The organism is Halolactibacillus miurensis (assembly GCF_900116255.1).
In the GTDB taxonomy this organism is placed as follows: domain Bacteria; phylum Bacillota; class Bacilli; order Bacillales; family Amphibacillaceae; genus Halolactibacillus; species Halolactibacillus miurensis.
Map to the genome: position 1 here is coordinate 57,672 of NZ_FPAI01000004.1, position 110,006 is coordinate 167,677.

Genomic DNA, 110,006 nt, shown 5'->3' on the forward strand with positions numbered 1-110,006 from the left:
GGGATCTTGTCAATCCTGGTGGGTCGATGACCGGTGGAGCGATGAAACGTCAACAGTCCTCTTTGTTTTCGCGTGAAACGGAATTAAAGCAAGTAACAGAAAAGTTACACGCATTTGTGACACGAACAGACGCGTATATGGACTCGATTAAAGCGAAAGAAAAGGCTTATCAAGCGTTAAAAGAAGAGCTTCAGTCACTGGAAGAAACGATGTCAGAACAGAAGGCACACTTTAATGCATTGGAAGATGTGCGTAAAGCAAAAGTACTTGAATTAAAGCATCAAGAAGAAAGTTATCACTACAATGAGCGCTTACTTCAGACGTTTAATGATGATCAAAATCAATTGAAAAATAAACAAGAACAGTCTGAAGAAAAGTTAACGAAAACAAAGGCCCAGCTAGATGCGCTAAAAGAAGCCATTGATCAGCTAGAAGAAGAAAAAGAGCACCATGAAGCGTATAAGAAACAATACGATCAACAGTGGCAACAACTTAAGATCGACTACGCCGAACAAATGAAGGCGCTCGAATATCAATTAGAAAAATTGACAGCAGTTAAAGCAAGAGAACAAGAATTGTTAGAGACGGTTCAACAATTAACCGACGCTTATGATCTGCATAAGGATGAAGATAAACATCAAGCAGCAAAACAAGCCCTCGCTCAAACGCTGAAAACATTGGAAGAAGAAAAACAGACGTTACTACAAACGATTCAGCAAAAACGCGAGCAACGGTTAAACTTACAAACGACGCTTGAAACAAAAGAAGCTGAGTTAAAAACAGAACGTCATCAGCTAACAGCAAAAAAAGAAGAACAAAACCGTTTAGAAGTGAAAGCGAATCGTTTGGATGTCGAATTAGAAAATCGCTTAAACTACTTACAAGAAACATATGAAATGAGTTTTGAGCGGCTTCAACAGGAGACGGACAAAACCGAGACCTTAGCTGAAGACCAGATGAAAGTTAAATTATTAAAGCGTGACATTGATGAATTAGGTGTCGTTAATCTTGGGGCGATTGATGAGTATGACCGTATTAATGAACGGTTTGAATTTTTAACAAACCAAGAACAAGATCTACTTGAGGCAAAGGAAACATTATACGATGTTATTTTTGAAATGGATACCGAGATGGAGAAGCGGTTTGATGAAACGTTTAGCCAAATTAAATCGGCCTTTAGCGAAGTGTTTCAACAATTATTTGGTGGGGGACATGCAGAACTTAAGTTAACGAATCCAGATGATTTACTTGAAACAGGGGTTGAAATAAAAGCCCAACCACCAGGTAAAAAAGCCCAACAATTAGCGTTACTCTCAGGTGGTGAACGAGCACTCACCGCGATTGCCTTACTCTTTAGTATCTTACGCGTGAGACCCGTGCCATTTTGTGTTCTAGATGAAGTGGAAGCCGCGCTTGACGAAGCTAATGTCGAACGTTTTAGCCGCTATCTGAAGGATTATAGTCAAGAGACACAGTTCATCGTCATTACTCATAGAAAAGGCACGATGGAAGGTGCAGACGTCTTATATGGGGTTACTATGCAAGAGTCAGGTGTCTCTCGCTTTGTCTCAGTAAAACTAGAAGAAACAGCTGCTATTTTAAATGAAGCATAAGAAAGAAGGAGAATTATGAGTTTTTTAAAGAAATTAAAGGATAAGTTTACCCAAACAAAAGAAACAGAGGAAGTATCAGATAAGTATAAAGAAGGGTTGTCTAAAACAAGACAATCGTTCTCATCCAAACTTAATGATCTTGTTGCTAGGTACCGCAAAGTTGATGAAGAGTTTTTCGAAGACTTAGAAGAAATGTTGATTTCAGCAGATGTCGGTGTCAATACAGTGATGACGCTTGTCGAAGATTTAGAAATGGAAGCGAAGCGTCAAAATATTAAAGATGCGCGTGAATTAAAAGGTGTCATTTCAGAAAAATTAGCCGAAATTTATGCGGGAGATGATTTTGAACAAGCATCACCGTTAAATTTACAGGAAAACGCCTTAAGCGTCATTCTTTTCGTTGGTGTTAATGGCGTAGGTAAAACGACTTCAATTGGTAAATTAGCGTATCAATTGTCTCAAGAAGGGAAAAAAGTCTTGCTTGTAGCAGGCGATACGTTTAGAGCGGGCGCGATTCAACAATTATCAGTCTGGGGTGAGCGCGTCGGTGTTGACGTGATCAAGCAAAGCGAAGGTAGTGACCCAGCAGCCGTCATGTTTGACGGGATTCAAGCGGCTAAATCGCGCGGAGTGGATGTATTACTTTGTGACACGGCGGGACGCTTACAAAATAAAGTGAACTTAATGAATGAGCTTAGTAAGGTCAAACGCGTGATAGAAAGAGAAATTCCAGGTGCCCCGCATGATGTGTTACTTGTCTTAGATGCAACCACGGGACAGAATGCGCTTATTCAAGCTAAACAATTCCAACAAGCGACGGATGTGACCGGTATTATCTTAACAAAATTAGATGGTACCGCTAAAGGTGGGATTGTCCTTGCGATTAGAAAAGAACTCAATATTCCCGTGAAGTATGTCGGTTTAGGTGAGAAAATGACTGATCTTGAACCATTTGATCCGCAAGCGTTTGTTTACGGGCTATTCAGTGACATGTTGACGGAAGAGTGACGCTTGACGGACGACGTGTTATCGTCTAGTATGCTTAATGTAAAGTTTTTTTACTTAACAAGGAGTGATCGAGATGATGTTAGAGAAAACCACGCGGGTGAATTTCTTATTAGACTTTTATCAAGCGCTCTTAACGCCAAAACAGCGGAGTTATATGGAATTATACTATTTAGAAGATTACTCCTTAGGGGAAATTTCTGATACCTTTGATGTGTCAAGACAAGCTGTCTATGATAATATTAAACGGACAGAAAAGATGCTTGAATCGTATGAAGAACGCTTGAAATTGTATGAAAAGTTTCTAAAACGTCAAGCGTTGATTAAAACATTAGAAGAAAAAGTGACCGATAAGGCGTTATTATCAGATATTAACGCGTTAAAAGAATTGGATTAGGAGGGATTTCTCTATGGCATTTGAAGGCTTAGCAGATCGTCTGCAAAGTACGATTAAAAAAATGACCGGTAAAGGGAAAGTATCCGAACAAGATGTTAAAGAAATGGCCCGCGAGGTCCGTTTAGCACTCTTAGAGGCGGATGTTAACTTTAAAGTTGTGAAAGATTTTGTAAAGAAAATTAAGGAACGAGCGGTTGGTACGGAGGTCATGGAAAGTTTAACACCTGGCCAACAAGTCATCAAAATTGTAAAAGAAGAATTAACCGCGTTAATGGGCGGGGAACAGAGTAAAATTGCGGTAAGCGAACGCCCGCCAACCGTGATAATGATGGTCGGTTTACAAGGGGCAGGTAAAACAACGACTTCTGGTAAACTGGCGAATTTGTTGCGTAAAAAACATAACCGTAAGCCATTGCTAGTCGCTTGTGATGTGTATCGTCCAGCGGCGGTCGATCAATTAGAGACGGTCGGTAAGCAACTCGGCATTCCGGTCTTTAGCCAAGGAACCGAGAAAAATCCGGTCGATATAGCCAAAGAAGCGATTGAGCATGCGAAAGCGGAACATTTAGATTACGTGATTGTCGATACGGCTGGCCGACTGCATGTTGATGAAAATTTGATGGGTGAATTGACACAAATTAAGGCTGATATTAACCCAGATGAGATTTTCTTAGTTGTTGATGCGATGACAGGTCAAGATGCGGTCAATGTAGCAGAAACATTTGATAGTACGCTTGATATTACGGGTGTTGTTTTAACGAAACTTGATGGTGATACGCGTGGTGGGGCGGCATTATCAATCCGCGCTGTCACACATAAGCCGATTAAATTCGCTGGTATGGGCGAGAAGTTAGATGAATTGGAAGCCTTCCACCCAGAACGGATGGCCTCGCGTATTTTAGGGATGGGCGATGTCTTATCTCTTATTGAAAAAGCGCAAGACAATATTGATGAAAAGAAAGCAAAAGAACTGGAACAAAAAATGCGCACGGCAAGTTTTACGTTCGATGATTTTCTTGATCAAATGGAACAAGTCAAAAGTATGGGGCCACTTGATGAGCTCTTAGGCATGTTGCCAGGAGCAAATAAGATGAAAGGTCTAAAAAATGTCCAAATTGATGACAAACAATTGGTTCATGTTGAGGCTATTATTCAGTCGATGACGAAAAAAGAAAGACAAGACCCAGGGCTAATGAATGCAAGTCGAAAAAAACGGATTGCGAAGGGTTCGGGTCGTCCGATTTCTGAAGTCAATCGTCTCTTAAAACAATTTGATGAAATGAAAAAAATGATGAAACAAATGTCTGGAATGCAAGGCGGGAAGAAGGGTAAGAAGAAAAAAGGACTTAATTTTCCGTTTATGTAATGTAAAAACACTTTACAGACTTAAAACAATCTGATACAATCTAAACTTGTGAAATACATTTTTAATGGAGGTGCAAAAACATGGCAGTAAAAATTCGTTTAAAGCGTATGGGTTCAAAGCGTAATCCATTTTATCGTGTAGTAGTTGCAGATGCGCGTGCGCCACGTGATGGACGTATCATCGAACAAATCGGCACATACAATCCGGTAGCAAACCCGGTTGAAGTGAAATTAGATGAAGAAAAAGCAATGAGCTGGATGGCTAATGGTGCAAAACCATCAGACACTGTTCGCAATTTATTCTCTAAAGAAGGCATCATGAAAAAATTCCACGACTCAAAAAACCAAAAATAAGGTAGTGTGATCACATGGAAGCCTTGATAACATCAATCGTGACACCCCTTGTCGATCATCCAGAAGATATCCGTGTTGACACAAAAGAAGAGCACAACAAGCTTGTGTTTCATCTGACGGTCAATGAAGCGGATGTTGGTAAGGTGATCGGGAAGAATGGTCGTATTGCTAAGTCAATTCGTACGATTGTTTATGCAGCTGGAACGGATACTAAAAAACGTATTTATCTAGACATTATGTAGAACAGGGAAAAGGGTAACCTTTCCCTGTTTTCTGCATCATGTGACTTTTTAATAACGCATGATTGATTACGTGAGTAACAAATAAAACAATCGACGTGTTTTTTTATCTGAATGACGATTCATTTTGTCGTCCTTGAGATGAAAAAATAACTATATGAGGTGAAGATATGACAACTTATTTTAATGTCGGTAAAATTGTGAATACGCACGGTATTAAAGGAGAAGTGAAAATCGTAAGAATCACTGATTTTGACGATCGCTTTACGCCAGGTCAGCGCTTATTTCTGTTTAAAAAGGGCAGTAACCAACCAGAAATCGTGACTATCAAATCACATCGTCAACATAAAGGGTTTGATATGGTGATGTTTGAAGAGTATAACAACATTAATGATGTTGAATTATTCAAAGAAGGTATGCTTAAGATTACTGAAGCTTATCAAACGCCGCTGGAGGAAGATGCGTATTATTACCATGAAATTTTAGGGTGTGAAGTATCAACGAGCGAGGGACGCGTTCTCGGTGAAATTAAAGAAATTTTATCTCCTGGCGCTAACGATGTCTGGGTAGTCAAACAAACAGGCAAGAAAGATATTCTTATTCCTTACATTGAAGAGGTCGTTAAAGAAGTAGACGTTAACAACAAACGCGTGACCATTGAACCTATGGAAGGTTTGTTGCCAGATGAAGATTGATATTCTTACTCTCTTTCCAAGCATGTTCGATGGTGTCTTACAGTCATCGATTATGAAAAAAGCACAAGATAATGGTGTGTTTCACTACAACGCGATTGACTTTAGAGACTATGCTGATAACAAACACAATAAGGTCGATGATTACCCTTATGGTGGCGGTGCCGGTATGGTATTGATGCCGCAGCCAATATTTCGTGCGGTTGAGGCAATTGAGAAGAGTGAAGAAAAACCCCCGCGTGTGATTCTTATGTGTCCACAAGGTGAGCGTTATACACAGAAAAAAGCAGAAGAATTAGCGGAAGAAGAGCATTTGATTTTTATTTGTGGACATTATGAAGGTTATGATGAAAGAATTAGAGAGCATCTTGTCACTGATGAGATCTCAATCGGAGACTTTGTTTTAACTGGCGGTGAACTTGGTGCGATGGTGGTCATAGATAGTGTCGTTAGATTATTGCCAGATGGTTTAGGTAATGAAACTTCTGCAAAAGAAGATTCATTTTCTACTGGACTACTCGAGCACCCGCATTATACCCGACCAGCTGAGTTTCAGGGCCATATCGCACCTGAAGTGCTGCGTTCCGGTCATCACGGTAAAATAGATGAGTGGCGTAAAAAAGAATCACTGAGACGGACGTATTTGCGTCGGCCAGACTTATTAGAAACGTATCCACTCTCAAAACTTGAACAAGCCTTACTAGCGGAAGTTAAAGCAGAAGAAAAAAACAAATAAACAGTTCAAAAACCTTGTTTTTAAGCTGTAATTATGATATAGTAACTGTTGGACTTGAGCGAAAGCTTAAGTGAAAACGATGTTCCGCTGTAAGAATTCCTCTTATATGAACATGAGTGGAGAAGGAGTGTATACACATGCAACAATTAATTGCAGACATTACAAAAGAACAACTTAAGGATCGCCCAGTATTCAAAGCTGGTGATACGGTTAAGGTACACGTGAAAGTAGTCGAAGGTACACGTGAACGTATCCAGGTTTATGAAGGTGTCGTTATTAAACGTCAAAACGGCGGCATCAGTGAAACTTTCACTGTGCGTAAAATTTCTTATGGTGTTGGTGTTGAACGTACTTTCCCAGTACATTCACCACGTGTCGATAAGATTGAAGTTCTACGTCGCGGTAAAGTACGTCGTGCGAAACTTTATTACCTACGTAACCTACGTGGTAAAGCTGCACGTATTAAAGAAATCCGCTAATTTAACGAGAAACGATCAAAAAAGGAGCTTGAAGTTTCAAGCTCCTTTTTTCAACGCTAAAATTGCAATTTATTGAGGTCATGTGTCAAACGTACTGAAAATAAAGATGAGCCTATCATGAGAAAAGATAAGTAAACACAATAAATAGATCAATATTTGATACACTAAAGTAAATGCCGACGTTAACGCGTCACTTGCGGAGTGAGAGAAAAATGAAAAAAACATTAAGTCATTTGATGACAATTCTGGCGATTGTTTTGTCCGTCTATCTCATAAGAACATTTGTATTGACACCCATTTCAATCGATGGTGATTCGATGGAACCGACACTACATAACCGTGACTTCTTAATGATGGAGAGGCTATCGTACTATATTGATGAACCTGAACGATTTGATATTGTTGTTTTTCAGGCAACAAAACAAAAAGACTATATAAAGCGTGTTATTGGCTTACCCGGTGATACGATTGAATATAAAGATAATCAGTTATACATTAATGGTACAGAAAAACAGGAGTACTTTTTAACAGACCCGAATGCGTTTACGAATGATTTTACTGTGAACGATATCGAACCAGGTCATGAAAGTATTCCGAATGGTTACTATCTTGTATTAGGTGATAACCGGAGTAATTCAACAGATAGCCGGACGATTGGCCTTGTGCCAAAAGAAAGGATTATGGGTCGAGCGTTTTTACGCTACTGGCCACTAGATAATTTTAATATAGTTCGGTAAGGAGTGATAAATATGCCGATTCAATGGTTTCCAGGCCATATGGCCAAAGCGAGAAGACAAGTGCAAGAAAAATTAAAACTTGTAGATTTTGTGATTGAACTGGTGGATGCACGAGCGCCATTTGCTTCAGAGAATCCGATGCTTAAACAAATTCTGAATCAAAAACCAAAAATGCGCGTCTTAATGAAAAAAGATCTAGCGGACCCAAAAGTGACACAAGCGTTTATCGATCACTTTAACGCATCAGGTGAACGTGCGATTAGTGTCGATGTCAATCAAAAAGAAGACATTAAAAAAGTAGTAGAAACAGCTAAAATCATGGCACATGATAAGATGGAGCGTATGCGTAGAAAAGGCATCAAGCCACGTCCGGCCCGGGCAATGATCATTGGTATTCCCAATGTCGGCAAATCAACACTGATCAACCGTTTAGCTAATAAAAAGATTGCGAAAACAGGGGATCGTCCAGGTGTGACAACCAGTCAACAATGGATTAAAGTGAAAAAGGACTTTGAATTACTTGATACACCAGGGATTCTTTGGCCAAAATTTGAAGATGAAGTCATCGGTTATCGCTTAGCTTGTCTTGGGACAATTAAAGACCAAATTCTTCATATGGATGACTTAGCTGTCTTTTTATTGCGTTACTTAAAAGAACATTATCCACATGTCCTGATGGAACGATACCAAATTGAAGATATTGATCAAGACGTTGTACCACTTTTTGATCACGTTGGTCGCTTAAGAGGCGCGATTGCCTCAGGTAATCAAGTCGATTATGATAAAACCGCTGAGCTAATCATACGTGACTATCGTTCAGGTAAACTTGGGTTAATTTCATTAGAACGTCCAGAAGACGCATCGCTATAGGTGCGTCTTTTGTCTATCTCTCAGTTAAATGAAAATAGTTCGAAGAATCGCGTTCACTTTTTTTCAATACATACGATATAAACAGTAAGAGAGTAGGGGAAAGTATGAATCAGGTAGAGTTAAGTAAACAACCTATTACCACAATCAAACAACTATTAAGTCAGCCAGTAGACGATGAAACATTAGCCATACTAGACCAAGATGAACGTAAAGGCGTAAAAGAATTACTCCTGCGCTATGACAAAGTACAAAAAAAGCGCGCGCAATTAAAAGAAGACTATTTGCGTAAGTTTATATACGAGCAAGCGGTTAAAAATGAAGGCTATCAGCTGATTTGTGGAGTGGATGAAGTCGGCCGTGGTCCTCTTGCTGGTCCTGTTGTCGCAGCGGCAGTTATCTTACCGGAAGCATGCGACTTAATGGGATTGACAGACTCTAAGCAATTGTCATCAACAAAGCGTGAGTTTTTCTTTGAAGCGATTCAACAACAAGCGCTTGCTGTTGGTGTTGGTATCGTTTCACCGGATGTTATTGATGATATCAACATTTTAGAAGCGACTAAACAGGCCATGATTGAAGCGATTGATTCCTTGCCCCTCACACCGGATTATTTGTTGCTTGATGCGATTAAGCTAAATACGCCTATCCAACAACAATCATTAATTAAAGGTGATATGAAAAGTATCTCTATTGCCTCCGCGAGTGTGATAGCCAAAGTGACACGTGACCGTATCATGGCACATTACGATGAAGAGTATCCGGGTTATGATTTTATTCATAATCAAGGCTACGGCACAAAGAGCCACCTAGAAGGGTTAAAAACACATGGGGTTACATCGATTCACAGACGATCATTTGCGCCTGTGAAGGCATATTTATGAGCGTTTAAGGGGAAGGGTGAGAGGATGCAAGTTCAAAGACAGTATGCTAATCAAACATTAAATCACGCGCAATCAAATAAAAAACTTCCGTTATCAAAAGGGCAAATTGTGAAAGGGACAATTGAACAATTGCATCTGGACCAAATAGCCACAATTAAAATGGGGCATAATCGCGTTACCGCCAAACTTGAAGTGCCGGTTGAAAAGGGCAAGAGTTATGTGTTTGAAGTTATCTCATCGGGTGACATACCAGAACTGAAAATGGTCGAACAACAAGCGGTAAAACATGATGCACCACTTGGAGCGCTTCTTAAAAAAATGGCGTTACCTGTAACGAAAGAAGCAGAGCAGCTATTGCGTCAGTTGTTAGCAGAAAACATCCCAGTTAAACCGCAGCAGTTTAAAGTAGCGTTAGATATTTATAAAGCGCAACCACAACCAGAAGTGAAGAATGCGTTAATGAGTATGATCAAACATCAATTACCGCTGTCTAGTGAAACGGTCGCATCATTTTCCCGGGTGATAACCGAGTCGACAGCTATGTTAGTCGATCAATTAATGCAGGCCTTAACAAATATGGCACCATCAGAAAAGCTAGCGCAACTGATAGATCAACTGTCAATGATTAAAACACCGATCACGTCACCTAATGAAACGACACCGTCTTTGACCGATAGGCAAATAGAGCAGGTGATGACGTTATTTAATCAAAAAGGTCTATCAATTGATCACACAACTAACATCCCAAAAGCAGTTGAACAATTACTTAAAAGTCAGATGGGATTAAATGAGCAAACAGCCCAACAATTAAAACAATGGGTCTCACTCGAACGTCTCCCACTCAATCAACAAGAACGACAAACGTTTTTGAACCAAAATCACGCCCAGATAAAAGAGGTTTTCCCTCAAGTTAATGTGTCAGACATCAACAATGAGGCGCTCGTTTCAAAAGAAATAATTCAAGCAACAGTGGCAAAAGTCTCTAATGAAAAGCTCATGTTGATCGAAAAATCACCGACAGAACAGATGCTTGGAACCGAGAAGTTGCAGACATTTCTTAGAGAAAACCCGTCAATATATCAAAAGGTATCGCAACAGTTAACGGGTGACAACCAACAGTTACTGAAACAATTTATTGAGAGTCCGAATGGTGAAACAAGTCAAAATATTCAGCAGCTATTGCGTCAATTGTTTGACCGTCAACTGACGCAAACGGACTTTAAAACACTTACACCACTTGTGAAAGAGACACAGTTACTTCAAACTTTGCCCGTTGAACATCAGTTTTTAGTAGGGGTTAAAGATTTCCTCTTAAGATCCGGACTAACATATGAGCAGCAATTAATGGATGGATCTGAACAGGGTGGGACCTTGAAACAACTCTTGCTAGATGTCCAACAATCATCTCAAACAAAGATACCGGCTCTAGATCAATTGATTCAATCATTGACGGATCAACAGTTATCGATTGTAAGGCAAGATGAACATTTTATTCATTACGGGATTGCCCTACCAATGACGACAGGGGAAGAGCAAGAAGTATATTTAGACATGTATGGACAAAAGCGAGAGTCGGGAGAACTCGATCCGAATTACTGCCATATCGCTTTTTATTTAACCCTTGGTTCATTAGGAGAAACCATTGTTGATATGGCGATACAAAATCGCTTAATCCAAGTGACGGTGATTAATAACCAAGAGGTAAGCGCCCTATTAGAACCGTTAAAACCGCAACTAAAAGAAGGTTTAGCGTGCATGGATTACCAATTGACCTCTATTCACCATCGCCCTTTTAAAGACAAAGAACCAACGGTGACTCATAATGAGATGTATCAAGCGACCATAACTGACCAAAAAAGATGGGATGTGCGGGCATGACAGAAGAAAAAGAGCGACCGCACCATTTAAAGAAAGCGATGGCGCTGCGATATAATGAAACCAAAGACTTAGCACCTGTCGTATCAGCTAAAGGTCAAGGCTATGTCGCAGAGGAAATCATCAAACGTGCACATGAAGCTGGCGTTCCCATTCAAGAGGATCAAAGTTTAGTTGAAATGCTAGGGCAAATTGACATTAATCAAGCAATACCTGAAGAATTATATCTAGTAGTCGCAGAAGTGTTCGCGTTCATTTATCATGTCGATCGGTCAAATGAAACGAACTAATCAACCCATTAAACGCGTAAAAATTTAATAATGAGGCACATACTAAGGAGGGTTTTTATTAAAAACGCCTCTTTTTTCTTTTTTAGTGCCCTATTTTAGTTTATATAAAGAAAACGTTCGTTTGCTTTAAGAAGACGTACTGTCGACATGAATATGACCGTGTCTTACACTAAAGAAAAAAGTCATTGGAGGCGTCTTATGTACAATCGTGAATGTATCATCTATTTATATGAAGAAATAGGGATTGGTAGGAGAAAGCTGTACCGACTTATTCAATTAAATCATGATGTCCTAATAGAAGCGATTATAAATCAACACCCATCAGTTTTATCGGTCTTAACAACGAAACAGTGTCAGCACATGACCAATCAAATCAAAAATGGATTCAAGACATTTATGAAACAATTATCAAATCGAACATGTAAAACATGGACCATACTCGATCAAGACTATCCGCACGTGTTTCGGACCATCCCAGATCCTCCTGTTGTTTTGTACGGGTTAGGGAAAGAACGTTTACTCCGTCATGTGAACCGAATAAGTGTCATCGGTTCGCGTAAACCAACGATTCATACAGAAAGAAGAATGCAGCAGTTACTCTTGCCGATTGTAAAAGACTTTGTGATTGTTTCAGGACTAGCGAAAGGCATTGATGGGTTTGCCCATCAATTGGCCGTTGATGCGGGTGGAAAAACAATTGCGATTATTGGCAGTGGATTTTCGTACCCATATCCTTATGAAAATCGGGCGTTGTTTCACGAATTAGCGACCCATCATTTAATTTTATCGGAATATCCACCAGAAACAAAACCGGCGCGATTTCATTTTCCAGAGCGTAATCGTCTCATCAGTGCCCTAGGATTTGGTACATTAATCATCGAAGCAAGGCAAAAAAGTGGCACGATGATCACGGCTGACCAAGCGCTAGAACAGGGGCGCATCGTGATGGCTTTGCCGGGTGATATTCTTAATCCGAATACAGTAGGGTGTCACACCTTAATCCAACAAGGGGCAAAATTGGTACAAAATACCCAAGATATTGTTGAAGAATGGCTTGAGAATAAGCTTAACTGGGAAATTATTAATCAAAATTCTAAGCGATAAAGAGAGAAATCCGGCCTTTTTTTCATTCTTCATTTGACAAATGCTAATCTTCTATTTAATAATAGTGGAGATTTCACAGATATTTTTAAGCATGAAAAACGAAACCTCTTGGAGGGGAAGAAATGGCAGATTATTTAGTAATAGTAGAGTCGCCGGCGAAGGCGAAAACAATTGAACGATATTTAGGTCGTAAATACAAAGTAAAAGCCTCAATGGGACACGTGATTGACTTACCAAAGTCTCAAATGGGTGTTGATTATGACAACGATTATAAACCAAAATATATTACCATCCGAGGCAAAGGACCGGTATTAAAAGAATTGAAAACAGCCGCAAAAAAAGCAAAAAAAGTTTACCTCGCAGCTGACCCCGACCGCGAAGGGGAAGCGATTGCTTGGCATTTAGCCCATGCCTTAAATATTGATGAAGATTCAGAGTGTCGCGTCGTCTTTAATGAGATTACAAAAGATGCGATCAAAGAATCATTTAAGCAACCGCGCTCGATTAATATGAATCTAGTAGATGCCCAGCAAGGACGTCGTATTCTTGACCGTCTGGTCGGCTATAATATTAGTCCATTACTATGGAAGAAAGTTAAAAAAGGCTTAAGTGCGGGTCGTGTTCAATCGGTCGCTGTTAAAATGATTATTGACCGTGAGAATGAGATTAAAAACTTTGAACCGGAAGAATATTGGTCGATTGATGCGAAGTTTAAAAAGGATGACGAACTATTTGATGGCCAATTTTATCGAGTGGATAATAAAAAAGTAGCGTTATCAACAAAAGATGATGTCGATCAAATTTTAGAGAAAATACCATCAAAAGATTTTGACATTGAGTCAGTGAAAAAACGTGAACGTAAGCGGAACCCGTCACTACCGTTCACGACGTCTTCGTTACAACAAGAAGCGGCGCGTAAATTAAACTTCCGAGCGCGTAAAACGATGATGCTAGCCCAACAGCTTTACGAAGGTATTGATTTAGGTAAAAAAGATGGTGGGATTACAGGTTTAATTACGTACATGCGTACAGATTCAACCCGACTGTCTGAAACAGCTCGTAATGAGGGACAGCAATATATTAAAGAGCAGTACGGTGAAAAATTCTTAGGTGCTGATCGAAAATCTAAAAGTAAACAAAAAACCCAAGATGCTCACGAAGCGGTTCGTCCGACAAGTGCTTTCCGGACGCCGGCCTCGTTAAAATCTGTGCTCTCTCGTGATCAATATCGCTTATATAAGCTTATATGGGAACGATTTACGGCGAGTCTTATGGCGCCAGCTATAATGGATACTGTTACGGTGACATTAAATCAAAACGGTGTGCAATTTAGAGCAAATGGCTCTCAAATTAAATTTAAAGGGTTTATGGAAGTATATGTAGAAGGTAATGACGACAATCAAAAAGATGAAGATCGCTTATTGCCAGAACTTGAAGAGGGGATGACCGTTAAAGCTGATAAAATCATCCCGAATCAACACTTCACGCAACCACCACCGCGGTATACAGAAGCGCGTTTAGTGAAAACGATGGAGGAAAAAGGTATTGGCCGACCGTCAACCTATGCCCCGACGTTAGATACGATTCAAAAACGAGGGTATGTGAGTCTTGATAATAAACGCTTTGTCCCAACGGAACTTGGTGGCATAGTGATGGATCTTATTGTTGAGTTTTTCCCTGAAGTCATTGATATTGATTTTACGGCTCAAATGGAACATGACCTTGACCGAATTGAAGACGGCGATATTAAATGGGTCAATCTCATTGATGATTTCTATCAAGGTTTTGAGAAACGCTTAACGAAAGCGGAAGCTGAGATGGAGAAAATCGAAATAAAAGATGAACCAGCTGGTGAAACGTGTGAAAAATGCGGATCGGAAATGGTGTACAAAATGGGTCGTTATGGTAAATTCATGGCTTGTTCAAACTTCCCTGAATGTCGTAACACGAAACCAATTTTAAAAGAGATTGGCGTCGCATGTCCGAAATGTAAGAAAGGTCAAATAGTCGAACGGAAGTCTAAGAAGAAGCGAACATTTTACGGATGTGATCAATATCCTGAGTGTGACTTCTTATCATGGGATAAGCCGATTGAACGGCCATGTCCAAAATGTAGTGAGATGTTAGTTGAAAAGAAAGTGAAAAAAGGCACGCAAATACAATGTTCAAGTTGTGATTATAAAGAAGAACAACAATCTTAAACGGTACTAGGGTACGCCTTCGGGCGTACTCTTTTTTGATTGTATCTGAAATCTAAACAGCAAACGGTCGTCAGTAAAGTCACAATCGTTTTAATTGATGCATTTGTGAGAAAATTCATTGACAATTATTTTAAACAACTATATAATTATCCGTTGGTAAGTAAATATACTTGACATAATGTCGCGGATCCAACAGTGAACGCGAAGTAACGACAAAATGTTAGACGATTCAGATTGTTAGAGCAATTCGGTAAATTAGTTGCTAAATGATGAAGAATATGGTACGTTTGATTTAATCGGTTGACTAGGAGGATATTTTTAATGCAAGCATTTTCAATGTATAAAAATCAGTTTAAAATGTATTTGCAAATCGAAAAAAATGCCTCTTATTATACGATAAAGGAATACTTACATGATATTGATCAATTTTTCTTGTTTATGCAGAAGGAACAAATCAATGAAATGAATGAAGTAGATGACGCATGTGTACGTCTTTTTTTAATGGATTTATACGAACAATCGCTTTCTCGTCGAAGTGTATCAAGAAAGTTATCGACGTTAAGAACTTTTTTTAAATTCATGGAGAGAGAACATTATGTATCAGATAATCCTTTTATGGGCACCCGATTACCGAAACAAGATAAAAAATTACCTGAATTTTTATATCAAGAAGAGCTTTCAAAGTTATTCGAAGTAAGTGACTTAACCGATCCATTAGGTCAAAGAGATCAAGCTCTGTTAGAGTTGTTATACGCGACAGGTATGCGTGTAAGTGAATGCCAAGGCTTGATGTTAAAAGATGTTGATTGCTCACTTAATATCGTCAAAGTCTTAGGAAAGGGCAACAAAGAGCGATACATTCCTATCGGTTCCTATGCTGAAGTTGCGCTTACTCGGTATATTAATGATGGTAGACAGACATTACAACAAAATAATGAGACAGAAGCACTTTTTTTAAATGCGAGGGGAAAATCGCTGACCACTAGAGGGATGCGATTGATATTAAATAAATTAACAGAAAAAGCCGCGTTGACGGTTCACGTACACCCCCATATGATCAGACATTCGTTTGCGACACATTTATTGAATGAAGGCGCAGACTTACGGAGTGTACAGGAATTATTAGGACATGCGCATCTTTCTTCTACACAGCTTTACACACATGTAACGAAAGATCGATTAAAAGATGTCTATGATCATAGTCATCCGCGGGCAAAGAAGAAGTAAATGAGGTGAAAGAATGCCAGAACAATTTCATGCGACGACTATTTTTGCTGTGCGCCATGAAGGCAAATGTGCGATGAGTGGTGATGGACAGGTGACAATGGGAAATGCTGTTGTCATGAAACATAAAGCAAAGAAAGTGAGACGTTTATTTGGAGGGAAAGTACTTGCAGGTTTTGCAGGTTCTGTCGCCGATGCGTTTACATTATTTGAGAAGTTTGAAGTCTATTTAGAAAAATTCGATGGTAATTTAACCCGTGCCTCGGTTGAATTGGCGAAAGAGTGGCGCAGTGATAAAGCGCTTAGACAATTAGAGGCGATGTTGATTGTTATGAACAAAGACACCATGCTACTCGTTTCAGGTACAGGGGAAGTGATTGAACCAGATGATGACATACTAGCCATTGGATCTGGTGGCAATTATGCTCTTGCAAGCGGACGTAGTTTGAAGCGATATGCTAAAGATTTAACCGCAAGAGAAATCGCTCAACATGCTTTAACGATCGCTGGAGAGATTTGTGTTTATACAAACGATCAAATAGTCATTGAAGAATTAGTGTAGTAAAGAGGTGACAAAATGAAAAAAGAATACACACCAAAAGAGATTGTGAAAGAACTTGATCATTATATTATTGGTCAACGTCAAGCGAAACGTTCTGTTGCGATTGCACTTAGAAATCGCTATCGACGCATGCAACTAGCGGATGACTTAATCGATGAAGTGGTACCTAAAAACATTTTAATGATTGGGCCAACGGGTGTAGGTAAAACAGAAATCGCCAGACGTTTAGCAAAACTTGTAGGGGCACCCTTTATCAAAGTGGAAGCAACAAAATTTACTGAGGTAGGTTATGTCGGGCGTGATGTTGAATCAATGATTCGTGATTTGGTTGAGTCAGCTATTCGATTAGAGAAAGAAGAGCGGACATTGCTCGTACAAGACGAAGCAGAAGCGCTTGCTAATGAGCGGTTATTAGATTATTTAGCCCCAAGTGGTAAAAGAGGACAGAACGCAATTAAAAATCCATTTGAAATGTTCTTTAATCAACCTTCCAATCCGGAAGAAGACGATGAACCAACAGAAGATAAAAAGCAAAAACATGATCAGATGAAACGACAATTAGCTTTAGGTGAATTAGAAGATCATCTGATTACTATTGAAGTGGAAGAACAACTGCCGGGTATGTTTGATACTGGGAATAATCAAGGAATAGAACAGATGCAAGATATGTTATCAAACATGATGCCGAAAAAAATGAAAAAACGCAAATTATCCGTAAAAGAAGCGCGAGAAGTGTTAAAGCAAGAAGAAGCACTAAAGCTTATTGATTTGGATGACGTTTACCAAACGGCGTGTGATCGTGTAGAGAATACGGGTATTGTGTTTATTGATGAAATTGACAAAGTGGCGGGTCAATCTTCACGTGATGCGAACGTTTCGCGTGAAGGAGTACAACGGGATATCTTACCGATCATTGAAGGATCTACTGTCATCACAAAGTATGGCCCGGTAAAGACAGATCATATTTTATTTATTGCAGCGGGTGCCTTCCATATGTCAAAACCATCAGATCTAATCCCTGAGTTACAAGGCCGATTCCCTGTTCGAGTAGAACTTGAAAAACTGACGGTGGATGACTTCGTTAAAATTTTAACAGAACCTTCAAATGCGTTGCTTAAACAATACCAAGCGTTATTAAAAACGGAAGAAGTAACGGTGACGTTTTCTGATGAGGCAATTAGACGCATCGCTGAAGTTGCTTTTCATGTGAATCAAGAAACCGATAATATCGGCGCGCGACGTCTGCATACGATATTAGAAAGACTACTAGAAGATTTATCATTTGAAGCAGATGCGATGGCTATGGTCGAGATTGAAATTACACCACAATATGTCGATGATAAGTTAGAAAAAATAGCAAAAGACAAAGATTTAAGCCAATATATTTTATAATAATGGAGGATAACTATGGAATTATTACTACGCGCAAGAAAAATTAATTCAATATTACAAGGGACAACGGGAAAGTCGGTTAACTTTAATGATGTAGCATCGACACTTCAAGATATTATGAGTGCGAATATCTTCGTCGTCAGTCGTAAAGGGAAGTTGCTTGGCTTCTCAATTAATCAACAAATTGAAAATCCGCGAATGAAAGCTATGTTAGAAGAACGTCAATTCCCGTTAGAATATACGGAAAGTTTATTTAATATTAAAGAGACCACATCAAATATGGATATAAATAGCCCATATACAGCTTTCCCTGTGGAAAATAAAGATTTATTTAAAGATGGCTTAACGACGATTGTACCGATTATTGGTGGCGGGGACCGATTAGGAACATTGATTCTAAGCCGCTTAAATACTGATTTTAATAATGATGATTTACTTTTAGCTGAATACGGTGCAACCGTTGTTGGTATGGAAATCTTGCATGAAAAGTCAGAAGAAATCGAACAAGAAGCACGGTCAAAAGCTGTTGTTCAAATGGCCATTAGCTCATTGTCTTATAGTGAGTTAGAAGCGATTGAACATATCTTTGCTGAACTTGATGGTAAAGAAGGTCTTTTAGTTGCAAGTAAAATAGCTGATCGTGTGGGTATTACCCGTTCAGTGATTGTGAATGCTTTGCGTAAATTAGAATCAGCAGGTGTGATTGAATCACGCTCTCTTGGTATGAAAGGGACTTACATTAAAGTCTTAAATGACAAGTTCCTTGTTGAACTGCAAAAATTAAAATCGTCTCAAAATTAAAGTGATTAAAAGTATGTCATTAAAAGTCAACATCGATCTCACGTATCGATGTTGACTTTTTAGTTTGAGGTATTTTATTGGTAGCATAAACGTCGAACTGTCGCCGTCTTATACTCAACTTAATAAAATTTCAGTCTAAAGATATAGGAGATTAAACTCATTCACTCATCCAGCCGTAACAAATATAAGAATGGGAGGAACAAATAGTAAATTACAAATCCTGATATTGACTATTTTTCTTAGGATTTAGCCTTTTGAAGAAAAATAATGCTAATGAGAAATAAAAATGATATAATATACCCATGTGTTAAGACGGTGTAAATCGCGTTGCTATAATAAGGAATTTCATGCTAATGTTTAGGTGGAATAATACTAAAAAATACTAAAACAAATCCATAAAAAGTAAGATTAAAACGTGATGAAATTCAGATTAAAAACACATGAGAAAAAAATAAAAACGCAATGGTTATATGGACTTAAATACATTTTTTTAGATAGGTAAAAATGCGTTCTATGCCCTTGTTCTGGAATCGCTATCAAACATAGACAATCCCAATCTTTTCATCTACAATGACAAGAGATTACTATCTATGTAACTATAAGGAGAGAATTAGAATGACGTTTTTTAGTCGAACTTTTGATTCGCTGCAACACGGTTTAGATTATGCCGCGCTCAATAACAAAACAATTGCTAATAATATCGCAAATGTAGATACGGCGAATTACAAAGCAAGAGAAGTAGCATTTAAATCAATATTAAACAATGAATTAACAGCTAACATGCAAACAAAAAGAACACATGACAAACATTTCAACTTTAATGAAGTAAACAGTCAATTTAATGTGACAACGAACAACAGCACATCGTATAACCATAATGGGAATAATGTCGATGTCGATAAGGAAATGTCGAATTTGGCTACAAATCAGATTTATTACAATGCCTTGATTGATCGAATGAATGGACAATTTAATAGCTTACAGTCGGTTATTAGAGGAGGAAGTTAAGGATGTCAGTATTTAATGGTATGAATATAAGTAGTTCAGCACTTACCGCCCAGAGACTAAGAATGGACACCGTTTCTGCAAATATTGCTAATGCTGACTCAACGAGGGCGAGAATGAATGAAGACGGAGAGTTTGAACCATATCGCCGTAAAATCGTGAACTTTCAGACAGACTCACCAAGTTTTAGGGATCAATTTTCCCGGATAAAAAGTGATGAGAATAAGAGTGTGAATGGTGTGAAAGTAGCAAGTATCACAGAAGATGATGCCCCGTTTGTTACTGTTTATAATCCAAATCATCCAGATGCAGATGAGGCTGGTTATGTACAAATGCCCAATGTCGATCCACTACAAGAAATGGTAGACTTAATGAGTGCCACGCGCTCTTATGAAGCAAACGTGACGGCGCTTAACGCGACAAAAGGCATGTTAATGAAAGCATTAGAAATTGGTAAGTAATTAAGGAGGTAAACTATGACGATTCAAACAAATTTCATCCAACCTATGACTCCTCCAACAATGAAAACGGACATGACAACTGAACCGAAGGCCAACAGTGCCTCATTTAAAAATGTGCTGACAGATGCTTTAAATGATGTGAATCAGTTACAACTAGATTCACAGGCTAAGACAGAACAACTCGTGAACGGACAAATTGATGACCTTCATGATGTGATGATTACAGCTCAAAAAGCTTCAGTCGGGCTGAATTTAGCTGTTGAAGTTCAGAGTAAAGTTATTACCGCTTATAATGAAATGATGCGAATGCAACTTTAATTTATAAGTGATTTTTATTGGTATGGAGGCGCAGAATGAAAGAGAAATTACAACAACTTAAAGAAACAATTGAAAACTTCTGGCGTCAACGTTCAACTAAACAAAAGGGATTGATGATTTCATCAGTTATCTTGTTTTTGATTATCGTTATTGGCGGAACCATCTTCTTTTCACGTACCCCAATGGTTCAGCTGTATTCAGACTTATCGCAAGAAGAGGCAGGACAAGTGAAAGTCGAACTCGATACACGCGGGATTGAACATGAAGTGCGTCATGGTGGAACCACGATTTATGTCCCAGAAGGACAAGCGGAAGGTTTGCTCGTCGAACTCGCAGCCCAAGGTATTCCGGACTCTGGTCAAATTGACTATGGGTTCTTTAGTGCGAACACGTCATGGGGTGTGACAGATAATGAGTTCGATATGATTAAACTCGATGCGATGCAATCTGAGTTAGGGAATTTATTGTCAGGGTTTTCAGGCATTGACCAAGCAAATGTGATGATTAACCTTCCGGAAGAATCCGTCTTTATTACGGAACAGACAGACTCAACATCCGTTGCTATTAATTTGAGCCTTGAGCCGGGGCATCAATTTAATAACGAACAAGTAAGGGCGCTTTATCATCTCGTTGAAAAAGCTGTTCCGAAACTTACTACTGATAATATCGTCATAATGGATCAATACTTTAATTATTATAACTTAGATAATGATAATATTAATTCTACGTCAGATGTGTTTGCGCAACAACAATCGATCAAAAAAGAAATTGAGCGTGACTTGCAACAGCGCGTGCAACAAATGTTATCCGTCATGATTGGACCAGAAAAAGTCATCGCAACGGTGACGGCTGACTTAGATTTCACGCAAGAAAATCGGGTTGAACAGCTCGTTGAACCCGTTGACGAAGAAGCAATGGAAGGTATTCCGGTTAGCTTAGAGACGATTCGTGAATCGTATGAAGGCGAAGGTGCGCTTGACGAGGCAGCTGCTGGTACAGGTGAAGAGGATGTAACTGAATATCCTGTTGGTGATGGAAGTGGTGTTGGTGAATATGAGCTAGAGCAAGATACCATCAATTATGAATTCAATCGTATTCAACGCGAAATTAGCGAAAGTCCTTATCGTTTGAGAGATTTAGGTATTCAAGTCGCTGTTGATAATACAAAAGCAACGACGGATGAAGAAGGAAATTTTGAACTGTTAACTGTAGAGGAACAACAACAGGTACAAGCAAGCGTTCAATCCATCCTCGATTCAATTATTACGACATCTATTGATGGTAATATCACGGATATAAACCCTGCAGAAAAAACATCCATCGTTTTCCAAACGTTTAACGGTATTTCAAGAGAGACAAATGAAGGAGGCTTTAACTTGCCTATGTGGGCTTATGTGGCGATTGGTGTCGTATTATTAGCGCTTATAGGAGTTATTGTCATCTTAATTATAAGAAAGCCTAAACAAACGACCGTTACAGGAGAAGGCATGTACATGTCTGAAGAAACAAGAACGACAGAAATACCGGAGATTGAAGAGCCAGAAGATACTGAAAGCTCTATTAAACGTAAGCAATTAGAGAAAATGGCGACTGAGAAACCGGATGATTTTGCGAAATTACTCCGCAGCTGGATTTCTGAGGATTAGGGGGAGTCTAAATGGCAAAACAACAAGAGTTAACAGGTAGACAAAAAGCAGCAATCCTTCTTATCTCACTTGGACCAGATGTGTCTGCTCAAGTCTATAAACATTTAACAGAAGAAGAAATTGAAAAACTCACACTTGAAATATCAGGAGTGAAAAAAGTTGATAATAATCAAAAAGAAGACGTCCTAGAGCAATTCCACCAAATTGCTCTCGCGCAAGATTATATTGCACAAGGTGGTATAGCTTACGCTAAAACGGTATTAGAAAAAGCGATAGGAGCGGAACAAGCACAAGCCGTCATTAGTCGACTAACGTCTTCGCTACAAGTAAAGCCGTTTGATTTCGCGCGCAAAACGGATCCGAATCAAATTCTAAACTTTATTCAAGGGGAACATCCGCAAACGATTGCACTTGTTTTATCGTACTTGGATAATGAACAAGCCGGTCAGATTCTCTCTGAGTTACCGCAAGAGATGCAAGCGGATATCGCAAAGCGTATTGCACTAATGGATTCAACCTCACCCGAAATCATTTATGAGGTGGAACGTATTTTAGAACAGAAACTCTCATCAACGGTAACACAAGATTATACCCAAACGGGTGGTATACAGGCAGTTGTCGAAGTGTTGAACGGGGTCGATCGTTCGACTGAGCGGACAATTCTCGATGCGCTAGAAATTCAAGATCCTGAACTGGCTGAAGAAATCAAAAAGCGGATGTTTGTCTTTGAAGATATTGTTACGCTTGATAACCGAGCCATTCAACGTGTCATTCGAGAAGTTGAGAATGATGACTTACGTCTTGCGCTGAAGGTCGCTAGTGAAGAAGTGCAAGAAGTCGTCTTTAGTAACATGTCTTCACGTATGGCGGAAACATTTAAAGAAGAAATGGAATTTATGGGACCTGTTCGTCTAAAAGATGTAGAGGAAGCCCAGACGCGTATTGTTGCATCGATTCGTCGACTAGAAGAAGTGGGTGAGATTGTGATTGCACGTGGTGGAGGAGATGATATCATTGTCTGATTTTAAACCGCTTAAACCTCGCGAAATTAAATTGAAACCGATTCAGTTTAAAGTCGAAGATACAGCCTCTGCTAATCACATAATCGAAGAAGATGAGTCGCTCTCAGAAATTGAACAATTAGAACAACAAAAAGCACATTTAAACGATGAAGTAGCACAGTTGAACCAAGCGCTAGTAAACGTACAACAACAAATAGAACAAGAGAAACAACAGGCGCAACAAGACATCGAACAAGCTAAAACTAACTGGGAAGCTGAAAAGGAAGCGTTGATTGAATCGGCTCAGAATGACGGCTATCAAGCTGGTTATGAAGCGGGTGAGGCACAAGCGATGTCGGACTTTTCATCACGTATTGAAAAAGCCAATGAAATTATTCATCAAGCGGAACAAGAACGAGAAATCATCATTGATAAAGCCCATACCGATATAGTAGAACTGTCTATGTTCGTGGCGAAAAAAGTCGTATTTGATTCAGTGATGTCAAAAGACGCACTCTTACCAATCGTAAAAGAAGCTATTAAAGCGTATCACGATCAAACAATTATCCGTATTCGAGTGAGCATTCATGATTTTGATTTGATCCATTCTCAAACAGATGAACTATCTCGCGTGTTAACTCGCGGCGTTATGTTATCTGTTTTACCTGACGATAAGTTGCCAACAGGTGGTTGTGTCATTGAGACACCTAGTGGCCAGTTAGATGTGAGTGTTGATCGACAATTAGAAAAAATTCATGAGGCATTAACGGAAACGATGGAGGAGATGCAACGTGGATATTAATCAACTTGTTGATACTATCGATGCTACTGAGACTTATACCCATTTTGGCAAGGTCAAACGTGTGGTTGGTTTGATGATTGAATCAACAGGACCTGAAGTGAAAATGGGGGAAGTGTGTTACATTCATACATCAAAGTATGACAAAATCATGGCAGAGGTCGTTGGTTTTCATGATGATGTTGTGGTGTTAATGCCATACACTGAGATAAACGATATAGGGCCAGGTAGTTTAGTTGAAGCGACGCGTAAACCTTTAACGGTTAAAGTGGGACAAAGACTCGTCGGTAAAGTGATCAATGCTGTTGGCTTACCTTTAGATGGTTCAGAACTCCCGCTAGGACTACTGACGATGAATACAGAACAATCACCGCCTAATCCGTTAAAACGTCCACGTATCTTAGAACCTATTGAGATTGGCGTTAAAACGATTGATACGTTGCTTACAGTTGGAAAAGGACAACGCGTCGGTATTTTTGCGGGAAGTGGTGTCGGTAAAAGTACGTTACTTGGTATGATTGCCCGAAATAGTGAGGCTGACATTAACGTCATTGCACTTATTGGCGAACGTGGGCGTGAAGTGAGAGAGTTTATAGAAAAGGACTTAGGTCCAGAAGGATTAAAAAAATCAGTCGTTATCGTTGCCACATCCGATCAACCCGCTTTGATGCGGATTAAAGGTGCTTATACCGCCACGTCTATTGCTGAATATTTTAGAGATCGTGGTTATAATGTCAATCTCATGATGGACTCCGTCACCCGTGTCGCGATGGCGCAACGGGAAGTAGGCTTAGCAACTGGCGAACCACCAACAACGAAAGGTTATCCACCTTCTGTTTTTGCGATATTACCGAAGTTGTTAGAGCGAACAGGAACGAGTGACTTAGGGACCATTACAGCTTTTTATACTGTGCTCGTTGATGGTGATGACTTAAATGATCCAATCGCTGATACAACGCGAGGTATTTTAGACGGTCACTTTGTCTTAGATCGAAAATTAGCTGAACGTGGACAATATCCAGCCTTAAACGTTTTAAAATCTATCAGTCGGGTGATGCCACAAATTACAACCGAAAAAGAACAAAAACTTGCGAATGAATTACGTAGTTACCTAGCGAGCTATGAAGAAAACTATGAGCTCATTCAAATCGGTGCTTATAAGCGCGGCTCTAATCCACAAGTCGACCGAGCTATTCAACTGCATCCGAAAATTATCACGTTCTTAAAACAAGGTATTGAAGATAATTGTCATCGAGATGTGGCTTTTGATCAGGTGGAATCCTTACTATATGGAGGGTAAAATCAGATGACCAATATCCAAGCATTCGAAAAAATATTACATCACCAAGAAAATTTAAAAAACGAAGCCCAGCTAGAGTACACATCAGCCGTTAGTGAATTTGAAACGGTTGCTGAAGAGTTATATCAATTACTAAAACAAAAAGAGACGATTGAAGATAAATATCAACAAGCGCTTCATACGTCAGGTTCAGTGACGTCATTAATGACCCATCATACATACTTGCAGCAATTAAAAAAGCGGATACGACACGTTGAAACAACGGTTAATGAGAAACGGTCCATTATGGAAGGCAAGCGATTATTATTAACAGATCAACATGTTGAAGTGAAGAAGTATGAAAAAATTATTGATCACAAGTGGGAACTGATTAAAACGAAAGAAAAAGAGACGGAAAGTAAAATGTTAGATGAGGCATCCATCAGACAATATTATAATCATGGGGATCGGTGAAAATATGGCGAAGAAACAAAAAGAAAAAAAGAAAAAAAGTTGGCTAAGTTATTTACTTTTAGCTATTATTCCGCTCGTATTATCTGTCACGATTATTTATATTGTTTTGTCACTTTTAGGCATGGAGCCAGTCAAAAATACTAAAATCTTTCTCAATCGTGTGCCTGGGATTGAAAAGTTGATTACGACAGAAGAAGAATCAAATATCGATGCGATGGAAGCAGAATATTTAGCTCAAATTGGTGATTATCAATCACAAATTAATCGTTTAATGATGGAGTCATCAGAAAAAGATGACGAAATTGAAGCACTTGAACAAGATATTGTCGATTTAAATAATCAATTAGCCGAATATCAATCAGAAATCGTCAGTCAAAATGAGCAACAAGCACGGATAGAAGACATGGTATCGACTTATTCAGATATGGAACCTGAGAGTGCTGCGCGTATTCTTTCTGAAACGTCGACAACAATTGCGGTTGATATTTTAAAAGGCGTACCATCAGAAGAACGTAGTGAGATTCTTTCATTTATGGAAGCAGAAAAAGCTGCTGAATTAACAGAATTGTTATATCAGTAACATGACGAGCTTCTATTGAAAGGGGGTGAAATAATGAATACGATGGACATGTTATTTAATCAACCGGCTATTTTAGCGTCTAAACCTGCAAGTCATTTAGGTAATTCCATCAACAATAGAGATGCACAAGCCTTTAAAAAGACGTTGGACCAATCGAGTCTAAATATGATTGATTCTACTAATGACGCATCGTCGAACATTCGAATGATTGTTAATAATCTATCTCATACAAATGATACGATGTCTTTAGAATCAATGATGCAAGATCTAAATATAGATGCTGGTTTTTCTGTGTCATCCTTATTATCAATGTTAAAAGATGCGGCGGATTTAAGTGAAAAAGATATCACATCTTTACTAGAAAAACTAGAGGTGCTAGGTCTTGAGACAGAATCACTTATGGAGACACTCAATATAGACATAGACAATCTTAGTCAAGAAGATATGTGGCAATTGAGTACCTTAATTCAATTACAGCCTGTGTTAGAACAAATACTGCCTATGTTGAAGGAATTAAATACGGATCAATTATCAAGTAAAGATTGGCTCAAGCTACTTGATCAGTTCACTGGTTTACCTAACGATATGAAGCAAGTGTTATCTAGTAAACTTTTAACAGAAGAAAATCAAACACTATTAAAAGATATGCTAGCTAAATTCCAATCGCGCATGGCATTAAGTGAAAAGGGATATGTCACTCATGGTAAAGTCACGACCGATGACATAACGAAATGGTTAGCTCAAGCACTCGATCGTCAATCTGGTAAGTCACAATCGACATTTGGAGAAGCTTTTGCCACATCAAAAGGTACCCAGCCTTTAGAACAATTAACGATTCATTTAAGTCAATCAGCCTCAACTAATCAACAAACGTTAAATCAAGAGTTGATGGATCAATTTGAAGCTGTCTTACAAAAGATGCAAGTTGGCAAAAATCTCTTAGGCCAGCAACAGATTAAGCTTCAACTAAACCCGAACAACTTAGGTCAGATTACCGTTGAGATGATGGAGATTGATGGTGAAATGTTTGTTAAACTGATAGCTACGTCAGAAATGGCAAAAGAAGCGTTAGAAGCGAATATGAAAGAATTGCGTCACATGTTCTCGCCACATCAAGTGATCGTGGAACAAGAAGAGCAAGCGGGTATCGCACATGCATCTGAATTACTGGATTATCAAGAACAAGATGAACAAGCAAGTAATCAAGAGGAACCCATCATTTATATTGAAGAAGACGAGGAAGCCGAATTAAGTTTTAGTGAGATACTCAGTCAGGAAGGAGTTTACCAGTGAAAATAGATTCTTCGTATTACTTAAGCAATCAACCAAAACGAGAACCAAGTAGTGACCTGGGTAAAGAAGAGTTTTTACAACTATTAATGGCACAAATTAGAAATCAAGATCCACTTGATCCCATGGATGATAAAGAATTCATCGCACAAATGACGACCTTCTCTTCACTTGAACAAATGATGAATATGAATAATTCTATTCAACAATTGGTTCACAATCAAACGGTATCACCGGTTATTCAATATAGCCATATGATAGGAAAAGAAGTGAGTTATTATAAACTGGATGAAGAATCTGGTGAAATCATTGAACCAAAAGAGATTATCACAAGTCAAGTGAAAGCCATTTCTGAAAAAGAAGGATTTGCGGTGATTGAACTTGAAAATAATCAAAAAATTTATACCGATGAAGTGTTAAGAATATCGACACAAAACACATCAGAATAGGAGGGTCTTATGGGGATTAATATTCATCCACTACCTAAACAGGCCATGTTGCCCTCATCCAAACCGAAAACATCGACACAGAAACCTGTGCAGGCGTTTCAATCGATCCTTGAACAAAAACAATCGACACTTACGTTAACAAAACATGCAGAACAACGTATGGTTGAGCGCAACATTGTTATGAATGAATCAAAGTGGCATTCAATAGCCGAACAAGTTGAAAAAGCAAAGGCTAAAGGTATTACAGATTCACTTGTGTTAACCGATGAAGCGGCACTAGTAGTCAGTGCCAAAAATCAAACGGTCATTACGATGATGAACCGAGAAGAAGCAACAGAGAAAATTTTCACTAATATAAATGGAACTATCATAATTGATTAATGCTGGACCCAGATTGGGAGGCATGTGTATCTACTGACTGATTGATGTAGATACAAGAAGGAGGAACTTAGATGTTAAGATCAATGTACTCAGGTATCGCAGGTATGCGTGGATTTCAAACACAACTCGATGTCGTAGGTAACAATATCGCAAACGTAAATACAACAGGCTATAAAAAAGCGCGGACAACTTTCCAAGATATGATGAGTCAAACAACCTCAGGAGCATCAGAACCAACCAATGTTCGTGGGGGGATTAATGCGATTCAAGTAGGACTGGGATCGCAAATGGGATCTATTGATAACATCCATACCCAAGGTAATCGTCAAACGACAAATCGTGTATTAGACTTAGCTCTTGAAGGTGATGGGATGTTTATATTTGCATCAAATGTCGATGCACCTGAGGATTCAGCTACCTTAAATACCGCCATTGATATTACCGATGTTAATTTAGAGTATTCACGAGCGGGAAATATGTACTTAGATCAAAACGGCTATATCGTCAATGCAAATGGACAATATCTCGTAGGTGATAATCCAGCTGGAGGAAACGCTGGTATTATTCGTATTCCAGAAAACGCGGCGAGTTTTAGTATTCAGGGTAATGGGACGGTGAACTATATTGATGGAGAAGGTCAAACTCAAGTAGCTGGCCAAATACTTCTGGCTAAGTTTTCTAATCCAGGGGGATTAGAAAAGATTGGTGGCAACATGTATCGGTCTTCTGTCAATGATGGCATGGTGAGTAATGATGTCGAAGGTTATCCGGATTTAATTGTGCCGGAATCAGATGGAACAGCGGCTATTGTTTCTGGTGCATTAGAAATGTCTAATGTAGATTTAGCACAGGAGTTCACAGATATGATCACCGCTCAACGTGGTTTCCAGGCGAATACACGTATTATTACAACGTCTGATGAGATCTTACAAGAACTTGTCAATCTAAAACGATAGGAGGTAGGAGTAAGCCTTTTTAAGGCTTACTCCCAACTTAAATTATGATTACATTGACCAATTTTAAAGGAAGTACGTTTACATTAAATGCGATGTATATTGAAAAGGTTGAGGCTTTACCGGATACGACGATTACGCTTGTGAATGGTAAGAAATATTTTGTTAGAGAAACTGAAGCCGAGGTAAGTCAATTATCACAAACCTTCTATAAAAATATCGGCATGTTTCCTTGGCATCAGCAGGTAGGTGAAACAAATGGCAAGTAAAGTATTTAAAAATATTATCATCGGCCTCGTTTTAGTTTCTATTTTAGGTATGGCGGCGATTATTTACATACTGATGAATCAAGATGATCCTAATCGCGAGTTGACGATTGATGAACAAATCCAGTATTCATACACGACAGAATCAATCAATATTGATTTAGCTGATAATCGTTATGCACAACTTCAATTTAATATCATTACGAATAATGAAGATGCTAAAGAGGAAGTAGAAAAACGCATGTTTCAGTTTAAAAATATTTTAATTAAACAAACAGTAGATTTGGAGTCCAGTGCCTTACAAAGTGATTTATCTGGATTTGAAAATCGATTAAAAGATGAAGTCAATGTGTTAATGGAAGAAGGGGAAGTTACGGACATCTATCTTATTAATAAGATTGTTCAGTAATGACGACTCCGAACCGGAGGTGAGTTTATGGCAGATGAGGTTTTATCCCAAAATGAGATAGATGCTTTACTATCCGCACTATCCTCAGGGGAAATGGATGCCAATCAATTAAAAGAAGAAGAGAAAGAAAAGAAAGTAAAAAGTTATGACTTTAAACGCGCGCTGAGGTTTTCAAAAGATCAAGTGCGAAGTTTATCGAGAATCCATGAAAATTATGCCCGTATGTTGACGACTTATTTTTCAGCACAGTTACGAAACTATGTGCATATTTCTGTCGCTTCAGTTGATCAAATTCCATATGAAGAATTTATTCGATCCATTCCAACAATGACGGTCTTAAATATTTTCAGTATGGAGCCTCTCGAGGGCCGAATCATTTTCGAAATTAATCCAAACGTTGCCTATGCGATGTTGGACAGAATTTTAGGTGGTCGGGGAACAAGCTTAAATAAAATAGAGAACTTGACGGAGATTGAATCTACCATTATGTCAAATCTATTTGAAAAGTCACTAGACAACTTACAAGAAGCGTGGGCGAGTGTGATTGATATCGATCCCATGCTTGAAGAGTTTGAAGTGAACCCCCAATTCTTACAGCTTGTATCACCAAATGAAACGGTAATTGTTGTGTCATTAAATACGACGATAGGTGAGACGAGCGGGATGATTAATATTTGTATCCCACATGTGGTCTTGGAGCCGATTATCCCGCGGTTATCTGTTCATTATTGGATGCAGAATGAAGCCCAAAAAGAACGGAAACCTGGTGAGTATGAGAAATTAACAAAAAACATTTCATCAACGGTGCTTGAACTCAGTGTGGTATTAGGTGAAACACGTATTACCATTGATGATTTACTTGAATTAGGTAAGGGCGATGTATTGAAGTTAAATCAATCGATTGAAGAGCCTTTAATCATGCAGTCAAGTGAGGAACCATTGTTTTATGTTCAGCCTGGTAGCCAAAAAAATAACGTCGCTGTGCAGGTGATTGATGAAATTAAAGGAGGGTCTTCCGATGATGAGTGATGGTATGTTATCACAAGACGAGATTGATGCTCTACTAAACGGAACATCAGATGAAGAAGAAACAGAAACAAACGACGTGACAAATGAGACACTAGAAAATACCGCAAATATTCTCTCAGATATTGAAATAGATGCATTAGGTGAAATTGGTAATATCTCTTTTGGTAGTTCAGCAACGACACTTGCGACATTATTAAATCAAAAAGTAGATATAACGACACCAGAGATCTCAATTGTTAAACGTAATCAGTTAGAACAAGAATTTCCGCATCCTCATGTCGGTGTTGAAGTCGAGTACACAGAAGGTTTTGAAGGGGATAATTTATTCGTCTTAAAATCAAGTGATGCGTCAATTATTGCAGACTTAATGCTAGGTGGTGATGGGTCTAATAGTGAAACTGAACTTAATGAAATCCATATGAGTGCCGTCCAGGAAGCAATGAATCAAATGATGGGAACAGCCGCCACGAGCATGTCAACGATGTTCTCAAAACGCATTGACATTTCTCCCCCTCAAACGGTGATGTTAGAAGTGGGGACAGAGGAAAGTGATAAATATATTCCGGATGATGAATTTATCATTAAAGTTTCATTCCAGTTAAAGATTGGGTCATTGATTGATTCGAAAATCATGCAGTTATTACCGCCATCTTTTGCGAAAGCAATGGTTGATGAGTTGTTAAATGGTCCAAAAGAAGAACCAAAACAAGTCGCGCCACCAGTGCAAGAGGCTCCTAATCAGGTATCGCAAGAGCCACAACAACAGACACAAACGCAAGTGAATATGAATCAGGCGCCGCAACAACAAATGTATCAACAGCCACCACGTCAGCCTAGAAATATGGGTGAACCGATGGCGAATCAACAAAACATCGAACAAGCAAGTTTCCAAGCGTTTGAACCGATCCAATTGCCGGAACATGAAAAGCGCAATTTAGATATGCTGTTAGATATTCCGCTACAAGTGACAGTAGAACTCGGTCGCACGAAACGAGCAGTTAAAGACATTTTAGATTTATCGACAGGCTCTATTTTAGAACTTGATAAACTCGCCGGTGAACCGGTTGATATTCATGTAAACAATAAGCTTATTGCACAAGGTGAAGTTGTCGTTATTGATGAGAACTTTGGTGTGAGAGTAACAGAAATTATTAGTCAAAGTGATCGACTAAAAAAACTAAGATAATAATGGAGACATTTTAGGAGGAAACAACCATGGCAAATACAGTATTAATCGTAGACGATGCAGCATTTATGAGAATGATGATTAAAGATATTTTATCTAAAAATGGCTTTGATGTCGTAGGGGAAGCTGAAAATGGACAAGTTGCTGTAGAAAAATATACTGAACTAACACCAGACCTTGTGACAATGGATATTACCATGCCAGAAAAAGACGGGATTCAAGCATTAAAAGAAATTAAAGCACACAATCCAAATGCGACTGTTATTATGTGCTCAGCAATGGGACAACAAGCAATGGTAATCGATGCTATTCAGGCGGGAGCGAAAGACTTTATTGTTAAGCCATTTCAAGCTGACCGTGTGTTAGAGGCCATCAATAAAGCATTAGGATAATATGATGAAACGTTGGATTAGCCTTTGTTTTATTATGTTTATTTGTTTGTTTCCGCATACTGTCCTCGCTGAAGACGATAATGGATCCGTACTTGATGCTTATCGCCAATCTTCCACAGATGAATCAGAAACAAACCAATCGGAATCAGATGATGGCAACAATCAGGTTCTGAACGATCAAGCAGAAACACCAGCGGAAACGACGCCATCTTTATTTGAAGATAATGATGACACGCTTAGTTTTTGGGGCTTAGTCATTCGATTTCTATTAGCATTAGCACTTGTCGTTGTGCTTATTTACGTCTTACTTAAACTGATGAATAAATTCACGTCAAAACAGGGGCAATTAAAAAACCTTGAAAACCTTGGAGGAATTTCTGTTGGTATGAACAAGTCGGTACAACTTGTAAAAGTTGGTTCCACTGTGTATCTACTTGGTGTAGGTGATACGGTTGAATTATTAACAGAAGTAACAGATCAAGCGTTTATTGATCAACTGTTAAGTAACAAAGAGGCACCAGGTGCTGACCTTTTTTCAAAAGTTACGCAATCTTTACAGCAACAAAAACAATTTAAAAACAATGATATAACATCTTCCGATCACACAAATAAAGCATCCTTTTCGGCGTTATTCGAAGGTGAATTAAAACAGATGAAAAATAAACAGTCAAAGATAAGAGAAGATATTAAGGGGCATGATCGCTATGAATGAATTTATTGATATATTTAGTTCAAGTGATCCGGAAAATGTAGCGACCTCTGTTCAGTTACTACTGCTACTAACGGTATTTTCACTAGCTCCTGGTATACTAATCTTAATGACCAGCTTTACAAGAATTATTATCGTGTTGTCTTTTACACGTACCTCACTCGCAACTCAACAGATGCCACCTAATCAATTATTGGTTGGCCTTGCCTTATTTATGACTTTCTTTATTATGGCGCCAACTTTTTCAGAGATTAATGAACAAGCCTTAACGCCATTATTAGACGAAGAAATCAACATAGAGGAAGCGTATGAACGAGCGAGTACACCCATTAAGATGTTTATGGCAGATCATACCCGTGAACGGGATTTAGCTTTATTTTTAAACTATATTGAAGCACCTGAAATTGAAACAATCGAAGACATTCCACTGACAGCTTTAGTCCCGGCATTTGCGATTAGTGAATTAAAAACTGCTTTTACAATGGGTTTTATGATTTTCATTCCGTTTCTTGTCATTGACATGACCGTTGCCAGTGTCTTAATGTCGATGGGGATGATGATGCTGCCACCAGTTATGATTTCATTGCCGTTTAAAGTGCTTTTATTTGTCTTAGTGGATGGGTGGTATTTAATATCAGAAGCATTATTATCGAGTTTTAATTAGAAAGAGGCGAAAGTATGAGTGGAGAATTTGTTATTTCATTAGCTGAACGTGGCATTACGACCGTATTAATGGTGGCAGGCCCCCTGCTTATTTTAGCACTTGTCGTCGGTCTACTCGTCAGCATATTTCAAGCAACAACACAAATCCAAGAGCAAACCTTAGCCTTTATCCCAAAGATTGTCGCTGTTTTATTCGGCTTAGTTATTTTCGGTCCGTGGATGCTCACGCAAGTGGTGCAATTTACTACGGAGATTTTTCAGAATCTTACTACGGTTATTAGATAACGATGCTAGCTGTTATTGAACTCGATTGGGTGACGGTTTTTTTACTTGTTTTTGGTCGACTTGCAGGATTTTTTGTGACGTTACCGATTTTTTCTTATCGCAATATTCCCACGCAATTTAAAATCGGTTTTGCTGCTTTTGTGAGCATGATGATGATGTTTACCATGGAGTTACCGATTATTGATTTAGATTTAACCTTTGTTTTCTTGCTTATAAAAGAAGTCATTATCGGTTTAATTATTGGCTTTGTCGCTTATATTATTATGTCCGCTATTCAAATTGCAGGTAACTTTATTGATTTTCAAATGGGCTTTGCGATCGCAAATGTCATCGACCCACAAACAGGTGCGCAAGGACCTGTTATTGGTCAATATTTATATATCATTGCGTTAATGTTTCTCCTTGCCGTCGATGGTCATCATCTCCTGATTCAAGGAGCAATCCATAGCTTTGATGTCATCCAAGTGGACCAACTCATTGATTTAGGGCAAGATCAATTGTTAGTGACGGCCGTTAATATCTTTAATCAACTCTTTTTAATTGCCTTTCAGATGGCGATTCCCATTGTGGGCACGTTATTTTTAGTTGATGTGACGTTAGGCATTATCGCTCGTACAGTACCCCAATTAAATGTATTCGTCGTCGGCATTCCGCTTAAGATTGGCGTGGCACTTTTTGTCCTAAGTTTGTTTATGATCGCTTATATTGATTTAGTGAAGCGTCTCGTACATTATGTTATTGAAATGATGCAAGTGCTTATGCGTATTCTTGGAGGTTAATTACATGACTTATTTACAACTGAATCTCCAATTTTTCTCTGGTGAAAAAACAGAAAAAGCAACACCAAAAAAACGAGAAGACACAAGAAAAAAGGGACAAGTCGCTAAAAGCCAAGATATCAATACGGCTGTGGCGCTATTTATGATTTTTTTAACCTTTATGTTGCTCGGTTCATTTTGGAAGATGCGATTAACGAATCTATTAACGAAAGTATTTTCAGAATATACGCAGTGGACGTTAACCTTTGATTCCATTCAATTAATTATTGTCGAAGTACTAGGTTATATCGGCTTAACGATTGCACCTGTATTAGGTGTCGCACTCATAAGCGGTGTAGCGAGTAATTTAGCGCAGATTGGCTTTTTATTTACGACAGAACCACTTGCCTTTAAGTTAGATAAAATTGATCCGATTTCAGGATTTAAACGCTTATTTTCTCCCCGTGCTTTAGTTGAACTGGTCAAGTCATTACTTAAAATTAGTTTTGTGGCGGCTGTGACGGTGACGGTTGTATGGATGAGAAAAGATGACGTTTTTATGTTAGCCTTTAAAGATTTAGATACCGCCCTTGCCTTTTTTGGTGAGACGACTATTTTTATCGGTATTGCTGGCGCGATTAGTTTATTTATTATTGGTGTATTAGATTATATATACCAACGATATGATTATGAAAAAAATATTCGTATGTCTAAACAAGACATTAAAGATGAATATAAAAATATTGAAGGCGACCCGCTAATCAAATCAAAAATTAAAGAGCGACAACGTCAGATGGCGATGAGTCGTATGATGAGTGAGGTACCTGAGGCTGACGTCATTATTACTAACCCTACACATTATGCGGTGGCGATTAAATATGATGAAAGTAATGGGTCCCACCAAGCACCTTTCGTTGTGGCAAAAGGGGTCGATTATGTCGCCCTTAAGATGAGAGAAATTGCGACGCACCATGAGGTGACGATTATCGAAAATCGTCCATTAGCACGCGCCCTATACCGGGACGTTGAGATTGGTCAAGATATTGATGAATCGTATTATCAGGCAGTGGCTGAAATACTTGCCTATGTCTATCGTTTAGAGAAAAAAGCTTAGTTTTCTGAGGGTAAGGAGAGTAAACATTTATGCGAGCAAGAGATTTTACCGTTGTGTTATTTGTCATCACGATTATCGTGATGTTAATTATTCCACTACCAGATATACTTTTAAGTATTTTAATATTGACGAATATTTCACTTTCCCTCATTGTCATTTTAGTTGCGATGAACACATCAGAACCATTAGAGTTCTCGATTTTGCCATCGCTCTTACTATTACTGACCCTATTTCGGTTAGGTCTTAATGTTTCAACGACACGATCTATTTTAGGTACAGGTTCAGCGGGTAATGTGGTTGAAACATTTGGAACGTTTGTTATTGGTGGCAATCCGCTTGTTGGTTTTGTTGTGTTCGTCATTTTAATCATTATTCAGTTTTTAGTTATTACAAAAGGTTCAGAGCGTGTTTCAGAAGTGGGTGCGCGTTTTACGTTAGATGCGATGCCTGGTAAGCAGATGAGTATTGATGCAGATTTAAACGCAGGACTGATCAATGAACAACAAGCGAAACAGCGTCGTGAAAAAATCGAACGCGAAGCTGACTTTTACGGGGCCATGGATGGTGCGAGTAAATTCGTCAAAGGAGACGCCATTGCCGGTATTATTATCGTCATGATCAATATCATTTTTGGTTTAATTATCGGTATGTTGCAAGAAGGGATGAGCTTCAATGAAGCCTTATCAACCTACATGCAGTTAACAGTTGGGGATGGGCTTGTCAGTCAAATACCTGCGCTTCTGATTTCAACAGCAACAGGTATTATCGTGACCCGTGCGGTATCTGAAGGTAACTTAAGTACCGATGTTACCGGGCAATTACTACAATATCCTAAACTATTATATGTAGCAGGTGGAACCATCTTTCTATTTGGATTTACTCCGATTAATTCAGTATTAACGACGATCATCGCTTTGATTCTGATTGGAGGTGGCTACTTACTAGAACGTCCCAAAACGGAAGCGTTTGTCGATGAGGCAGAAGTCGAAGAAGAAGAAACAACAGAAGATATGCGTTCTCAAGAAAATGTGGTCGACTTAATCAGTATGGATCCGATTGAATTTGAATTCGGATATGCTCTCATTCCTCTGGTTGACGCGAGTCAAGGCGGTGACTTAATGGACCGCATCGTGATGATCAGACGACAACTGGCGATTGAACTTGGTTTAGTCATTCCAGTAGTAAGAATTAGAGACAACATTCAACTACAGCCGAATGCTTATTCACTAAAAATAAAGGGTAATGAAGTAGCAGCAGGTGAATTATTGTTGGATCACTTCTTGGCCATGACTGGTGGTTTAGATGGTGATGATTTAGAAGGTATTCAAACAACGGAACCAGCCTTTGGTCTTCCAGCGAAATGGATCACAGAAGAACTAAAAGATGATGCTGAGCTCAATGGCTATACTGTGGTCGATCCGCCATCTGTTGTGGCAACGCATATTACCGAGGTCATTAAAAAACATGCGCATCAATTACTCGGACGTCAAGAAACAAAACAACTGATTGATCATTTGAAGGAATCGTATCCTATCTTAGTCGATGAGGTCACGCCAGACGTCTTATCTGTAGGGGACGTGCAAAAAGTATTAGCCAAACTATTACGCGAGCAAGTCTCGATTCGAAATCTTCCGGTTATTTTTGAAACGTTAGCTGATTTTGGGAAGATGACAAACGATACGGAATTACTTGGTGAGTATGCGAGACAGTCGCTCGCATCACAAATTACGAAGCAATACTCGCAAGGTAAATCAGAACTGAAAGTTATAACCGTGGCTGGTGAAGTAGAACAAACGATGGCTGAACACGTTCAACAAACGGAGCATGGTAATTATTTAGCGTTAGACCCCGATAAACAACAGCGTATAATCCATGCGGTGAAAAATCAAATTGAGAAGATTTCTCTTCATGAAGAGTACCCGATTATTTTGTGCTCACCGACCATTCGTATGTATATGAAACAACTGTTGGATCGGTTCTTCCCTCATGTTGTGGTGTTATCGTATAATGAATTGGAACCGAACTTAGATGTCCAAAGTGTAGGGGTGGTGAACATGACGTGAAGTTAAAAAAGTATATCGCAAAATCAATGCCTGAGGCGATGCAACAAGTGAGAAAAGAACTCGGACCGGATGCGGTTATTTTAAACAGTAAAACAGTCGAAACAGGTGGGTTTTTAGGTTTATTTAAAAAGAAGAATATTGAGGTGGTCGCAGCTGTTGACCCACAACAGAAGCCATCACCGATAAAAAAGCCATCACCTCAAAGACCTGTTTCACAAGCGCAACCGTACCAAATAGCTGACCAGCAAGGGAATCAAAAAAAAGCCTCCCTTCAATCTTTTATTACAAACGAAACGAAGGCGGAAAAAGAGCAACAAATCGTGCTTGAAGAACTTCGTTCACTAAGGAAATGGATGGAAGAATCAACGGATCAAAAAAGTCAATTTCCTGCTAGTTATGATATGGTTTATCAAGAATTATTAGCAGAAGACATATCCAAATCACAGGCAGAGAGGCTCATTCAAGCAGTAATGGATAAAAACGATGAGCAAACCCTCGTGTATGATGATATAAAAAATCAAGTGAAAGAAAGACTGACGAACTATTTTTATGAAACAGCCTCAGGTGTCATGAATTTTCAAACAAAATTCATTCACCTTGTCGGCCCTACCGGTGTTGGTAAAACAACGACCATCGCTAAGCTTGCCGCTAAGAGTTTAATGGAAGACAAGCTATCTGTTGCCATGATTACGACAGATACTTACCGGATTGCGGCTATCGAACAACTAAAAACTTATGCGAAAATCTTAGATATTCCGATTGAGGTTTGTTATACCGTGGAGGATTACCAAAAAGCACGGCTAAAGTTCCAAGAATATGACCGTGTGTTTGTTGATACGGCAGGACGTAATTTTAAAGATGAAAAATATATTCGGGAGTTAGGCCAAATTGTTGATTTATCAAAAGATATTGAAACATATTTAGTGTTAAGTTTAACAGCAAAGCCGAAAGATATCCTTGCGATCTATCATCAATTTGATAAGATTCCTTTAAAAGGGTTTATCTTAACGAAGCTGGATGAAACAGATACACTAGGTGTCATCGTTGACTTAGTGATGGAATCATCGCTAGGTGTCAGCTATGTCACGACAGGACAAGATGTACCAGACGACATTAAACGTGCGACACCACGTTACTTATCTTCACACATTATGAGGTCACAACAACATGAATGATCAAGCACAACAATTACGAAGACAAATGAATAAAGGCGCACACGAAGCGAAAACCATCGCCGTTATCAGTGGCAAAGGTGGCGTTGGAAAATCCAATATTACACTTAACGTAGCGATCGATCTTGTTAATAGAGGTAAAAAAGTAATGATTTTTGATTTAGATATAGGTATGGGTAATATAGATATCTTACTCGGACTCCAAAGTAAGTACTCCATCGTTGACATGTTTCAACAACATTTAAATATTGAAACGGTGATTGAAACGACAAGTCAAGGACTCGCTTACGTTACAGCTGGTTCTGGTTTGACGGATATTTTTCAAATGAATGAAGAAAAAATACATTTCTTTCTAGATCAGTTTAATCGCGTACTTGCTCAGTACGATTATATCTTTTTCGATATGGGCGCAGGAGCGACAAGGGAAAGTTTGTTTTATATTTTATCGGCCGATGAGTGTTTTGTCGTAACAACCCCAGAGCCGACGGCTATGATGGATGCTTATGCCATGATTAAACATGTTCATGCCCGCAATAATGATCTGCCATTTTATTTAATTATGAACCGTGTGCAAGCAAAAAAAGAAGGTATGATGGCCATTGAACGCTTGAAGCGGGTGGTATATCAATTTCTAAATAAAGATATCATGTCACTTGGACAGCTATCTTATGATAAAATTGTATCAAAAGCTGTGTCCAAACAGACACCCTTTATCCTATCCGATCCAAAATCAACGATTGCCAAAGACATACATGACTTAATGTCTCATTATTTAATCAATCCCGGTGCAGAGCCAACGACGCAAACGTCAGGATTTATATCAAAATTAAAGAAGTTAATCAAGGAGAGGTAGATCATGATGAAAAAAGTAAACGTGCTTGTTGTTGATGATTCCGCCTTCATGAGAAAAATGATTTCAAATATCTTAGCAGACCATGCGCGTATCCATGTCATCGATACGGCTAGAAATGGTCAAGATGCGCTAGATAAGATTAAGCAACATCAACCAGATGTCATTACATTAGATATTGAAATGCCGGTTATGGACGGGATTACAGCCTTAAAAGAAATAATGACTAATGATCCAAGACCTGTCGTTATGCTGTCAAGTCTTACGCGAGAAGGAGCGGATAAGACTTTAGAATCAATGGAATATGGTGCTGTTGATTTCATTCCAAAACCTTCTGGGTCTATTTCTCTAAACATTCAAGACATAGAAGACGAAATAATAAGTAAGGTGTTAGAAGCTGCTGAAGTTGAAGTAAAAACACTGAAGCGAGATATGCCAACTTTACCGATTAAAAAGCTCGTGCCAAGACCAGAAAGAACCCACATGCGTCCAGCCAAACCGCTCGGCGACCAACCAGAGGCATTTAAAAAAATTGTCGGTATTGGTACATCAACAGGTGGGCCACGTGCCTTGCAACAAGTCATCACGCAATTACCTGAAGATTTAAACGCGCCGGTTGTTGTTGTACAGCACATGCCAGCGGGTTTCACAAAATCTTTAGCCGACCGACTCAATCAATTGTCAAAAGTGACGGTAAAAGAAGCCGAGGACGGAGATATGTTGCACCCTGGTGTAGTCTATATTGCCCCAGGTGGGTTCCAAATGCGAGTAAAAAAATCTAGTAAAGGCTTCCGCATCAGTATTTCCAAAGAAGAGAACAGAAATGGCCACCAACCGGCCGTTGATGTGTTATTCGAGTCATTAGCTGAACTTAGAGGTGTTGAACTAATAAGTGTGATTATGACTGGTATGGGATCCGATGGTACGAATGGGTTAATACAAATGAAAGAACAGCATCCATTCACTCAATCGATTTCAGAATCAAAGGAAACATGTGTTGTCTACGGTATGCCTCAAGCAGCGGAAAAAACAAAATTAGTTGATTTTGTTGAACCTTTAACGCTGATTAGTGAGCGTATTGTCAAATTAGTTTAAGTGAGAGGTGAATGTGATGGAGATGAATGAGTATTTAGATGTATTTATTGAAGAAAGTAAAGAGCATATTCAAGCGTTAAATGATCATCTGTTAACATTAGAAAAGAATCCAGAGGATGTTTCAATCGTTAATGAAATTTTCCGTTCTGCTCATACGTTAAAAGGTATGTCAGCGACAATGGGATACCAAGATTTAGCTGACTTAACTCACAAAATGGAGAATGTGTTAGATGCCATTCGTAATCATAAAGTGACACTTAATGAAGCGATGTTAGATGTCATCTTTAAGGCTGTTGATGCACTTGAAGCGATGGTTTTAGATATCATCGATGGTGGTGAGGGTAAAAAGAACGTAAAAAGTCTTGTGAACCAATTAGAAGCGATGGAAAACGGAGAGAACGTTGAAGCTGTTACAACGTCAGCTTCAAATGAACCGACCGAAGCGATGGTTAATACTGATGTCTCTTTAGATGAATTCGAACTAACAGTTTTACAACAATCAGCTGAAGGTGGATTTAACAATTATCAAGTCACTGTCACCTTACAAGAGACGACTTTATTAAAAGCAGCACGTGTCTATATGGTATTTGAAATTCTCGAAAAACTCGGAGAAGTGATCAAATCGTCGCCATCTGTACCAGAACTTGAAGAAGAAAAGTTTGATTATAGCTTTACGGTCGTTTTAGTTACGAAAGACTCAGCAGAAGATGTTTCCGCTAAGATAAACAAAGTGTCTGAGATTGATACTGTTGTTGTAAAAGAACTAGAAATTCAAGCGTATGATCGTGATGTTACGGCGGAAAGATCAGTTGATACGGATGAAGTATCTAAACAGGAATCAGCCGAACAAGAGCAAACATCGACCGATACAAATGCGAAGAAAAAGTCACAACTTTCTAGTAAAACGATTCGTGTGAACATCGATCGTTTGGATGCTTTGATGAATTTATTCGAAGAATTAGTCATCGACCGAGGTCGCTTGGAGCAAATATCAACGACATTAAAAAATAATGAATTACAAGAAACTGTGGAACATATGTCACGTATCTCTGGAGATTTGCAGAACATTATCTTAAAAATGCGGATGGTACCTGTGGATCAAGTCTTTAATCGTTTCCCACGTATGGTGCGTCAATTAGCTAAAGACTTAAATAAAGACATTGACTTACAAATCTATGGTGCTGAGACAGAACTTGATCGAACGGTGATTGATGAGATTGGTGATCCACTTGTGCACTTAATCCGTAACGCCTTAGATCATGGTATTGAAACACCAAGTGAACGGGAAACCAAGGGTAAACCTACTCAAGGTACGCTTAAATTAAACGCTTATCATAGTGGGAATCACGTCTTTATTGAAATTGCTGACGACGGGGCTGGGATTGATCGTGAGAAAGTTCTTAAAAAGGCGATTGCCAATGGTGTATTAACACTTGAAGAGTCTAAGAGCTATTCTGATCAACAAGTATTCCAGCTTATTATGGCCTCAGGGTTCTCAACAGCTGATACGATTTCAGATATTTCAGGTCGAGGCGTAGGGTTAGATGTTGTAAAAAATACGATTGAATCTCTCGGTGGTAATATTACCATTGACTCTAAATACAATGAAGGATCAACCTTTGTTATTCAACTACCTTTAACATTGTCAATTATTTCTGTCATGTTAACAGAAGTTAAAAATGAAAAATATGCTATTCCATTATCTTCAATCATTGAAACAGCTATTGTTAATAAAAAGGATATCCTTTCAGCTCATCATCAGCCGGTGATTGACTTTAGAGGACGCGTTGTGCCACTTGTATCATTGTCAAATATCTTTAATGTTCCTGGTGAAACAGAGGAAGATGACTTTTACTCTGTTGTCATTATTAGACAAGGTGAGAAGATGGCGGGTCTTATTGTTGATTCCTTTATTGGTCAACAAGAAGTGGTATTAAAATCATTAGGAAACTATTTAACAGACGTCTTTGCAATTTCTGGTGCAACCATCTTAGGTGATGGTCAAGTAGCCCTAATTGTTGATACGGATGCATTAATTAAGTAAGAGGAGGTATAACAATGGCTTTAGAATTTTTAAAATCGATTGTCTTTGAATTAAACGATGAAGAGTATGCATTACCCGTAGACTTAGTAGGCGCGATTGAGCGTGTTATGCCCATTACACGTATTCCGGGCGTTCCACCGTTCGTTAAAGGCGTCCTTAACTTACGCGGCGTTGTGACGCCTGTCATTGATCTGCGCGAGCGCTTTAATTTTGAAGCTCAAAAAGAAACAGAGGCTACACGGGTTATCATTATTCAACATGATGAAAAGGATGTAGGCCTTATTGTTGATGCATGCTACGATGTCATAGATATTCCGAATGAATCAATTGAACCAGCACCTGAAACAATCGGTACAGTAAAAATTGATTATATTAATGGCGTGGCAAAGTATGATGAACGCTTACTCATTTTACTGAACATTGATGAGATTTTATCTACAGATGTGCTAAAAGAATTTTATGAAGAGAAGTAGGTGATGAATTGGCTTCTATCGAAACATTAACCCCACTTCAATTAGATGTTATGAAAGAGATTGGTAATATTGGATCTGGTAATGCGGCAACAGCCTTATCAAAAATGTTAAATAAAAAAATCGATATGCACGTACCATCGGTACGTGTCGTTGATTTTGAAGAGATGATGAATCTAGTTGGGGGACCAGAAGAAGTTATTACAGCCGTTTTTCTCCGCATTGAGGGTGAAGCGCCAGGACAGATGTTTTTTATTCTCTCTCCGGAGGAAGCAGAAAGTTTTGTTAAACAATTAACCGGTATCGATGATTTTTCGGTTGTTAATAACCCAGATAATCCTATGGCTTTATCAGCACTGCAAGAAATCGGTAATATTTTAGCCGGTTCCTATTTATCTGCCTTGTCAGATTTCATCGGTGGAAGTCTTCAACCTTCTATTCCGTTACTCACGATCGACATGGCAGGTGCAATCCTCGCAGAAGGGTTGCTCGAAATTTCCCAAGTAAGTGATTATGCAATGGTGATTGACACGTTAATTGATGACCATGAAGATGAAGGCGATCCGATTAAAGGACACTTTTTCTTGTTACCTGATCCCGACTCATTTGATCACTTATTTGACAAGCTTGGAGTTAATGATGAATGAAAACATTAGTAGACCATATAGTTAAAGTCGGTATTGCTGATTTAAAGTTTGCTGAAGCACCGATGCATTTGCGAACGTCAGGCTTAGGTTCATGCGTAGGTGTTGTTATTTATGATACCCGACTTAAAATTGCTGGGATGGCACACGTCATGTTACCTGATTCAACCTCAGCTAAAAAAGATAATATCAATGTCTATAAATATGCCGATACGTCGTTACCTGTATTGTTACAGACTTTATTAGACAAAGGAGCAAAGCGCTATCAACTAAAGGCTAAAATTGCCGGTGGCGCTCAAATGTTTTCATTTAGCTCAACGAATGATATGCTGAGAGTAGGCGAACGTAACGTTGTGGCCGTGAAGCAGTTTTTAGAAACAGAACGTATCCCTATTGTGGCGGAAGATGTCCGTGGCAAGAGTGGGCGCACGATTGAATTTTCTACTGAAACCTTGTTACTGAATGTTCGAACAGTCAATCAAGGGACGCAAGATTTATAAGAAATGGAGGCGATTACCTGTGACTTTAGACAAATTAAATCAGTTATGGTTAGCGTGGAGTGATTCACGTAGTCCTGACATAGCTAATCGTCTTGTCGAACATTATCAATACTTAGTAGATTTTCACGCGCAACGGATAGGTGTGCATTTACCGAAAAGTGTCCAACGCGATGATATTCGAAGTTTGGGCTTTTTTGGTTTATTTGATGCACTCAATAAATTTGAGCCGGAACGAGATTTGAAATTTGATACATATGCCTCTTTCCGCATTAGAGGGGCCATTATTGATGGATTAAGAAAAGAAGATTGGTTGCCTCGGTCTGCGCGAGAGAAAACAAAGAAAATTGAACAAGCGATTCAGTCATTGACTCAAAGCTTACAGCGTGAGCCAACAGCCGATGAAATTGGTGAGCATGTAGGTATTAGCCGACAAGAGGTTGAAGAGACGATTAAAGATCAACTGTTTAGTAACCTCTTATCTATTGAAGAAAAAAGCGGTGAGAATAGTGATGATTTTAAAGAAGGTATCGGTCATTCGATTATTGATAATCAGCAACTTACTCCTGAAGAAGCCATGATAAAAGAAGAATATCATGAAGAGCTTGCCGAGGCGATAAAAGCTCTGAATAAAAATGAACAACTCGTTGTCAGTTTATTTTATTACGATGAACTAACCTTCACTGAAATTGGACATGTTCTTAATTTAACCACATCACGAATATCACAAATTCACAAACAAGCTGTTTTTAAATTGCGACATGTTTTACAAAAAATATAAAACAGTCAACAAAAGGAGCCGATCATGTGGTAGCATTTGATGATTTTTTTGAAATAACAATCACAGAAGATAAGCTAGCAGCTTATCTCACATTAAATGAGGGATGGCCTGAAGGGGAAATTGAAGCAGAAGCATTTAAACGGTGGTTAAAAGCCCAACATGTCAAAGCAGGATTGATAAATGCGTCACTGAACCGCCTTATCGAAAAAGATTCGGGCTTGTCGTTTCCTGTTTTACTTGCTGAGGGTAAAACAGCAGTCGATGGTGAGGATGGTACGATTCGTTTTCTAACAAAAGACTCAGATACTGTGAATATAGAAGAACGTGAAAGTTTTAGAGATATACATAAAATCCCGACGGTTGAAAAAGATGAAAAGATTGCTACGATCACGTTGCCTACGAAAGAACAGGATGGTTTTAAAGTTAATGGCAAAGTCATTCATGGAAGAAAAGGAAAAAACGTCAAATATACCGCAGGTGAAAATGTCTATTTTGATGATGAGACGTTGAGTTTTTATAGTAGTATCATCGGTAAGCCGAGTATTGGCCATACTAAAATTAGTGTTTTTAACACTTATGAGGTAAACGAAGACGTATCAATGAAAACAGGGAATATTAAGTTTGAAGGTTCAGTTTCAATTCGGGGTAACGTACCTGAAGGTTATTCGGTAGAAGCGACAGGTGATGTGTACGTTTATGGCCTCGTTGAAGCGAGCCAACTGACAGCGGGGGGATCTGTACATATTACTGAAGGTATTGTTGGTATGAAAAAAGGCATGATAGAAGCGGGTGTGGATGTTAACATCGGTTATATTAATCAAGCGACGGTGATTGCTGGTCAAAATATCAATGTGAATAACTCAATTCTGCATAGTGAATGTACGGCACAGTCCCACATATATTGTCAATCGGGCCATATTATTGGTGGAGTTTGTTCTGCAGGAGAATCGATTGAAGCCAAAGACATTGGCAATAAAATGGACACAAAAACAACCGTGGCTATCGCTGTCAACCAAAAATCAATGGAAATATTAAAGCAATTGGATTTAGCACGTGACACGTTACTCGAAGACGTAAAAAAGTTAAAAAAATTAGGTCAGGGTTTAGAGGCAAAAGCACAAGCAGGTGGTCTCAGTTCAAAAGAACGGATTTTGTTATTAAAACAGAAAAATACGTTACAGCTGACAGAAGATAAATTAATGAAAATTGAAGCTAAGAAAGCGACATTAACTGTTTCGATCGGAGAAGAAAATGAAGCGAGTCTATTAGCGAAAGGTACACTCTATCCAAACGTTGACCTTTGTTTCGGAAAATACCAAGAAACAACGAAAAAAGCGTATAAATATTCGCGCGCTTACTTAGAAGACGGTGAAATTATGATTACACCGATATCAAACCGAGGATCTTGAGAGAAAGGTAGGTAATGTCAATGGAATACCTCCTTATTTTACTAAGTTTTTTATTGCATATGGTGACGTTTATTGTTCTAAGACATTACTATCTAAAGCAACAATCGTATCAATCTGAGCAACATACATTCCAAGAAGAGAAAAAAGAACTTGAGCAACTGTTGATGTCGTATCTCATAGAAATGAAAGAAGAGAATGACCGGTTATTAGATGCATTTAACACTATGCAGAAACAAGACATAGAAAAGAACGCTTCATCAACTTCCGTGACGCATCATTTAGATGAAGATGAACAAATAAGCAAAGACCAAGCTGAAAAGTCAGTGTCTAAGGAACAGAGTTATACGCCACTCGTTGATGCGATAGAAGACCAGCCCGTTGCTTATCAAAAATCGTATCAAGCGGAGATTATTGAACGGTACGAGAAGGGTGAGACGCCTGAGCAAATTGCTAAAGCATTAAACCGAGGGAAAACGGAAGTGGCATTGATCATAAAATTTCACAAAAACTGAAGTGGAAGGCTTGCCTTCATGTATGAAATGTGATATATTAGTTCTCGGTGTTAAATACACACGCTAGTTGAAATGTAAAAGGGTGCTTAATTATTTTCATGTTTAAGTCTTTTATATTGAGGATGTTAGCGGAGGAAAATAAAAAACCTATTAGGAGGAAAAAAAACATGGCAGTTATTTCAATGAAACAACTACTTGAAGCTGGTGTACATTTCGGACACCAAACACGCCGTTGGAACCCAAAGATGAAGAAATATATCTTCACAGAGCGTAACGGCATCTACATTATCGATTTACAAAAAACAGTGAAGAAAGTGGAAGAAGCTTATAACTTCATTAAAGAAGTTGCTGAAAACGGTGGAACAGTTCTTTTCGTTGGTACGAAAAAACAAGCACAAGAATCAGTTAAAGAAGAAGCAATCCGCTCAGGTCAATACTTCATTAACCAACGTTGGTTAGGTGGTACATTGACTAACTTCGGTACAATCCGTAAGCGTATCACTCGTCTTAAAGACATCGAACGCATGGAAGAAGATGGCACATTTGATGTCCTTCCAAAGAAAGAAGTTGTAGGACTTCTTAAAGAAAAAGATCGTCTGGTTAAATTCTTAGGCGGTATTAAAGAAATGAAGAAAATTCCTGATGCTTTATTTATCGTTGACCCTCGTAAAGAGCGTATTGCGGTAGCTGAAGCTCACAAATTAAATATTCCGATTGTTGGTATCGTTGATACTAACTGTGACCCAGATGAGATTGATTATGTCATTCCAGCAAATGATGACGCAATCCGTGCGGTTAAATTACTTACTGGTAAAATGGCTGATGCTATTTTAGAAGTAAAACAAGGTGAAGAAGAAGCTGTTGAAGAAACAGTTGAAGAAGTAACTGAAGAAGTAGCTTCAGAAGAGTAAACGTTAACGGAGGTGATAAGAGGGTAACCTTTTATCACCTTTTTTAAAGCGACGTCTAAGCAACTTACATTCTAAGGAGGAATTTTACATGGCAGTAACAGCGAGTATGGTAAAAGAATTACGTGAAAAAACAGGCGCAGGTATGATGGACTGTAAAAAAGCACTTCAAGAAACTGATGGTGATATGGATCAAGCCATTGATTACCTACGCGAAAAAGGTATTTCAAAAGCGGCTAAAAAAGCTGATCGTATTGCAGCTGAAGGTTCAGCTTATACATTGACTGAAGGTAATACAGCGGTATTATTCGAAGTCAACTGTGAAACTGACTTCGTAACTAAAAATGATCAATTTAAAGCACTATTAAGTGAATTAGCTAAGCACTTACTTAGCCAAAAACCAGCGAACGTAGAAGAAGCGTTACAACAACCATTACACGGTGATGGCGAAACAGTTGAAACATTCATCAACAACAATATCGCTAAAATCGGTGAGAAACTTTCTCTTCGTCGCTTTATCATTGCTGAAAAAACTGATAACGATGCTTTTGGCGCTTACATCCATATGGGTGGTAACATTGGTGTCCTTACAGTTGTAGAAGGCACTACAGATGAAGCCTTCGCAAAAGATATTGCAATGCACATTGCTGCTGTCAATCCACGTTTTGTATCACGTGATGCAGTAGATGCTGAAACAGTTGAAAAAGAGCGTGAAGTTCTTAAGCAACAAGCTCTTAACGAAGGTAAACCAGAAAATATCGTTGAGAAAATGGTTGAAGGTCGCTTAGGCAAATTCTTCGAAGAAATTTGTCTATTAGAACAAAGTTTCGTTAAAGATCCGGATCAAAAAGTGAAGAAATTAGTCGCGGATAAAGGTGCATCAATTGTTGATTTCGCACGTTATGAAGTAGGCGAAGGCATGGAAAAACGTCAAGAAAACTTTGCTGAAGAAGTTATGAATCAAGTTAAAAAATAATGAGGTAAACATGTTTGAATTAAAAAGGGAGCACACCGTGTTCCCTTTTCTTTAGGAAAACTTTAAAAATATTTGTCTAGAATTAAAAGTTCATGTAAGATAGAATTAAATTCTACATAATGGAGGTAATTATGGTCGCAGCACGTTACAAACGCATTGTATTGAAATTAAGTGGAGAAGCATTAAGTGGTGAACAAGGGTATGGTCTGGAACCAAAAATTGTTCGATCGGTTGCTGAACAAGTAAAAGAAGTCGTCGACTTAGGTGTAGAAGTTGCCGTTGTTGTTGGTGGTGGAAACATTTGGCGCGGAAAAGTCGGTAGTGAAATGGGAATGGACCGTGCAAATGCTGACTATATGGGTATGTTGGCGACGGTTATGAATTCACTTGCTTTACAAGACAGCTTAGAAAACTGTGGAGTTGAAACGCGTGTTCAAACATCCATTGAAATGCGCCAAGTAGCTGAACCATACATTAGACGTCGGGCAATGCGCCATCTTGAGAAAAAACGCGTCGTTATTTTCGCTGCTGGTACAGGTAATCCATATTTTTCTACGGATACGACAGCGGCACTTCGTGCAGCAGAAATTGATGCAGAAGTCATTCTAATGGCAAAAAATAATGTTGATGGTGTTTATACCGCAGATCCGATGATCGATTCAACCGCAACAAAATATGATGAACTCACATACATGAAGATGTTAAATGATGGCTTAGGTGTGATGGATTCAACAGCGTCATCATTATGTATGGACAACGATATACCTCTATTAGTCTTTAATGTCACAGAAGAAGGTAATATTAAGCGGGCCGTTTCTGGTGAGGAAATTGGTACCATTATAAGGGGGAAATAAACCATGTCAGAACAAATTATTAAAGAGGCAAAAGGTAAAATGGAACAAACGATTGGGTCATACTCACGTAATTTAGCAACTGTTCGTGCTGGACGTGCGAACCCTGCCATTTTGAACAGCGTGTATGTTGATTATTACGGTGCACCAACACCACTGAACCAACTGTCAACGATTTCTGTTCCTGAAGCGCGTTTACTAATGATTACGCCATTTGATAAATCTTCTATTGGTGACATCGAAAAAGCTATTCAAAAAGCCGACTTAGGCCTTGCGCCTTCAAGTGATGGCAATGTTGTTCGTATTGCCATTCCTGCACTTACTGAAGAGCGTCGCAAAGAATTAGTAAAAGTGGTTGGTAAATTCGCTGAAGAAGCAAAAGTTCAAGTGCGAAATGTCCGTCGCGATGCTAATGATGGATTGAAAAAAGCTGAAAAAGGTGGCGACCTAACGGAAGATGATTTACGTGGCTACCAAGATGATGTACAAGAACTCACAGACACATACATTGCTAAAATTGATCTCTTAACGAAGGAAAAAGAAGCAGAAATTATGGAAGTTTGATGATGTGATTGAATAAAGAGGTGTAGCACAGCTGCTACACCTCTTTTCACTTGGTATCTTTTTAATCAATCACATTTTTTGATGTTTTAGTCAAAGAATTTGAAAAAGACAACCAGCAAAAAAATACACCCATACATAAGAAAATAATTGAAACTAGTGAATATATATAGAATACATGATAAACTGTATGAAGAATCTTTAAAGTCTTCTTTTTGATTAATCAAAAAGAGTGGTTAGGGTGAATAAATGAATGTCATGGTATAAACCAAAAAATATGTTAGGTCACTTATTAAATCGATCTGACAGCACAAAGGTATCTAAAGATAAGAGAAGTGATGCTTCAGAGGTTATTCCTCATCATGTTGCCATTATTATGGATGGTAATGGACGTTGGGCAAAAGATAAGGGGTTTCCGAGATTCAAAGGACATCAAGAAGGGATGGACAATGTAAAACGGATCGTAAAGGTTGCGAATCGTGAAGGAGTAAAAGTATTAACCATCTATGCTTTCTCAACAGAAAACTGGAAACGTCCGAAGGCAGAGGTTGATTTTTTGATGAAATTACCAACCCAATTTCTCAATCACTATTTACCAGAGTTAATTGAAGAAAATGTGAAAGTAACAATGATTGGATTCTTTGATCAATTACCGACACATACAAGAAAATCGATGGATGAAGCGGTCGAACGAACGAAGTCAAATACAGGTCTTATCCTTAACATTGCTTTAAACTATGGTGGAAGGTTCGAAATTACAGAGGCTGTTAAACAGATTGCTGAAGAAGTACAAAATGGTAAGTTATCAGTAGCGTCTATTACCGAAGACGTTATTACTGAACATCTGTACACAAAAGCATTGCCTGATCCGGATTTATTAATTAGAACGAGTGGCGAAGTAAGGTTAAGTAATTTCCTGCTCTGGCAACTTGCCTATAGTGAGTTTTGGTTTAGTCCGGTCCACTGGCCTGCTTTTGATGAAGAAGAATTTCTGAAAGCATTGGGTGCCTATAGTCAGCGTAAACGTCGGTTTGGTGGATTAAACGAGAAAGAAGAGGATTGATATGAAAACACGAATTATTACAGCGATTGTCGCCATTTTGCTGTTTTTCCCATTTGTTATATTTGGGGGATGGCCTTTTTACATAGTGATGCTGTTCATTTCATCGCTAGGGTTATACGAGTTATTTAATATGCGCGAGATGCATAAATATTTAGTGCCAACAATTTTCTCAATGGGGCTTCTATGGGTATTTTTACTACCGCAAATTGATTCGCTTATGCCATTAAAAAATGCGCAACAAGAAGTGCTGATTGGTTTAGTTATACTGTTATTAGGTTATACTGTGCTCGTTAAGAACAAGTTTACCTTTGAAGATGCTGGTTTTATGGTTATAACAGCTATTTACATCGGTTTAGGCTTTCATTACTTTATTGAGACACAACGCGTTGGATTAGAATATATTTTCTTTGCGATTATCGTGATTCTAGCCACAGATACAGGGGCATATTTTTCGGGTCGTATTTTTGGGAAACGAAAATTGTGGCCAGAGATTAGTCCCAATAAAACGATTGAAGGTGCCGTCGGCGGGATGTTGTTGGCGACGACGTTAGGTGTCGCCTTTCACTTAATATTCCCTGTCCATGAATCGATTATCATCGTCGGACTCGTCGCTTTACTCTCAAGTGCCGTTGGGCAAGTAGGGGATTTAGTGGAATCGGCTTTCAAACGATATTATCACGTAAAAGATTCTGGTAAGTTATTGCCAGGACACGGTGGTATATTAGACCGTTTCGATAGCTGGTTATTTGTCTTTCCTTTTTTATATCTCATTCAATTTATCGGATGAAAAAGGCCATGTAAGTAAATAGATTGACATGAAGGGAGCAACTTGATTGAATACTGTCATTGCGTTTATATTAATGTTTGGTCTGCTTGTGTTTGTGCATGAGTTCGGCCATTTTATCGTTGCTAAAAAAACAGGTATGTTAGTAAGAGAATTCGCCATTGGTTTTGGTCCTAAAATATTCTCAATCAAAAAGAATGAGACGCTCTATACGATTCGCATTCTTCCAATGGGGGGATATGTCCGTGTCGCGGGTGAGGACCCAGAGATTATTGAATTAAAACCCGGTCAGCATATTGGCTTATTGTTTAATAAAGACAGAGACGTTTCGGATATTATCATCGATCACAAAGAAAAGTATCCGCTCGCCGAAGTGATTGAAGTAAGACAAGCGGATTTAACGCACGATTTATTCATCGAAGGAAGTATCGTAGGTGAAGAGGAAACGACCCGTTATACAGTAAGTGAAACGGCGGATTATGTGATGAATGAAACAAAAACACAAATCGCACCGTATCACCGCCAGTTTGGATCTAAATCAAAAACTAAACGAGCGCTACAATTATTCGCCGGTCCATTCATGAATTTCGTCTTAACGGCGGTGTTATTTTTCTTCTTAGCGGGATTGCAAGGCATTCCTGTAGAAGAAGCGCAAGTTGGTGACGTTTTACCTGATACACCTGCCAGTGAAGCGGGACTTATAGAAGGGGACGTCATTACAAATATTGATAATCAAACTATTAACACGTGGATGGAATTTCAAACCTATGTGGCTAGTCGTCCGAATGAATCGTTGTCACTGATAATTGAACGACATAATGATTCAATCGCACTTGAAATGGTTCCAGAGGCTTATCAAGTCGATGATCAAACGGTTGGGCGCATCGGTGTGATGCGCGGCGTAGAACGGTCATGGTTAAAAGCGATTCCTTATAGTTTGAATGAAACCTTTTACTGGTCGAAAATGATTATCACAAATGTCGCGATGCTCATCAGCGGTCAATTTACTGTCGATGCCTTGTCAGGTCCCGTGGGCATTTATGATTTTACCGACCAAGTCGTCCAATCTGGTTTTTATAGTTTCTTGACATGGACAGCGGCGCTTAGTGTCAACTTAGGGATCATTAACTTATTGCCATTACCCGCGCTTGATGGTGGGCGGTTATTATTTATCGGTATTGAAGCCGTTCGTGGTAAACCCATCTCCCAAGAAAAAGAAGGATTGGTGCACTTTATTGGCTTCGCCTTACTGATGCTACTCATGATTATTGTTACATGGAATGATTTACAACGATTATTCTTTTAAGATTACGTTTAAGAAGGTGGAAGAGAAAATGAAACAAAGTCAAACATTGATACCAACATTAAAAGAAACACCAGCAGATGCTGATGTCATAAGTCATCAGTTACTCCTTAGAGCGGGATATATTCGTCAGAATTTCTCAGGCGTCTATACATTCCTCCCTCTTGGTAAGAAAGTTTTAAACTTAATAGAGAAAGTGATCAGAGAAGAAATGGATGCGATTGGTGGGAATGAAGTGCTTATGCCAGCACTTCAAGCAGCTGAGTTGTGGCAAGAGTCGGGCCGTTGGGATAAGATGGGGCCTGAACTGATGCGCTTAAACGATCGACATGATCGTGCGTTCGTGTTAGGGCCAACACATGAAGAAGTCGTCACAAGTATTGTGCGTGATGAAGTCAGAAGCTATAAACAATTGCCACTCACTCTGTATCAAATTCAGACGAAATTCCGTGACGAACGTCGTCCGCGATTTGGTTTGTTAAGAGGCCGTGAATTTATTATGAAAGATGCTTATTCTTTCCATTTAACAGATGAAAGTTTAGATGAGAGTTACCGTGCGATGTATGAAGCCTATAGTCGTGTTTTCACCCGATTAGGTTTAAACTTTAGAGCAGTGATTGCCGACTCAGGTGCCATGGGTGGTAAAGATACGCATGAATTTATGGCTCTTTCAAAAGTCGGAGAAGATACGATTGCTTATTCTACGGAGTCAGATTATGCGGCGAATATTGAGATGGCAGAGGTATATGATGACTATGAGCCATCAACTGAAACACCACTGACTCTTGAAAAGATAGCAACACCGAATCAAAAAACGATGCAAGAAGTCGCAGACTTCTTAGGTCATGCACGTGAAAAAGGCTTAAAATCATTACTGTTTAAGGCAGATGAGAAATATGTGCTCGTTGTCACACGTGGGGATCATGATGTGAATGACATCAAATTAAAGCACGTCTTACAAGCGGAAAATGTCGAAATGGCTACTGAACGTGAGGCGCGTGAACAGTTAGGCGCTGATTTTGGCTCACTCGGACCGGTTGGTGTCCATGAAGACATTCAAGTCATTTGTGACTTAGCTGTGAAAAGTGTTGCCAACGCAACATGTGGGACAAATGAAGATGGTTACCACTATATTAATGTCAACCCGACACGCGATTTTGGTACGTTTACGTATGAAGACATTCGCTTTATCCAAGTAGGAGACAAGTCACCTGACGGTAAAGGTGTGATCGCCTTCGCAGAAGGTATCGAAATTGGTCAAGTCTTTAAGTTAGGGCAGTTTTATGCGAAAGAATTAGGGGCAGAAGTCTTAAATGACCAAGGTCGAAGTGAAACATTGACCATGGGTTGTTATGGTATTGGTGTCTCTCGTACACTTGCAGCTATTGTTGAACAACATCATGATGATGCAGGTATTGTTTGGCCGAAACAAGTGGCGCCATTTGATCTTCATCTTGTTGTCGTCAACAGTAAGAATGATGAACAAGCACAGCTTGGCGACACCTTATATGAACAATTAACGGATGCTGGTGTTGACGTGTTATACGACGATAGAAAAGAACGGGCAGGCGTGAAGTTTGCTGAAAGTGACTTGATTGGCTTACCTGTCCGTGTAACGGTCGGTAAAAAAGCAACAGAAGGTATTGTAGAAGTTAAAGAACGAACACGTGATGAAAAACAAGAGATGACGATCGAACAATTAATGGCCTATATCAAGACTATATAAGTAATCGAAGCCCTTGTTGAAGAACAAGGGTTTTCCGTTACAAACAGTGAGGAGGATTGTCATGAAAACATCGCCAACTGAAAAGATGACTATTTTATTAGAGCAACTACAGATTGAAGAAGCCGATCGCGCCTCTTATTTTACGGAAGCACAACTTTTAAAGCTGGATGTCTATAAGAAAAAGAAACAATGGGTGTTTCATTTTGAGTTACCACATGTGTTACCCATTCAAATGTTTAAGCAATTTCGGATGAAACTGCAGCAGACGTTTCAGTCAGTCGCGACCATTGATTTTACGATTCAATCACGTGAACAATCTGTTGATGGTGAATTGATGCAATATTATTGGCGTGACTTTCTAGAATCAAGTGCGGCACTCTCGCCGGCTTACCGTGATTGGATTGAACAACAGTTGCCAGTCGTAAAGAATCAAAAATTATATTTAAAAGCACGGAATGAAACAGAAAGTGTGGTTCTTAAAAATCGATTTAACGACTCATTCCGAAGCTACTGTCTAAAGTACGGCTTGCCGACATGGAAAGTCGAATGCGAAACAGAAGTGAAGACAGAAGATATTCAAAAGTTCCAAGAACAAAAAGCATTAGAAGATAAATTGATGGTCAAAAAAGCAATGGAAGATCAGCAAAAACAGCAAAAGGCAAAAGCTGACGATCCAAATAAGGATGAAGCTCTTGTCATTGGTTATCCAATCAAAGAAGAAGCCGTATCAATGGAATCAATCACTGAAGAAAATCGTCGTATTATCTTTGAAGGCTATGTGTTTGATGCTGAAATTAGAGAACTAAAATCAGGTCGTCATTTATTGATTGCCAAAATAACAGATTATACCGATTCCTTTAGTGTTAAAATGTTCTCCCGTGATGATCGAGATAAAGAACGGTTGGCTCGGGTGAAAAAAGGGATGTGGGTAAAAGTCAGAGGAACCATCCAGACCGATACTTTTAGCAATGAGTTAACGATGATGATGAATGATTTAAATGAAATAACAGTGGCGACACGAGAAGATACGTATCCAGAGGATGAGAAGCGGATCGAATTACATGCACATACGATGATGTCGCAAATGGATGCGGTACTCTCACCAGCACAGCTTGTGGAACAGGCAGCGAAGTGGGGGCATAAAGCGATAGCCATTACTGATCATGCCGGGGCGCAAGGCTTTCCTGAAGCACACGGTAAAGCCCAGCAATTAGGTATTAAAATGTTATATGGGGTTGAAATCAATCTGGTCGATGATGGTGTCCCAATTGCATACCATGCGAAAGATATTGTTTTAGATGAGGCTACTTATGTTGTATTTGACGTTGAGACGACAGGTTTATCAGCGGTTTATGATACGATTATTGAACTGGCGGCGGTCAAAGTAAAAGACGGCGAAATCATTGAACGATTTGAACGATTCAGTAATCCACACCAGCCACTGTCTGAGACGATCATTAATCTCACAGGTATTACGGATGATATGTTAGTAGATGCGCCTGAAGTAGAAGAGGTTTTAAAAGAATTTAAAGACTTTATGGGTGATGATATTTTAGTCGCTCATAACGCTAGTTTTGATATGGGTTTTATTAATCAAGGCTTTATTAAAGCGGGGTTACCAGAAGCAACTAATCCGGTGATTGATACGCTTGAACTTGGACGATTTATTTTACCACAACTCAAAAGTCACCGACTGAATGTGTTGTGTAAATATTATAATATTGAACTGACTCAGCATCACCGGGCCATTTATGATACGGAAGCAACGGCGTACTTATTATGGAAATTAATTAAAGAATCAGCGGAACGCGAGATTTATAATCATAACCAGTTTAATGACCATATGGGTGAGGGCAACAGTTATCAACGCGCAAGACCTTACCATGCCGTCCTACTCGCTCAAAACCAAGTAGGACTTAAAAACATGTTTAAGATTATTTCTATGGCACACATTGACTATTTCCATTATGTCCCCCGTGTCCCGCGTTCAAAGCTAACGCAATTGCGTGAAGGGATTTTGATTGGTTCAGCATGTGATAAGGGTGAAGTGTTTGAAACGATGATGCAAAAATCAAAGGAAGATGCCCTTCGTGTGGCAGAATTTTATGATTATATTGAAGTGCATCCACCCGCTAACTATTACCCACTCATTACCCGGGAACTTATTCAAAACGAGGCTCAACTGTACGATATTTTAAGAAACATCACCGAGCTAGCGGATGAGTTAGGTAAGCCGTGTGTAGCGACTGGGAATGTCCATCACATCGAAGAACGCGATAAGATTTACCGACAAATCTTGATTAAATCACAAAATGCCAATCCGCTCAGTCGTCAAACCTTACCAGATGCTTATTTCAGAACGACAGATGAGATGATGGAAGCTTTTCAATTTTTAGGTGAACAGAAGGCAAAAGAAATTGTTGTAACAAATACGCATAAAATCAGTGATCTCATTGAATATGTGACCCCGGTCAAAGATGATTTGTATACACCTAAAATTGAAGGAGCAGATCAAGAGATTCGTGATATGAGTTACCAGTTTGCGCATAACTTATATGGTGATGAGTTACCAGAACTTGTCGTCAACCGGATGGAAAAAGAGTTAAAGAGTATTATTGGACACGGGTTTGCGGTTATCTATTTGATTTCCCATAAACTCGTGAAAAAATCACTCGATGATGGTTACCTTGTTGGTTCCCGTGGGTCCGTTGGGTCGTCACTCATTGCAACCTTCACAGAAATAACGGAAGTAAACCCTTTACCGCCACATTACGTCTGTCCGAAGTGTCGACACCATCATTTCTTTACTAACGGAGAGTACGGGAGCGGTTTTGATTTACCAGATAAAGATTGTACAGAATGCGGCACACCTTATAAAAAAGATGGTCAAGATATTCCTTTTGAAACGTTCCTCGGTTTTAAAGGGGACAAGGTCCCTGATATTGATTTGAATTTTTCTGGTGCGTATCAACCGGTCGCTCACAACTATACAAAAGTACTCTTTGGTGAAGACAATGTTTACCGAGCAGGTACAATTGGGACCGTCGCAGAAAAGACGGCTTACGGTTATGTCAAAGGGTATGCTTCAGATAATGGCTTATTTATTAAAAATGCCGAAGTGGATCGCTTAGTTCAAGGATGTACTGGTGTTAAACGAACAACTGGTCAACACCCGGGTGGAATTATTGTTGTCCCTGATTACATGGATATTTACGATTTTTCACCAATTCAATACCCAGCCGATGACCGGAACTCAGAGTGGAAGACCACACACTTTGACTTCCATTCGATTCACGATAACTTATTAAAACTTGATATTCTCGGTCACGATGATCCGACAATGATCCGGATGCTGCAAGATTTATCAGGCATTGACCCGCAAGAGATCCCAACCGATGATGATGAAGTGATGAAAATCTTCGGTTCACCAGATGTTTTAGGTGTGACGCCGGAACAGATTATGTGTGAAACTGGGACGTTAGGGGTACCTGAATTTGGGACCAAGTTCGTTCGTCAAATGTTAGAAGATACAAAACCGAGTACGTTTGCTGAATTAGTCATTATATCAGGACTCTCTCACGGGACAGATGTATGGCTCGGTAATGCCCAGGAACTAATCAATAAAGGTATTTGCCAATTACCTGAGGTGATTGGTTGTCGTGATGATATTATGGTCTATCTGATGCATAAAGGACTTGACGCGTCACTAGCCTTTACCATTATGGAATCGGTGCGTAAAGGGAAAGGGGTTAAGGATGAATGGGTCGTGGAAATGAAGAAAAATGATGTCCCTGATTGGTATATTGATTCCTGTCGTAAGATTAAATATATGTTCCCTAAAGCGCACGCCTCAGCCTATGTATTAATGGCGATTCGTATTGCCTACTTCAAAGTGCATCACCCGATTCTGTTTTACGCGGCGTACTTTACTGTTCGTGCGAGTGACTTTGAAATTGATACGATGATCAAAGGTGAAACGGCGATTCGTAATCGAATCAAAGACATCTATCAAAAAGGAAACGATGCTCAGCCGAAAGAGAAGAGTTTAGTTGTCGTTTTGGAGTTAGCACTTGAAATGAATATGCGTGGTTTCCACTTCAAAAAAGTAGATTTATATAAATCAAGTGCAACAGATTTCATCGTTGACGGAGACGGGTTACTGCCACCATTTAATGCGATTGATGGTTTAGGGACGAATGCGGCTCTTAACATTGTGAAAGCACGTGAAGATGGTGAATTCTTATCTAAAGAAGATTTACGAGAACGAAGCCGTATTTCTAAAACAGTGCTAGAATATTTAGACCAACAAGGTTGTTTAAATGGGATGGAAGAAAAAAATCAACTATCACTTTTCTAAACCTTCCCTTTCTTTACAACTTCACAACTTGAATTCAATAGAAAGTTGTGCTATGATTGGTTTAGATTTTAATGGTCGTGAACGAAGAGTGCCTGGCACTTTTCACTGCTTTATGGTCATGTAGCTAAATGTTGTACACGTCAATCCCTTGTCTTACGGCAAGGGATTTAACATTGTAAAAATACTCGTGATGAATTGACAGATGTACCATTTTGAAGGAGGCGAAACAAGTGAGTGTAACAGAAATAACCCAAAACTTAGTAGAACCCATTTTAGCTGATTTAGGTTTAGAACTCGTTGATATTGAATACGTTAAAGAAGGTAAAAGTTTTTATTTGCGCGTGTTTATTGACAAAGAAGGCGGCGTAGATATTGAAGAATGTGGCCTTGTCTCTGAACGTTTAAGTGAATCTCTTGATGAAGATGATCCAATCAAAGATCCTTATTATTTAGAAGTGTCATCACCAGGAGCTGAACGTCCGCTAAAAAAACGTGAAGATTTTCAAAAATTCATGCACCATCATGTCTACTTAAAGTTTTATGAACCGATCAGTGGTTTTAAAGCGATTGAGGGAGACCTTGTTGGTTTATCTGAAGATGATATCGTCACGATTGAATACAAGGATAAAACCCGTAAAAAAACATTAGACGTACCGTATAAGAAAATAGCAAAAGCTCGATTAGCGGTATCATTTAACTAAAGGAGGAAACAACGTGAGTAAAGAGCTATTTGATGCCCTAAATTATTTAAGTAAAGAAAAAGGCATTGATAAAGATTTGTTAATGGAGGCGTTAGAAGCGGCCCTCATTTCTGCATATAAAAAGAATTTTAAATCAGCAAGTAATGTTCGGGTAGCGTTAGATGAAAACACAGGAAAGATGCAAGTGTTCTCTCGTAAAGAAATCGTAGAGGAAGTATTGGACCCTCAAGAAGAGATTTCCATTGACAAAGCAAAAGAAATTGACCCATCATACGAAGTTGAAGATGTTGTCGAAGTTGAAGTGACGCCACGTGATTTCGGCCGAATTGCCGCACAAGCAGCCAAACAAGTCGTGACCCAACGCGTCCGCGAAGCGGAGCGTAGTGTGATTTTCAGTGAATACCAAGAGCGTGAAGATGACATTATGAATGGGATTATTCAGCGGGTCGATCCACGCTTTGTCTATATTGACTTAGGAAAAGTGGAGGCGAAATTAGCTGAATCTGAGCGGATGACAACCGAATCGTATCGTGTGCATGACCGCATCAAAGTCTATGTGACAAAAGTAGAGAATACAAATAAAGGTCCGCAAGTCTATGTGTCACGCACACATCCGGGTCTGTTAAAACGTTTGTTTGAAACAGAAGTACCAGAAATTTATGATGGGACCGTTGAGATTAAATCAGTCGCACGTGAGGCGGGCGATCGCTCGAAGATTTCTGTCTATGCTGCTGATGAAGACATTGATCCTGTCGGTTCATGTGTTGGACAGCGTGGACAACGTGTTCAAACAGTGGTTGATGAGTTAAAAGGTGAAAAAATAGATATCGTAGAATACTCAGATGATCCTGTTAAATATGTTTCTAATGCTCTCAGTCCATCTAAAGTGACAAAAGTCATCGTTGATGAAGATAATAAAGCAACGACCGTCATTGTCCCTGATAATCAATTGTCATTAGCTATCGGTAAACGTGGACAAAATGCACGTCTGGCGGCGAAATTAACCGGTTGGAAAATTGATATTAAGAGTGAATCAGATGCAAAAGAACTGGGTATTGTTGCAGAAGAAGACTTAAAAGTCATCGAAACAAACGAAGAACATAGCCCATTATTTGAAGACATGGACGATTTATTTAATTAGGAGGTGTTTTAAGATGCCAAAGAAGAATAGAAAGACACCACTAAGAAAATGTCTCGTCTCGCAAGAGATGTATGAAAAAGATCAATTGATTCGGATCGTTAAAACAAAAGAGGGCGACATCTTCGTTGACCCGTCTGGAAAGAAAAATGGTCGGGGATATTATGTCGCAAATGATTTAGCTGTTATTGAAAAGGCGGAAAAAAATCATGTTCTTGAACGTCATTTACAAACGAATGACCTTCAATCTATATATAATGCATTAAAAAAAGTAGTAAATGGTGAAACCATTGAGTAATGATCAGAAAATCTTAAATTTATTAGGCCTAGCTACACGTGCACGCGCGATTGTTTTTGGTGAAGATCAGATCTTAAAAGTGATTCGGTCAAAAGAAGCAAAGCTCGTGTTGCTTGCATCGGATATCGGTACAAATACTAAAAAGAGTTTGACAGACAAGTCACATCATTATGGTATACCGTGTGTCACATTTGTTGAAGAAGCTTTGCTCTCTCAAGCAGTAGGCAAATCACGACGAGTGGCTGTGGCCATAACCGATCAAGGTTTTGCGAAAAAGATAGTATCATTGCTCGATTAGAAAACTCGGAGGTGACTGTATGGCTAAAGTAAGAGTCTATGAATATGCCAAAATGCACGAATTATCAAGTAAAGATGTTGTCAATACATTGAAAGAATTAGGAAGTGACGTCACAAATCACATGTCAACGATGACAGATGATGAAGTAGAGTTACTCAATCAGCATTATGCTGTATCAGGAGACGTAGCTGAAACTGTTGAAGAAGATGACAATGCGTTAACGTATTCGGGTACTTTAAATGTCACTGAACTTGGTGAATTGCTCGGCAAACCGGCCAATGACATTATTAAAAAGTTAATGTTTGCAGGTGTCATGGCAAATAAGAACCAAGATTTAGATGAAGATACCATTGAACTTATCGCAGGTGAATATGGTATGGCCGTTAAAAAAGAAGTAGAAGTTGAAAAAACAGACTTAACACAATATATTGAAATTGATGATGAGAAGGATCTTAAAGAACGCCCACCCGTTGTCACAATTATGGGACACGTTGATCATGGTAAAACAACTTTACTAGATTCTATCCGTAACACGCGTGTGACAGCTGGTGAAGCAGGTGGTATTACCCAGCATATTGGGGCGTATCAAATCCGTACCGATGCGGGTAAAAAAATCACGTTCCTTGATACACCAGGTCACGCGGCTTTTACAAGCATGCGTTCACGCGGGGCTCAAGTAACAGATATTGCTATTCTAGTCGTAGCAGCTGATGATGGGGTTATGCCTCAAACAGTTGAAGCGATTAATCACGCTAAAGCGGCAGAAGTGCCAATTATTGTGGCTGTGAATAAAATGGATAAAGAAGCGGCTAATCCTGACCGTGTGATGCAAGAACTCACAGAATATGAACTCATTTCCGAAGACTGGGGTGGGGATACGATTTTCGTACCGATGTCAGCTCTTCAAGGCGAAGGTATTGAAGAATTACTAGAGATGATTCTACTTGTTGCAGAAGTAGAAGAATTAAAAGCCAATGCCAATCGTCGTGCCAACGGTACAGTTATTGAAGCAGAACTTGATAAAGGCCGCGGTGCTGTCGCATCCCTTCTCGTTCAAAACGGGACGTTACGCGTCGGTGATCCAATTGTCGTTGGTAACACCTTTGGTCGCGTGAGAGCCATGGTGAATGATTTAGGTAAACGGATTAAGAAAGCTGGCCCTTCAACACCTGTTGAAATTACAGGTTTAAGTAATGTTCCTCAAGCAGGCGATCGGTTTGTTGTATTTGAAGATGAAAAAACAGCGCGTCAAATTGGTGAATTGCGTCAACAAAAACAATTAGAAGAACGTCGCGGCGAACAATCAAAAGTAAGTCTTGAAGACTTATTTGAAAAGATTAAGCAAGGGGATATTAAAGACTTAAATATCATCCTTAAAGCCGATGTTCAAGGTTCAGCTGAAGCTCTTGCGGCATCGCTGAAGAAAATTGATGTTGAAGGTGTGAAGATTAATATTATTCACACGGGTGCTGGTGCCATTACGGAATCAGATATCATTTTAGCATCAGCTTCAAATGCGATTGTGATTGGATTTAACGTGCGCCCAGATAATAATGCGAAAAAAGCAGCCGATACTGAGAATGTTGATGTGCGCTTACACCGTATTATTTATAAAGCGATTGAAGAAATTGAACAAGCGATGAAAGGGATGCTTGATCCTGAGTTCGAAGAAAAAGTTATTGGTCAAGCGGAAGTACGTGAAACGTTCAAAGTGTCTAAAATCGGTACGATTGCTGGAAGTTATGTCATAGAAGGCAAAATCACACGTGATGCAGGTGTACGAGTCATTCGTGATGGTGTGGTTGTTTTTGAAGGAGAAATTGATACACTGAAACGTTTTAAAGATGATGTCAAAGAAGTTGCCACAAACTATGAGTGTGGGATTACGCTGAAGAACTTCCATGATATTAAAGAAGGCGACGTATTTGAGTGCTTCGTGATGGAAGAAATTAAGCGCTAATGCTACTTTATGTTGAAGTGGATTGTAAAATTTATGATGCCCATTCATTAAAAGAAAAGCGTCATGTGTTAAAACGTATTCTGCATCAACTAAGAGGACTAAATATCAGTGTCAGTGAATTAGATCATCAATACCTCTGGCAACGAACGATGCTAGGTCTTGTCACTGTCGCTAATGCTCGCGTGCCATGTGAGCGGGTGATAGATCAAGCCATTCAATTACTTGATCAAAACCTGCGCATAGAATGTTTAAATATTGACCGTGAGTGGTATGACTAAAGAGAAAGATATTTGAAAGTTAGAGGTGACTTTATATGAGTCAACTGCGTGCAAATCGTGTAGCAGAGCAAATGAAAAAAGAGTTAGGCGATATTCTTAATCGCAAAATTAAAGATCCACGTGTTGGTTTTGTTACGATTACTGATGTTGAAGTAACGGGTGATCTACAACAAGCAACGGTGTATCTGACGATTCTAGGTAGTGAAGATGAGAAAGAGGCGACACTGACTGGACTAACAAAAGCCAAAGGCTTTATTCGTTCAGAAATTGGTCACCGGATTCGGTTGAGAAAAACACCTGAACTCTTCTTCGAAATCGATCATACGATCGAGACGGGTAATCGAATTGAAAAGCTTATTCGAGACTTACACGAATCAAATGATTAAGATAGCTTAAACTAGAACCCTTGTGCTACAATAGACAAGGGTTTTCCTTTGTTTTTTACACTAAGGAGTGTTGGAAAATGACAGATGGTATTGTGAATTTAGATAAACCTATTGGCTTTACGAGTCATGATTGTGTGATGAAGTTACGCCGGATTTTTAATACAAAGAAAGTCGGACATACAGGGACACTTGATCCTGATGTGCGCGGTGTGTTACCAATCTGTATCGGCGAGGCGACCAAAGTGGTGCCTTATTTAACAGATACGGATAAAACGTATCAAGCTGAAATAACGTTAGGTGTTTCAACAACAACAGAAGACCAGACAGGTGAAGTGTTAGAGACACAGCCTGTTTTGAAGCCTTTTGAAGAAGTCGAAGTACGGAAAGTGTTACGACAATTTTTAGGTGAGACAACGCAAATAACCCCGCTCTATTCTGCGGTGAAAGTAAACGGTAAAAAATTATATGAGTATGCTAGACAGGGGATGCCGGTTGAACGACCGACACGTCAGATTCATGTTAAAGAACTGACACTAGCACCTGGTTCTATACGAATAGAGGGTGACGTGGCTCGGTTTTCATTTGAAGCTACCGTTTCAAAGGGGACGTATATTCGAACATTATGCGTTGATATTGGCAAGGCGTTAGGTTATCCGGCGCATATGTCACACCTTATTCGCACACGTTCTGCTGCGTTTACATTAAAAGAAGCGGTAACATTAGATGAACTTGAACAATTAAAAGAACAACAAGCCCTACATACCATTTTGCACCCATTACAAACAGGACTCGCGCATTTACCTGTGTGGGAAGTAGATGAAAAGACAAAAATAAAGATTGGTTTTGGTCAAAAGCTCAAACGTCCAGAAGGCTTTTTAGCGGATACACCTTATCGGATGGAACATAATGGTGAGTTGTTAGCCATTTATCAAACCCATCCGAATGATCAAACAGTCATCAAGTCTTTGCGCGGGTTTAATCTGTAGAGGAGAGTTTTTATGGAAGTGATAAGATTATCAACAGAAACGCAAGATAAACCACAGACACCCGCTGTATTAGCCATCGGTTTTTTTGATGGCGTGCATTTAGGGCATCAACGGGTTATTCAAGAAGCGAAACAAATTGCCACAGATAAACAATTAGCATTAGCGGTTATGACCTTTACACCGCACCCTAAAGAGGTATTAATGAAACAACCTGGGGCAGTCGAATATTTAACAACGATGGAACAGAAGATTGTGATTTTTGATGAATGTGGTGTGGATTTCTTATATGTGGTTGAATTTACGAAAGAATTAGCTAAGTTAAAACCGAAAGTATTTATCGATCGGTTCATTATTGATTTGAATGTCAAACATTTAGTGAGTGGATTTGACTTTAGTTATGGACATAAAGGAAGAGGAAACGTCCACACCCTTGTCGATGATGCTGAAGGTCATTTTTCTGTGACCATTGTTGAGAAGTTTACGGATCAGACAGAAAAAGTCTCATCTACCCGCATTCGGGAATTATTAAAAGCTGGGCGTGTTGATGAAGCGCAAAACTTACTTACTCGTCCCTTAAAAACGAGAGGGACCGTTGTCCATGGCCATAAAAGAGGGCGGACGATTGGCTATCCAACGGCTAACTTAGCGGTCTATGAGTCACAAGCGCTTCCTAAGACAGGGGTCTATTATGTTACCGCCTTGATTGACGGTAAACAGGTCGATGGTATGGCTAACTTAGGCTACAATCCAACTTTTGAAGATTCAAAAGAACAAGTGAAGTTAGAAGTGCACTTCTTAGATTATGCAGGAGATTTATACGGTAAAACAGTTGAAATAGAATGGCAACAATACGTAAGAGAAGAATTAAAATTTGACGGGATTGATTCACTCGTTGCTCAAATTGAGCAAGACGAACAAACAATCCGACAAATAATTTTAAAAAATAAGAGCTAACACTTGCATTTTTCGTTGAAAAAGGTTAATCTAGTAAACGGAAACCATCCGCTTGGCAACACGATAACTCCAACGTTTGCTAGGGGATAGGGGTTTTTAATAAGAAACAATAGGAGGTGAACAGGATGGCAATCACACAAGAACGTAAAAATGAACTTATTAACGAGTTCAAAACACACGAAAACGATACGGGATCTCCAGAGGTTCAAATCGCTGTCCTAACTGCAGAAATCAATAGCTTAAACGATCACTTACGTACACACAAAAAGGATCACCACTCACGTCGTGGACTATTGAAAATGGTTGGGAAACGTCGTAACTTATTAACTTATCTACGTAACAAAGACGTTACACGTTACCGTCAACTAATTGAAAAATTAGGTTTACGTCGATAGAAGCAAAAAGCGGGAATTTTTCCCGCTTTTTCTATAGGTATAAAAAACTTAGCCACTACCCAGTTTAATACATAACAACCCTTGCGCTCGATTCTGATCAAAGATTATAGTGGACTGTAATTTTTGATCAGGATGGAGCAAGTTGAAAACCAGATGCAATAGGATTGTTCATTAACCCCGGTGAGTGGTCATACTTAATAAAAGAGAGGGTTTTTATATGTCAAACAAACAAGTATTCAAAACAGAAATCGCTGGCAAACCATTTATCGTTGAAGTGGGTGAATTAGCCAAACAAGCCAATGGCGCTTGTATGGTACACTACGGTGACACATCAGTATTAGCAACAGCAACAGGTTCTAAGGAACCAAAAGACCTACCATTCTTCCCGTTAACGGTGAACTATGAAGAACGTTTATACGCAGTAGGTAAAATTCCAGGTGGATTCATTAAACGTGAAGGTCGTCCAAGTGAACGTGCGATTTTAACATCACGCTTGATTGACCGTCCAATTCGTCCACTCTTCCCAGATGGCTACCGTAACGATGTTCAAGTCATTAGTATGGTGATGAGTGTGGACCAAGATGCTCCTTCAGATATTGCCGCAATGATCGGTTCATCTGTTGCTTTAGGCGTCTCTGACATTCCATTTGACGGACCAATTGCCGGTGTGATTGTTGGCCGTGTCGATGGTGAGTTTGTCATCAACCCAACGGTTGAACAACGCGAAAAAAGTGACATTGATTTAACAGTTGCTGGTACGAAAGAGGCCATCAACATGGTTGAAGCTGGCGCAGATGAAGTGCCGGAAGAAGTGATGCTAGAAGCCATCATGTTCGGTCATGAAGAAATCAAACGTCTTGTCGCTTTCCAAGAAGACATCTACGCCGCAATGGGTAAAGAAAAAATGGACGTTAAGTTATTTAATTTAGATGAAGTACTTCTTGCTGAATTAAACGAAACCGCGCGCCCTAAATTAAATGAAGCGATTCAGGTCATGGAAAAACATGCGCGTGAAGAAGCGATTCAAGCTGTGAAAACTGAGATTGTTGAATCTTTTGAAGCGAATGATGCTGATGAAGAGACGATTAAAAAAGTCAAAGATATTTTAGATAAAATGGTAAAAGACGAAGTTCGTCGATTGATTACGCAAGAAAAAATCCGTCCAGATGGTCGTCGTCCGGAAGAAATCCGTCCGTTAACGTCACGGGTTAATCTCTTACCACGTACACACGGTTCTGGTTTGTTTACACGTGGTCAAACCCAAGCTTTAAGTGTGTGTACGCTAGGTGCGTTAGGTGATGTGCAAATTCTTGATGGATTAGACTTAGAAGAATCTAAACGTTTTATGCACCACTATAATTTCCCATCATTTAGTGTTGGGGAAACAGGCCCGATCCGTGGACCAGGTCGTCGTGAAATTGGTCACGGGGCACTAGGTGAACGTGCATTAGAAAAAGTCATTCCTGCTGAAGAAGACTTCCCATACACGATTCGTTTAGTATCAGAAGTACTTGAATCGAATGGTTCAACATCACAAGCATCAATCTGTGCTTCAACACTTGCTATGATGGATGCGGGTGTCCCAATTAAAGCACCAGTTGCTGGTATTGCGATGGGTCTTGTGAAACAAGGTGACGATTACACTGTACTCAGTGATATTCAAGGGATGGAAGATTTCCTAGGCGATATGGACTTTAAAGTAGCGGGTACGGCTAAAGGTGTAACCGCGCTTCAAATGGACATTAAGATTGATGGTTTAAGCGGTGACATCTTAAAAGAAGCGTTAGAGCAAGCTAAAATCGGTCGGATGCATATTCTTTCACATATGTTAGAAGTCATCAATGAGCCGAAATCAGAGCTATCTGAGTATGCGCCTAAGATTATGACGATGTATATTAAACCTGAAAAGATACGTGATGTGATTGGACCAAGTGGTAAGCAAATCAATCAAATCATTGATGAAACTGGCGTAAAAATTGATATCGAACAAGATGGTAAAGTCTTTATCGCTTCAACAGATCAAGCGATGAATGAAAAAGCTAAAAAGTTAATTGAAGATATCGTACGTGAAGTTGAAGTCGGTGAAATGTATCTTGCGACCGTTAAACGTATAGAGAAATTCGGCGCTTTTGCTGAAATTTTCAAAGGTAAAGATGGTTTGATTCACATTTCTGAATTGCAAATTGAACGAACAAACAATGTAGAAGATGTTGTAAAAGAAGGCGACCAAATCATGGTTAAAGTGAAAGAAATCGATCGTCAAGGCCGTGTGAACTTATCACGTAAAGCTGTGCTTCTTGAAGAACAAGAAAAAAACAATAAATAATACTGTGTCAATCAGTGAATAGAAAAAAGAAGCCTTTGGGCTTCTTTTTTTTAGACTAATATTCTGTAAAGTTGTTTGAATTAACGTTCGTTGTCATCACATACATACAAGAGGTTTGTCATATATATCTATCATCATTTGTTACGAAGGAGAGGACGTCTATGCGATTCGAATCATTAAAAGGGAAGGAATTTATTGAAGCTAATAAAGGAAAGCGTCTTGGATTTATTCAAGAACTAGACCTTGAGTTTAACTTAATGAATGGCGAGATTCAGCAGTTGGTGATTCCGAAATATTCGATGTTAGGTTTAAGAAAAGATGAGCAAAGTTTAATGTTATCATGGGAGAATATTAGAGTGATTGGGCAAGATATTATTTTAATTGAAAGATAAAGCACGTGTGCTCGTTTACCACGTATACTGAATATATCACTATAATGATTAAGGGGGTGAAGGAATATGATAAAAAGAAAAATAGCCCTATTAGGCGGTGACCAGCGTTACTTAGCGTGTATGGAAAAATTGGCTGAAGTAGCTGATTTGTATCTTGTTGGATTTGATGCAATCTATCCGAATGAGAATGTGCCGCTTCATTTAATTCCTTTTGAGGAGTTAGACGCCGTCATTCTACCGATTACAGGCATTTCAAATGATGATGAGATTATGGCTAGTTTCAGTCAAGATCGCCTCTATTTACCAAAAGATAGCTTTAAACGTATGAAACAAGGGGCGTTTGTTTTTACGGGTATTGCTTCTAAGCGCCTGCGTGAGTTGGCTGATGACTCTGAGGTGACTGTTATTGAAATATTTGCCAGAGATGATGTCGCTATTTATAACGCTGTGCCAACGGCTGAAGGCACTATTATGCTAGCAATCAAGCACATGAAAAAAACGCTGTACCAATCACGCGTCGTTTTATTAGGCTTCGGTCGTGTCGGTGACATTGTTGCTGATAGGTTTTTCAAGTTAGGAGCCGATGTGTTTGTTGGTGTAAGAAAACAAAAAGATATCGCAAAAGCAAATAGTTTGGGCTATCATGGCTTTCACTTAAAGGATCTTGATGCATATATTAAATCAACTGACCTTTTCATTAATACGATCCCTGCCATGATGTTAACATCTACAGTACTCGATCAGCTCACACGTGAACAACTCATTATCGACTTGGCTTCCCTGCCAGGGGGCGTTGATTTTGATTATGCGAAAAAACGTGAATTACGTGTCATTCATGCTTTGGGCATACCGGCAAAGGTAGCACCAAAAACAGCAGGGACGATTATTGCGACAGCGATTATTGAAGAGCTCAGTCAAAACGAATAGAAAGACGGGTGAGTATGTGTGGATAAAAAACGTATTGGCTTTGGGTTAACCGGGTCTTTTTGTACCGTTGACCAAGTAATACCGATGATTCAAGAGATTAAATCACTTGGTCATACCGTGATTCCTATTGTGTCACATAACCTTCAAACAGTAGATACACGTTTTGGTTCAAGTGCACACTTTTTAGCAGAAATAGAAAAGTGTGCCGAATATAAGCCAGTCACCTCCATGGTAGAAGCTGAAGGTCTTGGACCAAGCACGCCTTTAGATGCACTGGTGATCGCGCCGATGACAGGAACTTCACTCAGTAAGTTTAGTCAAGGTATTAGCGATACGCCTGTATTATTTGCGGCTAAAGCCACATTAAGAAATAATAAACCGGTTGTCCTTGCCATTTCAACCAATGACGGACTTGGTCAAAACGGCGTTAACATTATGTCATTATTAAAGACGAAACATATATATTTTGTACCATTTACACAAGACAATCCAGAAACAAAACCGAATTCCATTGTGAGTGAGTTTTCACTTATTAAACCGACGTTGGAACATGCTTTAATGTCGAAACAACTCCAACCGGTGTTACATCAAAACACTAAATGATCTAATTTTCACAAATATCAAAAATCTATATATTTCATCGAATGATTTATGTTAAAATAGAGTTTAAAATTGAACTAGCTTGCAAGGGAGAGAATAAATTATGTCAAATCAACAAACTTATAACGTCGCTGTCGTTGGAGCAACAGGTGCCGTTGGAAGAAAGATGTTAGAAACATTAGAAAAGCGCCAATTCCCAATCAATGAATTAAAACTGTTATCGTCAAAACGTTCAGCAGGTAAGACGTTAACCTATAATAATCAGACGTATACCGTTGAAGAAGCCACACCTGAATCATTCGAAGGAATCGATATCGCCCTATTTTCAGCTGGCGGTGGGGTTTCTAAAAAATTCGCACCGGAAGCAGTTAAACGTGGGGCTGTTGTCGTAGATAATACGAGTGCCTATAGAATGGATGGAAATGTTCCACTTGTTGTCCCAGAAGTTAATGAGGCAGATATTAAAGATCATAAAGGCATCATTGCGAATCCAAACTGTTCGACTATTCAAATGGTAGCGGCTCTTCAGCCGCTAAAAGCTAAATATGGTTTAAAACGCATTATCGTCTCAACCTATCAAGCCGTATCCGGTTCGGGGGCTGAAGCGATTGAAGAACTTAAAACACAAACAGAAGACTTTTTAAACGGCGATGATATGAAAGCAGAATTACTACCGGTAAAAGGTGAAGACAAGCATTACCCAATTGCTTTTAATGCCTTGCCACAAATTGATGTCTTTACTGATAATGGTTACACCTTTGAAGAAATGAAAATGATCAATGAAACGAAAAAAATCATGCATGACGAGACGATCAATGTTGCAGCGACATGTGTTAGGTTACCGGTGTTCACTTCACATGCTGAAAGTGTCTACGTTGAATTAGACGATACACCTTCAGTTGAAGAGATTAAAACATTGCTCGCATCAAGTGATGGGGTGACATTACAAGACAAACCAGAAGAGCAAATCTATCCAACGCCACTTGCAGCGGCAGGACTGCCTGATGTCTTTGTTGGAAGAATCAGAAAAGATTTAAATCAAGAAAATGGCTATCATATGTGGATTGTTTCTGATAACCTATTAAAAGGAGCGGCGTGGAATTCTGTTCAAATTGCAGAATCACTCGTCAAAAATCATTGGTTATAAATTAGAGGTGGCATATGAAAATCGTTGTTCAAAAATTTGGTGGAACATCTGTTAGAGATGAATCAGCCAGAACACAAGCTATTAAACACATACAAGCGGCTAAAGATGAAGGGTATAAAGTCGTCGTCGTTGTCTCGGCAATGGGACGACTACCCGACCCTTATGCGACGGATGCGTTATTAACATTAGTGGATTATCCTAATCATGCGATTTCAAACCGCGAGTATGATTTACTGCTGTCATGTGGTGAAGTGTTATCAGCTGTTGTGTTCTCGAATCAATTAAAAAAATCGGGCGTATCGTCAACGGCCTTAACTGGTGTACAAGCTGGTTTTATTACGACGAATGACTTTACCCAAGCGAAAATTGTGGAAATGGACACAACGCGCTTAGTCAGGGAATTAGAAACTGTTGATGTTGTTGTCGTTACTGGCTTTCAAGGACAAACAAGAGAAGGCGATATTACAACGCTTGGACGTGGTGGCAGTGATACATCAGCGGCAGCGCTTGGTGCGAGCCTTAATGCTGACTATGTCGATATATTTACTGACGTTGATGGCATTAAGACAGCTGACCCGCGTATTGTACCGGGGGCAAGAACGCTTGATGTTGTCACATATAATGAAATCGTTAATTTAGCCTACCAAGGAGCTAAAGTCGTTCATCCACGTGCCGTTGAAATCGCCATGCAAGGGAAAGTACCTCTTCGTGTTCGCTCAACACATGCGACCGATGTTGGTACGCTTGTAACAGGTGCCATTGATCAGGCGCTTGGGCGTGATATTAATGACCGGCTCATTACGGGTATTGCGCACATCACAGGTATTGCCCAAATTAAAATTGAAACCGATTCGGATATAGAGACGCTACATGCGGATGTATTCGGTGCTTTAGCAGATGCGGGTATTTCTGTTGACTTTATTAACATGTTTCCAGGAGGATTAAGATTTACTGTCCCTGATTTACTAAGTGATAAAGCGATTCACATCATTCAAGCGCTTGGGTATTATCCTGTTAAAACCACTCATTGCGCAAAAGTCAGTGTGGTCGGAGCGGGGATGACAGGCGTACCTGGTGTGACGGCTCGGATTGTGCGTAGTTTGAAAAAGAAGAAAATAGATATTTTACAATCAGCGGATAGCCATACGACCATTTGGGTACTCGTAAAGGAAAGTGATGTGTGTGAAGCGGTTAATGCTTTACACGATGCTTTTGAACTAACTGAAAAGTCTTGGTTACAACATTAAAGCGAATCAATGGATTCGCTTTTTTGTTAGTGAAAATCAATGACATACGTGTCATAAGTGTTCCTGTATAGTTAGTGAAGATGCTTAATTTGTTAGACAGGTTATGAGAAAAATTATGCTATAATAGATGGGATGGGAGGGAATACAATGACAAAGAAAAAAACAAAATCAAAACGCAAATCAAAAACATCCAGAAAACCGATATCAGAAACGTTTAAATATGAATTATATGGTTTGAGCTTTATTTTATTAGCTGTATTTGGAAGTGGCGCTTGGTCGTTAAGCGAAGGAATTATTCCGCTATTTTTAGTCACCAGTTTCCGCTTTTTATTCGGCTTTTGGTACAGTCTGATCCCACTAAGTTTACTTGCTTTAGGTTTACATATGATGATCAAACAACGTTTTCCTGATATATTCTCCAGACGCTTTTTAGGTGTGTTTGTTTTTTTAACGTCACTTATGTTACTAACACATGCTATTCTTTACCGCGATTGGATTCTCACTAAAGACATATCAGTCATTGGTTATTCGTTTGATCAATTTAATGATTTTAGACTGGGTGGCATAACGAGCCAAAATCTTGGTGGTGGCATGGTAGGGGCCATCCTACTAAGTCTCACGTACAGATTATTATCGATCACCGGTTCACTTTTTTTAGCTGTCTTTTTATTAATTGTTTCACTTGTATTCATGTTCGATTTTTCATTAACGTCGTTTTTTGAGTATGTGATGAATAAAGGTTCAGCAGCGGTTAGTTTTCTAAAAGAAAAAAACAGTGCTTTTAAACAAAGGTCAAAAGAACAAACGCGAACGACAGCCGTCAAACAAACAAAACAAAAAAAACAATCCGAATCAAAAGAAGATATAAAAGAACCCGTCATTGAAGACTTTACTGATGTTCATTATCATGACGATACGCTTGAATCACAAGGGACCTTTCCGTTTAAGGAAATAGATTCCTTAAACTCGACGCCTAAAGCTGACATTAATCGGCGGACTAAAGAAATGTCCGACCAAGTCGTCACAGAAGGAGAAACTGATCTTCACGTAGAGCCGATGACGGAGAAAGAAAATATGGACTATGTTCTACCACCCGTGACTTTACTAGAGGCACCGGTGCAGAAAAAGAAATCGCAAGAAAAAGGGAAAATTCAAGAGATTGTAAGGAAATTAGAAACCACCTTTGATTCTTTTGGAGTGAAAGCAAAAGTGACACGGGTTCACGTAGGACCGGCTGTCACGAAATATGAAGTGTATCCTGAGGCAGGGGTAAAGGTGAGTAAAATTGTGAATTTACATGATGACTTAGCACTTGCTCTAGCAGCAAAAGATATCCGCATAGAAGCACCGATACCTGGAAAATCAGCTGTTGGTATCGAAGTCCCGAATCAGGAAGTATCCATGGTGACCATGCGTGAAGTATTTGAAGCTAAGCAGTTACCTGATGAAGCCGTCTTATCCTTTATATTAGGTCGTGATATTTCAGGTGAAGCAGTCGTACACGAATTAAATAAAATGCCGCACTTACTCGTTGCCGGTGCAACCGGGAGTGGGAAAAGTGTATGTATTAACGGGATTATTATTAGTATTTTAATGCGCGCAAAACCTCACCAAGTGAAATTAATGATGATTGATCCGAAAAAAGTGGAATTAAACGTCTATAACGGGATTCCACATTTACTAACGCCGGTTGTAACCGATCCGAAAAAAGCGGCACAGGCGCTTAAAAAGGTCGTAAGTGAAATGGAACGTCGCTATGACTTGTTTTCTGATACGGGAAATAGAAATATAGAAGGTTACAACAACTATATTAAGAAACATAATCAAACAGTGGATACACCAGAAGATGAACAGCCACTCCTTCCTTATATTGTTGTCTTAGTCGATGAATTAGCTGATTTAATGATGGTGGCCTCTAATGAGGTAGAAGATGCCATTACCCGTCTTGCGCAAATGGCACGTGCTGCTGGGATTCATTTGATCATTGCGACACAGCGTCCAAGTGTGGATGTTATTACAGGTGTGATTAAGGCTAATATTCCTTCTCGGATTGCTTTTAGTGTGTCATCTCAAACAGACTCACGCACGATTTTAGATAGTGGTGGGGCAGAGAAATTGTTGGGACGAGGGGATATGTTGTTTATGCCAGTCGGTGCGTCCAAACCAACCCGGATTCAAGGAGCATTTCTGTCAGATGAGGAAGTAGAAGCCGTTGTTGATTATTGTATTGAGCAACAAAAAGCAAACTACCAAGAAGAAATGATTCCAGATGAAGTGGATGACTCATCCAGTCATAGTGACGATGAACTATATCCAGAAGCCGTGCAATTAGTTGTAGAAATGCAGACGGCCAGTGTGTCTATGTTACAAAGAAGATTCCGTATTGGCTACAATCGTGCGGCGCGGTTAATTGATGAAATGGAGGCAAGCGGCATCGTGGGTCCTCATGAAGGATCAAAGCCGAGAGTGGTTCTTGTACAAGAGTTGTCAGACTAATTTCACAATTTCGATTAGTAGAAAAGATATCTTTTTCGCATTTTTGTGTTTATTTCTTATTGTTAAAGTGGTATATTGTAAATGACCGATCATTTTGTTTTATGTTACTGGGGGATGAAACATGTCGAAAGATTATTTAGACAGTAAGGAATATAATGAAACGCTTTCAAAAATGCGAGAAGATATCGAAAACGATATCTATCCACCAAATGAAAGGTTGCATCCTCTGTATGAATTAGCAACAAATTATCGTGTGTCACGAACAACAATGGAAGCGGTTATTGAACAATTAGTTGATGAGAATATGGTCACACGTCGATTAGGAAATGGCATCTTTGTTAATCCTAAACCGATCTATTCTTCAGGCATTGAGGAATTAGGAAGTGTGTCCGACATGATTAGACGTGCAGGTAAGAGACCGGGAACGCAATTTGTCGCTGCTGAGGTCGTTAGGCCGTCGGCCAGCGATTTAGCACATTTTAACTCGTTGGACGTCCAAGCATTAGCGAGAGTCGAACGCGTAAGAACAGCAGATGGTGAACCCGTGGTGTATTGTATCGATAAAGTTGATCATGATCTTGTACCGATTGGATTAATTCACTCACAAGACTCCATCTTCAAACTTATCGAAAATCATACAGGTAAGCGCATACATTATGCTGAGACATTCATTGAACCGATTGGTTTCCATGAAAGAATCTCAGCTATACTTCATTGCCGACCTGATCAAGCACTGCTCTTACTAAGACAAATGCACTACACGAAAGATCATGAACCGATTCTTTACTCCGCTAATTATTTTAAAAGCGATGCTTTCCAATTTCATGTTGTGAGAAAGCGCATTGATTGAGTTGCCTTTTGCAGAACTTAGTAACAATTTAAAACAATACAGGTCAAAATTTAACCATAAAATGGGGGTAACAAAATGAAGAACAAATTATTGTTAATCTTGTCAGTCTTGTTTGCAGCTGTATTAGTACTTGGTGCTTGTGGCTCAACTGATGATGAGTCAAGTGATGATCAAACAGATCAAGACACAGAGCAAAATGACGATGCTACAGGAGACGAAGGCTCAAGTGATGAAGAAGAAGGTTCTAGCGACTTCTCATTAGCAATGGTTACAGATGAGGGCGGTGTTGATGACCGTTCATTTAACCAGTCTGCATGGGAAGGTATTGAAGCTTTCGCTATGGATAATGGTTTAGAGCGTGGTACAGGATATGATTACGCTGAATCTCAAAACGCTGCTGACTTCTTACCTAACTTTAACAACTTGGTAAACCAAAACTACCAATTAATTTTTGGTGTAGGTTACCAACTTGCCAACGCAGTTGAACAAGTAGCAAGCCAAAATCCTGATGGCCACTTCTCAATTATTGATGAAGTTGTTGAAGGCGATAACATTGCCAGTGTAACTTTCGCTGAAGAACAAGGTTCTTTCCTAGTAGGTGTTGCAGCTGCGCTTAAATCAGAATCACAAAACATTGGCTTTGTCGGTGGGGTTACAAGTCCACTAATCAAGCGCTTTGAAGTTGGTTTTGTTGCAGGTGCTAAATCTGTTAACCCTGATATTGAAGTACAAGTTCAGTACGCTGAATCATTTGCTGATGAAGGTTTAGGCCGTTCAATCGCAAACAACATGTACTCTTCTGGTGCTGATGTAATTTATCACGCATCAGGTGCGACTGGTCTAGGTGTATTCACTGAAGCTAGAAACCGTGTTGAAAACGATCCAGAAGCAGGCGTTTGGGTTATCGGTGTTGACCGTGACCAATATGAGCAAGGTCAACAAGGTGACATGAACGTTACACTGACTTCTATGGTTAAACGTGTAGATGTTGCTGTTCAAGAAGTAGCAGCACGCGCAATGAATGGTGACTTCCCTGGTGGAGAGCACCTCGTATTAGGTATTGAAGACGATGCGATTGCCATCGCTGAAACAAATACAGAAGCTTATACAGAAGAGATCAAAGCGGCTGTAGCTGAATGGCAAGAAAAACTTCTAAGTGGCGAAGTTGTTGCACCACAAACTGATGATGAATTAGAAGAGTTTGTGAATAACCTTTAATTGATAAGTTTGGTTACCCCTAAAAAGGGGTAACCAACTTAAAAATCTTTAAATGAAAAGCTAGTAACTCTCCCCTTTTCATTTAGAGATTTTATTACGAGCCTTAAGATAAGGAGTGAACATTTTGGAAAAATACGTTATTGAGATGTTAAACATTCGTAAAGAATTCCCTGGCATTGTAGCAAATAATAATATTAACCTTCAAGTTAAAAAAGGGGAAATACATGCTTTACTTGGTGAAAACGGGGCAGGTAAATCAACCTTGATGAACGTCTTATTTGGTCTTTATCAACCGGAAAAAGGAGAGATTCGCGTTCGTGGTGAAAAAATTAAAATCACCAACCCTAATGTCGCCAACGAGTTAGGTATCGGGATGGTCCACCAACACTTTATGCTCGTGGAACCATTTACGGTCGCGCAAAACATTATTTTAGGTAGTGAGCCAACTAAAGGCGCGGGCTACGTTGATATTAAACAAGCTGAAAAAGAAATTAAAGAATTGTCTGATCGATATGGTTTAAGTGTAGACCCTAGTGCGAAAGTACGTGATATTTCAGTAGGAATGCAACAACGGGCTGAAATTTTAAAAACACTTTACCGTGGTGCTGAAGTGATTATTTTAGATGAGCCAACAGCTGTTTTAACGCCACAAGAAATTTTAGAACTGATTAGTATCATGCGTAACTTAACAAAAGAAGGCATCTCCATTATCTTAATCACTCATAAATTAAAAGAGATTATGGAGGTATGTGATCGCGTGACCGTCATCCGTAAAGGTGAAGGTATTGATACGGTGAATGTAAAAGACACCAACGTTGATGACTTAGCCGCTCTTATGGTTGGGCGTCAAGTTAACTTTAAAACAGAAAAAACACCAGCTAAACCAAAAGAAGCCATTCTTTCTATTAAAGATTTGCAAGTGAAAGATGCTCGTCAAGCTATGATGGTCAAAGGTTTAAATCTAGCTGTAAGAGCAGGTGAAATTGTCGGTATTGCCGGTATTGATGGTAATGGACAATCTGAGCTGATTGAAGCCATTACAGGGCTTAGAAAATCAGAATCTGGAGAGATTAAATTAAACAGTAAAACTATTACGAATCTATCTCCTCGTAAAGTGACGGAATCTGGCGTGGCGCATATTCCACAAGACCGCCATAAATTTGGCTTAGTTTTAGATTATCCTATTGCTGAAAATATTGTCTTACAAACGTATTACAAGAAACCATTCTCTAAAAATAAGGTATTATCATTTAAAGCTATTTATGAACATGCTGATAAATTAATCAAAGATTTTGATGTGCGAACACCGAGTCCTAAGACGAAAGCGCGGGCGCTTTCTGGTGGTAACCAACAAAAAGCCATTATCGCACGTGAAGTGGATCGCTCACCAGATTTACTCATTGCTGCTCAACCAACACGTGGGTTAGATGTTGGGGCCATCGAAACGATTCATAGACGTTTAATCGAAGAGCGTGATAAAGGACGTGCCGTTTTACTTGTGTCATTTGAATTAGATGAAGTTATGAACGTCAGTGACCGAATTGCTGTTATGTTTGATGGTCAAATCGTTGCTGAAGTGAAACCTGAAGAAACTAATGAGCAAGAGCTTGGCTTACTGATGGCCGGTAGTTCGAAAGAGAAAGCACGTCAGAAAGCAGGTGAAGAAAAATGATGGAAAACAAAAAATTAAACATTTTAATTCCGATTTTATCGGTTCTATTAGGTTTTCTAGTCGGAGCAATCGTGATGCTTGCTTTCGGATATAATCCAATTGAAGGTTACGCGGCTCTTTTCCAAGGTGCTTTTGGTAGTATGTATAATATTGGTGAAAGTATTCGTCGTACGATTCCTTTAGTTTTATCTGGTTTGGCAATCGCTTTTGCCTTCCGCAGCGGTTTATTTAACATTGGTGCTGAGGGCCAAGTCTTTGTCGGTTGGTTTGCGGCTGTATGGGTAGGGGTGGCCTTTGATCTTCCTGCCATCATCCACATTCCACTTGCGATTTTAGCCGCTGCTGTTGCCGGTGCTCTTTGGGCTTTTGTGCCAGGTATTTTAAAGGCGACACGTGGGGTCCATGAAGTTGTTGTGACAATCATGATGAACTATATTGCGCTTCATACAACGAACTATTTGATTCGTACGTTATTATCAGATGGCGGATCACAATCTGAGCGCATTGCCAACTCTGCTTGGTTAGCAACACCCGGACTTCAAGAAATGTTCGGTTATTCTCAGATTCACTGGGGTTTTATCGTGTCCATTATTTTTGCTGTGTTCGTCTGGTTCTTCTTAGAGAAAACAACTTATGGTTATGAATTACGTGCGGTTGGTTTCAACCCACATGCGGCAAAATATTCTGGTATGAGCGTTAAACGTAACATCGTCTTGGCCATGCTGATCTCAGGTGGTTTGGCTGGTATTGGTGGAGCGATGGAAGGTATCGGTACATTTGGCTATATGTACACACACGGTGCCTTTACTAACTTAGGGTTTGATGGTATTGCCGTAGCTTTACTCGGTGCTAACACAGCACCTGGCGTTGTTCTCGCTGCCTTCTTGTTCGGTGCTTTAAAGGTTGGGGCATTAAGTATGCCACCATTATCTGGGGTACCAGCAGAACTTGTCGAAATTGTTATTGCGATGATTATTTTCTTCGTAGCTGCAAGTTACATGATTCGACTTGTGATTATGCGATTTAAGAAGGAGGAGAACTAATATGCAATTCATCGATCAATTTATTGCTATGATGCCGATGGTATTATTCTATTCTGCTCCATTGATCTTTACAGCTCTTGGTGGAGTATTCAGTGAACGCTCCGGCGTTGTCAATATTGGTTTAGAAGGTTTAATGGTGATTGGTGCCTTCAGTGGTATTGTGTTCAATATCTTTATGGCTGATACGTTAGGGGCTTTCACACCTTGGTTGTCACTATTAGTAGGGGCTGTCGCTTCAGGTATTTTCTCTCTTATGCATGCGGTCGCGGCTGTCTCATTTAGAGCCAATCAAGTGGTTAGCGGTGTGGCGATCAATATGCTTGCTGTTGGTTTAGGGGTTTTCTTAACACGTGAAATTTTTGGTCGTGGTCAGACAGATTCTATTACAGAACCTTTCTATACAACTTCTGTTCCTGTTCTTTCTGATATCCCAATCCTCGGTGAGATGTTCTTTGATGGCACTTATTATACGACGTTTATTGCCATTATTTTTGCGGTTGCTGGTTGGTACGTCCTTTATAAGACATCATTTGGTTTGCGTTTACGTGCGGTAGGTGAACACCCTATGGCGGCAGATACGAATGGTATTAATGTAACGAAAATGCGTTATATCGCTGTTATTTTATCAGGTGTACTTGCTGGTTTAGGTGGAGCGACTTATGCTTTAACGATTTCTCTAAGCTTTGCTGGTTCTACTATTTCTGGTCAAGGTTTCATGGCACTTGCTGCCGTTATTTTTGGTAAGTGGCATCCACTTGGGGCACTTGGCGCAGCCTTCTTCTTTGGCTTTGCTCAAAGTTTAAGTGTTGTTGGCGCGAACTTTGACTTCCTTGCGAATGTACCAGGGTTCTATTTAACGATTGCTCCTTATGTTCTTACAATTCTTGCTCTCGCAGGTCTGATTGGACGTGCAGAAGCACCTAAAGCAAATGGTGACCCGTATATTAAAGGCAGCCGTTAATCTGATTTTTTTTGAATAAAGGGTTGTTAGTCCTCAACGGTTGAGGACTAACAACCCTTTTCAAATGATTCCTTTTCGTTGTTTGAAAAGAAATTTTACGGTAAAATGAGTAAGACTCAATTTATTGGTTAAGCTTGATATAAACGAAGGAGGTTCTATCTCATGATGAATGAAACAGTTATTGAAAAACAAGGGTATAGGCTACATATGATTCAATCAAATAAATTTAAGACGTTGCACTTTGTTGCGAAATTTATTGCACCACTCAGTAGAGAAGATGTGACAAAGCGGGCTTTACTTCCGTTTGTCATGCAACAAGCCACTGAAAATTATCCTACGTCAAATGCCTTTAGACAGAAATTAGATGATTTATACGGATCAACCTTTTCAATGGATGGTAGTAAAAAAGGCGAGATGCATATTTTAACAGCCCGCATGTCCGTTGTTAATCCCTCATACTTGTCAGCCAATGAGCCTATTTTAGAAGAAGCTGTTCGATTCTTTAACGAGGCGCTATTTGCGCCTAAAGTTGTGGCAGACGGTTTTGATCCAAAAATTGTTGCGCGTGAAAAACAATCACTTGGACAAAAAATTGACAGTATTAAAGATAATAAAATGCAACTGGCAAACATGCGCCTGATCGAAGAGATGTGTGAAGGTGAAGTGTACAAGACGCATGTTCATGGTTATCCAGAGGACTTTGACCATATTACGCCTGAAAATCTCTATCAATACTATCAACAAGTAATGAACGAAGAACCATTTGACCTCTATGTCATTGGGGACTTAACAGAGCTTAATGTTGAAGCTTTGTGTGATCAACATATTGAGCGATCAACGAATGCGCCGATGCCAAGCATGCAGGCGACAGAGAAAACAGTGGTTGAACCTAAAGAGATCATTGAAGAAGAACCCATTCAACAAGGTAAGTTGCACTTTGGCTTTAGAACACATACGCACTACAGTGATGATGACTATCCGGCTCTACACGTCTTTAATGCCATCTTTGGTGGATTCCCTAGTTCAAAACTCTTTATTAATGTGCGTGAGAAAAATAGTTTGGCTTATTATGCCGCTTCCCGGTTTGAAAGTCACAAAGGGCTTTTATTTGTCTTTAGTGGGATCGCCCCTGCTGATTTTGACAAAGCAAAAACAATTATTTTGGAGCAATTAGAAGCGATGCGTAAGGGTGATTTCACTGATGAACAAATCACAGAAGCAAAGTCATTAATTACAAATCAATATAAAGAAAATCTTGACGAAGCTTACGGCATGGTTGAAATGTTATATAACCAACAATTTAGCTCTAAAACAAAAACGATTGATTTTGTATCAAATATTGAAGCCGTGACAAAAGAGGCGATTGTAAGAGTAGCGAATCGCATTGAGCTCGATACGACTTACTTCTTAACACAGAAAGGAGCGGAATAGTATGGAGAAAAAGCGCTATCCTCAAATCAATGAAACGGTCTACCAAGAAACACTAGAGAACGGCTTGAATGTTCTGCTCGTGCCAAAACCTGAGCTCGAACAAACCTACGGAGTGTTTACAACGAATTACGGCTCGATTGATAATCAATTTGTTCCTCTTGGTGAAATGAATATGGTTAAAGTTCCAGACGGTATTGCCCACTTTTTAGAGCATAAATTATTTGAAAAAGAAGATCATGATGTTTTTCAAGAATTTACTGCGCTTGGTTCGTCAGCGAATGCGTTCACATCATTTACTAAAACAGCCTATTTATTTTCAACAACGACGGAAGTGAAGAAAAACACCGAGATTCTACTTAACTTTGTTCAAGATCCTTACTTTTCTGATAGTTCAGTTGAGAAAGAAAAGGGGATTATTGCTCAAGAGATTCAAATGTATGATGACCAACCCAATTGGCGGGCGTTCTTTGGTATTATTGAAACGATGTACGAACATCATCCCGTGAGAATTGATATTGCCGGAACGGTTGATTCTATTCAAAACATTACAAAAGATGACCTTTATACGTGTTATCACACATTTTATCATCCTTCTAACATGACTTTTTGTTTAGTTGGAGCTTTTGATGCTGAAGAGATGCTTCAGGTCATTCGTCATAATCAACAACAGAAAACTTTTGAGCCTGTGCAAGAAATTAAACGAGAGAGCGTTATGGAGTCGGCGCATGTATATAAAAAACAGGCGGTCTTACATATGCCTGTTGTAACTGAAAAATGTATGATTGGAATCAAAGAAACGCCTACACAGAACCCCGACCAATTTATTAAAGAAGAACTGATTAGCGAGATGATTCTTGATTACTTTTATTCAAAATCCGGTGCTTATTATCAAGAGTTATATGACCTGGATCTTATTGATGGCAGTCTAGGATTTGAGACAGAACGCCAAGGATCTTTTGCCTTTTCGTTGATTGGTGCTAATTCTACCAATGTTGAACAGTTTAGAGACGTTGTATTAAGACAACTGGATACCTTTAAATCATATACGTTTAGTGAGGAAGCCTTCACTCGCATGAAACGAAAAATGATTGGAGGACTCATGCGAGAAATGAATGCTACGTCAAATATTGCGAACTCTATTAGTCAGTATCATTTGTTGGGCATTGATTACTTCACACTTCTACCGACATTAGAGGCTATAACAAAAGATGAGGTAGAAGCCTTTATGCATCAGTGGATTACAGCAGATAATGTGTCTGCGTTCTTTATAAAAAAAGAGGCGGAACATGCCTAAACATGTTTTAGTGCTAGGCGCAAGCGGGGCGATTGGTCAGCAAATTGTCAAAGATTTAAGTGAAACAGGCAATAGTTTTACCTTACATTACAATAAAAACAAAACAAGGTTGCAGACTTTGGCTGAATCGTTACCCGAAGAGTCTGTCCTAGAAATGATTCAAGGTGACCTGTCGTCTAGTGAAGGTATTGAACAATTTCTTAATAAGGTGCAGTTTACACCTGACGTAATTATCTTTAGTCAAGGACAAGCCAGTTACGGTTTATTCACAGATCTGTCGAGTAGCGATATGACAGCATTACTCTCGGTGCACATTGAGGCTTTATGGAAAGTAACCCAACACTTTTTACCGGCGATGCTACAAAATCGTGCAGGCAATATTATTGTCATATCTTCTATTTGGGGTAAACACGGGGCAAGTTATGAAGTGGCGTATTCGACAGTAAAGGGTGCCCAGATTGCCTTTGTTAAAGCCTTAGCAAAAGAAGTAGGCACGAATAACATTCGTGTAAACGCCATTACGCCAGGGTTTATTGATACAGAAATGAATCAATCATTGACCGAAGAAGAAAGAACATCTTTAATAGAAGAGATTCCTTTACAACGATTAGGTACGGTGAAGGATGTTAGTCAATTAACGGCCTTTTTAGCGAGTGACCAGACGAGCTATATGACGGGTGAAATTATAGGTGTAAGTGGTGGGTGGCATATTTAATGTATTATAAAAGTCGCAAAATCACTTTCGCCTCTTTCATATTTGTTGAAAATCCTTTATTATAGAAGATGGTATGTACTTTGTACGGATTTTACTAAATGGATGGTGTTAATGATGCTGATTGGAGAACAATTAAAAGAACGCCGCCTTGAGAAGGGCTTAACAATTGACGATATTCAAATAGCGACGAAAATACAAGCGCGCCATATTCAGGCCATTGAGCGAAATGATTTTTCCCTCATACCTGGTAACTTTTATGTGCGCGCTTTTATTAGGGAGTACGCCCAAGCTGTCGGATTAGATCCACACGCTTTAATGGACGAACACAGAAGTGAATTACCCGAGACATTATCGACCGATACCCGAGATTTTACAACATTGAAACGTTCGCGTACGCGAACGACCGTCAAAGATAAATCACCTTTTCAAATGTTGTTACCGACTATTTTTGTCTTGTTGTTACTGTTTTTAATTGGGTTTATTATTTATGAGTTTGTTCTGACAACGGATGAGGCAGAGCCAACGTCACCAGTAGAAGATAATCCTTCATCGGTTGGTGATCCGGTGACGATCCCGCCAGAAAATAACGATACGGACCAAACCGGGGAAACAGATCCTGACGCTGACGACACGATCGATGAATCAGTATCAGATGATGAAGAGGATGCAGCACAACCTGAGGGGACAGAACCTGTACTTGAATTAAAAGAGTTTGAGAACAATGCCTCTATTTATCATTATGTGACACCAGATGATTCGATTACGATGCGTGTCGATACGACAAATCAAAATTGGCTTCAAATTGAAGATGACAGTGGTCAGTCTCTTTATGAACAAATGCTTACGACCGGTAATAGTCCTGTAGAGATTGATTTAACGGATGTTGATTTTACATATTTACGCTTCGGTGAACCGGGTGTTATTACAATTGAAATCAACGGAAAACCATTAGAATTTTCAGAAGAGATGAATATGAGTACGGTACAAGAAGTGTGGATTTATTTCAATGACGCTTACGAACCGGACCAAGAGTAATATTAGACCCTTCTTATCAGTTGCTCACTTTTAAGGAGGGTTAATCTATTTTAAGAAAGAGGATGTTTTATGAATATACCTAATCGTATTACTATTTCACGTATTTTACTTATCCCTATTTTTATATTGTTACTCACTCTCCCTTTAGATTGGGGTAGTATTTCTATTGGCGAGGAGACGTTACCTGTTGTTCACTTAGTGAGCGCGCTGTTATTTATCATTGCTTCGGGTACAGACTGGGTGGATGGTTACTATGCACGTAAATATCATTTAGTCACGAACTTAGGGAAGTTTTTAGATCCGATGGCAGATAAACTCTTAGTGGCAGCCGCTTTTGTCTTACTTGTTGAACTCAACATGGCGCCTGCCTGGCTTGTGATTATCATTTTATCACGCGAATTTGCGGTGACAGGTTTACGTTTAGTGGCAGCTGGAGAAGGAGTTGTTTTAGCTGCAGGGCAAATGGGTAAATGGAAAACGACTTTCCAACTTGTCTCCATATCCTTTTTATTATTACACGATTTTCCGTTTTCATACCTTAACTTAACTGTGTCTGTGGGTACGATTTTATTGTATGTGGCTTTAATCTTAACGGTCGTATCTGGCTTAGATTATTTTATTAAGAACTGGCACGTGATGAAGGAGTCAAAATAATGGCTCAACTACAAGCAGAAATTATCGGTGTAGGTACCGAGTTGTTACTTGGTCAAATCGCGAATACGAACGCCCAGTGGATTTCTGAGGTGCTGGCTAATCAAGGTATTAGTGTGTACCATCATCAAGTCGTCGGAGATAATCACGACAGAATCTACCGTAGTTTTGAATTAGCAAAAAGTCGTTCTGATGTTGTACTTGTGACTGGTGGACTTGGTCCAACAGATGATGATTTAACCCGTGAGGTTTTAAGTGATTTTACGAAGCGAGAGCTACATCAAGACGAGAAGGCGTTAGAACAACTTGAAACATTCTTCAAAAGACGCAACCGGACGATGTCTGAGAACAATCGTAAACAAGCGAATGTCATTGAAGGCGCTACAATGATACGTAATGATGCAGGCACTGCACCAGGAATGATCGTCATAGATGACGAGACAACGTTTATTATCATGCCAGGTGTCCCTACTGAAATGAAAAAAATGATGGAAGATACTGTGCTTCCATACTTAAGAGAGACCTTTCAGTTACAAGATGTGATTGTCTCAAAGATGTTGCGATTTATCGGGATTGGTGAATCGCAATTAGAAATGGAAGTAAAATATTTGATTGAGCAACAATCTAATCCTACTATTGCTCCGCTCGCGAGTGATGGTGAAGTCGCGCTGCGATTAACTGCACGTGCTAGGACAATAGAAGAAGCCAATCATTTAATTGAAGTTAGTGAGGCATCATTGTTAGCGCGAGTCGGTCAATATATGTATGGTTTTAATAATGAAACGATAGCGGATGTCGTTGTGAAACAGTTAGTAAAGAAAGACTTAACGCTAGCCGCAGCCGAAAGTTTGACCGGTGGTCGGTTTAGTGATGCCATTGTCTCGATACCAGGCGCTGGCCAAGTGTTTAAAGGGAGCATCATTAGTTACAGTAATGAAACGAAAACTCAACTTCTCGGGGTTAAGGAAGCCACGCTTTCGTCTTTTGGTGCCGTTAGTAAAGAAACGGCTATTGAGATGGCTAAACAAGCAAAAGATAAGCTACGTACGGATTTAGCTGTGAGCTTTACCGGAGTAGCGGGCCCTGAACCACTGGAAGGACATGAAGCGGGTACCGTTTTTATTTGTCTTTACTATGATGAGGCGCATTACCGGGTGGAAAGGTTCTCGTTTGTGAATCACCGAGAATTGACACGAACACGGGCCGTTAAAAAAGCATTGGAATGGTTATATTATTTTTTAGAATCAAATTAAAAGAGAAAACCGTAAAAAGTGTATGAATGTTTTAAATTCATGCGCTTTTTTAATTATAAAAGGGAAGAACATTTATTCGTTTTTGCTTGTGTAATGAAGTGAAAAACGTTATGATAGAATGAGTTAAACACAACATTTACGTTGATTGAAGGAGGACATATTAGATGAGTGAAGATCGTAAAAAAGCGCTGGACATGGCGCTAAAGTCAATAGAAAAGCAATTTGGTAAAGGTTCCATTATGAAGTTAGGTGAGCGCGCTGAACAGAAAATCCCAACCGTTTCAAGTGGCTCACTTGCCATTGATATCGCCCTTGGTGTGGGTGGTTATCCACGTGGAAGAATTATTGAAATTTATGGACCGGAATCATCCGGTAAAACAACTGTCTCACTTCATGCGATTGCAGAAGCACAGAGACAGGGTGGTACAGCAGCATTTATCGATGCAGAGCACGCGCTAGATCCTGTTTATGCTAAAGCTTTAGGTGTTAATACAGATGAATTACTTTTATCACAGCCAGACACAGGTGAACAAGCACTAGAAATCGCCGAAGCACTCGTACGTAGTGGGGCCGTTGATATCGTTGTTATTGACTCAGTCGCAGCCCTTGTTCCTAAAGCTGAGATTGAAGGAGAAATGGGTGACTCCCACGTTGGGTTACAAGCACGTCTGATGTCACAAGCCCTTAGAAAGCTATCTGGTGCGATTAATAAATCAAAAACAACCGCCATCTTTATTAACCAAATTCGTGAAAAAATCGGGATTATGTTCGGTAACCCTGAAACGACACCAGGTGGACGTGCCCTGAAGTTTTATTCCTCTATTCGTTTAGAAGTCCGTCGTGCTGAGACGATTAAACAAGGAAATGATATGGTCGGTAACCGTACCCGCGTGAAAGTCGTGAAGAATAAAGTTGCGCCACCATTTAAACAAGCGGAAGTTGATATTATGTATGGTGAAGGTATTTCACGTGAAGGTGAAATGTTAGATATTGCCTCTGATTTAGACATCGTACAAAAAAGTGGAGCTTGGTATAGCTATAAAGATGAACGCCTTGGCCAAGGTCGCGAAAACTCAAAACAATTCTTGAAAGAGAATCCAGAAGTGAAAGCGGAAATTTATCAAGCGGTACGTGCGCATTATAACTTTGATGGCACCGCATCCGTTGAAGAACCTGTAGAAGCCATGGATGAACTATTACCAGAAGACGAGTAAAAAGAAGGGGGGCTCCCCCTTCTTTTTGATAGGATCCTATCAAAAAAAGAACGTGAAAATAGATGGTAATAAAGGCCATTTCTGTCTGATTGTCATTTTGCCTTCTTGACATTAAGAAATTTGACGATTAGAATGGAAAGTGTATAATTCTCGTTTTGAATTATACAAAAACTTAATGACGCATTCATATGACTATGAAAAGTACATGCCGACTTAAACACGAAAAAATGAATAGCAAGAGGAGGTGAAATCATGAACTTCACAGAAATTTTGGTTCTCGTCATCTCCAGTTTGGCTATCCTAATCGTCGGTATTGTTGTTGGCTATTGGATTCGTAAATCGATTGCAGAGAAAAAGATTTCGAGTGCAGAAGAATTAGCTAAGCAAATCGTTCAAGAAGGCCATCGTAATGCAGAAGTTGCGAAAAAAGAAGCATTACTTGAGGCGAAGGATGAAAATCACAAAATTCGTCAAGATTTGGAGCAGGAAATTCGTGAGCGTCGTCTTGAACTTCAAAAACAAGAGAATCGCTTAATGCAGAAAGAAGAAAATCTTGATCGCAAAGATGATACGTTGGACAAACGTGAACGTATGCAAGAGAAGAAAGAAACAACTTTAGCAGAAAAACAACAACAAATTGAAGAAATGGAAAGCAAAGTAGATGCGATGTTGCGAGAGCAACAAGCTGAACTGGAGCGCATTTCTGGTTTAACTGCAGACCAAGCAAAACAGACGATTTTAGAACGAGTCGAAAAAGAAGTGAGTCATGAATCCGCACTTATTATCAAAGAGGCAGAAAACAGAACAAAAGAAGAAGCTGATAAAAAAGCAAAAGAAATTTTATCACTTGCTATGCAACGTTGTGCATCAGATCACGTCGCAGAAACAACCGTATCGGTTGTCAACTTGCCAAACGATGAAATGAAAGGCCGTATTATTGGTCGAGAAGGCCGTAATATCCGTACATTAGAAACGTTAACAGGTATCGATTTAATTATTGATGATACACCTGAAGCGGTTATCCTGTCAGGATTTGATCCTGTTCGTCGTGAAACGGCACGGATTGCATTAGAAAAACTTGTTCAAGATGGTCGTATTCACCCAGCACGTATTGAAGAAATGGTGGATAAAGCTCGTCGGGAAGTTGATGAGTATATTCGCGAAGTTGGTGAAGAGACAACCTTTGAAGTCGGTGTTCACGGTTTACATCCAGACTTAATTAAAATCCTTGGGCGTATGAAGTACCGTACAAGTTACGGTCAAAATGTCTTGAAACACTCCATTGAAGTGGCCCATCTTTCAGGGTTACTCGCAAGTGAGTTAGGACAAGACGTCACTTTAGCGAAACGAGCAGGCTTACTCCATGACATCGGTAAAGCGATTGATCATGAAGTAGAAGGAAGCCACGTTGAAATTGGTAAAGAATTAGCTATCAAGTACAAAGAGAAAGAGGTTGTCGTCAATGCCATCGCCTCTCACCACGGAGACGAAGAAGCAACGTCAATCATTGCTGTCCTTGTTGCGGCAGCTGATGCTTTATCTGCGGCAAGACCAGGAGCACGAAGTGAAACATTAGAGAATTACATTAAACGTCTTGAAAAATTAGAAGAGATTTCAGAATCCTATGACGGTGTTGAAAAATCATTCGCGATTCAAGCAGGACGTGAAGTGCGTATTATGGTAAAACCTGATGAAATTGATGATTTAGAAGCAGCCCGCTTATCTCGCGATATTAGAAAGCGAATTGAAGATGAATTAACATTCCCAGGTCATATCAAAGTCACTGTTATTCGTGAAACACGCGCAGTGGAATATGCTAAATAACGAAAGTAAAAGAAGCGGTCATAGGATCGCTTCTTTTTTACATCTAACGGTTTAAAATTGGAGGGGATATTTTGTACATATGGTTATTGTTGATTCTTGCGCTAATTAGTCTCGCTTGCTTTTCTGAAAGTAAGGTGCCACGAAAAAAACTAAAACTGTTACTCAGTTTTGGGGCGGCGATGAGTCTTAGTGTACTCATGGAAGCTGTGACATATATGTTCGTTGAAAGACACGTGCTGGAAGGTTTATTGGTTGTGATTGTCTATTTTGTTATTCCACTCATCACCTTTATCCCCGGCCAATTATTACTGTTTGATATTCGGTTGTTTCATCAAGATTGAACATTTGGGACTTCCTTACATATTTGTTTCCTGGTAGTGTAAGGTCTTAGACTATGATAAAATGAAACCTGTGAAAATAGATAATGAAGAAAGAGGTTTATGTATGCGAATTTTATTTATTGGCGATATCGTAGGTTCAATGGGACGCGATCAGCTTAAAACGTATCTCCCACAATTAAAACAAAAGTATCAACCCCAGCTCACCATCGTGAACGGGGAAAATGCCGCGGCAGGTAAGGGTATTACAGAAAAGATCTACAAACAATTTTTAGAGTGGGGTGCGGATTACTTAACAATGGGTAATCATACCTTCGATAATAGAGATATTTTTGATTTTATTGATTCCGCTGATAAGATGGTGCGTCCGGCTAATTTTCCAGAAGGGACACCAGGCAAAGGCATTGGCTATGTGAATGTCAATGGCACGGAAGTAGCGATTATTAATTTACAAGGTCGGACGTTTTTACCGCCCCTTGAAGACCCATTTCGCTATGCCGATGACCTTGTTGATGAAGCGAAAAAACGCACCAATGTTATTTTTGTTGATTTCCATGCTGAAGCGACGAGTGAGAAACTGGCGCTAGCATGGTATTTAGACGGTCGCGTGAGTGCCGTTGTTGGTACGCATACACATGTTCAGACGGCGGATAATCGTTTGTTAGACAGTGGCACCGCTTATATCACAGATGTTGGTATGACCGGTCCATATGATGGGATTATTGGGACGGATCGTGAGGCTGTGTTAAAGCGTTTCTTAACGCAGCTACCGGTTCGCTTTGAAGCAACAAAAACAGGTAAAGCTCAATTATCGGGTGTTGTGATTGATATTGATAACAACACCGGTCAAGCGAAGAAAATTGATCGCATTTTAATTAATGATGACCAACCTTTCTTCGGCTAATAGGTATAGTCTCCGCTTATTGTGAATATAGTGAAGGGAGTAACAATAAGGAGGCTATCATAATGAATGTGTTAAAAGTTTCGTCAAAATCAAATCCAAACAAAGTGGCAGGGGCATTAGCTAACGTCATACGTGAACGAGGATCGGCAGAGTTACAAGCGATTGGTGCCGGTGCACTGAATCAGTCTCTAAAAGCTATTGCCATCGCCAGGGGGTTTGTTGCGCCGAGTGGTATGGATTTAGTCTGTGTGCCAGCCTTTACGGATATTATGATTGAAAATGAAGAACGAACGGCTATGAAATTAATCATTGAACCACGTTAAACGAAGTGCCCTTTTTAAGGGTGCTTTTTCTTTTGTGACAAAAAGGTGACAAATAATGAAAGCCCTTAATCCCTTAAGCTATACATGGTACAATAGACAGGTAAAACATGTAAGTTATTGGAGGCGACCTATAAAGTGAATGAACAACAAAAAACTCAGCAACAAGTAATGAAACCAACAACAAAAGAACACTTAGAACGGCTGCAACAATTACATAACGACGCGACGTACGAACCACCTAACTTGAAAAAAGCAAGAAAACGATTAAAAAAAGATGTCGACATCCATTATGATTTTTCGATTCCAGAAGATATGCGACTGATTGGCGAAAATCAAACCTACTACATACGAACCTATGGCTGTCAAATGAATGAACATGACACCGAAGTAATGGCGGGACTCTTATCTTTGATGGGCTATACCGAAGCTAGCGAGATGAAAGAAGCTGATGTGATCCTGTTAAACACGTGTGCGATCAGAGAAAACGCCGAAAATAAAGTATTCGGTGAACTCGGTCATTTAAAGCCGATTAAAAAAGAAAATCCGGATGTCATTATTGGTATATGTGGCTGTATGTCACAAGAAGAAGGCGTCGTGCACCGCATCATGCAGAAACATCCGTTTGTCGATATGATTTTTGGCACCCACAACATTCACCGCTTGCCATCACTTTTAAAAGAAGCGATGTTTCAAAAGGCAATGGTCGTCGAGGTGTGGTCAAAAGAAGGTGACATTATTGAGAATTTACCGAAACAGCGGAAAGGTAAACTTAAAGCTTGGGTCAACATTATGTATGGGTGCGATAAATTCTGTACCTACTGTATCGTCCCGTATACGCGTGGGAAAGAACGGAGCCGGTTACCAGAAGATATTATTGAAGAAGTCAAACAACTAGCACGTGACGGATATAAGGAAGTGACGTTACTTGGGCAAAATGTCAATGCTTATGGGAAAGATTTGCCGTTTGATTATAGGTTAGGCCATTTGCTTGATGAATTACGAGAGATTGATATCCCGAGGATTCGTTTTACGACCTCACACCCACGCGACTTTGATGATCACTTAATAGATGTCTTAGCTAAGGGCGGTAATTTACTTGATCATATTCACCTCCCGGTTCAGTCAGGTAGTACCGATATATTGCGGGTCATGGCTCGCCGTCATACCCGAGAAGACTATTTAGACTTAGTCAAAAAAATAAAAGCAAAACTACCAGATGTCACATTAACGACCGATATTATTGTCGGATTTCCTAATGAAACGGATGAACAGTTCGAAGACACCCTCTCGCTTGTCGAGACAGTAGGGTTTGAACATGCCTTTACGTTTATTTACTCACCAAGAGAAGGTACTCCGGCAGCGCGCTGGAAAGACGAGACACCAGAAGACGTAAAAAAAGAACGTCTTCAACGATTAAACACGCTCGTCAATAAACAATCGAAAAAAGCAATGGAGCGATATATCGGAGAAGTTGTCGATGTTTTAATTGAAGGAGAAAGCCGGAAAAATCCTGACGTCTTAGCGGGCTATACGAAACGAAATAAATTAGTGAACCTAAAAGCACCGAAAAGCTTGATTGGAGAGATTGTCCCTGTTAGAATAACACATGCAAAGACATGGTCACTATATGGTGAATTAGTGACAGAATAATGGGGTGACAACATGCATTACACAGATGAAGATATATTAGCCTTTACTAAAGGCGTTGCCGAAAAACTCAGTGATTTAGATGACGTCCAACGTTTTAAAGCTGTGAAACAAACGCTTGATGAGCACGAGAAAGTAAAACAAATGATCAATCAAATAAAACAACTCCAAAAGCAAGCGGTCAATCTGCAAGCTTATGGAAAAACAGAAGCAGCGAAACGCGTTGATCAAGACATTGACCAGATTCAACAACAAATTGATGCCTTGCCGATTGTGGAAGAATTTAAACAGACACAAGTCGATGTCAATACGATTTTACAGTCACTCGTGACGGAAATTAATCAGAAAATGACCGATGAAATCGACACAAGTGAATGATTAGATAAGTAAGATGCCAACGGGCATCTTTTTTTTTGCACTTTTTTAGTCTTCTTGCATAGACTGTCTTATATAAGCCTAACGATGTGGGGGTTGTCAAATGAGTTATTTAGAAAATGATGTACGCGAAATTATTACAAAAGCGGTGATTGGTAAAGGGGAAAAAGAAACAGTCTCAAAACATGTGATTAAAACACCGCATAAGCCAGATAATATATTAGGGTGTTGGATCATTAATCATGTGTATCATGCCAAACAACGCAATCAAAATACCGTTGATGTCAACGGTGGATTCGATATTAATGTATGGTATGCGTTTAATGATTCGACTAAAACAGAAGTGGTGACTGAACATATCAATTATCAAGATCCTGTTACGCTATCTGTTACCGATCGACATACACTAAACAAAGAAGCGGAAGTGTATGCGAAGATGACCAAACAGCCACACTCGATTGAATGTACGATTAATGAGAGTGATGGTACGATACAAGCGGAAGTGGAGAAGAGTTATCTTGTCGAAGTCATCGGTGACACGAAAGTATCCGTGAGAGTTGATCCGGCCTCTATTGATGATGAGCACTTTCACTGGTATAATCAAAATGAATCATAACAGTTTGAAGGCGTACATTTCGTGCGCTTTTTCTTTTTGTTAGTTTCACTTCAAAATGAAGAGAAGACATCACTAGATATGTTATAATACAAACAGTAAATGAGAACGAATAGGAGTTTTTATACATGCCAAGTTACACACCAATGATTCAGCAATATTTAAAAATTAAAGCACGCTACAACGATTGTTTTTTATTCTTTCGACTCGGTGATTTCTACGAAATGTTTTTTGATGATGCGACGAAAGCCGCTCAAGAATTAGAAATCACGCTGACGAGCCGTGATGGTGGGGCCGAGGAACGTATTCCTATGTGTGGTATCCCGTATCACGCCTCTACTAACTACATAAAAACACTTGTTGAGCGTGGCTATAAAGTAGCGATTTGCGAACAAGTGGAAGACCCGAAAACAGCCAAGGGTGTCGTAAAGCGGGACGTTGTCCAAGTGATTACCCCAGGTACGGTCATGGAAGGAGCCATGCTGTTAGAGAATGAGAACAATTACTTGGCAAGTGTCGACAAAGCAGAGGGTGATTACATGCTCAGTTTTATCGACTTATCAACCGGGGAACTTTACGTTCTATCGGTGAATCACTTTGACCGACTGAAAAGTGAAATTTATAACCGTCCTATCAAAGAAGTCGTGGTCTCTGATCAATTAACGGATAAAGAACGCATGACGTTATCAGATGAATTGCAATTAACCATTTCGCACCATCAGTTACCTGAGACAATCGATCGCGCGTCTTATGGTGATTTATTAGTCAACATTAGTCATCAATCATTAAGACAAGCCATTATTCGGCTTATTCATTATATTAGTACCACCCAACAGCGTTCACTTGACCATGTGCAACCAGCAGAAGAAATCGTGCTCAGTGGTTACCTCGGTTTGGATATGCATTCTAAACGAAATTTAGAGTTAACAGAAACGATGATGAAAAAAGGTAAACAGGGCAGCTTACTATGGGTATTAGATCAAACCGTCACCGCCATGGGCGGGCGTTACTTAAAGAAATGGTTAGAACGTCCTTTGTTAGACAGACAGGCTCTTAGTGAACGGTATGCGATGGTCGAAGGTTTACTCGATCAATTCATTGAAAGAGAGTCTCTGAGGGATGATTTAAAATCGATTTATGATTTAGAACGTCTATCAGGAAGAGTGGCTTTTGGCAATATCAATCCACGTGACCTCCAACAATTGACGTTGAGTTTATCTCGTGTGCCGACGGTGAAAGAAACGTTAAAGACGTTTCATTCTCCGTACTTACAAGCTATCGGTGAGGCATTAGATCCATTAAGTGACTTGCGCGGGTTATTGGAACAAAGTTTAGCAGATGAACCGCCGATGACCTTAAAAGAGGGCGGCATCATTAAAGACGGCTTCCATGCCCAATTGGACGACTACCGTGACGCGTCACGAAACGGGAAACAATGGATCAATGCATTAGAACAAAAAGAACGAGAAGAGACGAAGATTAAATCGTTAAAGATTGGCTATAACCGTGTATTCGGTTATTACATCGAAGTCACAAAAGCGAATCTTCATTTATTACCTGAAGGAAAATATGAACGAAAACAAACCTTAACGAATGCCGAGCGGTATATTACACCAGAATTAAAAGAGAAGGAAAACCTTATCCTTCAAGCCGAGGAAAAAAGTCTAGAACTTGAACTGCAGTTATTCAACGAACTTCGGGAACAAGTCAAAGCTTACATCCCTCGCTTGCAACAATTAGCGGAAAAGGTGAGTACGTTAGATGTTCTGCAGAGTTTTGCGGTTGTTAGTGAACAAGAAGGTTACGTTAAACCGACGTTAATTAAGGAAGACATCTTAGAGATTGTTGGGGGGCGCCATCCGGTTGTCGAGAAAGTGATGACAGACGGTATGTATGTGCCGAATGATATTAAACTAAATAGCGAGACCAATATGTTACTGATTACTGGACCGAATATGTCTGGTAAAAGTACGTATATGCGCCAGATTGCCCTCACGGTCATTATGGCACAGATTGGCTGTTTCGTGCCGGCTGAATCTGCCACCTTGCCGATTTTTGATCAAATCTTTACCCGCATCGGTGCAGCCGATGACTTAGTCAGTGGACAAAGTACGTTTATGGTGGAGATGTTAGAATCAAAACATGCACTAGAATTTGCGACTAACAACAGTCTGATTCTTTTAGATGAGATTGGACGCGGGACGAGTACGTATGACGGAATGGCGCTTGCGCAAGCGATTATCGAGTACGTGCATGACCATATTGGAGCAAAAACGCTCTTTTCCACGCATTATCATGAATTAACAAGCCTGAGTGAGACGCTCACACAACTAGAAAATGTCCACGTATCCGCAGAAGAACATGATGGAGAGGTTGTCTTTTTACATAAGATTAAACCAGGTCCAGCGGATGAAAGTTACGGGATTCATGTAGCTAAGTTAGCAGGCTTACCCGGTACCTTAATTAATCGGGCGAATGTGATTCTGCAGTTATTAGAATCGAATGAATCTGAACAGACAACAAACAATGTGAAAGAAAAAACGGCTGCTTTTGAGTTGGCGTCACAAAAAGTTGATGAAGAGGATGTTAAAAATAATGCTGAGATGACTATCCTTCAAACAGATGATCAATTAAGCTTTTTTGCTGAAACAACATCAACGTCAAAAAATAAAAAAGGCTCACGGGTAGAAAAGAAATTAAAACAATTGGATTTAATGTCGATGACGCCAATTGATGCGATGAACGCCTTATTTGACTTGAAGAAGGAACTACAAAAAGAGGAGTGATTCTGTGGCCATTGAATTAATGTCAGATGCCCTCAGTAATAAAATTGCGGCGGGAGAGGTCGTGGAGCGACCGGCCTCGGTGATTAAAGAACTGGTAGAAAATAGTATTGATGCGAATAGTCAAATGATTAAAGTCGATGTATATGAAGCGGGTCTCATGAGAATGAAAGTTACTGATGATGGGGACGGGATGACAGAAAGTGATGCTTCTGTTGCCTTCTTACGTCATGCGACAAGTAAGATTAAATCAGAACAAGATTTATTTCACGTGCGAACACTGGGGTTTCGTGGCGAAGCATTAGCTTCGATTGCGGCTGTCAGTAAACTGACTCTTAAAACATCGACAGGTGATGGGGCTGGTATCCTTATTCAATATGAAGGGGGAAAAGAAATCAGTCGTGAAAAAGCAGATGCAAGAAAAGGGACCGAAATTACGGTTGACCAACTCTTTTTCAATACACCAGCGCGCTTAAAATACATGAAAACCATCCATACCGAACTCGGTCATATCACAGATGTGATTAATCGATTGAGCTTAAGTCATCCAGGCATTCGGTTTACGCTTGCGCACAATGATAAGGTTATTTTTAAATCAAATGGTCGTGGCGACTTGCTTCAAATTATTGCACAAATTTACGGGGTCAATGTCGCGAAGAAGATGATAAACATCGAACATAAAACATTGGACTATACGATTTCAGGTTACATTGCCAAACCGGAAGTGACAAGAAGTGGCCGGCAATATTTATCGACATTAGTCAATGGTCGATTTGTTCGAAGTGTGATATTAAATAAGGCGATTTTAAGTGGGTATCACACGCTTCTTCCCATTGGGCGCCACCCGATTGTCGTGCTTCAAATTGAGATGGATCCTATTTTAGTCGATGTTAATGTCCATCCGACCAAACTGGATGTCAGGTTCAGTAAAGAAAAAGAATTATTTATAGCGATTGAAACAGCAATTAAGAATGCTTTTAGACAGGAAAGGTTAATTCCTGATTATACAGAGAAAAAACCAAAGCTTAAAAAGGAAGTATCTGAACAAGCGAGTTTTTCATTTGATCATACCTCATCAGACATACCAGATACAGAGCGCAAACAAGTGAGTGATCTAAATGCTCGCGTAAACAATCAAGACTCAGCAGCTGTGGACGAATCTGATCGGGATGAAACGGGAATGAATAACTTTGTGCCTCAAATAGATGAGCTAACAGATCACTCAAGCGATGACCGAAACATTACACGTGATATTGAACAACACGCAGCAACAGCATTTCCTGAAACGGTTCATGAAAACACAGAGCGACTTCCTGAAGCAACGGTTGATTCATCATCTGTAAATGAACAGATGATGGAAGATGAGAGAGAAGACGCGGCTAATAACAGCCGGATGCCTCTGATGTATCCGGTCGGACAACATCACGGAACGTATATTATCGCAGAAAATGACCAAGGGATGTATGTCATCGATCAACATGCGGCCCAAGAACGGATTAAATACGAGTATTACCGGGATAAAATTGTTGAAGTTGATCCCGTTTTACAAGAGTTACTCGTGCCAATGACGTTTGACTTCTCAAAACAAGAAGCGCTCCTCATCGAACAGTATCAAACGGATTTTGAAGCAATTGGTCTTTTCTTTGAGCCGTTCGGTCAACAAACGTACCGGATCACTGCTCATCCTAATTGGTTCCCCGCTGGATTTGAAGAAGAGACGATTCGGGATATTATTGCTCAAATTATTGAAGATGAAAAGATTGATTTAAAGAAGTTGAGAGAAGATGCGGCGATCTTGATGGCTTGTAAAAAATCGATTAAAGCGAATCATCACTTAAATTATGATGATATGTTTGAGTTGCTTGAAACATTAAGAAAAACAGAAGATCCGTTTACGTGCCCGCACGGCCGGCCAATTGTCATTCATTTTTCAACGTATGAACTTGAAAAAATGTTCAAACGGATTATGTAGGAGGTACTTAAATGAAACCAACCATTGTGTGTGTCGTTGGTCCAACAGCCGTAGGAAAAACAGCCTTATCGATTGACATCGCTAAACGTTTTATCGGGGAAGTGATCAGTGGGGACTCGATGCAAGTGTACCGCGGAATGGATATAGCGACCGCAAAAGTAACACCAGAAGAACAACAAAACATTCCCCACCATCTCCTGGATATCCTTGAGCCAGATGAAGGATTTTCGGTGTTTGATTTTAAATCAAAAGTGACCGAGTTAATCACCGATATTAGAAGTAGAGGGCGATTACCCATCATTGCAGGTGGGACGGGTATGTATTTAGATAGTATCATTCGTGACTACGCGTTATCAGAGGAAAAGCGGGACCCGGCATATGAACGAAAAATAGAAGCCGACATTGAAAAGTTAGGAATTAACGCTGTGTATGATCGGTTAGTAGAAGTTGATCCACAACAAGCAAAAAAGACCCACAAAAATAACGTGCGACGTGTGATTCGTGCGCTTGAAGTGTATGACCGTACAGGGCAAACGATGTCTGAATATCAACAAAATCAACAAGAGGAATCGCCATATAACGTCATCCTTATTGGTCTTGATATGGATCGTACGCTTTTATATGAGCGGATTAATACCCGTGTTGATGAGATGGTTGAGCAAGGGTTGTTCCAAGAAGCACGCTATTTCTATGACTTAGGCTTAAAAAATGCACCATCTATGCGAGCGATTGGCTATAAAGAATTGATTCCGTATTTTGAAGGTCAACTGACACAAGCTGAAGCGATTGACTTATTAAAACAAAACTCACGTCGTTATGCCAAAAGACAGTTGACGTGGTTTAGGAATAAGATGGTTGTCGATTGGTATGCGATCACACCTGAAACGAAAAATGAAGTTTTTCAAAAAATTCTTAAAGATTTAGCAGGATTTTTACTATCGACCTAGAATTATAGTATAATAGAGAGAGAAAAAGAGGAGGAATTTACATGGCACAATCTGTTAACATTCAAGATCAATACTTAAACGCACTGAGAAAAGACCATATTCAAGTAACGGTTTTCTTAACGAATGGCTTCCAATTACGAGGATTAGTTAAATCGTTTGATAATTTCACGGTTTTACTTGAAACAGAAGGTAAGCAACAGTTGATTTTCAAACATGCAATTTCAACATTCTCACCAGCGAAAAATGTCAAGATTGAAACAGAATAATTCTTAATCATTCGAGAGCGCTGTTAAAGCGCTCTCTTTCCATGTAACTAACTCCCATAAGAAAGAAGGAATAATATATGTCAGAACGCGTATTGATTCTTGCGGTAGAGAAAAAGACAATGGATCATGAACGGTTTATGTATTCAGTTGAAGAATTAATATCATTGACAGAGACGGCTAAAGGGGAAGTCGTTGATGTGGTGACGCAAAAGAGAGATCGTATTCACCCGAGTTTATATATAGGAACAGGTAAAATCGAAGAAGTAAGGGCGTTAATTGAATCTGAAAACATCGATTTAGTGATTGCGAATAATGAATTATCAAGTTCGCAAGTGCGAAACTTAGAAGGGTATATTGATGTGCCAATTATTGACCGATCGCAACTGATTTTAGATATATTTGCAAGTCGCGCTAAAACGAATGAAGGGAAGCTTCAAGTGGAATTGGCGCAATATCAGTATTTGTTGCCGCGACTACATGGTCAAGGTCAATCGCTCTCAAGACTTGGGGGCGGGATTGGGACGCGCGGGCCTGGTGAAACGAAACTCGAATCAGACCGGAGACACATTATGCGCCGGATCGATGATTTAAAGCGTCGATTAGAAACAGTTAAAAATCAGCGACACCAATATCGTAAACGTCGTGAATCCAATCGAGTGTTTCAAATGGCGATTGTCGGTTATACGAATGCTGGTAAATCAACGTTGTTTAATCGCTTAACCCAAAGTGAGACGTTTGAAGAGAACCAATTATTTGCGACGCTTGATACGACCGCGCGTCAACTGAAGTTACCATCCGGTTTTCAAGCCATTGTTACAGATACGGTTGGTTTTATGCAAGACTTGCCGACGGCATTAATTGCGGCTTTTCGCTCGACGCTAGAAGAAGTGTTAGAGGCGGACTTTATTTATCATGTCGTTGATGCTTCTCATCCTGATCATTACCAGCAACAAGAAACAGTCAAACGCCTCCTTGAAGATTTAGGGGCTGAGCACATACCGATGCTGACTTTATATAATAAAAAAGATTTATTACAGACGACGTTTATTCCATTTGAAAAACCTGCTTTAACGATCAGTGCTTTTGAACAAGCAGATCATAAGCGCATCCTGAATGAAACAGAAAGCCTTATTAAAACACTCTTTTCATTAGAAGAGATTGTCCTAGACAAGGATGAAGGAAAAAGGTTGCAACAACTTCAAACAGAGGGCATCGTTGAAGCGATTGTCTTCAATGAAGAAACAGAACAGTATCATCTGACGGTTTATTTACCAGAAGGTCATCCGCTGTTACCAAAAAGTAAAGAAGAAAGCGAGTTTTAGTTATGATTGAACACTTAATTAAACAGACAGAAGACGATATTAAAGATATTCGCCAAGCGATCGGGCAGATTGTCGAAACAAATCAATTAAAGGTGCTTAATGCTTTTCGGGACAATAAAATTGCCGATGTGCATTTTCAGGCAACGACAGGCTATGGCTATGATGATATGGGGCGTGATGGACTTGAAGCGGTCTACCGCGATGTCTTTAAAACAGAAGACGCCCTTGTGAGACCTCAGCTAATCTCTGGTACCCATGCGATTACAACGGCATTGTTCGGCATCTTACGACCAGGGGATGAACTCATTTATATGACGGGGGATCCTTATGATACGTTAGAAGAAGTGATTGGGACGCGTGGACAAGATACGGGTTCCCTTATGGACTTTGGTGTCCATTATCAATCCATTCCCTTAACGTCGTCTCATGCGATTGATTATGAGGCGCTTAAATATGCGATTAAACCGCAGACAAAAGTCGTAGCCATTCAACGCTCCAGAGGCTATGCGGAGCGTCCATCGTTTACAATTGAGGCGATTAAAGAAATGATTCAATTTGTTAAAGCTATAAATGAAGAGATCATTGTTTTCGTTGATAACTGTTACGGTGAGTTCGTTGAAACAATGGAACCGACAGAAGTCGATGCTGATTTGATTGCGGGTTCATTAATCAAAAACCCTGGGGGAGGCATTAGCCGCATCGGTGGTTACATTGCTGGTAGAAAAGATCTGATTGAAAAAGCAGCCAATCGTCTAACTGCCCCAGGTCTAGGTAAGGAAACAGGGGCCACGCTCGGTGTCTTGCAAGAAATGTTCCAAGGGTTCTTCCTAGCACCTCATGTCGTCGGTGAGGCGTTACAAGGCGCAGTGTTTACGTCTCGTCTACTTGAACTGGCTGGATTTAAAACAACACCTAAATACACAGATAAACGCACGGATTTAATTCAATCCGTTACTTTTGAAACAGCCGATCAAATGGTGAAGTTTTGCCAAGCCATTCAACATGCCTCACCGATTAATGCTTATGTCACGCCGTACCCTGCGCCAATGCCCGGTTATGAAAGTGATGTGATCATGGCAGCAGGTACCTTTATTCAAGGTGCTAGTTTAGAACTCACCGCTGATGGCCCACTTCGTGCGCCTTATACTGCCTTTGTGCAAGGGGGGCTCACATACAGTCACGTGAAGTTAGCGGTCAGTGAGGCGGTTATGCGGTTTGTCGAGTCGGGAGATCTGACAATCTAGTGTGTTAAGTCCTACTGATACGAGAAAATAAGGAAAAGATAGTGTAATAATAAGGATAAGAGTAAAAGTTTAATATTTTCTGAAAATTTTTATGTTAAATAACCTAACATGGATTGACAACTATATTCTCGTGTGTATAATAGAAGTATGGAAAGCAAGAGGAAGGGGAGTGTTGTAGATGGGTCAAGTTGATCGCCGTTCGCAACCCTTATTTTCCATTGGTATCGTAAAGGACTTAACGGGACTTACCGCAAGACAAATTCGTTATTATGAAGAACATCAGTTGATTCACCCGGCGCGGACAGAAGGGAACCAACGTCTATTCTCGTTTAATGATGTTGATCGATTATTAGAGATAAAAGAATTAATTGAAAAAGGCATTAATTTAGCGGGGATTAAGCAGGTGCTTCAATTGAAAGAACTTCCAGTAACAGATCAGATTGATCAGCCGGTCAAAGACCAAGCGGATTTATCTGATAAAGAATTGCGTAAGTACTTACGTCAAGAACTGTTACATACCGGTCGATATGGAAAAGCCTCATTGCGTCAGGGAGAGCTATCAAGGTTCTTCCGTCAATAAAGATCAATTAAAGGAGAGGGACAACCATGGCAAAGAGTTTTACAAGAGAAGAGATTTTACAAAAAGTTGAAGAAGAAAACGTTAAGTTTATTCGATTACAGTTTACTGACCTTTTAGGTGCGATTAAGAACGTAGAGATTCCGGTCAGCCAAATTAACAAAGCGTTAGATAACGAAATGGTATTTGATGGATCATCAATTGAAGGATTCGTACGTATTGAAGAATCTGATATGAAGTTGTATCCAGATTTAAATACATTTGTTATCTTCCCTTGGACATCAGAAAAAGGTAAAGTGGCGCGTTTCATTTGTGATATCTATAATACAGATGGGACACCATTCTTAGGTTGCCCACGTGCAAACTTAAAGCGTAACCTTAAGAAGATGGAAGAGATGGGCTTTTCTACATTCAACATTGGTGCAGAACCAGAATTCTTCTTATTCAAACTCGATGAAAGAGGCGAGCCAACACTTGAATTAAATGATAAAGGTGGCTATTTTGATTTAGCGCCAACCGATCTTGGTGAAAACTGTCGTCGTGATATCGTTTTAGAGCTTGAAGAAATGGGCTTTGAAATCGAAGCATCACACCACGAGGTTGCCCCTGGCCAACATGAGATTGACTTTAAATACTCTGACGCAGTGAAGCACGCGGATGATATTCAAACATTTAAACTTGTTGTTAAAACAATTGCACGGAAACACGGTTTACATGCAACCTTCATGCCAAAACCATTATTTGGCGTAAACGGTTCAGGTATGCACTGTAACATGTCTCTTTTCAAAGGGAAAGAGAATGCTTTCCTTGATGAGAATGGTCCTATGCAGTTAAGTGAAACCGCGTATCAATTTATTGCTGGTATTCTAAAGCATGCACAAGGTTTTACAGCGGTAACTAATCCAACTGTAAACTCTTATAAGCGTCTTGTGCCTGGTTTTGAAGCGCCATGTTACGTGGCTTGGAGTGGTTCTAACCGTTCACCGCTTGTACGTATTCCGGCTTCACGCGGTTTAAGTACACGTGTAGAAGTACGTAGTGTTGACCCTGCAGCTAACCCTTACTTAGCGTTAGCAGCTTTACTTGCGGCTGGCTTAGATGGTATTGAAAATCAATTACCAGCACCAAAAGCAGTTGATCGTAACATTTATGTGATGGACAAAGAAGAGCGTGTCGCAAATGGTGTCGATGATCTACCGGCTACCTTGTATGCTGCTTTAGAAGAATTGCAAAAAGACCAAATCATTGTTGACGCATTAGGTGCCCACTCTTATGAGCACTTTATTGAATCAAAAGAAATTGAATGGGATATGTTCCGTACACAAGTTCACCCTTGGGAACGCGAACAATATATGCAACAATATTAATCAGACGAAACCCTTGATACCACTGGTATTGAGGGTTTTTCTTTTTGCTCATATTTTGTATCATTTCGGCGCACCCACGAAACACCCACAAATTATCGCAAAAAAATCACTCATTTTTTAACATCTGTCATTTCATAAAAATGCACCTCATATTTAGACATTGATGTTTGATCGATATACTTAGAAATATGTGAGTACACAAGTTCACACTTGGGAACGTGAACAATATATGCAACAATATTAATCATTTAACCACCTTGATACCTCTGGTATCAGGGGGTTATTTTCATGTTTAAATATATTGAAATAAGTTAATTTTAAGTTTTTTAGCATTTTTTATAATTTTCTGTTTACAAAGTCAGCATTTTTTCGTATGCTTACGAAGAAAGTGCTTACATAAGTATTTTCTTATCAAATGCAGGGAGGTAAGTTATGGAACTTATGTTAGAACAATTTATGAGCTTAAACTTGCTAAATCAGTTCTGGATCACGCTTTTTTTAATTATTCCGATGGTTTTAATCGCAAGAACTGTGGTGGCAGGAACACGTTACTCACCGATTTTAATTATTGTTATCTTCGGTTTGTCGATGGGATATATTTTAGTAGAAACAGGTGTTGCTGAACCTGGTATCGGAGCATTTCCGATGGTCAATATGGTTGCATCAGCTACCATTATTGCCTTAGTTGTTTCATTTTTTGTCGGCGGACAGGAATTGCGTAAAATCTTTTCCGATAAGCCTTTAAAAAATGAAGAGATGGTGATCCCGAGTCAGGAGGAAGCTGTGCTAGGGACAACACGTACGCAAATTGTAATGATTATTCGATCTTTCTTCTTATTAATTGGAATTGAAAGTGCGAGTAGAATGTTAATTGGTGGTTCAACGAGTGCGTTAAATAATGTGTATCCACTGATTGCTTACATAGGCATCGTTGGAGCGGTTATCTTCATTGATAATCGAGCTACAATCACTAATAAGTCGTTATACATCCGCAAAGGAATCATTGAAATTATTGCTATTATCGGTATTTTATATTTATCTTCATTGATTGCGGGGGGCATTGAGTCAATCATTGCCTTACCACAAATTTTCTTTGCGATGATTATCTCGGCATCGTTAGGAGCACTTTTATACCGATGGTCTTTCGGTCCCACAATCAAATCATTGCTTTTTGCAGGGATTCCTGTCGTACTTGCAAGTAATTTTATGGTAGGAGGATCGCGGATTAGTGAAGCTTTTACTATTGAGGGGGTTAATAGTTTAATACTCTATGGATTCTTTGGTCAGCTATTCTTTATGTTCGGTGGTATCAGTTTGATCATGTATTTTGCGAAAAATAATCATGTAAGAAACTTAGCGCCAGGTATGGCCGGTGCTCTATCCCACTCGGGTTTGACGGGTGCTTGTACGGCGGGGGATTTAGGCAAAGAAGCTGCCCGACGTGCACCAATTATGATTAATATCCCGTTTTTTGCTCATATCTTCGTTTTTTCTGTATTAGCCATTAGTGCTGAAAGAGGAGCGCTTTGGATATTGCCATCAATAGTAATTGTTGCTATCGGTGTGTTATTTACAATAATAAGCTTAAAGCAACTTAAGAAAGCAAATGATGAAAGTAACAAAGAAGTGAAGGCGTTAATGCAATTTTCATTTGGCTGGCAGCTAGTGGCGGTATTTGGTGGGCTGTTACTTCTCAGTTTTAGTCAAATCCCATTTCTATTTACCGGGATGGCGCAAGCTAGTGCGATTTCTCACTTTGGTCTGTTTGCGGCCGTTCAAGGTGGTATGTTCGGTGCCGAGTCTGCAAGTTTAATTCCGTTTATCTTTTCCATGCCGTTTCTCGTTCACCCTGTTGTCTTTTTTATGTTTGGTAAAGCAATGAAAGACGATGGTCTCATGCCAATTAAAACTGTCCACGCCATTAGCTTTATTGGTGTTATTGGTGTCATCATCTCATTATTTATCGTTTAAATTTATAGGGAGACAACCGATACGTGTGACTTAGTTAATGCACCACTTAACTAGGTCACACGTTATTTGTTTACCACCGATAAAGAACTTCAGGTCACGGGCACTTAGGTGTCGTTGAGAGTTGCTGAGATTGACTGTCTGAAAGGTTAATCAGTTAGATTTATCGTTTTAGAGTGAGAAGACACCTTCCTCAAGTGCGTCAGCACTAGGTGGGTGATGAATCGCTTGTTTTGAATATTTTTGAAGTGACAAACATATATTCCACATGGTATAATTAAAGCACTAACAGTGACCGTCACAAAACAAAGGGAGGATGGGTATCATGGGTATGAAGGCCATTTTTTCACATCGCTTATATAAGCATAAAATCGACCCTGATTTTGTTATGTCCATGACTCACACCCTTCGGGTGTTTAATCAAGCCAAACATTTTCGCTATCAAGCGGATGTCCGGGAGCTTAGGGGCTCGAAAGCAAAAAGTTCTGTTTCCATCCATCAACGGTTAAAGCAACGTTACGGATTAAATGATTATTATGCGAACAGCGCTGTTCAAGAAGGACGCGCGCTTCTATCTGCACAAAAAGAATTAAAGAACGTGTACATGCATAATAAAAAAGAACAAATCAGCGCCGTTAAAAGAAAAATAAAAGCGACGAAGGCGCGCTTGACGACACTTCAAAAAATAAAAGGCTCTTTTGTCAAAGGAACACCGATGTTCAACAAGACATCACGTGAACAACAAAAAGGGGCCTTTTTTGTTGTGACATATAAGCATTCCACCCGCTTATTTTACTGCGCCTATGATTTTGAACATCAACACCTTGATGTTGAGATCAAACACCTAAAGTCTCGCTTGGGCCAATTGAACTTTAAGAAAGACCGATACGAAGAACAACAGACACAACTGACAAACAAAGTGACGGGTGTGTGTTTCGGTAGTAAAAAACTCGCACGCGGCCGGTTAACACAGAAGTCTTATCACGCTCATCCTGAGCGTTGGCAGAAAGATTGGGCAGCGGCGCGTTACGGTAAGATGACTATTTCAGGACGAAAAGATGCTAAATCAGGTAACTTTGTGTTTCATTATCACCCAGAGACGCATACCCTTACCTTTAAAGCGATCGACCAATGCGTCATTCGTCTCGCTGACGTTGTTTTTCCTTATGGTCAAGATCATGTCAATCGTGCCATTCAGACACAAATGAACCTGAAAGATAAGAAAAAGTATGGGAAGCCGATTGCATGGTCGCTTGAGGACCATGGTGACTACTATATCGTTAAATGCTTAATTGATGTGCCTGCTACACCCTATCTGAATACCTCAACGTCAACCGGCA

Annotated in this window: 108 protein-coding genes and 1 pseudogene (1 of these 109 only partly in view); all 109 read left to right on the forward strand. The window is 39.5% G+C overall.

Annotation, left to right across the window (positions count from 1 at the left end; genetic code table 11):
* Positions 1-1,613: the end of a chromosome segregation protein SMC gene (gene smc / locus BM390_RS03950; RefSeq protein ID WP_089852995.1), read on the forward strand. It extends 1,957 nt beyond the left edge of the window; 1,613 of the gene's 3,570 nt are visible here — the last part of the coding sequence; its start codon lies beyond the left edge, outside the window; the stop codon is at positions 1,611-1,613.
* 15 nt (positions 1,614-1,628) lie between these two features.
* Entirely contained in the window at positions 1,629-2,621 is a 993-nt protein-coding gene (ftsY, locus tag BM390_RS03955; RefSeq protein WP_089852997.1) for a signal recognition particle-docking protein FtsY, read from the forward strand.
* Positions 2,622-2,697: 76 nt separating this feature from the next.
* The gene (locus BM390_RS03960; RefSeq protein ID WP_062320050.1) at positions 2,698-3,015 is read left to right on the forward strand and encodes a putative DNA-binding protein; all 318 of its coding nucleotides are present in this window, start codon (positions 2,698-2,700) and stop codon (positions 3,013-3,015) included.
* A gap of 13 nt (positions 3,016-3,028) precedes the next feature.
* Complete coding sequence (gene ffh / locus BM390_RS03965; protein ID WP_089852999.1) at positions 3,029-4,381, forward strand: signal recognition particle protein; 1,353 nt, start codon at positions 3,029-3,031, stop codon at positions 4,379-4,381.
* Between the two features lie 80 nt (positions 4,382-4,461).
* Entirely contained in the window at positions 4,462-4,734 is a 273-nt protein-coding gene (gene rpsP, locus BM390_RS03970) for a 30S ribosomal protein S16 (RefSeq protein ID WP_062319891.1), read from the forward strand.
* Positions 4,735-4,748: 14 nt separating this feature from the next.
* Entirely contained in the window at positions 4,749-4,976 is a 228-nt protein-coding gene (locus BM390_RS03975; RefSeq protein ID WP_062319893.1) for a KH domain-containing protein, read from the forward strand.
* A 167-nt stretch (positions 4,977-5,143) separates the two neighbouring features.
* The gene (gene rimM, locus BM390_RS03980) at positions 5,144-5,668 is read left to right on the forward strand and encodes a ribosome maturation factor RimM (protein ID WP_089853001.1); all 525 of its coding nucleotides are present in this window, start codon (positions 5,144-5,146) and stop codon (positions 5,666-5,668) included.
* Positions 5,658-6,401 (forward strand): tRNA (guanosine(37)-N1)-methyltransferase TrmD, encoded by a 744-nt coding sequence (trmD, locus tag BM390_RS03985; RefSeq protein WP_089853003.1) that lies wholly within the window; start codon positions 5,658-5,660, stop codon positions 6,399-6,401. Before rimM ends, trmD begins: the two co-directional genes overlap by 11 nt.
* A 137-nt stretch (positions 6,402-6,538) precedes the next feature.
* Positions 6,539-6,880, forward strand: coding sequence for a 50S ribosomal protein L19 (gene rplS / locus BM390_RS03990; RefSeq protein ID WP_062319898.1), 342 nt, complete (start codon positions 6,539-6,541; stop codon positions 6,878-6,880).
* Positions 6,881-7,092: 212 nt separating this feature from the next.
* Positions 7,093-7,617 (forward strand): signal peptidase I, encoded by a 525-nt coding sequence (gene lepB, locus BM390_RS03995; RefSeq protein WP_062319900.1) that lies wholly within the window; start codon positions 7,093-7,095, stop codon positions 7,615-7,617.
* Positions 7,618-7,629: 12 nt separating this feature from the next.
* Positions 7,630-8,487, forward strand: a complete 858-nt coding sequence (gene ylqF / locus BM390_RS04000) for a ribosome biogenesis GTPase YlqF (protein WP_089853005.1) — start codon at positions 7,630-7,632, stop codon at positions 8,485-8,487.
* 104 nt (positions 8,488-8,591) lie between these two features.
* Positions 8,592-9,368 (forward strand): ribonuclease HII, encoded by a 777-nt coding sequence (gene rnhB, locus BM390_RS04005; protein WP_089853007.1) that lies wholly within the window; start codon positions 8,592-8,594, stop codon positions 9,366-9,368.
* A gap of 24 nt (positions 9,369-9,392) precedes the next feature.
* Entirely contained in the window at positions 9,393-11,246 is a 1,854-nt protein-coding gene (locus BM390_RS04010; protein WP_089853009.1) for a TP0910 N-terminal domain-containing protein, read from the forward strand.
* Positions 11,243-11,533: an EscU/YscU/HrcU family type III secretion system export apparatus switch protein gene (locus BM390_RS04015; RefSeq protein ID WP_062319904.1), complete on the forward strand. Its 291-nt coding sequence runs from the start codon at positions 11,243-11,245 to the stop codon at positions 11,531-11,533. The genes BM390_RS04010 and BM390_RS04015 overlap by 4 nt, the downstream gene beginning before the upstream one ends.
* 198 nt (positions 11,534-11,731) lie before the next feature.
* The gene (dprA, locus tag BM390_RS04020) at positions 11,732-12,637 is read left to right on the forward strand and encodes a DNA-processing protein DprA (protein ID WP_062319906.1); all 906 of its coding nucleotides are present in this window, start codon (positions 11,732-11,734) and stop codon (positions 12,635-12,637) included.
* A 122-nt stretch (positions 12,638-12,759) separates the two neighbouring features.
* The gene (gene topA / locus BM390_RS04025; protein ID WP_089853011.1) at positions 12,760-14,838 is read left to right on the forward strand and encodes a type I DNA topoisomerase; all 2,079 of its coding nucleotides are present in this window, start codon (positions 12,760-12,762) and stop codon (positions 14,836-14,838) included.
* 321 nt (positions 14,839-15,159) lie between these two features.
* Entirely contained in the window at positions 15,160-16,065 is a 906-nt protein-coding gene (gene xerC, locus BM390_RS04030) for a tyrosine recombinase XerC (RefSeq protein WP_089853014.1), read from the forward strand.
* A gap of 13 nt (positions 16,066-16,078) precedes the next feature.
* Positions 16,079-16,624 carry an ATP-dependent protease subunit HslV gene (hslV, locus tag BM390_RS04035; protein ID WP_089853016.1) on the forward strand — a complete coding sequence of 182 codons (546 nt, stop codon included), beginning with the start codon at positions 16,079-16,081 and terminating at the stop codon, positions 16,622-16,624.
* 15 nt (positions 16,625-16,639) lie between these two features.
* The gene (gene hslU, locus BM390_RS04040; RefSeq protein ID WP_089853018.1) at positions 16,640-18,016 is read left to right on the forward strand and encodes an ATP-dependent protease ATPase subunit HslU; all 1,377 of its coding nucleotides are present in this window, start codon (positions 16,640-16,642) and stop codon (positions 18,014-18,016) included.
* A gap of 15 nt (positions 18,017-18,031) precedes the next feature.
* Positions 18,032-18,817 carry a GTP-sensing pleiotropic transcriptional regulator CodY gene (codY, locus tag BM390_RS04045; protein WP_062319910.1) on the forward strand — a complete coding sequence of 262 codons (786 nt, stop codon included), beginning with the start codon at positions 18,032-18,034 and terminating at the stop codon, positions 18,815-18,817.
* Positions 18,818-19,432: 615 nt separating this feature from the next.
* Complete coding sequence (gene flgB / locus BM390_RS04050) at positions 19,433-19,825, forward strand: flagellar basal body rod protein FlgB (RefSeq protein WP_062319912.1); 393 nt, start codon at positions 19,433-19,435, stop codon at positions 19,823-19,825.
* Between the two features lie 2 nt (positions 19,826-19,827).
* Positions 19,828-20,283, forward strand: coding sequence for a flagellar basal body rod protein FlgC (flgC, locus tag BM390_RS04055; RefSeq protein WP_089853020.1), 456 nt, complete (start codon positions 19,828-19,830; stop codon positions 20,281-20,283).
* 72 nt (positions 20,284-20,355) lie between these two features.
* Complete coding sequence (gene fliE / locus BM390_RS04060; RefSeq protein WP_501037318.1) at positions 20,356-20,601, forward strand: flagellar hook-basal body complex protein FliE; 246 nt, start codon at positions 20,356-20,358, stop codon at positions 20,599-20,601.
* A gap of 35 nt (positions 20,602-20,636) precedes the next feature.
* Entirely contained in the window at positions 20,637-22,247 is a 1,611-nt protein-coding gene (gene fliF / locus BM390_RS04065; RefSeq protein ID WP_062319917.1) for a flagellar basal-body MS-ring/collar protein FliF, read from the forward strand.
* Between the two features lie 11 nt (positions 22,248-22,258).
* The gene (fliG, locus tag BM390_RS04070) at positions 22,259-23,269 is read left to right on the forward strand and encodes a flagellar motor switch protein FliG (RefSeq protein WP_062319920.1); all 1,011 of its coding nucleotides are present in this window, start codon (positions 22,259-22,261) and stop codon (positions 23,267-23,269) included.
* Positions 23,262-24,050, forward strand: coding sequence for a flagellar assembly protein FliH (gene fliH, locus BM390_RS04075; RefSeq protein ID WP_062319923.1), 789 nt, complete (start codon positions 23,262-23,264; stop codon positions 24,048-24,050). Before fliG ends, fliH begins: the two co-directional genes overlap by 8 nt.
* Positions 24,040-25,347, forward strand: a complete 1,308-nt coding sequence (gene fliI / locus BM390_RS04080; RefSeq protein WP_089853021.1) for a flagellar protein export ATPase FliI — start codon at positions 24,040-24,042, stop codon at positions 25,345-25,347. Before fliH ends, fliI begins: the two co-directional genes overlap by 11 nt.
* Positions 25,348-25,353: 6 nt before the next feature.
* On the forward strand, positions 25,354-25,800 hold the full coding sequence (fliJ, locus tag BM390_RS04085) for a flagellar export protein FliJ (RefSeq protein ID WP_062319925.1): 447 nt from the start codon (positions 25,354-25,356) through the stop codon (positions 25,798-25,800).
* Positions 25,801-25,804: 4 nt separating this feature from the next.
* A complete protein-coding gene (locus tag BM390_RS04090) occupies positions 25,805-26,380 on the forward strand; it encodes a MotE family protein (RefSeq protein WP_177220621.1) in 576 nt (191 codons plus the stop codon).
* A 33-nt stretch (positions 26,381-26,413) separates the two neighbouring features.
* Positions 26,414-27,673, forward strand: a complete 1,260-nt coding sequence (locus tag BM390_RS04095) for a flagellar hook-length control protein FliK (protein ID WP_089853023.1) — start codon at positions 26,414-26,416, stop codon at positions 27,671-27,673.
* Positions 27,670-28,119, forward strand: a complete 450-nt coding sequence (gene flgD, locus BM390_RS04100; protein WP_062319933.1) for a flagellar hook assembly protein FlgD — start codon at positions 27,670-27,672, stop codon at positions 28,117-28,119. Before BM390_RS04095 ends, flgD begins: the two co-directional genes overlap by 4 nt.
* 9 nt (positions 28,120-28,128) lie before the next feature.
* Positions 28,129-28,500 (forward strand): TIGR02530 family flagellar biosynthesis protein, encoded by a 372-nt coding sequence (locus BM390_RS04105; protein WP_062319935.1) that lies wholly within the window; start codon positions 28,129-28,131, stop codon positions 28,498-28,500.
* 71 nt (positions 28,501-28,571) lie between these two features.
* Positions 28,572-29,456 (forward strand): flagellar basal body rod protein FlgG, encoded by an 885-nt coding sequence (gene flgG, locus BM390_RS04110; RefSeq protein ID WP_062319937.1) that lies wholly within the window; start codon positions 28,572-28,574, stop codon positions 29,454-29,456.
* A gap of 44 nt (positions 29,457-29,500) precedes the next feature.
* Positions 29,501-29,722, forward strand: a complete 222-nt coding sequence (locus BM390_RS04115) for a flagellar FlbD family protein (protein WP_089853025.1) — start codon at positions 29,501-29,503, stop codon at positions 29,720-29,722.
* On the forward strand, positions 29,712-30,128 hold the full coding sequence (locus BM390_RS04120) for a flagellar basal body-associated FliL family protein (protein WP_089853028.1): 417 nt from the start codon (positions 29,712-29,714) through the stop codon (positions 30,126-30,128). Before BM390_RS04115 ends, BM390_RS04120 begins: the two co-directional genes overlap by 11 nt.
* Positions 30,129-30,155: 27 nt before the next feature.
* The gene (gene fliM, locus BM390_RS04125) at positions 30,156-31,157 is read left to right on the forward strand and encodes a flagellar motor switch protein FliM (protein ID WP_089853030.1); all 1,002 of its coding nucleotides are present in this window, start codon (positions 30,156-30,158) and stop codon (positions 31,155-31,157) included.
* A complete protein-coding gene (gene fliY / locus BM390_RS04130) occupies positions 31,147-32,343 on the forward strand; it encodes a flagellar motor switch phosphatase FliY (RefSeq protein ID WP_089853033.1) in 1,197 nt (398 codons plus the stop codon). Before fliM ends, fliY begins: the two co-directional genes overlap by 11 nt.
* Before the next feature lie 29 nt (positions 32,344-32,372).
* The gene (locus BM390_RS04135) at positions 32,373-32,735 is read left to right on the forward strand and encodes a response regulator (protein WP_089853036.1); all 363 of its coding nucleotides are present in this window, start codon (positions 32,373-32,375) and stop codon (positions 32,733-32,735) included.
* 4 nt (positions 32,736-32,739) lie between these two features.
* Entirely contained in the window at positions 32,740-33,447 is a 708-nt protein-coding gene (locus BM390_RS04140; protein WP_177220622.1) for a flagellar biosynthetic protein FliO, read from the forward strand.
* Entirely contained in the window at positions 33,440-34,108 is a 669-nt protein-coding gene (fliP, locus tag BM390_RS04145) for a flagellar type III secretion system pore protein FliP (protein WP_062319945.1), read from the forward strand. The genes BM390_RS04140 and fliP overlap by 8 nt, the downstream gene beginning before the upstream one ends.
* Positions 34,109-34,122: 14 nt before the next feature.
* Positions 34,123-34,392, forward strand: a complete 270-nt coding sequence (gene fliQ / locus BM390_RS04150) for a flagellar biosynthesis protein FliQ (RefSeq protein WP_062319947.1) — start codon at positions 34,123-34,125, stop codon at positions 34,390-34,392.
* A gap of 2 nt (positions 34,393-34,394) precedes the next feature.
* Positions 34,395-35,171: a flagellar biosynthetic protein FliR gene (gene fliR, locus BM390_RS04155; RefSeq protein WP_089853040.1), complete on the forward strand. Its 777-nt coding sequence runs from the start codon at positions 34,395-34,397 to the stop codon at positions 35,169-35,171.
* Positions 35,172-35,175: 4 nt separating this feature from the next.
* Complete coding sequence (flhB, locus tag BM390_RS04160; protein ID WP_062319950.1) at positions 35,176-36,264, forward strand: flagellar biosynthesis protein FlhB; 1,089 nt, start codon at positions 35,176-35,178, stop codon at positions 36,262-36,264.
* A 29-nt stretch (positions 36,265-36,293) separates the two neighbouring features.
* Entirely contained in the window at positions 36,294-38,327 is a 2,034-nt protein-coding gene (gene flhA / locus BM390_RS04165; RefSeq protein ID WP_062319952.1) for a flagellar biosynthesis protein FlhA, read from the forward strand.
* Positions 38,324-39,502 carry a flagellar biosynthesis GTPase FlhF gene (flhF, locus tag BM390_RS04170; protein WP_062319953.1) on the forward strand — a complete coding sequence of 393 codons (1,179 nt, stop codon included), beginning with the start codon at positions 38,324-38,326 and terminating at the stop codon, positions 39,500-39,502. Before flhA ends, flhF begins: the two co-directional genes overlap by 4 nt.
* Positions 39,495-40,352, forward strand: a complete 858-nt coding sequence (locus BM390_RS04175) for a MinD/ParA family protein (RefSeq protein WP_089853043.1) — start codon at positions 39,495-39,497, stop codon at positions 40,350-40,352. The genes flhF and BM390_RS04175 overlap by 8 nt, the downstream gene beginning before the upstream one ends.
* Before the next feature lie 6 nt (positions 40,353-40,358).
* Entirely contained in the window at positions 40,359-41,444 is a 1,086-nt protein-coding gene (locus tag BM390_RS04180; protein WP_062320052.1) for a protein-glutamate methylesterase/protein-glutamine glutaminase, read from the forward strand.
* A gap of 16 nt (positions 41,445-41,460) precedes the next feature.
* On the forward strand, positions 41,461-43,488 hold the full coding sequence (locus BM390_RS04185) for a chemotaxis protein CheA (protein ID WP_089853044.1): 2,028 nt from the start codon (positions 41,461-41,463) through the stop codon (positions 43,486-43,488).
* A 14-nt stretch (positions 43,489-43,502) separates the two neighbouring features.
* A complete protein-coding gene (locus tag BM390_RS04190) occupies positions 43,503-43,961 on the forward strand; it encodes a chemotaxis protein CheW (RefSeq protein WP_062319960.1) in 459 nt (152 codons plus the stop codon).
* Positions 43,962-43,969: 8 nt separating this feature from the next.
* Positions 43,970-44,605 carry a chemotaxis protein CheC gene (locus BM390_RS04195; RefSeq protein WP_062319962.1) on the forward strand — a complete coding sequence of 212 codons (636 nt, stop codon included), beginning with the start codon at positions 43,970-43,972 and terminating at the stop codon, positions 44,603-44,605.
* Positions 44,602-45,102, forward strand: a complete 501-nt coding sequence (locus BM390_RS04200; protein ID WP_089853046.1) for a chemotaxis protein CheD — start codon at positions 44,602-44,604, stop codon at positions 45,100-45,102. The genes BM390_RS04195 and BM390_RS04200 overlap by 4 nt, the downstream gene beginning before the upstream one ends.
* A 19-nt stretch (positions 45,103-45,121) precedes the next feature.
* Positions 45,122-45,880 (forward strand): FliA/WhiG family RNA polymerase sigma factor, encoded by a 759-nt coding sequence (locus tag BM390_RS04205; RefSeq protein ID WP_062319963.1) that lies wholly within the window; start codon positions 45,122-45,124, stop codon positions 45,878-45,880.
* A gap of 26 nt (positions 45,881-45,906) precedes the next feature.
* Positions 45,907-47,289, forward strand: coding sequence for a flagellar assembly protein A (locus tag BM390_RS04210; protein WP_062319965.1), 1,383 nt, complete (start codon positions 45,907-45,909; stop codon positions 47,287-47,289).
* Positions 47,290-47,303: 14 nt separating this feature from the next.
* Positions 47,304-47,801 (forward strand): DUF6115 domain-containing protein, encoded by a 498-nt coding sequence (locus tag BM390_RS04215; RefSeq protein WP_143103135.1) that lies wholly within the window; start codon positions 47,304-47,306, stop codon positions 47,799-47,801.
* 167 nt (positions 47,802-47,968) lie between these two features.
* Positions 47,969-48,712 (forward strand): 30S ribosomal protein S2, encoded by a 744-nt coding sequence (gene rpsB / locus BM390_RS04220; RefSeq protein ID WP_062319969.1) that lies wholly within the window; start codon positions 47,969-47,971, stop codon positions 48,710-48,712.
* Between the two features lie 88 nt (positions 48,713-48,800).
* The gene (gene tsf, locus BM390_RS04225) at positions 48,801-49,685 is read left to right on the forward strand and encodes a translation elongation factor Ts (protein WP_062319971.1); all 885 of its coding nucleotides are present in this window, start codon (positions 48,801-48,803) and stop codon (positions 49,683-49,685) included.
* Positions 49,686-49,816: 131 nt separating this feature from the next.
* Positions 49,817-50,539, forward strand: a complete 723-nt coding sequence (gene pyrH / locus BM390_RS04230; RefSeq protein WP_062319973.1) for a UMP kinase — start codon at positions 49,817-49,819, stop codon at positions 50,537-50,539.
* Between the two features lie 3 nt (positions 50,540-50,542).
* Positions 50,543-51,100 (forward strand): ribosome recycling factor, encoded by a 558-nt coding sequence (gene frr / locus BM390_RS04235; protein ID WP_089853048.1) that lies wholly within the window; start codon positions 50,543-50,545, stop codon positions 51,098-51,100.
* Between the two features lie 274 nt (positions 51,101-51,374).
* Complete coding sequence (gene uppS, locus BM390_RS04240) at positions 51,375-52,160, forward strand: undecaprenyl pyrophosphate synthase (protein ID WP_089853082.1); 786 nt, start codon at positions 51,375-51,377, stop codon at positions 52,158-52,160.
* Position 52,161: 1 nt separating this feature from the next.
* Positions 52,162-52,947, forward strand: coding sequence for a phosphatidate cytidylyltransferase (locus BM390_RS04245; protein WP_089853050.1), 786 nt, complete (start codon positions 52,162-52,164; stop codon positions 52,945-52,947).
* A 46-nt stretch (positions 52,948-52,993) separates the two neighbouring features.
* Positions 52,994-54,250 carry an RIP metalloprotease RseP gene (gene rseP, locus BM390_RS04250; protein ID WP_089853052.1) on the forward strand — a complete coding sequence of 419 codons (1,257 nt, stop codon included), beginning with the start codon at positions 52,994-52,996 and terminating at the stop codon, positions 54,248-54,250.
* 28 nt (positions 54,251-54,278) lie between these two features.
* A complete protein-coding gene (locus BM390_RS04255) occupies positions 54,279-55,973 on the forward strand; it encodes a proline--tRNA ligase (protein ID WP_089853054.1) in 1,695 nt (564 codons plus the stop codon).
* A 61-nt stretch (positions 55,974-56,034) separates the two neighbouring features.
* Positions 56,035-60,330: a PolC-type DNA polymerase III gene (locus BM390_RS04260; protein ID WP_089853057.1), complete on the forward strand. Its 4,296-nt coding sequence runs from the start codon at positions 56,035-56,037 to the stop codon at positions 60,328-60,330.
* Positions 60,331-60,560: 230 nt separating this feature from the next.
* On the forward strand, positions 60,561-61,031 hold the full coding sequence (rimP, locus tag BM390_RS04265; protein ID WP_062319977.1) for a ribosome maturation factor RimP: 471 nt from the start codon (positions 60,561-60,563) through the stop codon (positions 61,029-61,031).
* Between the two features lie 13 nt (positions 61,032-61,044).
* Positions 61,045-62,172: a transcription termination factor NusA gene (gene nusA, locus BM390_RS04270; protein ID WP_089853058.1), complete on the forward strand. Its 1,128-nt coding sequence runs from the start codon at positions 61,045-61,047 to the stop codon at positions 62,170-62,172.
* A gap of 13 nt (positions 62,173-62,185) precedes the next feature.
* Positions 62,186-62,467 (forward strand): RNase P modulator RnpM, encoded by a 282-nt coding sequence (gene rnpM, locus BM390_RS04275; protein ID WP_062319979.1) that lies wholly within the window; start codon positions 62,186-62,188, stop codon positions 62,465-62,467.
* The gene (locus BM390_RS04280; RefSeq protein WP_062319981.1) at positions 62,448-62,765 is read left to right on the forward strand and encodes a L7Ae/L30e/S12e/Gadd45 family ribosomal protein; all 318 of its coding nucleotides are present in this window, start codon (positions 62,448-62,450) and stop codon (positions 62,763-62,765) included. The genes rnpM and BM390_RS04280 overlap by 20 nt, the downstream gene beginning before the upstream one ends.
* A gap of 19 nt (positions 62,766-62,784) precedes the next feature.
* Positions 62,785-64,725, forward strand: a complete 1,941-nt coding sequence (infB, locus tag BM390_RS04285; protein ID WP_062319983.1) for a translation initiation factor IF-2 — start codon at positions 62,785-62,787, stop codon at positions 64,723-64,725.
* A complete protein-coding gene (locus tag BM390_RS04290; protein WP_089853060.1) occupies positions 64,725-65,003 on the forward strand; it encodes a DUF503 domain-containing protein in 279 nt (92 codons plus the stop codon). The genes infB and BM390_RS04290 overlap by 1 nt, the downstream gene beginning before the upstream one ends.
* A 35-nt stretch (positions 65,004-65,038) precedes the next feature.
* Positions 65,039-65,389, forward strand: a complete 351-nt coding sequence (gene rbfA / locus BM390_RS04295) for a 30S ribosome-binding factor RbfA (RefSeq protein WP_062319988.1) — start codon at positions 65,039-65,041, stop codon at positions 65,387-65,389.
* 77 nt (positions 65,390-65,466) lie between these two features.
* Positions 65,467-66,375, forward strand: a complete 909-nt coding sequence (truB, locus tag BM390_RS04300) for a tRNA pseudouridine(55) synthase TruB (RefSeq protein WP_062319989.1) — start codon at positions 65,467-65,469, stop codon at positions 66,373-66,375.
* A 12-nt stretch (positions 66,376-66,387) separates the two neighbouring features.
* Positions 66,388-67,329, forward strand: a complete 942-nt coding sequence (locus BM390_RS04305) for a bifunctional riboflavin kinase/FAD synthetase (protein WP_089853062.1) — start codon at positions 66,388-66,390, stop codon at positions 67,327-67,329.
* 125 nt (positions 67,330-67,454) lie between these two features.
* A complete protein-coding gene (gene rpsO, locus BM390_RS04310; RefSeq protein WP_062319991.1) occupies positions 67,455-67,724 on the forward strand; it encodes a 30S ribosomal protein S15 in 270 nt (89 codons plus the stop codon).
* A gap of 217 nt (positions 67,725-67,941) precedes the next feature.
* Positions 67,942-70,050 carry a polyribonucleotide nucleotidyltransferase gene (gene pnp, locus BM390_RS04315; RefSeq protein WP_062319993.1) on the forward strand — a complete coding sequence of 703 codons (2,109 nt, stop codon included), beginning with the start codon at positions 67,942-67,944 and terminating at the stop codon, positions 70,048-70,050.
* Between the two features lie 161 nt (positions 70,051-70,211).
* A complete protein-coding gene (locus BM390_RS04320) occupies positions 70,212-70,442 on the forward strand; it encodes a YlmC/YmxH family sporulation protein (protein ID WP_062319994.1) in 231 nt (76 codons plus the stop codon).
* Between the two features lie 66 nt (positions 70,443-70,508).
* Positions 70,509-71,369 carry a dipicolinate synthase subunit DpsA gene (gene dpsA, locus BM390_RS04325; protein ID WP_246806737.1) on the forward strand — a complete coding sequence of 287 codons (861 nt, stop codon included), beginning with the start codon at positions 70,509-70,511 and terminating at the stop codon, positions 71,367-71,369.
* A gap of 18 nt (positions 71,370-71,387) precedes the next feature.
* Positions 71,388-71,972 (forward strand): dipicolinate synthase subunit B, encoded by a 585-nt coding sequence (locus BM390_RS04330; RefSeq protein ID WP_062319999.1) that lies wholly within the window; start codon positions 71,388-71,390, stop codon positions 71,970-71,972.
* Positions 71,973-72,072: 100 nt separating this feature from the next.
* Positions 72,073-73,116 carry an aspartate-semialdehyde dehydrogenase gene (locus BM390_RS04335; RefSeq protein ID WP_062320001.1) on the forward strand — a complete coding sequence of 348 codons (1,044 nt, stop codon included), beginning with the start codon at positions 72,073-72,075 and terminating at the stop codon, positions 73,114-73,116.
* A gap of 14 nt (positions 73,117-73,130) precedes the next feature.
* The gene (gene dapG / locus BM390_RS04340; protein WP_089853065.1) at positions 73,131-74,363 is read left to right on the forward strand and encodes an aspartate kinase; all 1,233 of its coding nucleotides are present in this window, start codon (positions 73,131-73,133) and stop codon (positions 74,361-74,363) included.
* A gap of 147 nt (positions 74,364-74,510) precedes the next feature.
* Positions 74,511-76,859, forward strand: a complete 2,349-nt coding sequence (locus BM390_RS04345) for an FtsK/SpoIIIE family DNA translocase (protein ID WP_089853067.1) — start codon at positions 74,511-74,513, stop codon at positions 76,857-76,859.
* Between the two features lie 121 nt (positions 76,860-76,980).
* Positions 76,981-77,709, forward strand: a complete 729-nt coding sequence (locus BM390_RS04350) for a GntR family transcriptional regulator (RefSeq protein ID WP_089853069.1) — start codon at positions 76,981-76,983, stop codon at positions 77,707-77,709.
* A gap of 75 nt (positions 77,710-77,784) precedes the next feature.
* The gene (locus BM390_RS04355; protein WP_089853071.1) at positions 77,785-78,927 is read left to right on the forward strand and encodes a BMP family lipoprotein; all 1,143 of its coding nucleotides are present in this window, start codon (positions 77,785-77,787) and stop codon (positions 78,925-78,927) included.
* 145 nt (positions 78,928-79,072) lie between these two features.
* Positions 79,073-80,599 (forward strand): ABC transporter ATP-binding protein, encoded by a 1,527-nt coding sequence (locus tag BM390_RS04360; protein WP_062320054.1) that lies wholly within the window; start codon positions 79,073-79,075, stop codon positions 80,597-80,599.
* Entirely contained in the window at positions 80,596-81,642 is a 1,047-nt protein-coding gene (locus tag BM390_RS04365) for an ABC transporter permease (protein ID WP_089853073.1), read from the forward strand. The genes BM390_RS04360 and BM390_RS04365 overlap by 4 nt, the downstream gene beginning before the upstream one ends.
* Before the next feature lies 1 nt (position 81,643).
* Entirely contained in the window at positions 81,644-82,603 is a 960-nt protein-coding gene (locus BM390_RS04370) for an ABC transporter permease (protein ID WP_062320003.1), read from the forward strand.
* A 162-nt stretch (positions 82,604-82,765) separates the two neighbouring features.
* The gene (gene yfmF / locus BM390_RS04375; RefSeq protein ID WP_307725267.1) at positions 82,766-84,034 is read left to right on the forward strand and encodes an EF-P 5-aminopentanol modification-associated protein YfmF; all 1,269 of its coding nucleotides are present in this window, start codon (positions 82,766-82,768) and stop codon (positions 84,032-84,034) included.
* Position 84,035: 1 nt separating this feature from the next.
* A complete protein-coding gene (gene yfmH / locus BM390_RS04380; protein WP_062320005.1) occupies positions 84,036-85,328 on the forward strand; it encodes an EF-P 5-aminopentanol modification-associated protein YfmH in 1,293 nt (430 codons plus the stop codon).
* A complete protein-coding gene (ymfI, locus tag BM390_RS04385) occupies positions 85,321-86,043 on the forward strand; it encodes an elongation factor P 5-aminopentanone reductase (RefSeq protein ID WP_062320007.1) in 723 nt (240 codons plus the stop codon). The genes yfmH and ymfI overlap by 8 nt, the downstream gene beginning before the upstream one ends.
* Before the next feature lie 111 nt (positions 86,044-86,154).
* Positions 86,155-87,078 (forward strand): RodZ domain-containing protein, encoded by a 924-nt coding sequence (locus BM390_RS04390; RefSeq protein ID WP_062320009.1) that lies wholly within the window; start codon positions 86,155-86,157, stop codon positions 87,076-87,078.
* Positions 87,079-87,147: 69 nt separating this feature from the next.
* Entirely contained in the window at positions 87,148-87,732 is a 585-nt protein-coding gene (gene pgsA, locus BM390_RS04395) for a CDP-diacylglycerol--glycerol-3-phosphate 3-phosphatidyltransferase (protein ID WP_062320011.1), read from the forward strand.
* Positions 87,732-88,982, forward strand: coding sequence for a competence/damage-inducible protein A (locus BM390_RS04400; RefSeq protein ID WP_089853075.1), 1,251 nt, complete (start codon positions 87,732-87,734; stop codon positions 88,980-88,982). The genes pgsA and BM390_RS04400 overlap by 1 nt, the downstream gene beginning before the upstream one ends.
* A 164-nt stretch (positions 88,983-89,146) precedes the next feature.
* Positions 89,147-90,196, forward strand: coding sequence for a recombinase RecA (gene recA / locus BM390_RS04405; RefSeq protein ID WP_089853077.1), 1,050 nt, complete (start codon positions 89,147-89,149; stop codon positions 90,194-90,196).
* A gap of 252 nt (positions 90,197-90,448) precedes the next feature.
* Positions 90,449-92,020 (forward strand): ribonuclease Y, encoded by a 1,572-nt coding sequence (gene rny, locus BM390_RS04410; protein ID WP_062320012.1) that lies wholly within the window; start codon positions 90,449-90,451, stop codon positions 92,018-92,020.
* A gap of 71 nt (positions 92,021-92,091) precedes the next feature.
* Positions 92,092-92,361, forward strand: a complete 270-nt coding sequence (locus BM390_RS04415; RefSeq protein WP_062320014.1) for a hypothetical protein — start codon at positions 92,092-92,094, stop codon at positions 92,359-92,361.
* 103 nt (positions 92,362-92,464) lie between these two features.
* Positions 92,465-93,262 carry a 2',3'-cyclic-nucleotide 2'-phosphodiesterase gene (gene ymdB, locus BM390_RS04420; RefSeq protein WP_062320017.1) on the forward strand — a complete coding sequence of 266 codons (798 nt, stop codon included), beginning with the start codon at positions 92,465-92,467 and terminating at the stop codon, positions 93,260-93,262.
* 62 nt (positions 93,263-93,324) lie between these two features.
* The gene (locus tag BM390_RS04425; protein WP_062320018.1) at positions 93,325-93,585 is read left to right on the forward strand and encodes a stage V sporulation protein S; all 261 of its coding nucleotides are present in this window, start codon (positions 93,325-93,327) and stop codon (positions 93,583-93,585) included.
* Between the two features lie 135 nt (positions 93,586-93,720).
* The gene (gene miaB / locus BM390_RS04430) at positions 93,721-95,235 is read left to right on the forward strand and encodes a tRNA (N6-isopentenyl adenosine(37)-C2)-methylthiotransferase MiaB (protein WP_062320020.1); all 1,515 of its coding nucleotides are present in this window, start codon (positions 93,721-93,723) and stop codon (positions 95,233-95,235) included.
* 12 nt (positions 95,236-95,247) lie between these two features.
* A complete protein-coding gene (locus BM390_RS04435; protein ID WP_089853079.1) occupies positions 95,248-95,610 on the forward strand; it encodes a YlbF family regulator in 363 nt (120 codons plus the stop codon).
* Between the two features lie 100 nt (positions 95,611-95,710).
* Positions 95,711-96,223, forward strand: a complete 513-nt coding sequence (gene cotE / locus BM390_RS04440; RefSeq protein WP_062320026.1) for an outer spore coat protein CotE — start codon at positions 95,711-95,713, stop codon at positions 96,221-96,223.
* Between the two features lie 125 nt (positions 96,224-96,348).
* Complete coding sequence (gene mutS / locus BM390_RS04445; RefSeq protein WP_062320028.1) at positions 96,349-99,006, forward strand: DNA mismatch repair protein MutS; 2,658 nt, start codon at positions 96,349-96,351, stop codon at positions 99,004-99,006.
* A 19-nt stretch (positions 99,007-99,025) separates the two neighbouring features.
* Complete coding sequence (gene mutL, locus BM390_RS04450) at positions 99,026-100,975, forward strand: DNA mismatch repair endonuclease MutL (protein WP_089853087.1); 1,950 nt, start codon at positions 99,026-99,028, stop codon at positions 100,973-100,975.
* 11 nt (positions 100,976-100,986) lie between these two features.
* The gene (gene miaA / locus BM390_RS04455) at positions 100,987-101,922 is read left to right on the forward strand and encodes a tRNA (adenosine(37)-N6)-dimethylallyltransferase MiaA (protein ID WP_062320032.1); all 936 of its coding nucleotides are present in this window, start codon (positions 100,987-100,989) and stop codon (positions 101,920-101,922) included.
* A gap of 41 nt (positions 101,923-101,963) precedes the next feature.
* Positions 101,964-102,188, forward strand: coding sequence for an RNA chaperone Hfq (gene hfq, locus BM390_RS04460; protein ID WP_062320034.1), 225 nt, complete (start codon positions 101,964-101,966; stop codon positions 102,186-102,188).
* 77 nt (positions 102,189-102,265) lie between these two features.
* Positions 102,266-103,510, forward strand: coding sequence for a GTPase HflX (gene hflX, locus BM390_RS04465; RefSeq protein ID WP_062320036.1), 1,245 nt, complete (start codon positions 102,266-102,268; stop codon positions 103,508-103,510).
* A 2-nt stretch (positions 103,511-103,512) separates the two neighbouring features.
* On the forward strand, positions 103,513-104,754 hold the full coding sequence (locus BM390_RS04470; RefSeq protein ID WP_062320038.1) for a methionine gamma-lyase family protein: 1,242 nt from the start codon (positions 103,513-103,515) through the stop codon (positions 104,752-104,754).
* Between the two features lie 178 nt (positions 104,755-104,932).
* The gene (locus BM390_RS04475; RefSeq protein ID WP_062320040.1) at positions 104,933-105,334 is read left to right on the forward strand and encodes a MerR family transcriptional regulator; all 402 of its coding nucleotides are present in this window, start codon (positions 104,933-104,935) and stop codon (positions 105,332-105,334) included.
* Positions 105,335-105,360: 26 nt separating this feature from the next.
* On the forward strand, positions 105,361-106,698 hold the full coding sequence (glnA, locus tag BM390_RS04480; protein ID WP_062320042.1) for a type I glutamate--ammonia ligase: 1,338 nt from the start codon (positions 105,361-105,363) through the stop codon (positions 106,696-106,698).
* A gap of 432 nt (positions 106,699-107,130) precedes the next feature.
* Complete coding sequence (locus BM390_RS04485) at positions 107,131-108,669, forward strand: hypothetical protein (protein ID WP_089853080.1); 1,539 nt, start codon at positions 107,131-107,133, stop codon at positions 108,667-108,669.
* A gap of 322 nt (positions 108,670-108,991) precedes the next feature.
* Positions 108,992-110,006 (forward strand): annotated as a pseudogene (locus tag BM390_RS04490) (IS200/IS605 family accessory protein TnpB-related protein); the annotation flags it as partial.

Bases quoted from the DNA above. Each gene is read 5' to 3' on its own strand.
- ftsY (WP_089852997.1), top strand. From the start codon at position 1,629: ATGAGTTTTTTAAAGAAATTAAAGGATAAGTTTACCCAAACAAAAGAA.
- BM390_RS03960 (WP_062320050.1), top strand. From the start codon at position 2,698: ATGTTAGAGAAAACCACGCGGGTGAATTTCTTATTAGACTTTTATCAA.
- ffh (WP_089852999.1), top strand. From the start codon at position 3,029: ATGGCATTTGAAGGCTTAGCAGATCGTCTGCAAAGTACGATTAAAAAA.
- rpsP (WP_062319891.1), top strand. From the start codon at position 4,462: ATGGCAGTAAAAATTCGTTTAAAGCGTATGGGTTCAAAGCGTAATCCA.
- BM390_RS03975 (WP_062319893.1), top strand. From the start codon at position 4,749: ATGGAAGCCTTGATAACATCAATCGTGACACCCCTTGTCGATCATCCA.
- rimM (WP_089853001.1), top strand. From the start codon at position 5,144: ATGACAACTTATTTTAATGTCGGTAAAATTGTGAATACGCACGGTATT.
- trmD (WP_089853003.1), top strand. From the start codon at position 5,658: ATGAAGATTGATATTCTTACTCTCTTTCCAAGCATGTTCGATGGTGTC.
- rplS (WP_062319898.1), top strand. From the start codon at position 6,539: ATGCAACAATTAATTGCAGACATTACAAAAGAACAACTTAAGGATCGC.
- lepB (WP_062319900.1), top strand. From the start codon at position 7,093: ATGAAAAAAACATTAAGTCATTTGATGACAATTCTGGCGATTGTTTTG.
- ylqF (WP_089853005.1), top strand. From the start codon at position 7,630: ATGCCGATTCAATGGTTTCCAGGCCATATGGCCAAAGCGAGAAGACAA.
- rnhB (WP_089853007.1), top strand. From the start codon at position 8,592: ATGAATCAGGTAGAGTTAAGTAAACAACCTATTACCACAATCAAACAA.
- BM390_RS04010 (WP_089853009.1), top strand. From the start codon at position 9,393: ATGCAAGTTCAAAGACAGTATGCTAATCAAACATTAAATCACGCGCAA.
- BM390_RS04015 (WP_062319904.1), top strand. From the start codon at position 11,243: ATGACAGAAGAAAAAGAGCGACCGCACCATTTAAAGAAAGCGATGGCG.
- dprA (WP_062319906.1), top strand. From the start codon at position 11,732: ATGTACAATCGTGAATGTATCATCTATTTATATGAAGAAATAGGGATT.
- topA (WP_089853011.1), top strand. From the start codon at position 12,760: ATGGCAGATTATTTAGTAATAGTAGAGTCGCCGGCGAAGGCGAAAACA.
- xerC (WP_089853014.1), top strand. From the start codon at position 15,160: ATGCAAGCATTTTCAATGTATAAAAATCAGTTTAAAATGTATTTGCAA.
- hslV (WP_089853016.1), top strand. From the start codon at position 16,079: ATGCCAGAACAATTTCATGCGACGACTATTTTTGCTGTGCGCCATGAA.
- hslU (WP_089853018.1), top strand. From the start codon at position 16,640: ATGAAAAAAGAATACACACCAAAAGAGATTGTGAAAGAACTTGATCAT.
- codY (WP_062319910.1), top strand. From the start codon at position 18,032: ATGGAATTATTACTACGCGCAAGAAAAATTAATTCAATATTACAAGGG.
- flgB (WP_062319912.1), top strand. From the start codon at position 19,433: ATGACGTTTTTTAGTCGAACTTTTGATTCGCTGCAACACGGTTTAGAT.
- flgC (WP_089853020.1), top strand. From the start codon at position 19,828: ATGTCAGTATTTAATGGTATGAATATAAGTAGTTCAGCACTTACCGCC.
- fliE (WP_501037318.1), top strand. From the start codon at position 20,356: ATGACAACTGAACCGAAGGCCAACAGTGCCTCATTTAAAAATGTGCTG.
- fliF (WP_062319917.1), top strand. From the start codon at position 20,637: ATGAAAGAGAAATTACAACAACTTAAAGAAACAATTGAAAACTTCTGG.
- fliG (WP_062319920.1), top strand. From the start codon at position 22,259: ATGGCAAAACAACAAGAGTTAACAGGTAGACAAAAAGCAGCAATCCTT.
- fliJ (WP_062319925.1), top strand. From the start codon at position 25,354: ATGACCAATATCCAAGCATTCGAAAAAATATTACATCACCAAGAAAAT.
- BM390_RS04090 (WP_177220621.1), top strand. From the start codon at position 25,805: ATGGCGAAGAAACAAAAAGAAAAAAAGAAAAAAAGTTGGCTAAGTTAT.
- BM390_RS04095 (WP_089853023.1), top strand. From the start codon at position 26,414: ATGAATACGATGGACATGTTATTTAATCAACCGGCTATTTTAGCGTCT.
- BM390_RS04105 (WP_062319935.1), top strand. From the start codon at position 28,129: ATGGGGATTAATATTCATCCACTACCTAAACAGGCCATGTTGCCCTCA.
- flgG (WP_062319937.1), top strand. From the start codon at position 28,572: ATGTTAAGATCAATGTACTCAGGTATCGCAGGTATGCGTGGATTTCAA.
- BM390_RS04115 (WP_089853025.1), top strand. From the start codon at position 29,501: ATGATTACATTGACCAATTTTAAAGGAAGTACGTTTACATTAAATGCG.
- BM390_RS04120 (WP_089853028.1), top strand. From the start codon at position 29,712: ATGGCAAGTAAAGTATTTAAAAATATTATCATCGGCCTCGTTTTAGTT.
- fliM (WP_089853030.1), top strand. From the start codon at position 30,156: ATGGCAGATGAGGTTTTATCCCAAAATGAGATAGATGCTTTACTATCC.
- fliY (WP_089853033.1), top strand. From the start codon at position 31,147: ATGATGAGTGATGGTATGTTATCACAAGACGAGATTGATGCTCTACTA.
- BM390_RS04135 (WP_089853036.1), top strand. From the start codon at position 32,373: ATGGCAAATACAGTATTAATCGTAGACGATGCAGCATTTATGAGAATG.
- BM390_RS04140 (WP_177220622.1), top strand. From the start codon at position 32,740: ATGAAACGTTGGATTAGCCTTTGTTTTATTATGTTTATTTGTTTGTTT.
- fliP (WP_062319945.1), top strand. From the start codon at position 33,440: ATGAATGAATTTATTGATATATTTAGTTCAAGTGATCCGGAAAATGTA.
- fliQ (WP_062319947.1), top strand. From the start codon at position 34,123: ATGAGTGGAGAATTTGTTATTTCATTAGCTGAACGTGGCATTACGACC.
- fliR (WP_089853040.1), top strand. From the start codon at position 34,395: ATGCTAGCTGTTATTGAACTCGATTGGGTGACGGTTTTTTTACTTGTT.
- flhB (WP_062319950.1), top strand. From the start codon at position 35,176: ATGACTTATTTACAACTGAATCTCCAATTTTTCTCTGGTGAAAAAACA.
- flhA (WP_062319952.1), top strand. From the start codon at position 36,294: ATGCGAGCAAGAGATTTTACCGTTGTGTTATTTGTCATCACGATTATC.
- BM390_RS04175 (WP_089853043.1), top strand. From the start codon at position 39,495: ATGAATGATCAAGCACAACAATTACGAAGACAAATGAATAAAGGCGCA.
- BM390_RS04180 (WP_062320052.1), top strand. From the start codon at position 40,359: ATGAAAAAAGTAAACGTGCTTGTTGTTGATGATTCCGCCTTCATGAGA.
- BM390_RS04185 (WP_089853044.1), top strand. From the start codon at position 41,461: ATGGAGATGAATGAGTATTTAGATGTATTTATTGAAGAAAGTAAAGAG.
- BM390_RS04190 (WP_062319960.1), top strand. From the start codon at position 43,503: ATGGCTTTAGAATTTTTAAAATCGATTGTCTTTGAATTAAACGATGAA.
- BM390_RS04200 (WP_089853046.1), top strand. From the start codon at position 44,602: ATGAAAACATTAGTAGACCATATAGTTAAAGTCGGTATTGCTGATTTA.
- BM390_RS04215 (WP_143103135.1), top strand. From the start codon at position 47,304: ATGTCAATGGAATACCTCCTTATTTTACTAAGTTTTTTATTGCATATG.
- rpsB (WP_062319969.1), top strand. From the start codon at position 47,969: ATGGCAGTTATTTCAATGAAACAACTACTTGAAGCTGGTGTACATTTC.
- tsf (WP_062319971.1), top strand. From the start codon at position 48,801: ATGGCAGTAACAGCGAGTATGGTAAAAGAATTACGTGAAAAAACAGGC.
- pyrH (WP_062319973.1), top strand. From the start codon at position 49,817: ATGGTCGCAGCACGTTACAAACGCATTGTATTGAAATTAAGTGGAGAA.
- frr (WP_089853048.1), top strand. From the start codon at position 50,543: ATGTCAGAACAAATTATTAAAGAGGCAAAAGGTAAAATGGAACAAACG.
- uppS (WP_089853082.1), top strand. From the start codon at position 51,375: ATGTTAGGTCACTTATTAAATCGATCTGACAGCACAAAGGTATCTAAA.
- BM390_RS04245 (WP_089853050.1), top strand. From the start codon at position 52,162: ATGAAAACACGAATTATTACAGCGATTGTCGCCATTTTGCTGTTTTTC.
- BM390_RS04255 (WP_089853054.1), top strand. From the start codon at position 54,279: ATGAAACAAAGTCAAACATTGATACCAACATTAAAAGAAACACCAGCA.
- BM390_RS04260 (WP_089853057.1), top strand. From the start codon at position 56,035: ATGAAAACATCGCCAACTGAAAAGATGACTATTTTATTAGAGCAACTA.
- rnpM (WP_062319979.1), top strand. From the start codon at position 62,186: ATGCCAAAGAAGAATAGAAAGACACCACTAAGAAAATGTCTCGTCTCG.
- BM390_RS04280 (WP_062319981.1), top strand. From the start codon at position 62,448: ATGGTGAAACCATTGAGTAATGATCAGAAAATCTTAAATTTATTAGGC.
- infB (WP_062319983.1), top strand. From the start codon at position 62,785: ATGGCTAAAGTAAGAGTCTATGAATATGCCAAAATGCACGAATTATCA.
- BM390_RS04290 (WP_089853060.1), top strand. From the start codon at position 64,725: ATGCTACTTTATGTTGAAGTGGATTGTAAAATTTATGATGCCCATTCA.
- rbfA (WP_062319988.1), top strand. From the start codon at position 65,039: ATGAGTCAACTGCGTGCAAATCGTGTAGCAGAGCAAATGAAAAAAGAG.
- truB (WP_062319989.1), top strand. From the start codon at position 65,467: ATGACAGATGGTATTGTGAATTTAGATAAACCTATTGGCTTTACGAGT.
- BM390_RS04305 (WP_089853062.1), top strand. From the start codon at position 66,388: ATGGAAGTGATAAGATTATCAACAGAAACGCAAGATAAACCACAGACA.
- rpsO (WP_062319991.1), top strand. From the start codon at position 67,455: ATGGCAATCACACAAGAACGTAAAAATGAACTTATTAACGAGTTCAAA.
- pnp (WP_062319993.1), top strand. From the start codon at position 67,942: ATGTCAAACAAACAAGTATTCAAAACAGAAATCGCTGGCAAACCATTT.
- BM390_RS04320 (WP_062319994.1), top strand. From the start codon at position 70,212: ATGCGATTCGAATCATTAAAAGGGAAGGAATTTATTGAAGCTAATAAA.
- dpsA (WP_246806737.1), top strand. From the start codon at position 70,509: ATGATAAAAAGAAAAATAGCCCTATTAGGCGGTGACCAGCGTTACTTA.
- BM390_RS04335 (WP_062320001.1), top strand. From the start codon at position 72,073: ATGTCAAATCAACAAACTTATAACGTCGCTGTCGTTGGAGCAACAGGT.
- dapG (WP_089853065.1), top strand. From the start codon at position 73,131: ATGAAAATCGTTGTTCAAAAATTTGGTGGAACATCTGTTAGAGATGAA.
- BM390_RS04345 (WP_089853067.1), top strand. From the start codon at position 74,511: ATGACAAAGAAAAAAACAAAATCAAAACGCAAATCAAAAACATCCAGA.
- BM390_RS04350 (WP_089853069.1), top strand. From the start codon at position 76,981: ATGTCGAAAGATTATTTAGACAGTAAGGAATATAATGAAACGCTTTCA.
- BM390_RS04355 (WP_089853071.1), top strand. From the start codon at position 77,785: ATGAAGAACAAATTATTGTTAATCTTGTCAGTCTTGTTTGCAGCTGTA.
- BM390_RS04360 (WP_062320054.1), top strand. From the start codon at position 79,073: ATGTTAAACATTCGTAAAGAATTCCCTGGCATTGTAGCAAATAATAAT.
- BM390_RS04365 (WP_089853073.1), top strand. From the start codon at position 80,596: ATGATGGAAAACAAAAAATTAAACATTTTAATTCCGATTTTATCGGTT.
- BM390_RS04370 (WP_062320003.1), top strand. From the start codon at position 81,644: ATGCAATTCATCGATCAATTTATTGCTATGATGCCGATGGTATTATTC.
- yfmF (WP_307725267.1), top strand. From the start codon at position 82,766: ATGATGAATGAAACAGTTATTGAAAAACAAGGGTATAGGCTACATATG.
- yfmH (WP_062320005.1), top strand. From the start codon at position 84,036: ATGGAGAAAAAGCGCTATCCTCAAATCAATGAAACGGTCTACCAAGAA.
- ymfI (WP_062320007.1), top strand. From the start codon at position 85,321: ATGCCTAAACATGTTTTAGTGCTAGGCGCAAGCGGGGCGATTGGTCAG.
- BM390_RS04390 (WP_062320009.1), top strand. From the start codon at position 86,155: ATGATGCTGATTGGAGAACAATTAAAAGAACGCCGCCTTGAGAAGGGC.
- pgsA (WP_062320011.1), top strand. From the start codon at position 87,148: ATGAATATACCTAATCGTATTACTATTTCACGTATTTTACTTATCCCT.
- BM390_RS04400 (WP_089853075.1), top strand. From the start codon at position 87,732: ATGGCTCAACTACAAGCAGAAATTATCGGTGTAGGTACCGAGTTGTTA.
- recA (WP_089853077.1), top strand. From the start codon at position 89,147: ATGAGTGAAGATCGTAAAAAAGCGCTGGACATGGCGCTAAAGTCAATA.
- rny (WP_062320012.1), top strand. From the start codon at position 90,449: ATGAACTTCACAGAAATTTTGGTTCTCGTCATCTCCAGTTTGGCTATC.
- ymdB (WP_062320017.1), top strand. From the start codon at position 92,465: ATGCGAATTTTATTTATTGGCGATATCGTAGGTTCAATGGGACGCGAT.
- BM390_RS04425 (WP_062320018.1), top strand. From the start codon at position 93,325: ATGAATGTGTTAAAAGTTTCGTCAAAATCAAATCCAAACAAAGTGGCA.
- BM390_RS04435 (WP_089853079.1), top strand. From the start codon at position 95,248: ATGCATTACACAGATGAAGATATATTAGCCTTTACTAAAGGCGTTGCC.
- cotE (WP_062320026.1), top strand. From the start codon at position 95,711: ATGAGTTATTTAGAAAATGATGTACGCGAAATTATTACAAAAGCGGTG.
- mutS (WP_062320028.1), top strand. From the start codon at position 96,349: ATGCCAAGTTACACACCAATGATTCAGCAATATTTAAAAATTAAAGCA.
- mutL (WP_089853087.1), top strand. From the start codon at position 99,026: ATGTCAGATGCCCTCAGTAATAAAATTGCGGCGGGAGAGGTCGTGGAG.
- miaA (WP_062320032.1), top strand. From the start codon at position 100,987: ATGAAACCAACCATTGTGTGTGTCGTTGGTCCAACAGCCGTAGGAAAA.
- hfq (WP_062320034.1), top strand. From the start codon at position 101,964: ATGGCACAATCTGTTAACATTCAAGATCAATACTTAAACGCACTGAGA.
- hflX (WP_062320036.1), top strand. From the start codon at position 102,266: ATGTCAGAACGCGTATTGATTCTTGCGGTAGAGAAAAAGACAATGGAT.
- BM390_RS04470 (WP_062320038.1), top strand. From the start codon at position 103,513: ATGATTGAACACTTAATTAAACAGACAGAAGACGATATTAAAGATATT.
- BM390_RS04475 (WP_062320040.1), top strand. From the start codon at position 104,933: ATGGGTCAAGTTGATCGCCGTTCGCAACCCTTATTTTCCATTGGTATC.
- glnA (WP_062320042.1), top strand. From the start codon at position 105,361: ATGGCAAAGAGTTTTACAAGAGAAGAGATTTTACAAAAAGTTGAAGAA.
- BM390_RS04485 (WP_089853080.1), top strand. From the start codon at position 107,131: ATGGAACTTATGTTAGAACAATTTATGAGCTTAAACTTGCTAAATCAG.